Origin of the sequence: Microbacterium sp. MYb66 (genome assembly GCF_002979435.1) — a bacterium.
Lineage (GTDB): Bacteria > Actinomycetota > Actinomycetes > Actinomycetales > Microbacteriaceae > Microbacterium.
Map to the genome: position 1 here is coordinate 110,714 of NZ_PCOV01000005.1, position 114,167 is coordinate 224,880.

General features: G+C 68.0%; 103 protein-coding genes, 1 tRNA gene and 1 pseudogene (2 of these 105 running past the window's edge). 62 read left to right on the forward strand and 43 right to left on the reverse strand.

Annotated elements, in window-relative coordinates:
- The 5 genes from CQ045_RS11980 to CQ045_RS12000 form a co-directional block, all read right to left on the reverse strand.
- Positions 1 to 7, reverse strand: the start of a protein-coding gene (locus CQ045_RS11980; protein WP_181156546.1) for a dicarboxylate/amino acid:cation symporter. Its footprint begins 1,421 nt before the window's first position; the window shows 7 of its 1,428 coding nt (coding positions 1-7); its start codon is at positions 5 to 7; its stop codon lies beyond the left edge, outside the window.
- A gap of 161 nt (positions 8 to 168) precedes the next feature.
- The gene (locus CQ045_RS11985) at positions 169 to 423 is read right to left on the reverse strand and encodes a helix-turn-helix transcriptional regulator (protein WP_105723964.1); all 255 of its coding nucleotides are present in this window, start codon (positions 421 to 423) and stop codon (positions 169 to 171) included.
- Positions 420 to 1,193 (reverse strand): hypothetical protein, encoded by a 774-nt coding sequence (locus CQ045_RS11990; RefSeq protein ID WP_105723966.1) that lies wholly within the window; start codon positions 1,191 to 1,193, stop codon positions 420 to 422. Before CQ045_RS11990 ends, CQ045_RS11985 begins: the two co-directional genes overlap by 4 nt.
- Positions 1,193 to 1,831, reverse strand: coding sequence for a hypothetical protein (locus CQ045_RS11995; RefSeq protein ID WP_105723969.1), 639 nt, complete (start codon positions 1,829 to 1,831; stop codon positions 1,193 to 1,195). Before CQ045_RS11995 ends, CQ045_RS11990 begins: the two co-directional genes overlap by 1 nt.
- On the reverse strand, positions 1,831 to 2,454 hold the full coding sequence (locus CQ045_RS12000) for a hypothetical protein (RefSeq protein ID WP_105723971.1): 624 nt from the start codon (positions 2,452 to 2,454) through the stop codon (positions 1,831 to 1,833). Before CQ045_RS12000 ends, CQ045_RS11995 begins: the two co-directional genes overlap by 1 nt.
- Positions 2,455 to 2,644: 190 nt before the next feature.
- Here CQ045_RS12000 and CQ045_RS12005 point away from each other — a divergent pair, with 190 nt between their 5' ends.
- The 4 genes from CQ045_RS12005 (at position 2,645) to CQ045_RS12020 (ending at position 7,241) form a co-directional block, all read left to right on the forward strand.
- Positions 2,645 to 5,176 carry an ATP-dependent Clp protease ATP-binding subunit gene (locus CQ045_RS12005; protein WP_105723973.1) on the forward strand — a complete coding sequence of 844 codons (2,532 nt, stop codon included), beginning with the start codon at positions 2,645 to 2,647 and terminating at the stop codon, positions 5,174 to 5,176.
- Between the two features lie 97 nt (positions 5,177 to 5,273).
- Complete coding sequence (locus CQ045_RS12010; protein WP_105723976.1) at positions 5,274 to 5,774, forward strand: amino-acid N-acetyltransferase; 501 nt, start codon at positions 5,274 to 5,276, stop codon at positions 5,772 to 5,774.
- A gap of 71 nt (positions 5,775 to 5,845) precedes the next feature.
- Positions 5,846 to 6,490 (forward strand): hypothetical protein, encoded by a 645-nt coding sequence (locus CQ045_RS12015; protein WP_105723978.1) that lies wholly within the window; start codon positions 5,846 to 5,848, stop codon positions 6,488 to 6,490.
- A gap of 340 nt (positions 6,491 to 6,830) precedes the next feature.
- On the forward strand, positions 6,831 to 7,241 hold the full coding sequence (locus tag CQ045_RS12020; protein ID WP_105723980.1) for a dehydrogenase: 411 nt from the start codon (positions 6,831 to 6,833) through the stop codon (positions 7,239 to 7,241).
- A gap of 36 nt (positions 7,242 to 7,277) precedes the next feature.
- Here CQ045_RS12020 and radA read toward each other — a convergent pair whose 3' ends face one another.
- Positions 7,278 to 8,645 carry a DNA repair protein RadA gene (radA, locus tag CQ045_RS12025; protein WP_105723982.1) on the reverse strand — a complete coding sequence of 456 codons (1,368 nt, stop codon included), beginning with the start codon at positions 8,643 to 8,645 and terminating at the stop codon, positions 7,278 to 7,280.
- A gap of 100 nt (positions 8,646 to 8,745) precedes the next feature.
- Between radA and CQ045_RS12030 the strand changes: the two genes are divergently transcribed.
- From CQ045_RS12030 to cydC, 5 genes are read left to right on the forward strand one after another with little or no spacing between them, the layout of a single operon-like run.
- The gene (locus CQ045_RS12030; RefSeq protein WP_105723984.1) at positions 8,746 to 9,465 is read left to right on the forward strand and encodes an ArsR family transcriptional regulator; all 720 of its coding nucleotides are present in this window, start codon (positions 8,746 to 8,748) and stop codon (positions 9,463 to 9,465) included.
- Entirely contained in the window at positions 9,452 to 10,867 is a 1,416-nt protein-coding gene (locus tag CQ045_RS12035) for a cytochrome ubiquinol oxidase subunit I (protein ID WP_105723986.1), read from the forward strand. Before CQ045_RS12030 ends, CQ045_RS12035 begins: the two co-directional genes overlap by 14 nt.
- Positions 10,868 to 10,881: 14 nt before the next feature.
- Complete coding sequence (gene cydB, locus CQ045_RS12040; protein ID WP_105723988.1) at positions 10,882 to 11,910, forward strand: cytochrome d ubiquinol oxidase subunit II; 1,029 nt, start codon at positions 10,882 to 10,884, stop codon at positions 11,908 to 11,910.
- A complete protein-coding gene (gene cydD / locus CQ045_RS12045) occupies positions 11,907 to 13,574 on the forward strand; it encodes a thiol reductant ABC exporter subunit CydD (protein ID WP_105723990.1) in 1,668 nt (555 codons plus the stop codon). The genes cydB and cydD overlap by 4 nt, the downstream gene beginning before the upstream one ends.
- Positions 13,571 to 15,259 (forward strand): thiol reductant ABC exporter subunit CydC, encoded by a 1,689-nt coding sequence (gene cydC / locus CQ045_RS12050; RefSeq protein WP_105723992.1) that lies wholly within the window; start codon positions 13,571 to 13,573, stop codon positions 15,257 to 15,259. Before cydD ends, cydC begins: the two co-directional genes overlap by 4 nt.
- An 18-nt stretch (positions 15,260 to 15,277) precedes the next feature.
- On the opposite strand, the gene manD is transcribed toward cydC, so the two are convergent.
- The 4 genes from manD to CQ045_RS12070 all read right to left on the reverse strand — a co-directional run bounded on the left by manD (position 15,278) and on the right by CQ045_RS12070 (position 20,591).
- The gene (manD, locus tag CQ045_RS12055; RefSeq protein WP_105723994.1) at positions 15,278 to 16,507 is read right to left on the reverse strand and encodes a D-mannonate dehydratase ManD; all 1,230 of its coding nucleotides are present in this window, start codon (positions 16,505 to 16,507) and stop codon (positions 15,278 to 15,280) included.
- A 79-nt stretch (positions 16,508 to 16,586) separates the two neighbouring features.
- Positions 16,587 to 17,987 carry an MFS transporter gene (locus tag CQ045_RS12060; protein ID WP_105723996.1) on the reverse strand — a complete coding sequence of 467 codons (1,401 nt, stop codon included), beginning with the start codon at positions 17,985 to 17,987 and terminating at the stop codon, positions 16,587 to 16,589.
- A gap of 58 nt (positions 17,988 to 18,045) precedes the next feature.
- Positions 18,046 to 19,050, reverse strand: a complete 1,005-nt coding sequence (locus CQ045_RS12065) for an L-idonate 5-dehydrogenase (RefSeq protein WP_105723999.1) — start codon at positions 19,048 to 19,050, stop codon at positions 18,046 to 18,048.
- On the reverse strand, positions 19,047 to 20,591 hold the full coding sequence (locus CQ045_RS12070) for a mannitol dehydrogenase family protein (protein ID WP_105724001.1): 1,545 nt from the start codon (positions 20,589 to 20,591) through the stop codon (positions 19,047 to 19,049). Before CQ045_RS12070 ends, CQ045_RS12065 begins: the two co-directional genes overlap by 4 nt.
- A gap of 112 nt (positions 20,592 to 20,703) precedes the next feature.
- Here CQ045_RS12070 and CQ045_RS12075 point away from each other — a divergent pair, with 112 nt between their 5' ends.
- The gene (locus tag CQ045_RS12075) at positions 20,704 to 21,645 is read left to right on the forward strand and encodes a LacI family DNA-binding transcriptional regulator (protein ID WP_258131049.1); all 942 of its coding nucleotides are present in this window, start codon (positions 20,704 to 20,706) and stop codon (positions 21,643 to 21,645) included.
- Positions 21,646 to 21,677: 32 nt separating this feature from the next.
- Here the strand turns inward: CQ045_RS12075 and CQ045_RS12080 are convergent, their stop codons facing one another.
- Positions 21,678 to 22,454, reverse strand: coding sequence for a hypothetical protein (locus tag CQ045_RS12080; RefSeq protein WP_105724005.1), 777 nt, complete (start codon positions 22,452 to 22,454; stop codon positions 21,678 to 21,680).
- Positions 22,455 to 22,584: 130 nt separating this feature from the next.
- Here CQ045_RS12080 and CQ045_RS12085 point away from each other — a divergent pair, with 130 nt between their 5' ends.
- From CQ045_RS12085 to CQ045_RS12110, 6 genes are all read left to right on the forward strand, one after another.
- Positions 22,585 to 23,631, forward strand: coding sequence for a hypothetical protein (locus CQ045_RS12085; RefSeq protein WP_105724007.1), 1,047 nt, complete (start codon positions 22,585 to 22,587; stop codon positions 23,629 to 23,631).
- A gap of 51 nt (positions 23,632 to 23,682) precedes the next feature.
- Positions 23,683 to 23,773 (forward strand) — tRNA-Ser (locus CQ045_RS12090).
- 831 nt (positions 23,774 to 24,604) lie between these two features.
- Positions 24,605 to 24,841 (forward strand): helix-turn-helix domain-containing protein, encoded by a 237-nt coding sequence (locus CQ045_RS12095; protein ID WP_105724009.1) that lies wholly within the window; start codon positions 24,605 to 24,607, stop codon positions 24,839 to 24,841.
- Between the two features lie 43 nt (positions 24,842 to 24,884).
- Entirely contained in the window at positions 24,885 to 26,180 is a 1,296-nt protein-coding gene (locus CQ045_RS12100) for a HipA domain-containing protein (RefSeq protein ID WP_258131050.1), read from the forward strand.
- A 544-nt stretch (positions 26,181 to 26,724) separates the two neighbouring features.
- Positions 26,725 to 30,636, forward strand: a complete 3,912-nt coding sequence (locus tag CQ045_RS18655) for a hypothetical protein (protein WP_146115236.1) — start codon at positions 26,725 to 26,727, stop codon at positions 30,634 to 30,636.
- Between the two features lie 528 nt (positions 30,637 to 31,164).
- Positions 31,165 to 31,773, forward strand: coding sequence for a VanZ family protein (locus tag CQ045_RS12110; RefSeq protein ID WP_105724015.1), 609 nt, complete (start codon positions 31,165 to 31,167; stop codon positions 31,771 to 31,773).
- 69 nt (positions 31,774 to 31,842) lie between these two features.
- On the opposite strand, the gene CQ045_RS12115 is transcribed toward CQ045_RS12110, so the two are convergent.
- Positions 31,843 to 32,643: a thioesterase family protein gene (locus CQ045_RS12115; protein WP_105724017.1), complete on the reverse strand. Its 801-nt coding sequence runs from the start codon at positions 32,641 to 32,643 to the stop codon at positions 31,843 to 31,845.
- Positions 32,640 to 33,257 (reverse strand): LysE family translocator, encoded by a 618-nt coding sequence (locus CQ045_RS12120; protein ID WP_105724019.1) that lies wholly within the window; start codon positions 33,255 to 33,257, stop codon positions 32,640 to 32,642. Before CQ045_RS12120 ends, CQ045_RS12115 begins: the two co-directional genes overlap by 4 nt.
- A 106-nt stretch (positions 33,258 to 33,363) precedes the next feature.
- On the opposite strand from CQ045_RS12120, the gene CQ045_RS12125 reads away from it, so the two are divergent.
- Entirely contained in the window at positions 33,364 to 33,822 is a 459-nt protein-coding gene (locus tag CQ045_RS12125) for an Lrp/AsnC family transcriptional regulator (protein ID WP_105724021.1), read from the forward strand.
- Between the two features lie 209 nt (positions 33,823 to 34,031).
- On the opposite strand, the gene CQ045_RS12130 is transcribed toward CQ045_RS12125, so the two are convergent.
- The 6 genes from CQ045_RS12130 to CQ045_RS12155 form a co-directional block, all read right to left on the reverse strand.
- A complete protein-coding gene (locus tag CQ045_RS12130; RefSeq protein WP_105724023.1) occupies positions 34,032 to 34,694 on the reverse strand; it encodes a response regulator transcription factor in 663 nt (220 codons plus the stop codon).
- A complete protein-coding gene (locus tag CQ045_RS12135; RefSeq protein WP_181156548.1) occupies positions 34,691 to 35,854 on the reverse strand; it encodes a sensor histidine kinase in 1,164 nt (387 codons plus the stop codon). The genes CQ045_RS12130 and CQ045_RS12135 overlap by 4 nt, the downstream gene beginning before the upstream one ends.
- 71 nt (positions 35,855 to 35,925) lie before the next feature.
- Positions 35,926 to 36,729 carry an ABC transporter permease gene (locus CQ045_RS12140; RefSeq protein ID WP_181156549.1) on the reverse strand — a complete coding sequence of 268 codons (804 nt, stop codon included), beginning with the start codon at positions 36,727 to 36,729 and terminating at the stop codon, positions 35,926 to 35,928.
- A gap of 25 nt (positions 36,730 to 36,754) precedes the next feature.
- On the reverse strand, positions 36,755 to 37,663 hold the full coding sequence (locus CQ045_RS12145) for an ABC transporter ATP-binding protein (protein ID WP_105724029.1): 909 nt from the start codon (positions 37,661 to 37,663) through the stop codon (positions 36,755 to 36,757).
- A gap of 128 nt (positions 37,664 to 37,791) precedes the next feature.
- Positions 37,792 to 39,132: an FtsX-like permease family protein gene (locus CQ045_RS12150; RefSeq protein ID WP_105724031.1), complete on the reverse strand. Its 1,341-nt coding sequence runs from the start codon at positions 39,130 to 39,132 to the stop codon at positions 37,792 to 37,794.
- Positions 39,129 to 39,863: an ABC transporter ATP-binding protein gene (locus tag CQ045_RS12155; protein ID WP_105724033.1), complete on the reverse strand. Its 735-nt coding sequence runs from the start codon at positions 39,861 to 39,863 to the stop codon at positions 39,129 to 39,131. Before CQ045_RS12155 ends, CQ045_RS12150 begins: the two co-directional genes overlap by 4 nt.
- 139 nt (positions 39,864 to 40,002) lie before the next feature.
- On the opposite strand from CQ045_RS12155, the gene CQ045_RS12160 reads away from it, so the two are divergent.
- The gene (locus tag CQ045_RS12160; protein ID WP_105724035.1) at positions 40,003 to 40,563 is read left to right on the forward strand and encodes an ankyrin repeat domain-containing protein; all 561 of its coding nucleotides are present in this window, start codon (positions 40,003 to 40,005) and stop codon (positions 40,561 to 40,563) included.
- Between the two features lie 112 nt (positions 40,564 to 40,675).
- Here CQ045_RS12160 and CQ045_RS12165 read toward each other — a convergent pair whose 3' ends face one another.
- Positions 40,676 to 41,617, reverse strand: coding sequence for a LysR family transcriptional regulator (locus CQ045_RS12165; RefSeq protein WP_105724037.1), 942 nt, complete (start codon positions 41,615 to 41,617; stop codon positions 40,676 to 40,678).
- Positions 41,618 to 41,741: 124 nt separating this feature from the next.
- Between CQ045_RS12165 and CQ045_RS12170 the strand changes: the two genes are divergently transcribed.
- On the forward strand, positions 41,742 to 42,743 hold the full coding sequence (locus CQ045_RS12170) for a DUF1852 domain-containing protein (RefSeq protein ID WP_105724230.1): 1,002 nt from the start codon (positions 41,742 to 41,744) through the stop codon (positions 42,741 to 42,743).
- 20 nt (positions 42,744 to 42,763) lie between these two features.
- On the forward strand, positions 42,764 to 43,801 hold the full coding sequence (locus CQ045_RS12175; protein ID WP_105724232.1) for a methionine synthase: 1,038 nt from the start codon (positions 42,764 to 42,766) through the stop codon (positions 43,799 to 43,801).
- 78 nt (positions 43,802 to 43,879) lie between these two features.
- Here the strand turns inward: CQ045_RS12175 and CQ045_RS12180 are convergent, their stop codons facing one another.
- Entirely contained in the window at positions 43,880 to 44,599 is a 720-nt protein-coding gene (locus tag CQ045_RS12180; RefSeq protein WP_146115237.1) for a hypothetical protein, read from the reverse strand.
- 90 nt (positions 44,600 to 44,689) lie between these two features.
- Between CQ045_RS12180 and CQ045_RS18860 the strand changes: the two genes are divergently transcribed.
- Together CQ045_RS18860 and CQ045_RS12185 are read left to right on the forward strand one after the other, a co-directional pair.
- Positions 44,690 to 44,842, forward strand: a complete 153-nt coding sequence (locus CQ045_RS18860) for a hypothetical protein (protein WP_181156550.1) — start codon at positions 44,690 to 44,692, stop codon at positions 44,840 to 44,842.
- 550 nt (positions 44,843 to 45,392) lie between these two features.
- The gene (locus CQ045_RS12185) at positions 45,393 to 48,176 is read left to right on the forward strand and encodes a carbohydrate-binding protein (RefSeq protein WP_105724041.1); all 2,784 of its coding nucleotides are present in this window, start codon (positions 45,393 to 45,395) and stop codon (positions 48,174 to 48,176) included.
- A 28-nt stretch (positions 48,177 to 48,204) separates the two neighbouring features.
- Here CQ045_RS12185 and CQ045_RS12190 read toward each other — a convergent pair whose 3' ends face one another.
- Positions 48,205 to 49,419 (reverse strand): ROK family transcriptional regulator, encoded by a 1,215-nt coding sequence (locus CQ045_RS12190; protein ID WP_105724043.1) that lies wholly within the window; start codon positions 49,417 to 49,419, stop codon positions 48,205 to 48,207.
- Positions 49,420 to 49,523: 104 nt separating this feature from the next.
- Here CQ045_RS12190 and CQ045_RS12195 point away from each other — a divergent pair, with 104 nt between their 5' ends.
- From CQ045_RS12195 to CQ045_RS12220, 6 genes and pseudogenes are all read left to right on the forward strand, one after another.
- Positions 49,524 to 50,816 carry an ABC transporter substrate-binding protein gene (locus CQ045_RS12195; RefSeq protein ID WP_105724046.1) on the forward strand — a complete coding sequence of 431 codons (1,293 nt, stop codon included), beginning with the start codon at positions 49,524 to 49,526 and terminating at the stop codon, positions 50,814 to 50,816.
- Complete coding sequence (locus CQ045_RS12200) at positions 50,816 to 51,805, forward strand: carbohydrate ABC transporter permease (RefSeq protein ID WP_105724048.1); 990 nt, start codon at positions 50,816 to 50,818, stop codon at positions 51,803 to 51,805. The genes CQ045_RS12195 and CQ045_RS12200 overlap by 1 nt, the downstream gene beginning before the upstream one ends.
- The gene (locus CQ045_RS12205; protein ID WP_105724050.1) at positions 51,805 to 52,695 is read left to right on the forward strand and encodes a carbohydrate ABC transporter permease; all 891 of its coding nucleotides are present in this window, start codon (positions 51,805 to 51,807) and stop codon (positions 52,693 to 52,695) included. Before CQ045_RS12200 ends, CQ045_RS12205 begins: the two co-directional genes overlap by 1 nt.
- Positions 52,696 to 52,708: 13 nt before the next feature.
- Positions 52,709 to 53,719: pseudogene (locus tag CQ045_RS12210) on the forward strand (Gfo/Idh/MocA family protein); the annotation flags it as partial.
- A complete protein-coding gene (locus tag CQ045_RS12215; protein ID WP_105724054.1) occupies positions 53,716 to 54,729 on the forward strand; it encodes a Gfo/Idh/MocA family protein in 1,014 nt (337 codons plus the stop codon). The pseudogene CQ045_RS12210 and the gene CQ045_RS12215, both read left to right, overlap by 4 nt.
- Positions 54,726 to 56,630 carry a DUF5107 domain-containing protein gene (locus tag CQ045_RS12220; RefSeq protein ID WP_105724056.1) on the forward strand — a complete coding sequence of 635 codons (1,905 nt, stop codon included), beginning with the start codon at positions 54,726 to 54,728 and terminating at the stop codon, positions 56,628 to 56,630. Before CQ045_RS12215 ends, CQ045_RS12220 begins: the two co-directional genes overlap by 4 nt.
- A 33-nt stretch (positions 56,631 to 56,663) precedes the next feature.
- On the opposite strand, the gene CQ045_RS12225 is transcribed toward CQ045_RS12220, so the two are convergent.
- Positions 56,664 to 58,064, reverse strand: a complete 1,401-nt coding sequence (locus tag CQ045_RS12225; RefSeq protein ID WP_105724234.1) for a threonine/serine exporter ThrE family protein — start codon at positions 58,062 to 58,064, stop codon at positions 56,664 to 56,666.
- Between the two features lie 201 nt (positions 58,065 to 58,265).
- On the opposite strand from CQ045_RS12225, the gene CQ045_RS12230 reads away from it, so the two are divergent.
- Positions 58,266 to 58,520 (forward strand): hypothetical protein, encoded by a 255-nt coding sequence (locus tag CQ045_RS12230; RefSeq protein ID WP_105724058.1) that lies wholly within the window; start codon positions 58,266 to 58,268, stop codon positions 58,518 to 58,520.
- Positions 58,517 to 59,017: a BLUF domain-containing protein gene (locus CQ045_RS12235; RefSeq protein ID WP_105724060.1), complete on the forward strand. Its 501-nt coding sequence runs from the start codon at positions 58,517 to 58,519 to the stop codon at positions 59,015 to 59,017. Before CQ045_RS12230 ends, CQ045_RS12235 begins: the two co-directional genes overlap by 4 nt.
- A gap of 39 nt (positions 59,018 to 59,056) precedes the next feature.
- Here the strand turns inward: CQ045_RS12235 and CQ045_RS12240 are convergent, their stop codons facing one another.
- From CQ045_RS12240 to CQ045_RS12265, 6 genes are all read right to left on the reverse strand, one after another.
- Positions 59,057 to 59,677 carry a TetR/AcrR family transcriptional regulator gene (locus CQ045_RS12240; RefSeq protein WP_105724063.1) on the reverse strand — a complete coding sequence of 207 codons (621 nt, stop codon included), beginning with the start codon at positions 59,675 to 59,677 and terminating at the stop codon, positions 59,057 to 59,059.
- A gap of 27 nt (positions 59,678 to 59,704) precedes the next feature.
- A complete protein-coding gene (locus tag CQ045_RS12245; protein ID WP_105724065.1) occupies positions 59,705 to 61,885 on the reverse strand; it encodes a YhgE/Pip domain-containing protein in 2,181 nt (726 codons plus the stop codon).
- A complete protein-coding gene (locus tag CQ045_RS12250; protein ID WP_105724066.1) occupies positions 61,882 to 64,761 on the reverse strand; it encodes a YhgE/Pip domain-containing protein in 2,880 nt (959 codons plus the stop codon). Before CQ045_RS12250 ends, CQ045_RS12245 begins: the two co-directional genes overlap by 4 nt.
- A gap of 66 nt (positions 64,762 to 64,827) precedes the next feature.
- Complete coding sequence (locus CQ045_RS12255) at positions 64,828 to 65,382, reverse strand: hypothetical protein (RefSeq protein WP_105724067.1); 555 nt, start codon at positions 65,380 to 65,382, stop codon at positions 64,828 to 64,830.
- Positions 65,383 to 65,455: 73 nt separating this feature from the next.
- Positions 65,456 to 66,115: an NADPH-dependent F420 reductase gene (locus CQ045_RS12260; RefSeq protein ID WP_105724068.1), complete on the reverse strand. Its 660-nt coding sequence runs from the start codon at positions 66,113 to 66,115 to the stop codon at positions 65,456 to 65,458.
- 11 nt (positions 66,116 to 66,126) lie between these two features.
- Positions 66,127 to 67,227, reverse strand: a complete 1,101-nt coding sequence (locus CQ045_RS12265; RefSeq protein ID WP_105724236.1) for an LLM class flavin-dependent oxidoreductase — start codon at positions 67,225 to 67,227, stop codon at positions 66,127 to 66,129.
- 96 nt (positions 67,228 to 67,323) lie between these two features.
- Here CQ045_RS12265 and CQ045_RS12270 point away from each other — a divergent pair, with 96 nt between their 5' ends.
- Positions 67,324 to 67,824 carry a MarR family winged helix-turn-helix transcriptional regulator gene (locus CQ045_RS12270; protein WP_105724069.1) on the forward strand — a complete coding sequence of 167 codons (501 nt, stop codon included), beginning with the start codon at positions 67,324 to 67,326 and terminating at the stop codon, positions 67,822 to 67,824.
- A 37-nt stretch (positions 67,825 to 67,861) separates the two neighbouring features.
- Here the strand turns inward: CQ045_RS12270 and CQ045_RS12275 are convergent, their stop codons facing one another.
- Positions 67,862 to 69,277, reverse strand: coding sequence for an MFS transporter (locus CQ045_RS12275; protein WP_105724070.1), 1,416 nt, complete (start codon positions 69,275 to 69,277; stop codon positions 67,862 to 67,864).
- Positions 69,278 to 69,419: 142 nt separating this feature from the next.
- On the reverse strand, positions 69,420 to 69,725 hold the full coding sequence (locus tag CQ045_RS12280) for an NIPSNAP family protein (protein ID WP_105724072.1): 306 nt from the start codon (positions 69,723 to 69,725) through the stop codon (positions 69,420 to 69,422).
- 77 nt (positions 69,726 to 69,802) lie between these two features.
- Here CQ045_RS12280 and CQ045_RS12285 point away from each other — a divergent pair, with 77 nt between their 5' ends.
- A complete protein-coding gene (locus CQ045_RS12285) occupies positions 69,803 to 70,696 on the forward strand; it encodes a formylglycine-generating enzyme family protein (RefSeq protein ID WP_105724238.1) in 894 nt (297 codons plus the stop codon).
- Positions 70,697 to 70,783: 87 nt separating this feature from the next.
- Positions 70,784 to 72,283, forward strand: a complete 1,500-nt coding sequence (locus CQ045_RS12290; RefSeq protein ID WP_105724074.1) for an arylsulfatase — start codon at positions 70,784 to 70,786, stop codon at positions 72,281 to 72,283.
- Positions 72,284 to 72,334: 51 nt separating this feature from the next.
- Here CQ045_RS12290 and CQ045_RS12295 read toward each other — a convergent pair whose 3' ends face one another.
- The 3 genes from CQ045_RS12295 to CQ045_RS12300 form a co-directional block, all read right to left on the reverse strand.
- Positions 72,335 to 73,021: a Fic family protein gene (locus tag CQ045_RS12295; RefSeq protein ID WP_105724075.1), complete on the reverse strand. Its 687-nt coding sequence runs from the start codon at positions 73,019 to 73,021 to the stop codon at positions 72,335 to 72,337.
- Positions 73,008 to 73,181 carry an antitoxin VbhA family protein gene (locus tag CQ045_RS18865; protein ID WP_181156552.1) on the reverse strand — a complete coding sequence of 58 codons (174 nt, stop codon included), beginning with the start codon at positions 73,179 to 73,181 and terminating at the stop codon, positions 73,008 to 73,010. The genes CQ045_RS12295 and CQ045_RS18865 overlap by 14 nt, the downstream gene beginning before the upstream one ends.
- 61 nt (positions 73,182 to 73,242) lie before the next feature.
- On the reverse strand, positions 73,243 to 74,256 hold the full coding sequence (locus CQ045_RS12300) for a LacI family DNA-binding transcriptional regulator (protein WP_105724077.1): 1,014 nt from the start codon (positions 74,254 to 74,256) through the stop codon (positions 73,243 to 73,245).
- A gap of 127 nt (positions 74,257 to 74,383) precedes the next feature.
- Here CQ045_RS12300 and CQ045_RS12305 point away from each other — a divergent pair, with 127 nt between their 5' ends.
- The 6 genes from CQ045_RS12305 to CQ045_RS12330 all read left to right on the forward strand — a co-directional run bounded on the left by CQ045_RS12305 (position 74,384) and on the right by CQ045_RS12330 (position 83,499).
- Positions 74,384 to 75,619 carry an amino acid ABC transporter substrate-binding protein gene (locus tag CQ045_RS12305; protein ID WP_219844419.1) on the forward strand — a complete coding sequence of 412 codons (1,236 nt, stop codon included), beginning with the start codon at positions 74,384 to 74,386 and terminating at the stop codon, positions 75,617 to 75,619.
- A gap of 10 nt (positions 75,620 to 75,629) precedes the next feature.
- Complete coding sequence (locus CQ045_RS12310; protein ID WP_091028649.1) at positions 75,630 to 76,514, forward strand: branched-chain amino acid ABC transporter permease; 885 nt, start codon at positions 75,630 to 75,632, stop codon at positions 76,512 to 76,514.
- Positions 76,515 to 76,542: 28 nt separating this feature from the next.
- Positions 76,543 to 77,613: a branched-chain amino acid ABC transporter permease gene (locus CQ045_RS12315; RefSeq protein ID WP_258131055.1), complete on the forward strand. Its 1,071-nt coding sequence runs from the start codon at positions 76,543 to 76,545 to the stop codon at positions 77,611 to 77,613.
- Positions 77,610 to 78,374, forward strand: coding sequence for an ABC transporter ATP-binding protein (locus CQ045_RS12320; protein WP_105724082.1), 765 nt, complete (start codon positions 77,610 to 77,612; stop codon positions 78,372 to 78,374). The genes CQ045_RS12315 and CQ045_RS12320 overlap by 4 nt, the downstream gene beginning before the upstream one ends.
- On the forward strand, positions 78,364 to 79,116 hold the full coding sequence (locus CQ045_RS12325; protein WP_105724084.1) for an ABC transporter ATP-binding protein: 753 nt from the start codon (positions 78,364 to 78,366) through the stop codon (positions 79,114 to 79,116). The genes CQ045_RS12320 and CQ045_RS12325 overlap by 11 nt, the downstream gene beginning before the upstream one ends.
- A 264-nt stretch (positions 79,117 to 79,380) precedes the next feature.
- Positions 79,381 to 83,499 carry a PQQ-dependent sugar dehydrogenase gene (locus CQ045_RS12330; RefSeq protein WP_258131056.1) on the forward strand — a complete coding sequence of 1,373 codons (4,119 nt, stop codon included), beginning with the start codon at positions 79,381 to 79,383 and terminating at the stop codon, positions 83,497 to 83,499.
- Positions 83,500 to 83,565: 66 nt separating this feature from the next.
- On the opposite strand, the gene CQ045_RS12335 is transcribed toward CQ045_RS12330, so the two are convergent.
- The gene (locus CQ045_RS12335) at positions 83,566 to 84,597 is read right to left on the reverse strand and encodes a LacI family DNA-binding transcriptional regulator (RefSeq protein WP_105724086.1); all 1,032 of its coding nucleotides are present in this window, start codon (positions 84,595 to 84,597) and stop codon (positions 83,566 to 83,568) included.
- 116 nt (positions 84,598 to 84,713) lie between these two features.
- Here CQ045_RS12335 and CQ045_RS12340 point away from each other — a divergent pair, with 116 nt between their 5' ends.
- The 6 genes from CQ045_RS12340 to CQ045_RS12365 all read left to right on the forward strand — a co-directional run bounded on the left by CQ045_RS12340 (position 84,714) and on the right by CQ045_RS12365 (position 91,189).
- Positions 84,714 to 86,012 carry an ABC transporter substrate-binding protein gene (locus CQ045_RS12340; protein ID WP_105724088.1) on the forward strand — a complete coding sequence of 433 codons (1,299 nt, stop codon included), beginning with the start codon at positions 84,714 to 84,716 and terminating at the stop codon, positions 86,010 to 86,012.
- Between the two features lie 60 nt (positions 86,013 to 86,072).
- Positions 86,073 to 86,966, forward strand: a complete 894-nt coding sequence (locus tag CQ045_RS12345; RefSeq protein ID WP_105724091.1) for a carbohydrate ABC transporter permease — start codon at positions 86,073 to 86,075, stop codon at positions 86,964 to 86,966.
- Entirely contained in the window at positions 86,963 to 87,823 is an 861-nt protein-coding gene (locus CQ045_RS12350; protein WP_105724093.1) for a carbohydrate ABC transporter permease, read from the forward strand. Before CQ045_RS12345 ends, CQ045_RS12350 begins: the two co-directional genes overlap by 4 nt.
- A 26-nt stretch (positions 87,824 to 87,849) precedes the next feature.
- Positions 87,850 to 90,429: an alpha-L-rhamnosidase gene (locus tag CQ045_RS12355; RefSeq protein WP_105724095.1), complete on the forward strand. Its 2,580-nt coding sequence runs from the start codon at positions 87,850 to 87,852 to the stop codon at positions 90,427 to 90,429.
- Between the two features lie 63 nt (positions 90,430 to 90,492).
- Entirely contained in the window at positions 90,493 to 90,864 is a 372-nt protein-coding gene (locus tag CQ045_RS12360; protein WP_105724097.1) for a hypothetical protein, read from the forward strand.
- Between the two features lie 136 nt (positions 90,865 to 91,000).
- Positions 91,001 to 91,189, forward strand: a complete 189-nt coding sequence (locus CQ045_RS12365; protein ID WP_105724099.1) for a hypothetical protein — start codon at positions 91,001 to 91,003, stop codon at positions 91,187 to 91,189.
- Between the two features lie 20 nt (positions 91,190 to 91,209).
- Here CQ045_RS12365 and CQ045_RS12370 read toward each other — a convergent pair whose 3' ends face one another.
- Positions 91,210 to 91,488: a DUF1905 domain-containing protein gene (locus tag CQ045_RS12370; RefSeq protein WP_105724101.1), complete on the reverse strand. Its 279-nt coding sequence runs from the start codon at positions 91,486 to 91,488 to the stop codon at positions 91,210 to 91,212.
- Positions 91,489 to 91,787: 299 nt separating this feature from the next.
- On the opposite strand from CQ045_RS12370, the gene CQ045_RS18660 reads away from it, so the two are divergent.
- Positions 91,788 to 92,009 (forward strand): hypothetical protein, encoded by a 222-nt coding sequence (locus CQ045_RS18660; protein WP_146115239.1) that lies wholly within the window; start codon positions 91,788 to 91,790, stop codon positions 92,007 to 92,009.
- Positions 92,010 to 92,155: 146 nt separating this feature from the next.
- Here CQ045_RS18660 and CQ045_RS12375 read toward each other — a convergent pair whose 3' ends face one another.
- Positions 92,156 to 92,935, reverse strand: a complete 780-nt coding sequence (locus CQ045_RS12375; protein ID WP_105724103.1) for a GDSL-type esterase/lipase family protein — start codon at positions 92,933 to 92,935, stop codon at positions 92,156 to 92,158.
- 83 nt (positions 92,936 to 93,018) lie between these two features.
- Between CQ045_RS12375 and CQ045_RS12380 the strand changes: the two genes are divergently transcribed.
- Complete coding sequence (locus CQ045_RS12380; protein ID WP_105724105.1) at positions 93,019 to 93,780, forward strand: glycosyltransferase family A protein; 762 nt, start codon at positions 93,019 to 93,021, stop codon at positions 93,778 to 93,780.
- A gap of 1 nt (position 93,781) precedes the next feature.
- Here the strand turns inward: CQ045_RS12380 and CQ045_RS12385 are convergent, their stop codons facing one another.
- Positions 93,782 to 94,672 carry an alpha/beta fold hydrolase gene (locus tag CQ045_RS12385; protein WP_105724107.1) on the reverse strand — a complete coding sequence of 297 codons (891 nt, stop codon included), beginning with the start codon at positions 94,670 to 94,672 and terminating at the stop codon, positions 93,782 to 93,784.
- A gap of 147 nt (positions 94,673 to 94,819) precedes the next feature.
- On the opposite strand from CQ045_RS12385, the gene CQ045_RS12390 reads away from it, so the two are divergent.
- Entirely contained in the window at positions 94,820 to 95,608 is a 789-nt protein-coding gene (locus CQ045_RS12390) for a hypothetical protein (protein WP_105724109.1), read from the forward strand.
- Between the two features lie 34 nt (positions 95,609 to 95,642).
- Here the strand turns inward: CQ045_RS12390 and CQ045_RS12395 are convergent, their stop codons facing one another.
- Positions 95,643 to 96,257, reverse strand: coding sequence for a TetR/AcrR family transcriptional regulator (locus CQ045_RS12395; protein WP_105724111.1), 615 nt, complete (start codon positions 96,255 to 96,257; stop codon positions 95,643 to 95,645).
- Positions 96,258 to 96,291: 34 nt separating this feature from the next.
- On the opposite strand from CQ045_RS12395, the gene CQ045_RS12400 reads away from it, so the two are divergent.
- The 5 genes from CQ045_RS12400 to CQ045_RS12420 all read left to right on the forward strand — a co-directional run bounded on the left by CQ045_RS12400 (position 96,292) and on the right by CQ045_RS12420 (position 101,191).
- Complete coding sequence (locus CQ045_RS12400; protein ID WP_258131057.1) at positions 96,292 to 97,275, forward strand: DMT family transporter; 984 nt, start codon at positions 96,292 to 96,294, stop codon at positions 97,273 to 97,275.
- A gap of 68 nt (positions 97,276 to 97,343) precedes the next feature.
- Complete coding sequence (locus tag CQ045_RS12405; RefSeq protein ID WP_105724115.1) at positions 97,344 to 99,056, forward strand: MDR family MFS transporter; 1,713 nt, start codon at positions 97,344 to 97,346, stop codon at positions 99,054 to 99,056.
- Between the two features lie 4 nt (positions 99,057 to 99,060).
- Positions 99,061 to 99,513, forward strand: a complete 453-nt coding sequence (locus tag CQ045_RS12410) for a MarR family winged helix-turn-helix transcriptional regulator (RefSeq protein WP_105724117.1) — start codon at positions 99,061 to 99,063, stop codon at positions 99,511 to 99,513.
- Positions 99,514 to 99,566: 53 nt separating this feature from the next.
- On the forward strand, positions 99,567 to 100,064 hold the full coding sequence (locus CQ045_RS12415; protein WP_105724119.1) for a MarR family winged helix-turn-helix transcriptional regulator: 498 nt from the start codon (positions 99,567 to 99,569) through the stop codon (positions 100,062 to 100,064).
- Positions 100,065 to 100,102: 38 nt separating this feature from the next.
- Positions 100,103 to 101,191, forward strand: coding sequence for an alkene reductase (locus CQ045_RS12420; RefSeq protein ID WP_105724120.1), 1,089 nt, complete (start codon positions 100,103 to 100,105; stop codon positions 101,189 to 101,191).
- Here CQ045_RS12420 and CQ045_RS12425 read toward each other — a convergent pair.
- Together CQ045_RS12425 and CQ045_RS12430 are read right to left on the reverse strand one after the other, a co-directional pair.
- Complete coding sequence (locus tag CQ045_RS12425) at positions 101,155 to 101,487, reverse strand: hypothetical protein (protein ID WP_105724121.1); 333 nt, start codon at positions 101,485 to 101,487, stop codon at positions 101,155 to 101,157. The two genes, CQ045_RS12420 and CQ045_RS12425, sit on opposite strands and share 37 nt — an antisense overlap.
- Complete coding sequence (locus CQ045_RS12430) at positions 101,484 to 102,269, reverse strand: DNA/RNA non-specific endonuclease (RefSeq protein ID WP_105724123.1); 786 nt, start codon at positions 102,267 to 102,269, stop codon at positions 101,484 to 101,486. The genes CQ045_RS12425 and CQ045_RS12430 overlap by 4 nt, the downstream gene beginning before the upstream one ends.
- A gap of 239 nt (positions 102,270 to 102,508) precedes the next feature.
- Here CQ045_RS12430 and CQ045_RS12435 point away from each other — a divergent pair, with 239 nt between their 5' ends.
- From CQ045_RS12435 to CQ045_RS12460, 6 genes are all read left to right on the forward strand, one after another.
- Complete coding sequence (locus CQ045_RS12435; protein WP_105724125.1) at positions 102,509 to 103,597, forward strand: LacI family DNA-binding transcriptional regulator; 1,089 nt, start codon at positions 102,509 to 102,511, stop codon at positions 103,595 to 103,597.
- Positions 103,594 to 105,219, forward strand: a complete 1,626-nt coding sequence (locus CQ045_RS12440; RefSeq protein ID WP_219844420.1) for an FAD-dependent oxidoreductase — start codon at positions 103,594 to 103,596, stop codon at positions 105,217 to 105,219. The genes CQ045_RS12435 and CQ045_RS12440 overlap by 4 nt, the downstream gene beginning before the upstream one ends.
- A 72-nt stretch (positions 105,220 to 105,291) precedes the next feature.
- Positions 105,292 to 106,599 carry a sugar ABC transporter substrate-binding protein gene (locus CQ045_RS12445; RefSeq protein ID WP_105724127.1) on the forward strand — a complete coding sequence of 436 codons (1,308 nt, stop codon included), beginning with the start codon at positions 105,292 to 105,294 and terminating at the stop codon, positions 106,597 to 106,599.
- Positions 106,600 to 106,603: 4 nt separating this feature from the next.
- Positions 106,604 to 107,545 (forward strand): carbohydrate ABC transporter permease, encoded by a 942-nt coding sequence (locus tag CQ045_RS12450; protein WP_105724129.1) that lies wholly within the window; start codon positions 106,604 to 106,606, stop codon positions 107,543 to 107,545.
- A complete protein-coding gene (locus CQ045_RS12455; protein WP_105724131.1) occupies positions 107,535 to 108,470 on the forward strand; it encodes a carbohydrate ABC transporter permease in 936 nt (311 codons plus the stop codon). The genes CQ045_RS12450 and CQ045_RS12455 overlap by 11 nt, the downstream gene beginning before the upstream one ends.
- A gap of 24 nt (positions 108,471 to 108,494) precedes the next feature.
- A complete protein-coding gene (locus CQ045_RS12460) occupies positions 108,495 to 109,463 on the forward strand; it encodes an acetylxylan esterase (protein WP_105724133.1) in 969 nt (322 codons plus the stop codon).
- A 6-nt stretch (positions 109,464 to 109,469) separates the two neighbouring features.
- Here CQ045_RS12460 and CQ045_RS12465 read toward each other — a convergent pair whose 3' ends face one another.
- Positions 109,470 to 110,177: a cache domain-containing protein gene (locus tag CQ045_RS12465; RefSeq protein ID WP_105724134.1), complete on the reverse strand. Its 708-nt coding sequence runs from the start codon at positions 110,175 to 110,177 to the stop codon at positions 109,470 to 109,472.
- Between the two features lie 38 nt (positions 110,178 to 110,215).
- Positions 110,216 to 111,007 (reverse strand): FadR/GntR family transcriptional regulator, encoded by a 792-nt coding sequence (locus CQ045_RS12470; RefSeq protein ID WP_105724136.1) that lies wholly within the window; start codon positions 111,005 to 111,007, stop codon positions 110,216 to 110,218.
- A 117-nt stretch (positions 111,008 to 111,124) separates the two neighbouring features.
- Here CQ045_RS12470 and CQ045_RS12475 point away from each other — a divergent pair, with 117 nt between their 5' ends.
- From CQ045_RS12475 to CQ045_RS12485, 3 genes are all read left to right on the forward strand, one after another.
- Entirely contained in the window at positions 111,125 to 112,192 is a 1,068-nt protein-coding gene (locus CQ045_RS12475; RefSeq protein WP_105724138.1) for an ABC transporter ATP-binding protein, read from the forward strand.
- Positions 112,193 to 112,244: 52 nt separating this feature from the next.
- Positions 112,245 to 113,429, forward strand: a complete 1,185-nt coding sequence (locus CQ045_RS12480) for an extracellular solute-binding protein (RefSeq protein WP_105724140.1) — start codon at positions 112,245 to 112,247, stop codon at positions 113,427 to 113,429.
- Between the two features lie 76 nt (positions 113,430 to 113,505).
- Positions 113,506 to 114,167 carry the 5' portion of an ABC transporter permease gene (locus CQ045_RS12485; protein WP_105724142.1) on the forward strand. The gene runs 166 nt beyond the window's last position, so only the first 662 of its 828 coding nucleotides appear in the window; it begins with the start codon at positions 113,506 to 113,508; its stop codon lies off the right edge, out of view.

The following is a 114,167-nucleotide window of genomic DNA, read 5'->3' on the forward strand; positions in this document are numbered from 1 at the left end:
TGCTCATTGAGGGGGACTCCAGAATCGCGGCGCGCCGAGTGCGCGCCATGAGGCTCAACGCTACGAGCGTCGTTTCATTCCGGGTCCGCGTATGACGAAGGATGACGGATGCCGCGGTGCCGGCGGAGGCGAGATCCCCGAATACACCCAGGTCATGTACGAGAGTCGTCAGGTCGTGATGTCGCGCATGTGGGCGGCGAGCACGAGCAGGTCGCCGACCTCGCAGTCGAGCGCCTCGCAGATCGCCCGCAACGTGGAGTAGCGGATGGCGCGCGCCCGGTCGTTCTTCAGCACCGACAGGTTCACGATGCTCACCCCCACCGCGGCGCTCAGCTCGGTCAGCGTCATCCCGCGGTCGGCGAGCAGCTCGTCCAGCCGGCAGTGGATGCCGGTGAACTCGTCGTCGCTCTCGGCAGGGCTCACACCAGGCCCTCCGTGTCCTTCTGCAGGCGCTCGGTCTCCCGCTGCAGACGCGCCCTGTCCTGTTCCAGGCGCGTCCCCTGACGGAAGACCGCGGCGAGCGCGACGAGGGCGAGCGCCGCTCCGAAGGGGAGAGGAGTGACGGTGAGCTGATACGCCGACGGATACCACTCGCTGTCCTTGGGGAACACCTCTCGCAGCCCGGTCGTGGCGGCGATGCCGCCGAGGAGGTCGGTAGCCACTCCGAGGATGAGCACGGCGACGGCACCGCCGATGAGGGCCCGCGTCACCGCCTGCGAGAACACCCGGCCGCGCAGTGTCTGGAAGCAGATGACCGCGAGGATCACGGCCGGCATCGTGGTCAGGGCGAGCGTGCCGAGCTGAGCCGCGGCCGCGAGCAGCCGGAGTCCGAGGGAGGCGTTCCCGATGGTGAACTCCGTGAGCGGCTCGCTGCCGCAGGTGAGCATGGTCGTCGCGCTGTCGCCGAACTCGGAGCACGGCAGGTTCGCCGGCCAGTCGATGGAGACGTATGTCTGTCCGTCGAGCTCGGCCCAGTCGACCGTGAAGGCCTTGATGATGTAGGTCACGGCGCTGAGGATCCCGAGCAGGATCCACCACCCGGAAAGCGTGAGTGCAGCGTCCAGCGCGACGGTGCGGCTGCCGCGGCGGCGGCTGTTCCACACGACGACCGCGACGATCAGCGTGATCACGACGAGCGCGATCCCGATGTTGAGCAGGGACGGCCAGAGCTCGTCCGATCCGAAGGAGAGCATCAGACGAGTCCCTCCGTCTCCTTCTCGAGCAGCGATTTCTCCTGCTGCAGTCGGATGCCGCGGCGGAAGGCGACCGCGACCAGGCCGACCGTCACCCCGGTGGCGAAGAACGGCGTGATCGTCCAGAAGTCGAGCAGGTGCGTGGGCTCGCCGTCGCCGAGGCCGAGCGCGGCGGTGACGCCGTTGCGTCCCATCGTCTCGAGCATCACGATCAGGATCGGTGCGCCCACGAGCGTCCATCCGATCGCGTTGAACGCCCGGACGTTCGCGCGGACGAAGAAGCGTCCGCGCAGGAAGTTCCAGGCGACCAGGGTCACGCCCGCGATGACCACGAGGGCCGCGAGCGCCCACAGTGCGATGGCGCCGATGATCGCGACGATCGTCACCGTGTCCACACCGCCGGCGATGATCATGGCCTCGTCGGCGAAACCGTCGATCGAGATGGCACCGGAGTCGGTCGTCGCCGAGATCGGCTGCTGGTCGATGGGGATCGTCCAGGCGATCCCCGTCTCACGGAAGGTGCTCGCGACGCGCAGGATCGTGGCGAACGCGACCGTGACCAGCGCCGCGGCGGCGTAGAGGATCACGGTGATGGCATCCGCGGTCTCGGACCGGGTGGGGGTGGCGGTCGTGGTCATCAGACGAGTCCTTCCGTGTCGCGCTGCAGGCGTCGGCCGACTTCGAACAGCGCCGCGACGAGCGCGAGCGCGAACGCCCAGCCCACGGGTGCGAGGTCGAATCGCACGAGGAGCGTCCACAGCACGTCCTCGACCTGCGGGTCCGCGGCCGCGAGGTCCTGCACGATCATGGCCCGGCCGACGCCGCCGGCGAACTGCCCGAGCAGCGAGCCGGCGATCATCAGGATCGCCGCGAGGGCGAACATCCAACCCAGCGAAGCGCGGAAGGGGCGCGAGCGGATGAGGGAGACGCCGAGCCACCAGACGCCGGCGCACAGCGCCACGGTCGCGAGAGCGGGGAGCGCGACTTCGAGGAACAGCATCCAGCGGGCGCCGGAGGGCATCGCCGGAACGGTGACGAGCGCGGAGTCGACCGTCGCCGCGCTCACGCCGGAGACGTCGTCCAGCGCTGTCAGCTCGACATCGTGCACGGGCATCGGCACGGTCGGTGTGGGACCGAACACCTCCGAAGCGGCCGACACGACCGCGACGATCGCACCGATCGCGACGCTGACCGCACCCGTCGCGATGAGTCCGAGGGATATCCCGTCCGCGAGCGAGGGGCGTCCTTCTCTGGTGAGCATCGCTGTCTCCTAGCGTTGATTGTTATCGACAGTCGTTAACATAACGACTGTCGATAACTCGGTCAACCCCCGGTATGCCCACGGCGAACACGGGCATACACGGCATCCGCGGTGGTTACTCTCGATGTACAGGCGCAGAGAACCGTCACAGGCGTCAGCGCTTCGCCCCGTGCGAATAAGGAGTCACAGCATGTTCGAGAGATTCACGGACCGAGCCCGTCGAGTGGTCGTCCTCGCCCAAGAAGAGGCGAAGATGCTCAACCACAACTACATCGGCACCGAGCACATCCTGCTCGGTCTCATTCACGAGGGCGAGGGCGTCGCCGCCAAGGCGCTCGAAAGTCTCGGCATCTCCCTCGACGCGGTGCGCGAGCAGGTGCAGGACATCATCGGCCAGGGTCAGCAGCAGCCGACCGGTCACATCCCGTTCACCCCGCGTGCCAAGAAGGTGCTCGAGCTGAGCCTCCGCGAGGCCCTCCAGCTCGGCCACAACTACATCGGCACCGAGCACATCCTCCTCGGCCTCATCCGCGAGGGCGAGGGCGTCGCAGCCCAGGTGCTCGTCAAGCTCGGCGCCGACCTGAACAAGGTCCGCCAGCAGGTCATCCAGCTGCTCTCCGGCGCTCCCGGCCGCGAGCCGGCATCCGTCGGTGCGCAGACGAACGACTCGCCGGCCGGCACCCAGGGCGGCTCCGCCGTGCTCGACCAGTTCGGTCGCAACCTCACCCAGGCCGCGCGCGACAACAAGCTCGACCCGGTCATCGGGCGCGAGAAGGAGGCGGAGCGGGTCATGCAGATCCTCTCCCGCCGCTCCAAGAACAACCCCGTCCTGATCGGTGAGCCCGGCGTCGGCAAGACCGCCGTCGTCGAGGGCCTCGCGCAGGCGATCGTCAAGGGCGATGTCCCCGAGACGCTGAAGGACAAGCAGCTCTACTCGCTCGACCTCGGCTCTCTCATCGCCGGTTCCCGCTACCGCGGCGACTTCGAGGAGCGCCTGAAGAAGGTCACCAAGGAGATCCGCACCCGCGGCGACATCATCGTCTTCATCGACGAGATCCACACCCTCGTGGGTGCGGGTGCCGCCGAGGGCGCGATCGACGCGGCCAGCATCCTGAAGCCGCTGCTCGCCCGTGGAGAGCTCCAGACCATCGGTGCGACCACGCTCGACGAGTACCGCAAGCACTTCGAGAAGGATGCCGCGCTCGAGCGCCGTTTCCAGCCGGTGCAGGTGAACGAGCCGACGCTGCCGCACGCGATCAACATCCTCAAGGGGCTGCGCGACCGCTACGAGGCGCACCACAAGGTGCAGATCACCGACGGCGCCATCGTGGCCGCGGCGAACCTCGCCGACCGCTACGTCTCCGACCGGTTCCTCCCGGACAAGGCCATCGACCTGATCGACGAGGCCGGCGCACGCCTGCGTCTGTCGATCCTGTCGAGCCCGCCCGAGCTGCGAGAGTTCGACGAGAAGATCGCCGCCGTGCGCGAGCAGAAGGAGATCGCCTCCGAGGAGCAGGACTTCGAGAAGGCCGCCTCCCTCCGCGATGAGGAGAAGAGTCTGCTCGCCGAGCGCCTCCGTCTCGAGAAGCAGTGGCGTGCAGGCGACGTCGCGACCTCCGCGGTCGTCGACGAGGGTCTGATCGCCGAGGTGCTCGCACAGGCCACCGGCATCCCGGTCTTCAAGCTCACCGAAGAGGAGTCCAGCCGACTCGTCTTCATGGAGAAGGCCCTGCACCAGCGCGTCATCGGTCAGGAGGAGGCGATCGCCGCCCTCTCCAAGACGATCCGCCGCCAGCGTGCCGGTCTCAAGGACCCGAAGCGTCCCTCGGGCTCGTTCATCTTCGCCGGCCCCACGGGCGTCGGAAAGACCGAGCTCGCCAAGGCGCTCGCGGAGTTCCTGTTCGACGATGAGGCCGCTCTCATCTCGCTCGACATGAGCGAGTTCGGGGAGAAGCACACCGTCTCGCGTCTGTTCGGCGCCCCTCCCGGATTCGTCGGATTCGAAGAGGGCGGCCAGCTCACCGAGAAGGTGCGCCGCAAGCCGTTCAGCGTGGTGCTCTTCGACGAGATCGAGAAGGCCCACCCGGACATCTTCAACTCGCTGCTGCAGATCCTCGAAGAGGGTCGTCTCACCGACGGTCAGGGTCGGATCGTGGACTTCAAGAACACGGTCATCATCATGACCACCAACCTCGGTGCGCGTGACATCGCGGGTGGACCCGTCGGCTTCCAGGTCGAGGGCAATGACTCGACCAGCTACGACCGGATGAAGGGCAAGGTGAACGAAGAGCTCAAGCGGCACTTCAAGCCCGAGTTCCTGAACCGTGTCGACGACATCATCGTGTTCCCGCAGCTCTCCAAGACCGAGCTGGTGCAGATCGTCGATCTGTTCACCAAGCGCCTCGGCGAGCGTCTGCTCGACCGCGACATGACGATCGAGCTTTCGCAGGCCGCGAAGGAGCGTCTCATCGAGATCGGCTTCGACCCGGCTCTCGGCGCCCGCCCGCTGCGTCGCGCGATGCAGCACGAGATCGAGGACCGCCTGTCGGAGAAGATCCTGCACGGCGAGCTCAACTCGGGCGATCACGTGAAGGTCGACGCGAAGGACGGACAGTTCCTGTTCGAGCACGGCCCGCGTGGCGAGAAGGTCGCAGTCGGTGTCAACACCGGCGGCGGCGCGATCGCCGGCACCCCCGACCTGGCCGTCGCCAGCGGGGAGTGATCTTCGGCTGAACAGGAAAGGGGCGGATGCTGCGGCATCCGCCCCTTTCCTGTGTCCGGCACAGGTGGCGACGGGTCGCGGGTTCTAGGCTTGACCCGTGAGCGAGTACATCGTCCGGCCGGCGCGCAGCGCCGACGTCGTCGGCATCCGGAACCTGCTGCAGCCGCTGGTGGAGCAGCGCATCCTGCTCGGCAAAGACCTGGCGGTGCTCTACGGCGCCGTGCAGGAGTTCGTCGTCGCCGAGGCGGACGGCGAGCTGATCGGCTGCGGCGCATTGCACGTGTTCTGGGAGGACCTCGGCGAGGTCCGCACGCTGCTCGTGCGCGACGACTGGCTGCACCACGGTGTCGGTCGCGCGATCGTCGACCGTCTCGAGGACAATGCGCGGACGCTCGGCCTCTCGCGTCTGTTCTGCCTGACGTTCGAGGTCGAGTTCTTCGGGCGCCGAGGCTTCACGACGATCGGCGAGCAGGTCGTCGACCCCGACGTGTACTCGCAGCTGCTGCGCAGCGGTGATGCCGGTGTCGAGGAGTTCCTCGACCTCGCGCACGTGAAGCCGAACACGCTCGGCAACACCCGCATGATCAAATCGCTCTGAGCACGCGCCGCAGGACGGTCCCGCCGTCCGGCCTCCCAGGATGCAACCGGAGGATCGCTTAGCCTGGAGTCATGCCCCGTCGCTCTGCCGCCGTCTACCGTCGTCGGCGACTGGTCGTCATCGTCCTGCTCGTCCTCTTCGTCGCCGCCATCGGCATCGCGGTCTGGCTCCTCATCGCGCGGCCCTGGGCTGCCGCCGAGACGGCGACCCCTCCTCCCGCGACCTCGTCTGCGACACCGACGACCGCTCCGACGGCCGGCACCGAATCGCCCTCACCCGACCCGTCGGCCGAAGCGACCCCGGCGATCGTGGCGTGCGAGGCGAAGGACATCGAGGTCTCGGCCGTGACCGACGCCGAGACCTACGCCGCCGGCGTCCTCCCGAAGCTCTCCATCTCGTTGACCAACAAGGGCACCGAGGACTGCACGATCGACGTGGGTTCGACCACCCAGGTGTTCACCGTCTCCAGCGGTGCCGACGTCTGGTGGCGCTCGACCGACTGCCAGGAGAATCCGAGCAGCATGATCGCCACACTCACCGCGGGGACGACGGTCACCAGCAAAGACCCGGTGACCTGGGACCGCACGCGGTCGAGCGTCGAGACCTGCGCCCAGGAGAACCGGCAGCGGGCACCGGGCGGAGGCGCGTCGTACCACGTCGAGGTCTCGATCGGCGGCTTCCCGAGCGTCTCGACCGCGCAGATCCTGCTCTACTGATCGCCTCGGAGTTCGAAGCGATCGCGTCGAGTGTCCACGAAAATCGTCGCGCGGCATCGGTCCGACGTACGAAATGACGCGACGTGGGGTGCCTTCGGCACGCGATGCTGACAGGCGCTTCTCTTTGGGATACCATAGAGGTGACTCTCCGCATCATGCGGCACCAAGCCATCCCCAGTGGCGTCGAACTACAGCGTCCCCAGCGCTTCGACACCGCCGCTCGAGAGTCCGAGGGCCCTCTCGAGTACCCCAGTCCCCAATGTGGGACTCGAGAGGGCCCCAATCGTCTCCGCCGCCGGATTCGGCGCGTGATGCCGCGTACCGTGAATAAGCTGGACGCATGGCAGCGAAGAAGGCGAAGTCGGCGAAGAGCAAGCCCGCACCCGAGGACTTCCGGTCGGATGCTCTGGCCAAAGCCCTGGAGAAGCAGGACGTCGCCGCGGTCGCGCTGGCACTCCGCCATGGCACCACCATCGTGCCGCTGATCAAGCCCGGCGCGCGCGACAACCCACTCGACAGCGGCGAGGTGTGGACCTACCGCGACCCGAAGACCGGTGACCTCGCACTGCTGCTGTTCAGCGACGCCGAGAACAAGCCGGCCAACCTCCCTCCCGGGGTGGGCATCTACACCGCGGACTGGCTGCGGAAGTTCCTCGCGGCCCACCCGATCACGACCGTGTTCCTCGACATCGCGGGCCCGCATCCGATGCAGGCCGACCCGACCGAGCTGCTCAAGGCGCTCGACGCCTGACCGCCCGACGTCAGGCCGGAGGGCCCGCGCTTCCTCTCAGAACGGCGGGATGTCGCGGTCGGAGCGCCGTGAGGTGTTGCGTGCGCGCACGTCGCCGAGCGCGGCGCGGAGCGTCTTCGAGCGGTCGTCGACGACCTGCTCGTAGCCGAGGCGCGCCGCCTCCGAGCGCCGCTGCGCAGCCTGGGTGACCGGGCGGATCTCCCCGGCCAGGCTCAGCTCTCCGACTGCGGCGACCGTGCGCGGCACCGAGATCTGCTGGATCGAACCCGCCACCGCGATCGCGATCGCGAGGTCGGCCGCCGGCTCGGTGAAGCGCACCCCTCCGACCGTCGACACGTAGACGTCGAGGCTGCCGGTGGGGATGCCGGCGCGTCGTTCGAGGATCGCCAGCACCATCGCCACGCGCGAGGAATCGAGGCCGTGCACGATGCGGCGCGGGTTCGGCGCGTTGCTGGGCACCGTGAGCGCCTGCACCTCGACGGGAAGGGCTCGGCGGCCCTCGAGTGAGATGGCGACACAGGTGCCCGGTTCGGTCGCGCCCTGCGAGAGGAAGAGGCCCGAGGGGTCGGGCACTTCGGCGATCCCGTCTCCGGTCATCTCGAAGCAGCCGACCTCGTCGGTCGGACCGAAGCGGTTCTTGAGGGCGCGGATGAAGCGCAGCGAGGTCTGCCGGTCGCCCTCGAAGTGGCACACGACGTCGACCAGGTGCTCGAGCACTCGGGGGCCGGCGACCTGACCGTCTTTCGTGACGTGCCCGACGAGGATGATCGGCAGATCGCGGTCCTTCGCGATGCGGATCAGCGTCGCCGCGACCTCGCGCACCTGGCTCGGCTGCCCGGCGGCGCCGTCGATCATGGACGACGACACGGTCTGCACCGAGTCGACGATCACCAGCTGCGGCTTCACCTCGTCGATGTGGCCGAGGATCGTGGCCAGATCGGTCTCGCTCGCGAGATACAGCTCATCGTGCAGGGCACCGGTGCGCTCGGCGCGCAGCCGCACCTGGCCGGGTGACTCCTCCGCGCTCGCGTAGAGCACACGGCGTCCGCCGCGTGCGGCTTGCGCTGCGACCTCGAGCAGCAGCGTCGACTTGCCGACGCCCGGCTCACCGCTGAGCAGGATCGCGGCCCCCGGCACGATGCCGCCGCCGAGCACGCGGTCGAACTCGCCGACGCCGCTCGAACGACGCGGAGCATCCTGCGTCGTGATCTGGGTGATCGGCCGCGCGGCGCGCTCGGCGGTCGGAGCGACCGGGCCGACGCGTCGGAGGATGCCCGTCTGCGCCGCCTGCTCCTGGACCGTTCCCCACTGCTGGCACTCGCCGCAGCGGCCCACCCACTTCGCGGTCGTCCACCCGCATTCCGTGCACACGTACGCAGGAGGAGCGGGTTTCCGGGTGGCCATGCCCCCAGGCTATCGCCGGCATCGGACATCCCTATCGGCCAGGTGTTTATTCACGGCCATACCTCTCTGCAAACTCGCAGACTCGCGGGATACTGGGGTCATGGCCAACGGCGGGCCCGTCTGCGGGCCGATCTCGAGCTACTCCCGGGTGCAGATCCTGCACTTGCTCTTCGAAGCGGGAAGCTCGACGACCCGCGCCGAACTCTCGATCACCGAGCTGTGCGAGGCCACGGGGCTCCACCCCAACACGGTCCGCGAGCACCTGCAGCGCCTGATCGAGGGCGGCTATGTGATCCCGACGATCGAGCACCGCACCACGCGGGGCCGGCCGCGCACGCTGTACAGCGCAGCCACCGGCGCACCCGGTGCCTCCAGCCCGGTGGCCCGGGACAAGGCCAAGGCCGCCGCCCGCCGCGGAGACCTGATGCGGAGCATGCTCCCCGATGCGACGGCATCCGATCTCGGCCGCGAAGCCACCTACCAGCTCGATGCTCTCGTGGAGCACCTGGAAGAGAGCGGCTTCGAGCCCATCCTCGACGACCGGCACCTCACCGTCGACCTCAGCCCGTGCCCGCATGCGGCCGGTCGCTCGGAAGACCGCCCGATGCTGTGCCGCGTGCATCTCGAACTCATGCAAGGCGTCCTGAACGAGGCAGGCGGACCACTCGAAGCCGAGTGCGTGCGCGACGCGGTCCTCGCATCGGATTGCACCGTGCAGCTGCGCGACACCACCGCGCCGCTGATCGAGGGAACGGGGCAGCTGCGTCACAGCACGAAGCAGCGGCTCCACAGAACAGGAGTCGTGCATGGAATGGCTTGATCCGCTCGCTCTGGCCCGATGGCAATTCGGGCTGACGACCGTCTACCACTACCTCTTCGTTCCGCTGACGATCGGCATGGCCCTGGTGGCCGCGATCTTCCAGACCGCGTGGGTGCGTACCGGCAAGGTGCAGTACCTGCACCTGACCCGCTTCTTCGGCAAGATCTTCCTGATCAACTTCGCGATGGGCGTCGTCACCGGCATCGTGCAGGAGTTCCAGTTCGGCATGAACTGGTCGGACTACTCGCGCTTCGTCGGCGACGTGTTCGGCGCCCCGCTCGCGTTCGAAGGGCTGCTCGCCTTCTTCTTCGAGGCCACCTTCATCGGGTTGTGGATCTTCGGCTGGGACAAGCTCCCGCAGAAGCTGCACCTCGCCACGATCTGGTGCGTCTCGATCGGCAGCATCCTCTCGGCGTACTTCATCATCGCGGCCAACGCCTTCATGCAGAACCCGGTCGGCTACACCTTCAACGAGGCGACCAACCGCGCTGAGCTGACGGACTTCTGGGCGCTGCTGACCAACCCGGTCGCGCTCGCCGCGTTCCCGCACACGATCTTCGGCGCGTTCATGTTCGCGGCCGGTGTCGTGATCTCGGTCTCCGCCTGGCACCTCTCGCGCGGCCAGCACTTCGACACCATGCGCATCTCGCTCAAGTTCGGGCTGTGGGCGATGATCGTCTCCACCGCGGGCGTCGTGCTCACGGGCGACCAGCTGGGTCTGGCGATGTACGCCGCGCAGCCGATGAAGATGGCGGCAGCGGAGGCGACCTTCAACACGGTGTGCGGGCCGGATGCCTCGTTCAGCATCTTCACGCTCGGCACACCGGACGGCAGCTCGGAGCTGTTCTCGATCCGCGTCCCGTATCTGCTCTCGCTGTTGTCGACGCACACGCTCGACGCGTGCGTGCACGGCATCAACGACCTCAACGCCGAGTACGCGCAGACGTACGCCGCCACCGGCCTCGAGGACTTCGCCCCGGTCCTGTGGATCACGTACTGGGCGTTCCGCTGGATGATCGGACTGGGCGTCGCCGCCGCGCTCGTCGCCGTCGTCGGCCTCTGGCTGACGCGCAAGGGCGCCAAGAAGCCTCCGGCGCAGTGGATGTGGAAGCTCGCGATCTGGTCCTTCCCGCTCGCGCTCGCCGCCAACATCATGGGTTGGGTCTTCACCGAGATGGGCAGGCAGCCCTGGATCGTGTTCGGGCTGATGACGACGCAGGACGGAGTCTCGCCGGGCGTCAGCGGGCTCGAGGTGCTGATATCGCTCATCGCGTTCACCGCCATCTACGCGGCGCTCGCCGTCGTCGAGATCCGTCTCATCATCCGGGCCGCCCAGAAGGGGCCCGACACCGAAGAGCAACCGCATGACGAGACGGCCCAGCTGCCGTCGGTCGTCTACTGAGAGGGAGGAGCATCATGGATCTCGCAACACTCTGGTTCTTCATCGTCGCCTTCTTCTTCGTGGGCTACTTCGTCCTCGACGGGTTCGACTTCGGCGTCGGCATGTCGCTGCCGTTCCTCGGCAAGAACGACGTCTCGCGCCGTCAGGTCATCAACACCATCGGTCCGGTCTGGGATCTCAACGAGACCTGGGTCATCGTCGCCGGCGCCGTGCTGTTCGCATCGTTCCCCGAGTGGTACGCGACGCTGTTCAGCGGGTTCTACCTGCCGCTGCTGCTGATCCTGCTCGCGCTGATCCTGCGCGGCGTCTCCTTCGAGTACCGGCACCAGCGCGACAGCGCGAAGTGGAAGGCCGGCTTCGACCGGATGATCGTGATCGGCTCGGTCGTTCCGGCTCTGCTGTGGGGCGTCGCGTTCGGCAACATCGTGCAGGGCGTGGCCATCGATGAGAACCACATCTACGTGGGCGGCTTCTTCGCTCTGCTGAACCCGTATTCGCTGCTGGTCGGCGTCACCACGCTGCTGCTGTTCTTCCTGCACGGGGTGCTGTTCGTCGCGCTCAAGACCGACGGTCAGGTGCATGAGGACGCGCGGAGGCTGGCCAAGAAGGCCGCGATCCCGACGATCCTCGTCGCAGCCGCGACGGTGGTCTGGACCGTGCTGATCGCGATGGGCCGTGAGGCTCCGCTGCTCTGGCTCGTCATCGGCACCGGGGCGCTCGCCGCGGTCAGCCTGATCGCGGCGGTCGGGTTCTCGCTCGTCCGTCGTGACGGCTGGGCGTTCTTCGCCGGCATCCTCACGGTGCTGTTCGCCGTGGTCATGCTGTTCTCCGCCCTGTTCCCGTACGTGATGCCGTCGACGATCGACCCGGCGTTCAGCCTCACCATCGAGAACGCCTCGAGCACTCCGTATACGCTGCAGATCATGAGCTGGACCGCCCTGATCGCGATGCCGCTCGTGCTCGCGTACCAGGCCTGGACGTACTGGGTCTTCCGCAAGCGCGTCACCCGGAAGTCCATCGAGGGGGCTCCGGCGCACGCGTGAAACCCGTCGACCCGAGACTGCTGCGATACGCGGGTGCCGCGAGGGTGTTCCTCGCGGCATCCGCGTTGATCGGCGTCATCCAGACCGTCGTCACCATCGCCTTCGCCTGGCTGCTGACCGATGCGATCACCGGCGCGATCGCGGGGCGCGACGTCACCGCGTCGCTGCTCTGGCTGCTGGTCACGGCGCTGCTGCGGGGGCTGCTGATCGCCGCGTCCGATGCCGCGGGGACGCGGGCGGCGGCGAAGACCGGGATGCAGCTGCGTGCGGCGCTGGTCGCTGCGGTCGGGAAGCTCGGGCCGGGCTGGCTGGCGCAGCGGAACCAGACCGAGCTCGCGGTCACAGCGGGCCACGGGCTGGAGGCGCTGGACGCCTACTTCGCGCGGTACATCCCCCAGCTCGTGCTGACGGTGATCGCGACGCCCGTGCTGGTCGCCGTGATGTGGTGGCAGGACTGGCCGAGTGGTCTGACCGCGGTGATCACGCTCCCGCTGATCCCGCTGTTCCTGATCCTGATCGGCATGGCGACCCGCACGGTGCAGACCCGCCAGTGGCAGACGCTGCAGCATCTCGCGGCCCGATTCGCCGACACGGTGCAGGGCCTCTCGACGCTGCGGCTGTTCGGGCGTGACCGGCGGGCCGCCGACCGCATCGAGGTCACCGCCGACAAGTACCGCCGCGAGACCATGAAGGTCCTGCGGTTCTCGTTCCTCTCCGGCTTCGCGATGGAGCTGCTGGCGTCGATCGCCGTGGCCCTGATCGCCGTGTCGGTCGGGTTCCGGCTGCTGTCCGGCGACCTGACGCTCGAGGTGGGCCTGTTCGTGCTGCTGCTCGCGCCCGAGGCGTTCCTGCCCATCCGCCAGGTCGGCGTGCAGTTCCACGCCGCAGCCGAGGGCGTCGCCGCCACCGAGGACGTGTTCGACGTGCTCGATGCGGCGGGGGATCGTGCTGCATCGGTGAACGACTCCTCAGAGCCGTCGGGAGACGGTGTGACCCGAGGCGGGACCGCGGGTGACGGCCATGCTCTCGAGGAGTCCTTCACGGCGACGGGTCGTGACCTGGTGGTGGACCGGCTCCGAGTCCGAGACCTGCCGCCGATCTCGTTCACGGCCGAGCCGGGGACGATCACGGTGATCGAGGGGCCGAGCGGTGCGGGAAAGTCGAGCCTGCTCGCGGCGTTGCGGGGCGCAGCCGACTTCGAGGGGACGGCCGCCTTCGCCGGGGAGGATGTGCGCGTCCTCCCGCCGGCGGCCTGGCTCGCCTGGGCCGGGCAGGCTCCCGGTCTGACGCGGGGGACCGTGGCGGCGAACGTCGCGCTCGGCGATCCCGCTCCGGACGGACACGGCATCCGTGCCGCGCTCGACGACGCCTGCGCCGAGACGATCGACCCTGATCGGGAGCTCGGCGTGCAGGGGGCAGGCCTCTCGGGCGGTCAGGCGCAGCGCGTCGCGGTCGCCAGAGCTCTGTACCGCCACGCCTCCGCCCCTGGCCGAGTGCTCGCGCTCGACGAGCCCTCCAGCGCGCTCGACGGTGAGACCGAGGCACGGCTGTGGCGGTCGCTGCGGGAACGCGCGGATGCCGGGGCGACGATCCTCCTCGTCTCCCACCGCCGCACCGCGCGCGAGATCGCGGATCAGGTCGTGGCGCTGGGGGTGAGCGCATGAGCATTCGGCAGACGCCGGAACGCCGGGAGGGGCGCAGTCGGCGGGTTCGCAGCATCCTTCGGCTCGCGCAGCCGCCGGTCGGCCGCTTCGTCCCCGGCCTCATCTGGGGGATGCTGTCCGCCGCGGCCGCGGTGAGCCTGCTCGCGGTCAGCGGCTGGCTGATCGTGAGCGCCTCGATCGTCGACTCGCTCGTTCCGCTCTCGATCGCGGTCGTCGGCGTGCGCTTCTTCGCGGTGTCGCGTGCGGTGACCCGCTACCTGGAGCGGCTGAGCGGCCACGACGCCGCGCTGCGCCAGCTCTCCTCGACCCGCGCCGACATGGTGCGACGCCTGATCCCGCTCTCTCCGGCCGGGTTGGGGTCCACGGACCGCGGCCAGGTGCTCACCGCACTCGTGGACGACGTCGAGAACCTGCAGAACCTGCCGCTGCGGGTGGTGCAGCCGCTCGGAGTCGCGGCGCTCGTCGCCCTCGGCGCCGTCGGGTTCATCGCCTTCGTCTCCCCGCCGGCCGCCCTCGCCCTCGCCGCGTGCCTCGTGATCGCGGGCGCCGCGGCGATCGGGCTCGGGTGGGTCTTCGGCTCGCGTGCCGAGGCTCTCGTCTCCGCCCGCCGGGCCGAGCTCTCCGCCGCCCTCGTCGACTACTTCGGCAGCCTCGACGTGCTCCTCGCGTACGGCGCCGAGGAGCAGGCGCGCGCACGCATCCAGGCCGCGGATGCCGCGCTTCGGCGCGTGGTCGACCGCGCCTCGCTCGCACAGGCCGTCGCCGCCGGCGTGGTCTCCGCGGTCGCCGGCGCTGCCTCGGTCTGGGCGCTCGCCGCGGCCGCTCCCGGACTCGTCGACGGCTCGATCGACGGACCCTGGCTGGCTGTGGCCGTGCTCGTGCCGATGGTGGTGTTCGAGATCTTCGGCGCGGTACCGGTGGCCGCGGCATCCTGGCGGAGCGTGCGGTCGAGTGCGGAGCGCATCGTCGACGTGCTGCCGGAGCGGATGCCGCCGGAGCTGCGGCCAGACGCCGGTGACGAGATCGAGATCGACGGCACTCCGGCGCTGCGGCTGCGCGGTGTCCGTGCGAACTGGCCGGGCGGTGCGCCTGCGCTGAAGGGAGTGGACCTCGACCTCCGCCCCGGAGAGCGGGTGCTGGTCGCGGGGCCGAGCGGTGCGGGCAAGAGCTCGCTGGCCGCAGCCCTCGTCGGTTTCCTGCGCGTCGACGGCGAGTATCTGGTCGGCGGTCGCGAGGCCTCGGCACTCTCCGGACCGGCACTGCGGCGGATCATCGGACTCTGCGAGCAGAGCCCTCAGCTGTTCGACGAGGACATCCGCCAGAACCTGCTGTTCGCGCGCGACAGCGCGACCGACGCCGAGCTGCACGACGTGCTCGAGCGCGTGGGTCTCGGGGACTGGGTGCGCGAGCGCGGTGGTCTCGACGCCCGAGTCGGCGACCGTGGGGCGCTGGTGTCGGGCGGACAGGCGCAGCGGATCTCGCTCGCCCGCGCACTGCTGCGCGGCTTCCCGGTGCTGGTCCTCGACGAGCCGACGGCGGGGGTCGACCCGGAAGCATCCGATGCGCTGCTGCGCGACCTGCTGCAGGCCGCGGGCGACCAGTCGGTGCTGCTGATCTCGCATGTCGCGCCGCCCGCGGGAACCGTCGAGCGCACCGTGCGGATCGAGGACGGGCGCACCGTCTGAGGGCGCCCGTCCTGGGGCTCACCAGTCGTGCACGGTCCCGTCGAGCAGGCGGTTCACCGGCAGGTAGGCCTTGGTGTACTCGTGGCCGGCCGCGGCATCCTCGTCGAGCTCGACGCCCAGGCCCGGCTGGTCGCCCGGGTGCAGGAAGCCCCGGTCGAACGTGAACGACGTCTGGAACACCTCGAGAGTCTGCTCATTGTGCGGCATGTACTCCTGGATGCCGAAGTTGTGGATCGCAAGGTCGAGGTGCAGGGCGGCGGCCATGCCGACGGGCGAGATGTCGGTCGGACCGTGGATTCCGGAGCGGATGCCGTAGATCGCCGCGAAGTCGAGCAGCTTCTTCATCGCGGTGATGCCACCGGTGTGGGTGACCGCGGAGCGCACGTAGTCGATCAGTCGCTCGGTGATGAGGGTCTGGTAGTCGAACACCGTGTTGAAGACCTCGCCGATCGCGAGGGGAGTGGTGGAGTGCTGGCGTACGAGGCGCAGCGCCGACTGGTCCTCTCCGGGCGTGCAGTCCTCGAGCCAGAACAGGTCGTAGGGCTCGATGTCCTTCGCGAACCGGGCGGCTTCGATCGGCGACATCCGGTGGTGGCCGTCGTGCAGGATGCGCAGGTCTGTGCCGAAGTCCTCGCGGATCTTCGCGAAGACACCGGGCATGTGGTTGAGGTACGTGCGGGTGTCCCAGCGCTCCTCGGTCGGACGACCGTTCTCGGCGCGCTTGGCGGGCTCGTAGTCGTAACGCACGCCGGGGCCGGTCGCCGAGACGCCGTAGATCTGGCCGAGGCCGGGCACACCGGTCTGCACGCGTACGGCGGTGTAGCCGAGTTCTTCGTAGCCGGTGATCGCGTTCTTGAGGGCGGCGTAGTCGGTGCCCGAGGCGTGCGCGTAGACACGGACGCCCTCGCGGCTGGCGCCTCCGAGCAGCTGGTACAGCGGCATCCCGGCCTTCTTGGCCTTGATGTCCCACAGCGCCATGTCGACCGCGGCGATCGCCGCCATCGTGACCGGGCCGCGGCGCCAGTAGGGCCCGCGGTAGAGGTACTGCCAGGTGTCTTCGATGCGGTCTTCGTCGCGCCCGATGAGGGTCGAGGCGACGTGGTCGGAGAGGTAGGAGGCGACGGCGAGCTCGCGACCGTTGAGGGTGGCATCACCCCACCCGACGATCCCGTCGGAGGTCGTGATCTTGAGCGTGACGAAATTGCGTCCCGGGCTGGTGATGATGACGTCGACGAGCTCGATGGTCATGTCATATTCCTCGTTGTGGTGGGGGCGGCCGTGCAGATGACGGCCGCCCCCGGCGTGATGGTTGTCGGTGGGGTCCGGGTCACATGGCGGCGCGCGGATCGGTGAGATCGCGCCCCGTCCACTCCGGTGCCCAGATGGCGGCGGCGAGCGCCGATGCGGTGAAGACGCCCATGAGCACCATCACCGGGATGATGCTGCCGGTCGTCGCCGAGACCCAGGCCGCCACGATGATCGGACCGATGCCGGTGGCGATGATGGCCGCGATCTCACGCACCATGGCGGTGAGCGTGTAGCGGTTGCGCGCGCCGAAGATCTCGGGGATCGAGATGTTCTCCATCGACGCGAGGCCGAGGACCGAGATGTTGTGGATCAGGGCGTAGCCGACGAAGACCCAGACGACCTCGGCCGTGTTGATCATGAGCAGCGTGGGCACGATCAGCAGGAGCGACAGCGACGTCATGATGATGTACATGCGGCGGCGACCGAACCGGTCACCGAGGAGACCCATGAGCGGGATCGTGAGGAATCCGATCAGCGACGAGACGATCACGACCTCGGGGCCGACCTCCTTCGACATCGCGAGGGTGATCGTGATGAACGAGATCAGGTAGGTCTGCACGAGGCCCGAGTTGCCGGCCTGACCGAAGCGCAGGAAGAACGAGACGATGATCGCCTTGATGGGCTTGCGCTCGAGCGACTCGAGCGTGCGGATGTCGTTGGTCTCCGTGGCGAGCTTGACGACCTCGTCCCGGGAGAGGGCCTTGCCGTCGACGACGTCGACGCGCTCCTCGAAGACCGGGCTCTCCTTGAGGTTGAAGCGTACCCACAGGGCGAACAGCATGATCACGGCGCTGCCGATGAACGGGATGCGCCAGCCCCACTCGATGACGTCGCTCTCGAGCATGACGGCGAGGAGGATCGCCCAGATCGCCGAGGCGAACAGGGTGCCGCAGTTGGTGCCGAGGGCGACCAGCGAGGCGATGACGCCGCGACGGTTGGTGGGGGCGTACTCGGAGAGCATGACACCCGCACCCGAGATCTCGGCGCCGGCGCCGAAGCCCTGGGCGAGCCGCAGGATGACGAGGAGGATCGGAGCGAGGATGCCGACCTGCTGGTAGGTGGGGAGGAAACCGATCAGTGTGGTCGCCGCGCCCATCAGCAGGATCGTGTAGAACAGCACCTTGCGGCGTCCGACGCGGTCGCCGATGCGGGCGAAGACGAACGCGCCGACCGGGCGAGCGATGTAGCCGACGCCGTAGGTGGCCATGGCCAGGACGACCGCCATCCCGGGGTCCTCTCCGGCGAAGAACAGCTGGCTGAAGACCAGGGCTGCGGCCAGGGAGTACAACTGGAAGTCCATGAACTCCAGGGCGGTGCCGAGCCAGCCGGAGACGGCGGCGCGGACGAGGTCGCCCATCGAGCGCGTGGCGGTGGGCGGGGGAGCCGGGGCATCCACGCCGGGGACGGATGTGCTGCTCATCGGATTACTCCTTCGTAGTGATGTGCGCAGGGGGAGCGCGGGGCAGTGCGTGTTCGTGTCAGAGGGACAGGAGGACCTTCGCCGAGGCGGACGAGTCGCGGGCGACCTCGAACGCGTGGACGGCGTCGGACGCCGGGATGACATGCGAGATGACCGGGTCGAGAGCATCCGATTCGGCGAGCATCCGCACCGCGTCGTCGATCTCGGTGGAGAAGCGGAAGGCGCCGCGGATGGTGAGCTCCTTCGCCAGCATCGGCGCGAGGTTCACAGCGGTGTCGGCGTTCGGGAGCATCCCGACCTGCACGATCGTGCCGGTGCGGCGGGCGGCCCGGACGGCCTGCGTCAGAGCCGCGCCGACGCCGGAGCACTCGAAGACCACGTCGTACGACTCGTCCTCGATGGTGTCGCGGCCGACGAGCGAGACCTCGGTCGCGCCGAGGGACTGCGCGCGGTCGAGCGGCTCGGGGCGCACGTCGCTCGCGCCGACGACCGCGGCGCCCGCGTGCACGGCGGCCGCGACGACGAGGAGGCCGATCGGACCGGCGCCGATCACGAGCACGCGGAGGCCCGTGATGTCGCCGGCGAGGCCCACGGCATGGAGCGCGACGGCGAGAGGCTCGGCGAGGGCGGCGCGCTCGAGGGGCAGGCCCTCGGGGAGCACGCGGATCATGTGCTCCTCGACGATCAGCAGCTCGGATGCTCCGCCCTGACGGTGCGGGTTCGCCGCGGCACTGCCGAGGTAGTCGCCGCCGGGGCGCAGATGCGGGCGCTCCTCCAGGCCGGGGGCAGAGGCACCGTATCGGGCGGGGTGCACCGTGACCGGAGTGCCGGGGGCGAGACGGCCGGACGGGTCGAGGTCGACGACGCCGGAGAGCTCGTGGCCGGGGACCAGGGGCTCGCGGATCGTGTACTCGCCGTTCGCGCCGTGGAAGTAGTAGTGCAGGTCGGAGCCGCAGATGCCGACGAAGCCGACGCGCAGCCGCACCTCGCCCGGGCGGGGTTCCGGAGCATCCCGGTCGTCCCAGCGGATGTCTTCCTTGCCGTGGATGACGAGCGACTTCATCGTCGTCCCTCCTTCGTGTTCATGGGGTTCGTCTCGAGCATGCTCTCCTCCGCCGACGAGACGGCATCGGAGAGGGCGGCATCGACGCCGCGGCGGCGGATCGTGTCGACGAGCTCGCCGACCCGGGCGATGAACGCGTCCTGGTGGGCGAGCTCGGCGCCGAACAGCTGCAGGTCGGTGATCACCCGTCGGGCGAGCTCGGCCCCGTCGCGCACCGAGGCGGAGAAGCCGGCGAGGCGTTCGCGGGCCGGGTCGGTCATCGACGCGGCGTGCGTGCCCGGGTCGAAACCGGGGAGCGGGGCGAGGCAGGACAGGTATCCGGCGACGGTGAGGGCGATCAGGTGCGGCATCCGTCCCTGTCCGAGGGCGAGCAGGGCGGGCTCCGGGATGCGCTGGCGCAGCTTCACCGACCCGTCGGAGCCGACCTGGGCGGTGCGGTGGCCGAGAGCGCTGTTGCCCCAGCGCTCGAACAGCTCGGCCTCGTAGGCGCGGATGTCGACGTCGGCGGGCACCTCGACCGAGGGCTCGTACTCGCCGCGCATGACCGCGCGCGCGGCATCCGCGATCCGGTCGATGCCGATGGCCTCGGGGATGGTGCCGACGCCGCGGAGCGCACCCAGGTAGGCGATGAGGGAATGTGTGCCGTTGAGCAGCCGAACCTTCATCTGCTCGTAGCGGCCCACCTCGTCGGTGAAGACGGCGCCGCCGGCCTCCCACGAGGGGCGTCCGCCGGCGAAGCGGTCTTCGATGGCCCACATCGTGAAGGGCTCGCCCGGAACGGGGATCCCGTCGTGGGCGCCAAGGAGTGCCGCGACCTCGTCGCGCAGCTGGGGGGTGGTCGAGGGGACGATGCGGTCGACCATGCTCGAGGGGAACGTCACGCCGCGGTCGAGGAACGCGAGGGCCTCGGATGCCTCCCCGGCGGGGAGTGCGTGCAGGAACTCACGCACGAGCTTCTCGGTGTGCTCGCCGTTGGAGGCGAGATTGTCGCAGCTGAGGATGGAGAGGGGGGACCCGCCGGCGGCGGCGCGGGCCTGAATGCCACGGGCGAGCTGGCCGATCGTGGATCGTGGAGCCCCGCCCTGCAGGTCGGCACGCACGATCGGATCGTCGAGGTCGAGGTGCTGCGTGGCGGGGGAGTAGCTGTAGCCGTTCTCGGTGACGGTGAGCGTCACGATGCGGATGCCGCTGTCGGCGATCTGCGAGACGACGCGCTCGGGGTGCTCGGCGCCGACGAATGCGTCGGTGTGCACGCCGGGGATGGCGAGCGAGGTTCCGGAGGGAGAGATCGTGGCGACCGAGTAGAGGAAGTCCTGTGCCCGCAGGGCGTCAACGACGGTGCGCGAGCGGGAGGCGACGCCGACGATGCCCCAGTCTCCGCCGTCCTGCTGGATCGCGGCCGCGGTGTACATCGCCTGGTGTGCTCGGTGGAAGCTGCCGAGGCCCAGGTGCAGGATGCCTGCGCCAGTGGGGGAGACCAGCGGAGCGGTGGCTGCGGGGGTGGCGCGGCTCAGGATCCGGAGATCGGCGTTGATCGTCATGTAAAGCAGTGTGTATGAGTTGTACAAACTTGTCAACCCTCTTTCAGTGGGGGCATCGTGCCCTAGGATTGCGGCGAGGCGGGAGGCGAACGTGGCAGCGACACTGACAGACGTGGCTAAGCGCGCCGGCGTGTCCATCGCCACGGCATCCCGGGCCTTCGGGGAGCCCGATCGCCTCGCACCCACCACCCGCGAACGCGTGCTCGAAGCGGCCGCCGATCTCGGCTACGCCACTCCTCAGGCCGGCACCGCCACCCGTACCCTCGGCGTCATGGTGCCCGATGTCGCCAACCCGGTCTACGGCATGCTCCTCAAGGCGATCCAGGGGCAGGCCTGGCACGGACGCCACCGCATCGTCCTGTTCGACGCGGATGAGGATCTGCGCCGGGAGCGCGAGCAGATCGAGCAGGCGCGCAAGCTCGACGGCATGCTCCTGTGCTCTCCCCGGCTGCCCGACGACGAGGTGATCGCCTTGATCGGCGGCACCCCCACGGTGGTCATCAACCGCCAGATCGACGGCGTCCCGTGCGTGGTCATGGATGCCGAGCACGGGCCCGCGCAGGCGATCGAGCACCTCGTCGCTCTCGGGCATCGGCACCTCGCCTACGCCTCAGGTCCCCTCGGCTCGTGGGCCGATGCGCGCCGCTTCGACACCATCGCCGCGGCCTGCGAACGCCACGGCATCCGCCTCACCCGCCTCAGCCACCACGCCGCCTCCATCCAAGGCGGGCGCGCCGCCGCAGCGCTCGCCGCCGCCAGCGGGGCCACGGCCGTCGTCGCCTACAACGATCTCGTCGCGCTGGGTCTCGAGGCCGGGATGCTCGAGCTCGGGCGCACCTGTCCCGACGACATCAGTCTCGTGGGCATCGACGACATCGATCTCGCGGGTGCGGTCACTCCGGGGCTCACGACCGTGCAGATGCCGATCGAGCGCAGCGGGGCCCTCGGCGTCGACCTCCTGCTGCAGGCGATCTCGGGCACCGTGATCAGCGACGTCGCCACCCTGGCCTCGCAGTTGATCGTGCGGTCCTCGACGGCGGCGCCGCGCGCCTAGCCTCTTCGTGCCCCCGCGAGTGTGCGGCGCGGTCAGCTGTGCAGCGCGACGGGCGGTTCCATCACGATGCCCTGCGCCTCGAAAGCGCGGCGGCGTTCCTCGATGCGGCGATGCAGCTCGACCTGCGCGTCGTCGACGAACTGCGGGTCGAGGTCGACGGTCGGCGGATGCGGGTCGCCGTGGTTCGCGGCGATGTAGGCGTCGAGCTCCGGCCCGCTGGTCCACGAGGTGATGAGCGCGTAGCGCGGCGCCGCACCGCGGTGCCACACGGCGTGCCAGAAGCGTTGCGTGTCGACGACGATGCGCGATCCCGCGCGCAGCGGCAGGCGGATCTCGGTCGCAGGGTCGAAGCGGTCGGCGCGCAGGATCAGCATCGACTCGGTGTCGTCGGAGAGGTTGAAGAACCCGCGGACGACCCAGCCGGTGCCCTCTTCGTTGAGGCGGTTGTTGTCGTCCTGATGCAGGTTGTAGATCGCGTCGGCGTATTCGTTCGGCTGCAGCTCGATCACGCGGCAGCGTCCGATGCCGGCACCCGGCTCCTGTGCCCGGCGCTGGAGCGTGGGGGCGATCGCCACCTGCGAATCGACCCAGACGCCGTCCTTGTCGGCGCGCGGAGGGGTGTGGTTCCAGAAGCCGTTGCAGTCGACGTCGCCGGCGTAGCTGGTGAGAGGGGCGAAGCGCGTGATGCCCGACGAGCGCCAGCCGACGTACTCGAGGTCGAGCCACTCGGCCGGATCGGTGGTCGAGGCGTGATCGTCAAGGACGACGTAGCCGGTGTCGGCCAGTGCCTCGGAGGTGATGAAGCCCATGCTGAGCGTCCTTCCCGTCATCGCTGCCCCCACAGGCGGCGGGTTCTTAGGCAATCCTAACCCGGTTCGCGGTCGCTCGCTGGGGGCCCTGCCGTGGATAAGCGGCGAGGGCGCTCGATATTCTGTGGGGATGACTCAACCGCAGGGTGCCCTTCTCGTGGGCAGTGTGAACTACGACGACGCCGAGACCACGATGCGCACCGCTGCCGGGATGCTCGGCGACCGTCTGCGGCGCATCCCGGACGGCGAGGTCGGCAAGCGGTTCCACTGGATCATGTTCCAGCCCGACGTGATCGGTCAGGCCGAGGGCATCGAGCGCGTCGGCGACCAGCCCATCCCGTTCCCCGCCGGCATCGACGCCCGTGGCCTGCGCATCGCCGAGGGAGTGGATGCTGCGAGCATCGATCTGCCGCCGCTCGGCTACGCCGCTGCCGCGATCGAGTCATACGGGGTGTTCACGCGTCTGCGGGCGGAGGGCGCGATTCCGGCCGGCATCCGATTCCAGGTGTCGCTGCCCACCCCGCTCGCCGTCATCTCCTCGTTCTTCCACGGCGATGACCGCGCCGCGATCGAGCCCGTGTACACCGCCGCGATCCTCCGCGACCTCGACGAGATCCTCGCTGCGATCCCGCACGACGACCTCGCCGTGCAGTGGGATGTGGCGAGCGAGATGGGCATCATCGAGCGCGCTGCCGGCTACGGAGCCGTCATGGAGGCGTGGTGGCCCGGCGACCCGTTCGACGGTCTCGTCTCGCGCCTGGCCGCGCTCGTCGACGCCGTCCCCGCCGACGTGGAGGTGGGCGTGCACCTCTGTTACGGCGACGCGGGGGAGAAGCACTTCTTCGAGCCGACGGATGCCGCGAACCTCGTGCGCTACGCGAACGCCGTGGTGACGGCATCCGCCCGTCCGCTCACGTGGCTGCACCTTCCGGTGCCGATCGCCCACGACGACGAGGCGTACTTCGCGCCGCTCGCCGACCTCACCCCCGTGAACGAGCTGTACCTCGGCCTCGTGCATCGGGAGGACGGCGCCGAGGGAGCCGAGCGCCGCATCGCCGCCGCCACCCCGTACGCCGCCGAGTTCGGTGTCGCGACCGAGTGCGGCATCGGTCGCGCGCCCGCCGGTTCGACCGAAGGCATCCTGCGCACCCACGCAGACGTCGCCACCGCCTGGTGACGCGCATCGCTCGATTCGCGCGCTCGCCCCGCGTCGCGTAAGCTATTCCGCGGTGACGTGTCCGAGCGGCCGAAGGTGCAACTCTCGAAAAGTTGTGTAGGGTAACCCCCTACCGTGGGTTCAAATCCCACCGTCACCGCCACCACGAAGGCCCCGACTCCCTTGGAAACACTGGGAAGCGGGGCCTTCGTCATGTGTGGGTTGCCGCCAGCGGTAACGCAGCGGTAACGCGTCCACACGCGCCGTGGCTAGGGCGCGAGAATTCGGCTTCGAGCAAGGACCGAGCGCGGCTCATCGAGGGCGTGCGCACCCGCTGCTCGACCGCGCTCGTAGATGACTGGGTGCTTGACCGAGAAGCGATTCGGGGCGATAGCGTTCGATGCGTCGCTAGATGAATAGATCCAAAATCGCCCACGCACCTTCACCAGTTCCTGGCGTGTGGCACGCCGATCGTTCTGACCGGAAACGGTACTGCTACTGGGACGGCGGCACTGAACCAACTGGACCCCAACAGCACGATGGCGACGGCGACGAAGATGACGACGGCGACGAAGATGATGACGGCGACGAGGATGATGGGTAAGCCTCCTCGACGTCGCGTGGGAGAGCGGTGTGCCGCGCCGGTCACCAGTCGTCGTCTCAACGACGCGCACTCGACGTCGCGTGACCGCGGGTGCAGTGAAACCGGCGCCGCTCAGCGCCGCTTGGGCGCAGCGGCAACGCGGCGGCGACGTTTGCCCTAAAGTGCGGCCTCCGTCGGGGCCTAGGCGCCGAACTCCTCGTCGACGGCGACGACGGCGGTGCCCTCGACGGCGACGACGGCGGTCCCCTCGGCGGCTGCGGCGGCCTCAAGAGCGACGGCTACTCCGAGAAAGTAGTCAGTAGTATTGACTCTGTTTTCGTAGTCATCTTGTTTGACTCCGAAAAAGTAGTCAAATAGAATGACTACGAAACTACCGTCAAGGGAGGGTGCATGTTTACAGCGATCGTTCGCAGCCCCGCCGACTTCGGCATGGCATTGCAGCAGGCACGCCTGGCCGCAGGGATGACGCAGCGCGATCTCGCCGAGATAATGGGCGTCTCGCAGAAGTACGTCTGGGAGATGGAGTCGGGAAAAGGGGTCGCGGCCGTAGAGCGACTACTAGGTGCGTTCAAGGCGACCGGCGTAAAGCTGATCGCTGAGGTGCCTGAGGGGGACCTCGTTGGCTAGGCGCGCACGACCGAGAACGACCGAGACCGAACTCACAGTTCAGTTGCAGGGTCAAATCCTCGGCCATCTTCGCGGAGCGGGCGATGACTTCGACTTCGAGCCAACGCGCGACGCGATTCAGACTTGGGGGCTCGGGAGCCGGATGCTCTCGGCGGCGATCCCGCTTGTTCCGCGGACGACGCGCGGCCGCGAAGTGCGGAGCAACTTCTTCGCGGAACTGCTGCCCGAAGGCGATGCCCGGAAGCGGCTTGCGGATGAGGCCGGACTGCGTCGCAACGACGTGATGGGCATGCTCGCTGCGTACGGTCGCGACGTCGCGGGCGCCATCCAGATCTGGGATGCCTCCATTCCGGGTGAGCCGCGGACCCCGGAGGTCGAGCCCTTAAATGACAAAGGTGTTCGGGCAATGCTCGAGAACGTGGGGTCCGCGCCGCTTGGAAACAAGCCGCAGCGAGGCAAGACGTCACTCAACGGCGTGCAGCCGAAGATCGTGCTCGTGCGCACGGAAAATGGCTGGGCGCGGGCGATCGACGGTTATCCGTCGACGCATATTCTGAAGCCGCGGGTCCCGGGATATCAGTCGATGATCTTCGACGAGGAGTACGGCTCCCGGTTCGCGCGCGCGCTCAATCTGGCTTCCTTCTCGACCGAGCTGCTGACCTTCGACGGGACACCGGCCCTTGTTATCGAGCGGTACGACCGTGACCCAAAAGCTCTCGACGGTCGCATCCACCAGGAAGACTTCAACCAGGCGCTAGGGCTTTCCGGCGATCAGAAGTACGAGATGTTTGGCGGCAAGGGTGTCCGCGACATCGCTGAGGTGATCGAGGCGGATGACGCCGAGCAAGTCCTGAAGATGATCACGCTGTCGGTCGCGATCGGGAACCTTGACCTCCACATGAAGAACTTCTCGCTCTTGCACCTGCCCGGCGACTCCGTGCGCGTCGCACCTATGTACGACGTCGTGCCGCAGCACTTCTACGATAACGACGGCGAAATGGCGCTACGGATCGGTGGCGAGTTCGAGCATCGCCTGCTCGCCCGCGAGCATCTTGAAATGGCAGGTGTCGAGATCGGCATCCGGAACCCCGAACAGATCGTGACGACCACGCTCGAAATCGTCCGCGAGGTCGCCACGTCGGAGCGGCCACACCCGGCCGCGCACCCCGGACTTCAGTTCGCGGTCGGGGAGATGGCCACCAGGCTCCTGGCAGGCAAGACGGTCTCGGGAGAGGCCCCAGGTGCAGCGGCGAGCTCGGCGGGCGGCTCAAGCGGAGGTGGTGGGTGGCGATGGGACAATCCGCGGCATCACACGGACGCATCGCAGAGGGCCGAGTGAGTAGCCTCACGATAGATAGCGTCCTGCGGGCATCGACATAGCCAGCAGTGATGTTGGAGCATACGGACGCGATCCGATCGTTCGCGACGGCGTTGCTCAGGAACGTCGGACGGGCCTCACCGCGGCGGTGATTACGCGCGGCAAGTGCGCTTAGCTCGCTACCATTCGAGACAATGTCAGTCTGACAGCGGTCTGCAGCGAATCCGCGGCGGCGTGGGGGTTCCCTTGGACGACACGGGCCGAGGGATGACGGAAAAGGCGCTATGGGGGCAGCAAACTCGGAACTGACCCTGTTTGCTTTGGAAAACCCGGGAGCGATGGAATGCACTGGCAGGACGATGCCGCTCTTGTCGCGGACAGATTTTGGCTCCCGCATGGTGACTCAGCGCCGCTCACCGCGGAAGGCTGGCTCCGAGATCCAGCAAGCTCCTCGTGGGTTCGGCCGGCTACCACGACCCTGACCACCGCTGCGCTGAGCTCAATTCGTTGCGTGGTCCTCCTAGGCAGCCCCGGAATTGGCAAGTCCACCGCGCTAGGAAACAGCGTGGTGACGGTGTCCGACCAGGACAATGTCGTCGCAATCAGATTCGATCTAGGTGGTTACACGACCGATGCCTTCCTCTATCAGCAAGTCTTCCAGGACCCCCGAGTGCTCGAATGGCAGCACGGAGCGACAACGCTCGTACTCTCTCTGGACGGCTTCGACGAGGGGGCCCTGCGGATTCCGACGCTTGGACGGTTGCTCGCCGAGTGGCTTGGCTCGGTCGACCGCGAACGGTTGTACTTGCGGATTGCGTGTCGAACCGCTGATTGGCCGACCTCCTTGGGATCTCGTCTCGCACAATTGTTTTCTGAGCCCACGACTGTGGAGCTCTTGCCGTTCAGACAGAGCGATGTCGCCCGCATACTTGAAGCCGAATCGCTAGACGCTGTCTCTTTCCTGCGTGACGTGAAGCGGCATGGACTATCCGCCCTGGCTGCGAGACCGTTGACCCTGCGACTGCTGATTGCTTCATTCCGATCAGAGGGTGCCATTTCAGGAGGGGGCGCGCAGGTGTACGCGCGCGGGTGTGCGGCCCTTGCACGCGAGTCCAACCAGGCGCGTCGTGATTCGGATCCGCAAATGGCATCGGAGACGCTGTTGCTAGAGTCCGCGGAGCAACTGGCCGCGTGCACCGTATTCGCCGGCAGCACAGCATTCTGGATCGGAGACCCTGCATCGACGCCCGCAGGTGACCTCACTCTCGACGACTGCTTCCGAACGAACGATGACCGAGGCAGACGAGCAGGAGCACTCGTGCTGCACTCAGCCCTCTTTTCCGGCGCAGGCGAGAGTCGACTGAGGTGGTCCCATGCGACGTTTGTCGATTACCTCGCAGCCCGCTGGGTTGTCCGGATGAATCTGACGGACCACGACGTCCAAGCCTTGTGTCTGACAACTGGCTCGAGGATCTTCGGGCCGGTCAGGCAGCTCGCGGCGTGGCTAGTGAGTATCGATCCGACCAGATTCGAATGGTTAATCGACGGGGATCCGGCGTCGTTCCTGACGAACGTCGATATTCCGAGTGAAGCACTCCGAGCCAGACTCGTCGAGCACATGCTGAGAGATCTTGGGGCTGGGCGAACCTACGAGGATTGGACCTGGGCACTCAGTGGCCTCGCGCATTCTCAACTCGCTGAGCAGTTGCTCCCGATTGCGCAGTCCAGCCAGTGGGATCTCGTCGACTTTGCCATTCGCCTTGCGCGAGCGTGCGGGGTTGTTGAGCTGGGCGACGCGCTCGTAGCTCTGGTCGCGAACCCAGGCGCGCCGCGCTCGATCCGAACATCGGCGGCGATGGCAATGCGGGACATCGGTATCCCGGCGAGTGCACTGACATTAGTACCGATACTCAGCGACGGAACGCTAGACACGCTTGAGGACGGTGCCGAGCTTTGGGCAGCCGTAGCTCGCATGCTCTGGCCGACTGTACTCAGCACTTCGGAGGTACTGTGCCTTCGAGCTCCTCGACCTCGAGAAAACCTGCTTGGCGTCTATTCGATCTTCATGCATGAGCTCGCAGCAGCGTTGACATCGAGTGACATTACTGCAGCACTCGACTGGGCCATGGTGCATGCCTCGATCGACATCAACACGCACGAGCGCGTTCTAGACACCGCCATAGTCACGCTCTGTATTAGTCATCTCGAACACCCGCAGGTTCGTAGCGAGCTAAGTCGGCGTGCAGGAGAAAGATCTCGTATGTTTGAGTCGATCTTCGGCGACGATGTCGCGATCGAGGAACTCGCCGTTGACGTTAGGCGAGAGCTGGTGCACGTTGTTGCCGCGGACGCCGATGAGGACCTCGCGTATGCCTTGATCACGCAGCGCCAAGGCGGAAAAGGGGCGCTGTTAGGGCGGGACGATTTCGGCTGGATCCTGCGACAACTGGACGGCGGGCCGGAGGCCAGCCTTGCCGCCCTCGGCGCTGCTGCCAGGTATCTGTTTGACGAATCTAACTTCGAACAGGTCGATCAGGTCCTGCAGCTCAACCCCGGCGGGTACGGATACTCGTTGTTCGCGGATCGTCTTGGCGCCTGGGAGCTCCAGTCTGCACGCGCCGTCTCCGCCCGGGAGGCTTGGAAAGAGGCAAAAGCCAGGCGGACCGCGCATGAGAAGAAGTTCAACCAGGCCCGCGGTGCGTGGGTGGACGGGCAGATCCACGAGGCGCTCGATGCATACGGCGCTGGTGATCTCTCCGCATACTGGCAGGCATCTCGCCTACTCACTGTGCGTCCCGGCACCGACCACTATTTTGACGAACTTCAACCGGACTTGACCATGCACCCTCGTTGGCAGGCGTTGTCCGAGCCGTCGAAGGAGAAGTTCTTCCAACAATCGCTGGACTTCCTGGTCCGGGGGCATTGTGACCGCGACAGCTGGTTCGGCAAACTGCATCGTCATTATCCATCAGAGGCCGCGTACCGAGCGCTAACGCTGCTGCTCCGCCTAGCGCCGGATGAAATCCAAACCTTGCCCGATCGCGTGTGGAGCGAATGGGCACCCATCATCATCAATTGGCCTGTCGCGACGAATGCGGCAGACACCGCGGACAAGGCTGCGCTGATCTCCTCAGCCGCGGTATCGGCGCGTACGGAATTGGAGAACTGTTTTCTCACGCTCGTCGACGCGTCAATCGCACGCGGAGACCACCATCACTTCCTTCGCACAGAATTGATGGCGCTCGAGAGCCGCCGTATGTCCAAAGAACTATTCTCAAGGATCGACCAGTTCGAGGCCATGTCTGTAGCGCACGACGTCCTCGACTACCTCCTTGGGGCGGCGCCCGAACTCGCTCAACTCGCCCTAGAGCGGTGGGTCCAGGAGGCGGCGGTTTTGGAGCGGCCAGCACGTGCCGCTGATGCGGCGCTTCGGCTACTTCAGGAGTTCGGTCCGGCCGCATGGCCGCAACTCGCTGAACTGATGAAGACCGACACCGAACTTATGCGCGCCGCGTTCTCTGCCCCACGACTCGCCTATGACCTTCGCGTTCCTGCGCTGACCGAGGCGCAGCTTGCCGAGCTCTGGCTATGGCTCGAGAACGAGTTTCCGTCGTCTGCGGACCCTCAGTTCGACGATGCCCATTTCGTAGGGCCGCGCGAGACGGTCGGCCGATTCCGGGATAACGTTCTTGAGCGACTCCGCACCACCCCCACAGATGCCGCCGGCGATGCCATCCGCTCGCTGATGACACGCCACCCCGAACGACTTATCCTCCGTCGCGCTCTCATCGACGTCGAGCGCGCAGCCGCAGACGCCGTCTGGCGTCCGATTGAATGCGAAGCAGTACTTGCACTCGCGCTCGACGATCGGCGCACGTTCGTGCGGAACGAACGCGACTTGTGGCTACAGACTCAGGCTGCGCTGGCCGGCATCGCGAGCCGCCTGCAGGCGGACACGCCTATCGCTCACCTTCTGTGGGACACACACTCGCGTCGACCGAAGACGGAAGATGAGATCTCCGATTTTCTTCTCCACGAACTCCGTGAGCGATTGGCCGCTGCGGGAGTCACGGTAAATCGCGAGGTTCCGACCCGTAGAAGTTCTCCCAGTGGTCTCGCCATGCGTCCCGACCTTCGAATCGAAGCGCTGGCCGTTTCCGCACCCGAAGGAACGATGCCGATGGTGCTGCCAGTGGAGGTTAAGGGGTCTTGGCACGCAGACGTGCTAACCGCGGCGAATAACCAACTAGCTAGCGGATATATGGCGGATCTGGGTGCAAAGTACGGTGTGTTCATCGCCGTCTGGTTCGACGTTGACTCGTGGGATCCAGATGATAGCCGTCGGCGTAACGGTCAACGTTTTTCGACGCCGACTGCGCTGCACGAGGCTGTCGAGAAAGCGATGGAAGTGAACAGAGGAGCTGACGGAGTCGCTGTCAGGGTGCTCGACGCATCGATTCGGTGGCCAACTCGGTGACGCTGGCTTCGCTGCTCACATGTACTCACGCGGTGAGGGAGAAGGGAAGAAAAGGGATGGATGCGATGGGTGCTGCCCGCTTCCCCCCCCCGACCACGATTAGTGCGCCAAGAGCATAACGTCGAGGATGGCCTCGACGCCGTCGCACAGGCGCCACGTCGGAGTGGGCTACCTCACTCAGCGGTAACGCTGCAGTAACGGAATACCTGCACCCAGGTGTTCGCTGGTGCGTGCAGATGTGAACAGATTCCGGTCAAGTACGCGGATCGGACCGCACGCTTACATCCGTGCGGATGCCAGAGATGGGTTCAAATCCCACCGTCACCGCCATGGAAGCCCCCTCCTCGTGAGGGGGTTTTTCCGTTTGTGGGGTGGGATGGTCGACTCGTCTTCCGCAGTCATAGGCTCGTAGACGGTTCCCCAGTGATCGCCGTCGGGGCCACCTCGCACCGGCAACTGGCGGTTGCTGGTCTCGGTACGATCGGTGCGGTGCTTCTGCACCGAACCATGAATCACCGGAAGCAGTGAATGAAGTTCATCGAAGTCCCCATGCTCCCGATCGTGATCCCGTTCGGAGTCGTGATCTTCCTCGTGCTCATCTGGGTCCTCCGCTCCCGCGGGCGCGTCACGCTTGCCCGAGCGAGCGTCGCCGCGGTCCTCGCGGTCTACGCGGGCGGTGTGCTCGCCAACACGGTCTTCCCGATCTTCCTCCGCGTCGGGACAGGGTTCTATGACGGGCCGCGGCCGTTTCCGCTCTACCTCGTGCCGTTCGTCGACTACGGGTTGGAAGACGCTCTCATCAACGTCGCGGTGTTCGTCCCGCTCGGCATGCTCGTCCCCCTGCTCACCGCGCGTCCGAGCTGGTGGAAGGTACTGGCGATCGTCGCCGGTGCGAGCCTCGCCATCGAGCTGACGCAGATGGCCGCCTCGCGGCTCGCCTTCAGCGGACACCTCGCGGACATCAACGACTGGCTGACGAACATCCTGGGCGGGATCATCGGGTACGGCCTGTTCGTCCTCATGACGCGCTCCAAGACGATCGCCGGATTCGTCCAACGGTTCCGGTGGCCGGTGCGCGAGCGGCCCCTCAGCCTGACGCCCGAGATCGCGGCGGACTCGACCTCGGTCTCCGCCTGATCGGAGCCGGCGTCCCCGGCTCCGGCGCCACCGCAGCGAGGCCCGCCGTGCCCCGGCACCGGATGGTCGTCAGCGCCGAAGCGTGAGCGACTGCTGCACGGTCCCGATGGGGCCGTGCTCATCGTGCAGCGCCGTGTGCGTGAGGCCGTGGCCGCGCGGTCCGAAGCTGACGGTGGTGTCGAATCCGATCCAGTCGGTCTGCGGCGCTCGGAACAGATGAGCGGTGAGGTCGACGTTCGGGAAGGCCATCACGGTCGGAGCGATCAGTGGGGTGATGCCGTTCGCGATGTCGACCAGGCCCAGCATCCTCGCCGTGCCGCTGACCTCGGCGTCGGCGATCAATGGCACCGTCGGTCGCATCCAGAACCGCGCCCGGCCCGGCTGCTCCTCGTCGCGGAGCACGTCGATGGTCGTGACGTACTCTCCCGGCCAGATGTCGGAGGCCTTCCACGGCGCCATGTCGGCGGGGGAGGGCATCGGGGTCAGGGCGGATTCCGCGACATCCGCGGTGTCGGACTCCGCCAGGAACCAACCGCGGGCGATGACGGCGGCGCGGCCGTCCTGGCTGAGCACGGCCTCGGCGAGCTCGATCGTCCGACCGTGGCGGACGACGCGCGAGCCGGTCTCCATCGAGTCGATGGCGAGCGTGCCCAGGATGTCGAAGGACACGCGTGCGAGCACGAAAGGGTATTCCTGTCGCGAGCGGTGATCGGTCTCGAGGATGTGCGTCAGGAGTCCGAGGGCTGGAGCGATGTGCTGTTCCTCGGTGTTCCACGCGCCCTGTGCGGCGGACGTGGCGACGAATATCGTCGAGTCTCTCGTGGTGAAGTATGCACGGGTCGGAGCCTGAGGTGAGGCGGGGGAGGTCATGGGTGCAGCAGCCTCTCGATGACGAGGAACAGACCGATGGCGATCATGGCGATGCCGGAGACCCGACTCACGATACGGGCAGCGGTCGGCCGCGCGTGGAGGAGACGGTGGGCCCCGTACCCGACAACGAGGTACATTGCGGCGCAGCTCGTCACATGGACGAGCCCGAGCACGATGATCTGGACCGCGGGCGGCCAGGGGGCATCGGCGTCGGTGAACAAGGGGAGCACGGCCAGGAAGAGGAGGAACACCTTGGGGTTCAGCCCGCTCACTCCGAAGCCCTTGAGCCACCATCGCCACGCGGACCCGGTCGCCGCGTCGTCACTCGCCTTCACGACCGAGGGGTGCCGCAGCGTGCCGATGCCGAGCCAGACGAGGTAGAGCGAGCCGGCGATCGTGAGCACGGTCAGTGCGCCGGGGATACTGATGACGAGAGTGCCGACACCCGCGGCGACGATCAGGGTGGCGAGGACGTGGCCGGTCAGCAGGCCGAAGACGGCCGGGAGCACGCGGCGGTTCAGGCCGGCGGTGATCGCGTAGGCCCAGTCGGCGCCGGGGGTGATGACGAAGAGCGCTGACACTCCCCAGAAGGCCAGCACTGCGGCGATGCTCATCCGGCGTGTCCGTGGCGTGCTTCCATCACGCAAGGCTATTCGCAGATTACGCAAAGGTGCTTCCAAGATTGTCGCGCTCGGGGGTCCGCGGTGGAAGAATCTTGGGATGGATGACATCGATAGAAAGATTCTTTCCGAACTGCAGCGTGACGGTCGCCAGACTCTCACCGAGCTCGCCGACCGAGTGCAGCTGACGCTGTCGCCATGCCACCGCCGTCTCCGTGAGCTGGAACGCGATCAGGTGATCACCGGGTACCGCGCCATGGTCGATCCGTCTGCCGTCGGTTTCGGATTCCACTCGCTCCTTTTCGTCACCATGCGGGAGTCGACTCGCGACGTGATCGCGGCGTTCGAGGAGGCTGTCGCGTCCGTTCCCTTCGTCTACGACGCGGACAGGCTCTTCGGCGAACCCGACTACCTGCTGAAGGTCGTCGCACGCGACCTCGACCACTTCCAACAGATCTACGACGAGCAGCTGAGCGCCCTGCCGGGGGTTCAGAAGCTGATCACGACGCTCGTGATGCGCTCCGTCGTCGAGGATCGGGCATTGCCGCTCGACACCTGAGTGCAGCTGACAGGTGCCCCTCGCACCGTCACCGCCATGGACGCCCCGTCGTCATGAGGGGGTTCTCCGCGTCCGGTGGGCTTGGTGCATCGGTGTGCACTCCCTTCTGGCCGTGAGCGCAGGTGAAATGCCTTCGCGAGCTCGAGGCGAGTGCCGCCGTGGGCCCTGATCAGGCGTCCTGACGGCTCGACGTGGGTCGCAGTTCGGCCTCACAGCACCTCGAGCGTGTAAGCGAGGATGACCGCGTGAACGCGATCTCGGAGGTAGAGCTTGGCGAAGACGCGGTTGACGTGGGTCTTCACCGTCGCCGGAGTGAGGTGCAGGCGCTCACTGATCTCCGGATTGGAGAGACCGGTGGCGATCGCGAGGAAGATGTCGTATTCGCGAGGAGTGAGACGGTCGAGCGGTGAGGGCGGGCTGCCGGTGACCGGAGCCGGGTCGCGCTTCACGTAGTGGTCGATGAGTTGTGTCGTGATGCGCGGTTCGACGACGCTGTCGCCGGCGGCGACAGTTCGGACGGCCGCAGTGAGTGTTTCCGGCGTGGCGCTCTTGAGGAGGAACGCACTCGCGCCTGCATGAAGCCCACCGAAGGCGTACTCGTCTATGTCGAAAGTGGTGAAGACGATGACCTTGGTCCGGGGGTCTTCGGTCGTGATCCGTCGGGTGGCTTCGATGCCGCCGATGCCGGGCATGCGCACGTCCATGAGGACGACGTCGGGGAGCAGCTCCAGCGCTGTGGCGACCGCCTCCTCGCCGCTGCCGACTTCTGCGATGACGTCGATGTCGTCGGCACTGTCGAGCACGAGGGCGTTGCCCATGCGCACGAGGGGCTGGTCGTCGACGACCAGGACGCGGATCGGTGGCGGAGTCATGAGGGATCGGCTCGGCTTTCGTCGTCGATGGACAGGGTCGCGGTCGTGCGCCACCCGCCGGTGGGGAGTCGTCCGCTGGTGCTGCTGCCCGAATACGCCGCAGCACGTTCCGCGACGCCGCGGAGCCCCCTGCCGCTGCCCTGGCTCGGTGCCCCGGCTGCCGGCGCGTGTCCGTCGTCGGTGATGGTGAGCCTGACCTGGGCCCCATCGGATTCGAGTCGCACCTCGACGCGGGTGGCGCCTTCGGCATAGCGCAGCGCGTTCGTCAGGCCCTCTTGGACTATTCGGTAGACGGTGGTCGCCAGGGTGGGGTCGTGCGGTATCGCGCTTCCGACGCGGACCAGGTGCACGGGGAGCCCCGCAGCGCGGAACACGTCGATGAGCTCATCCAGGTCGGGGACGTTGTGGCCCGACTGATGCAGGGCCTCCGCGAGGTCGGCGTCGTCGTCGCGGAGCAGGTGAAGGATGCGGCGCATGTCGCTGAGTGCGGTTCTCCCGACGCCGCTCAAGTTCCGCAGGGCGGTCGCGGAACGGTCGGGATGCTTCTGCCACCCGGTCGATGCGCCGTCCGCGAGGGCGATCATGACCGAGATCGAATGCGCGACGACGTCGTGCATCTCGGCGGTGATCCGGTTCCGTTCGCTGACCCGCGCGTTCTCCAGTCGCTGTTCGACGAGCGCCGCGAGTGATTCCTGGCGTTGCCTGCTGTTCTTCACAGCCAGCCCCAGGGACAGTGCGATGAGTGCGAGCGGGTCGAGGAACAGCGGTGAGAACGTCTGCCCGTTGATCAGGAAGAGCGCGAAGGCGCTCAGCGCAGGGAGGCAGACGCCGATCGCGTATCCGACTGCTGCGCGCGGAAAGGGGCGAGTGGCCGCGACGGTGTAGAGCGCGAACGCGAACGGGAAGCTCAGCGCCCCGACGCCGGGGAGGATCCACACGGCGACGGCGCCGACGGACACCGTCGCGGACAGCGCGAGGAGGGGGGCTCGGCGACGCCAGAACAGCGGTGCGGATGAGGCGACGGCGATCAGGACACCGGGCCAGAGAGGACTCTGCCCGGCCAGGACGAACGAGAGAACCTGCATGCCGACGGCGGCGATCACCAGCAGCAGGTCGAGGATGAACGGGTGTGACGTGAACCAGCGCATCTTCTCGAGCATCCGTCCTGCGAGCTGTTCCTTCTGCGGGATCGGGGCGACAGCCCGGAGTCCGGACTGTCGCCCGCATGGTGTCATGCGTCTCGGCGTCTGAGCACGATCGCGGCTGCGGTGAACAGGACGACCGTCCAGGCCAAGAGTACGAGATAGCCGCCCCAGGGCCCCATCGGGTCGGTTCCGAGGGGCGCCAGCAGGAGCGACCCCGCTTGGATCGGGAAGAAGCGGGTGATGTCGGTGCCGTACTCGGAGAACATCTGCGGGATCACGGGCACGATGATCAAGAACACGATGGTCGTCAAGACGGCCGCGACCACGTTCCTGATGAGCGAGCCGACGGCGATCCCGATGATGCTCAGTGTGGCCAGGTAGAGCCCCGACCCGAGGATGAGACGGACCGCATCAGCGGTCTCCAGCGGATAGCTGTAGCCGCCGCCGGCGAGGATGGTCGGCGCGATCGCGAATCCGATGCTCGAGCTGACCACGCCGATCACGAAAGACACGGCGGCGATGATCGTGGCCTTGGACACCAGCGCCGGAACCCGCTGGGGGACCGACAGCAGCGTCGTCTTGATCTGACCCGAGCGGTACTCATTGGTCACCATCAGCGCGGCGAGGACAGCGAGGACGACGCCGACGTATCCGGTCTTGTCGACGATCATCTCCGCGTAGGCCTCGTAGTCGGCCTTGGGCGAACCGCGGTCACGGAACACATAGGCCAACGGCATCGCGATCCCGTTCGCGATGAGCAGCAGCAGGGTGAACCCGGCCAGGGCGAAGTTCGAGGTGAGGCCCCGGAACTTGATCCATTCCGAACGGATCGCGCCGAGGAGGTCGGTATTTCTTCCGGTCGCCTTCACCGGCTCGGTGAGAGTGGTCATCATGGTCCTTTCTGCGGTGCTGATCTCAGAGCCCGGTCGAGGCATACTCGACGGCGTCTCGGGTCAGGGCGTTGTAGGCGTCTTCGAGGGTCTGGCGTACAGGAGTCAGCTCCGTCAGGAGGATGCCGGCTTCGTGCGCGGCCCGAGCGATCTCCTCCGCGGTGAGCCCGTCGATCTCCAAGAGCTCCATCTCCGAAGAGGTGACCGTGACGCCGGCGTTCGCGATCCGGTTGCTCAACGCGGCGGTGTCCGTGGTGCGCACCCGCACTCTGGTCTGCCCGCCCGCCGTGAGGGCATCGATCGGTGAGTCCGCGATGATCTCGCCGCGTCCGATGATGATGACGTGGTCCGCGATCAGTGCGAGCTCGCTGAGCAGGTGCGACGAGAGGAACACGGTGCGCCCCTCAGCGGCGAGATCACCGAGCAGGGTGCGCACCCAGGTGACGCCTTCGGGGTCGAGACCGTTCACGGGTTCGTCGAGGATCAACGTCGACGGGTCGCCCAGCAGCGCGGCGGCGATGCCGAGCCGCTGGCCCATGCCCAGCGAGAACCCGCCCACCTTCTTCTTCGCCACCGAGGTCAGTCCGGTCGCGTCGAGCACCTCATCGACCCTGGCCGTCGGGATGTGGTGGGTGGCCGCGATGGAGGCCAGGTAGTTCACGGCCGTGCGGGACTTGTGGGCCGATCTCGCGTCGAGCAGCGCGCCGACCTGCTGCAATGGTGCTCGGTAGGAGGCGTACTGCTTCCCGTCGATCAGTGCCTGCCCCGAAGACGGGCGGTCGAGTCCGACGATCGAGCGCATCGTGGTCGACTTGCCCGCCCCGTTCGGCCCGAGGAAGCCCGTGACCGCACCCGGCTGAACCGTGAACGACACGTCTCGCACGGCATAGCGATCGCCGTACCGTTTGCTGAGATTCTGAACCTCGATCGTCATTGCGTCTCCTTCGATCTCGCGCCTGTCGCTGACCTTCTTCCACGCTAGAAATCCGCGCTCTCCCTGCCCGCCAACCAGGGGTTGATCTTCGAGATCCGCCGACCGGTGGGCGGCGTCCGGAGGGAGGCCTACAGGGCCCGGTCGGGTTCGGCGAGGACGCGCCGCAGCAGGGGAGCTGTCGCGACGACCCCGAGCTGCACGAGGAGGACTCCGAGCGCGATGCACGCGATGACGGTGGCGATGAACAGGGGCGCGGTGAAGACCGACAGTGCGACCACCGGTGCGAACAGGACGAATGCGGCCGCGGCCGGAAAGACCGCTGCCACGAGCAGGGGAGAGGCCACGGCGAGACGTCGGGATCGATTCATCACCCGTGGCGGCATGCCCAACCGGTCGAGGCTGACGTAGAGGGCGCGACGTTCCAGCACGGACGCCGCCTGGGTGATGCCGACGGTGCATGCCACGAGCAGATACGACACGGCCACGGCGGCGATGACGACCGTGCGGATGTCTGCGAAGAACACCAGCTGGTCCGCCGCAAGGACGGTGTCGCCGTTCTGCACCATGTCGAGGAACCCCAGAACCGACCCTGCCGGAACAGCGATGAAGCTCGCCAGGCCCACCCCGGACACCCACCGCCACGACGCCGCCGGAGACTCCAACACCCCGCGGGCCGCGATCAGGTCTTCGGCCGTCCGGGCCCGAGCGAGTTTCCGCCGTGCGCTCCAGCCGATCAGGAACGGCCCCACGAGATTGAGAACAGCCATGACCGCCACGAGCACGACCACGATCGCTGCGGTGATCCCCAGAGCGCCCCAGCTCACCGACGTGAGCTGAATCAGAGTGACGCCACCGGCGAGGACGACGGCGCCCGTCAGCAGCCGGACCCAGTGAAGACGCGGAGCATCCGTCCGCATCCGAACTCCCAGCGGCGAGATGATCACGCGGCGCAGCCCCACCGCGGCACTGATCGCCGCCACGGCTGTGAGGGCGCAGGCCAGAACGCAGAGCATCCACGCCGGCACCCACACGTCGGAGAGAGCCGGTCGTTCACCGGCTATCGGCACCAGGGCGAGCGCGGGGGCGAGAACGGCATAGCCGAGCAGACCGGCGATCGCTCCTGCCGCCGCGAGGAGGGACGCCTCGATCACGGCGAACCCACGGACCCACGTCGATGACGCGCCCAGCAGACGCAGGACCGCCAGACGATCCTCCCGTCGACGGGCCGAAAGCTGAGCTGCCGACGTCCCCAGAGTGCCGGCGGGCACCACCAGCACGGCGACCATGGCGACCGCCAGGATGCCGTACTGGCCGAAACCGTCATCCGACGCCATCCAGAACAACCTCGCCAGGGCTGCAGCGAGATACGTCACCGCGCCGATGATCGCGAAGGACACCACCGGCAGCGTCACTGCGGACGCGTCGCCGCGGGAGGGACGCACGAGCACGGCCAGCGCCTGAAGCCTCATCGGGAAGCCTCGTCGCCACCGTGGATTCGACCGTCACGGAGGCGCACCACCCGATCGCACCGCGCGGCGACATCCTCGTCGTGCGTCACCACGACCAGGGATCGCCCCTGCCCCGACGTCGCAGCCAGAAGCACTCCGAGAACGTCCGACGCCGTGCGCGAATCGAGCGCCCCGGTCGGCTCGTCGGCGAAGATGACGCGGGCGTTCGTCGCGCGTGCGCGGGCGATGGCGACCCGCTGCGCCTGTCCGCCGGAGAGCTGGCCGATCCGGCGGCCTCCCAACCCGCCCAGGCCCAGCTCCGCGAGCAGACTCTCGGCAGTCCGCTCGGCCTCTGCCCGACCCGTGCCGTTCAACAGCAGAGGCAGAGAGACGTTCTCCGCGGCGGTCAACTCCGGAATGAGCATTCCGTCCTGGAAGACGAAACCGAACTCCGTCAGCCGCAGGGCGGAGCGCTCGCGATCCGCCATCGCCGCCACATCCACCGCGCCCTGTTCGGTGTGCAGCATCACCGTGCCGGAGTCGGGGCGGATGACCCCGGCCAGCACGAGGAGCAGCGTGCTCTTCCCCGATCCGGACGCCCCCATGATCGCCACGGCTTCGCCGTCCAGGATCGTCAGCGACACCCGGTCCAGCGCGACCGTCGAACCATAGCGATGGCTCAGGTTCGTCGCGCGGAGGCGTGCTTTCCGTTCGCGGCTGCCGACGGTGTTCGCGTGATCTGATGCGTGCATGGAGCACACGCTAAGACGCGCGGGCTCACGCGAACACCAACCACGGGATGAGGTCTTCGGCTCTCTCGAGGTCGGCTAGCGTGGGGCGCATGACTCTCCGTTCGCATGTCTCCTACAGCCGTGCCGAGGGCGGTGCCGCATGAGCACCGACGTGTGGATCCTCGCGGCGAACGCGCCCTTCGACGAGTTCGTCGCCGCGTTCCAGCCGGGCGACGCCGGGCGTGACTTCGGTGAGCAGACCCTGCTGCACCGCGCTCTGACCCACGGCGACCTGTCGGCACGCGTGGCGATCAGTTCGTTCCTGCTCGATGAGGGGGCCGATGCCACCGCCCTCTCCGGCGTCGGTGGCGAGCGGAACACGGTGCTGCACGCCTTGCTCGGCCGGGGAGACCACGACGTTCCGGCGGAGGCGCCGTTGCTGCGCCGGCTCATCGAGGCGGGTGCCGACATCAATCACTTCTCCGGTCGTTTCCGCACTCCGCTGCTCACGATCGCCCGTCAGGCGAAGTTCTCGGATGCCACGCTGTCACCGTTCTACGACGTGTTCTTCGAACAGCCGCACCTCGATCTGCTCGCCACCGCGAAGGATGGGCGATCGGTGCACGAGAGCATCCAGCTCATGCGCGAACCACATCGTTCCGACCTGAAGCGCCGTGCGGCCGACTACCTCGCGGAGCGCGGCCAGGGGGGAGCACGATGAGGCCCGGGTACATGGCCGGTTCGGTGGCGCGCTGGTCTCCGGAGAAGGACGCCGCGGCGAGCCGCTGTGGGAGCCGGCCGCATCAGTCGCTGAGGGTTCGTGACCAGAGGGCTCACCCGAGCAGTTCCACACCGAAACCCGACACGACGGTGCGCAGCTCGGCGAGGTAGCGCTGCGCCTGCTCGGTGAGGGGGATCGCGGCGTGGCCGATCCATCCGATCTCGATGCGCTCGTCGACGTCGAGCGGGATGGCGACGATCTCGGGGTCGAGGTCGTCGCTGATGATGCCCGTCGAGATGGTGTAGCCATCGAGTCCGATCATGAGGTTGAAGATCGTCGCGCGGTCGGACACCCGGATGTCCTGCGGGCTCGAGAGCGTCGAGAGGATCTCCTCGGCGAAGTAGAAGGAGTTGTTCGCGCCCTGATCGAAGGTCAGACGCGGTACCCCGGCGAGGTCGTCGAGGGTCACGCGATCCCGCGAGGCGAGGGGGTTCTTGCGGGAGATGAAGATGTGCGGTTCGGCGATGAAGAGCGGGTGGAACGCGAGGCCGGAGTCGCGGAGCAGCTTGTCGATCACGTTGCGGTTGAAGTCGTTGCGGTAGAGGATCCCCAACTCGCTGCGGAGGGTGCGGACGTCTTCGATGATGTCCCAGGTCCGCGTCTCCCGCAGCGAGAACTCGTACTCGGCCGCCGAGGTCGCCTTCACCATCCGCACCAACGCGTCGACCGCGAACGAGTAGTGCTGCGTCGACACTCCGAGCAGACGTCGTGACGGCGGCCGGTCGAGGTAGCGCTGTTCGAGGAGCGCGACCTGCTCGACGACCTGCCTGGCGTACCCGAGGAACTCCACGCCATCCGTGGTGAGCGTCACGCCGCGCGCGGAGCGGAGGAGGAGCACGCGCCCCACTCGGCTCTCGAGGTCTTTCATCGCCGCCGACATCGTCGGCTGCGCGACGTAGAGCAGGTCGGCGGCGGCACTGATCGACCCTTCCGCGGCGACCTCGATGTAGTAGGTGAGTTGCTGCAGCGTGATGCCACTCGAACGCTTCGCCATAGGCTCAGACTATGCCATCGCATAGCCAGAGCACATTTCTCGATAGGACCCCTGAGGCCGCACCATGGAGGCATCCCCTTTCGCGAGGCCGAGCCCGGCCGATCAGCTCACCGATTGGCACCTCATGGCCCACGACTTCACGTTCCGCATCACGACGACCCGCTTCGACGAGGACTACTCGCCGTCGGACAGCTCTCGGATCACCACGAACTTCGCCAACCTCGCGCGGGGGGAGCATCGTCAGCAGAATCTCCGCAACGCTCTGACGATGATCGACCGTCGATTCAACGACCTGGCGCACTGGGACAACCTGAACGCGGACCGCTACACCCTCGAACTCGAGATCATCTCGGTCGCGGTCCAGTTCGCCGCAGAGGGGGAGGACCAGGAGTTCCCGCTGCTCGAGGTCCTGGACATCCAGATCGTCGACCGTCTCACCGGAAAGCGCAGCCACGGCATCGTGGGGAACAACTTCTCGTCCTACGTGCGCGACTTCGACTTCAGTGTGCGACTGCCGGCGGCCAGCGAGGCTGCAGGGGGGTTCAGCGTTCCGGCTGATTTCGGCGACCTGCACGGCAAGCTCTTCCAGCATTTCCTCGACTCGGAGGCCTACCGGGAGCGCTTCACCGTGTCGCCCGTGATCTGCATCAGCGTCTCGACGAGCAAGACCTACCGTCGCACCGAGAATCACCACCCGATCCTCGGAGTCGAGTACGAGCAGAAGGATCCGTCGCTGACCGACGAGTATTTCGGCAAGATGGGGCTCTCGGTCCGGTACTTCATGCCCCGCGGCAGCGTCGCGCCGCTGGCGTTCTACTTCCGCGGCGATCTGCTCGGCGACTACACGAACCTCCAGCTCATCGGCACGATCAGCACGATGGAGACGTTCCAGAAGATCTACCGACCGGAGATCTACAACGCGAACTCGGCAGCCGCGAGCATCTACCGGCCGACCCTGGAACAGCAGGACTATTCGGTGACGAAGATCGCCTACGACCGCGACGAGCGCAGCCGGCTCGCGACCGAGCAGGGGAAGTATGCAGACGAGCACCTCATGAAGCCGCACGGTGAGCTGCTCGAGCAGTGGGCCGCCGGCTCCGCCGCCTCGCTGGTCTCCGTCGGATGACCCACGGAGAATCGCCGATCATGCACACGCTTCTTCCCACCTCGATCGTCGGCAGTCTTCCGAAGCCGTCCTGGCTGGCCGAGCCGGAGACGCTCTGGTCTCCGTGGAAACTGCAGGGTGACGCCCTGGTCGAGGGCACGCAGGATGCGCTCCGCATCGCCGTCCAGGAGCAGCACCGGGCCGGCATCGACATCATCAGCGACGGCGAGCAATCACGCCAGCACTTCGTCACGACGTTCATCGAGCACCTCTCCGGCGTGGACTTCGACCAGCGGGAGACGGTCCGGATCCGTGACCGGTACGACGCCAGCGTGCCGACGGTCGTCGGCGCCGTGAGCCGCGAGAAGCCCGTGTTCGTCGAGGATGCGAAGTTCCTCCGCCAGCAGACCGATCAGCCCATCAAATGGGCCCTGCCCGGTCCGATGACGATGATCGACACGCTCTACGATCGCCACTACAAGAGCCGCGAGAAGCTGGCCTGGGAGTTCGCGACGATCCTCAATCAGGAGGCGAAGGAGCTCGAGGCCGCCGGGGTGGACATCATCCAGTTCGACGAGCCGGCGTTCAACGTCTTTTTCGACGACGTGCAGGACTGGGGCGTGGCGGCGCTCGAGAGGGCGGCCGAAGGGCTGCGCGCGGAGACCGTGGTGCACATCTGTTACGGGTACGGGATCAAAGCGAACAACGACTGGAAGGCGACCCTCGGAGCCGAGTGGCGGCAGTACGAGAAGTCGTTCCCGCTCCTGCAGCGATCGACCATAGACATCGTCTCGCTGGAGAGCCACCATTCGCACGTCCCCCTGGACCTCATCGAGCTCATCCGGGGCAAGAAGGTCATGCTCGGAGCCATCGACGTTGCCAGCCAGACGATCGAGACCCCGGAGGAGGTCGCCGACACCCTCCGCAACGCGCTCCGCTTCGTCGACGCGGACAAGCTCATCCCGAGCACGAACTGCGGCTTGGCACCGTTGTCACGTGACGTGGCACACGGCAAGCTGCAAGCACTCAGCGCCGGCGCCGCCCTCCTTCGCGACGAGCTCGCCGCCGCGAAGCGCTGACCGGCTCCGAGGCTCAGCGGCGAGCCGAAGACACCGGCGTTCCTCCTGAGGCAGACGCGCGGCGGCCGCTCGACCGAATCACGCGGCCGGGATCGGCCAGCGCACGCCTTCGGTCTTGTAGATGCCCTCGCCGCCCCACTGCACGCTGACGGCATCGAGGCCCTCCGGGACGAGGAAGATCTTGCACCCCTGGTAGACATCCCCGACTTCTTGGGGGAAGTCCGATGCCGCCGGTTCCCGCGCGCAGAACGTGTCGGTCTTCGACGGGCCGAGGCCGCCGACGATGATCGGGATGTCGGCGAGGGAGCCGTCGGACAGGACCAGCTGGACCGCAGTCACGGCCGGATACATGCGCTCACCTTCGAGGAGCGCGTACTGATAGTCGACGTAGAGGGGCGTGACGTCGCCCAGCTTCGCCCGCTCGTCGTCGGGGACGTAGGCGAAGTCCGCCTCGAGGTCGCCCGGCGTCGCAGACACGGGCACGACACCGACCGTCATCGTGGTCTGGTCCGAGGGCCACTCACGACCGACCACCGCCCATTCCCCGTCGCCGAGCATGGTGCCGGCGGGCGTCGTCGGCGTGGCAGCCGGAAGGGGGGACAGCGGTTCGACGAGAGCCTCGAGACGCTGCTCGGCCAGTTGCGCCTGATACCGCTCCTCGACACTCGCCGTCGGAGTCGCCTCGGTGGGAGGCGCCGAAGGCGAGCATCCCGCCAGGAGCGCCGCCACCGCGATCGTCACAGCTCCTGTTCGCGCTCGTCCTGCAAGGATCCCGGTGTTCTTTCTCGGCTCGCTCATCCTTCAACGCTATCCAAGTCCCGACGGTCAACCCCCTCACGTACGCGCGGCAGTCCGCGTACGGTCATCGAAACCGACAGAGGAGAGATCATGAGCGATCCGAAGAACACGCACGGCACCCCCGGCGCCGACGAAGAAGCAGACACCGCATCCGGCGGCGCCCCGGAGAGCACGGAAGAGATGCTCGAGGAGGAGACCACCGACGAGAACGGGAAGCCCCTCGAGAACCCGTCGGGCGGCTGAACCATGCCCAAATGGGTGGCCTGGATGCTGGTGGGGAGCGTGGCGACGATCGCGTTCTTCGCGGGTGTCCGGGTGGGGCTTCCGCCTCAGCGCGAGAGATGAACGGCGGGTGCGATCAGGCTGGACCGCCGCCGCGCAGCGAAGCCCCCGCCCGCGAGGCGACGGCCCTCAACCCGCACCACCCTTCCGGTGGCGGGCTGGCCTTGCCCCTCCGACCATGACGTTATGTGATCACCTCCGGGCGCGCCCGGGGGTTGCATCCCCGCGCGAGCTGAGATAGGTCGGAGTCGTTTACTCCATCCGTCGACAGCGGGCAACCCCCGCGACGGCCGGACCGACCCTTCGTACGATCTGAGGACGGAGCGAGACGTCCCCAGCGACTCGTCTTCCGTTCTCGCCGGCGGCCACGCGCACAAGTCCCCACTTGCGTGGCCGCCGGATCTCTTCCATCGCAGCCTTCGAAGGAACTTCTCGACAGCACTGCGCTGCACTGATATAAATCACACACAAAGTTTTTTAACTTCTCCGGAAGGAATGTGTCGTGATCACAATGTCCAAACGCAGTGTCGCGGGTGGCGCCGTCCTCGCGGTCTCGGCCGTGCTGGTCGTAGGCACCCTGCAACCCGCTCATGCTGATCCCCCGTCAGCCGAACTCGTCGTCAAGACGTTCACCGACACTCACGAGGTCATCCACGGCAACCCCCTGACGGGCACCGCCTTCGACATCAACACGAAGGCGCTGTTTACGGCCGATCCCGCGATCGACGACTTCCTCGACGGCACCGTCGACATCCCGGACGACGCCGACATCGTGCGGGTGCACATCAGCTGGTCCGACTTCGAGCAGACCGCCGACTCCTACACCTGGGACCGCATCGACGACTTCCTCGATCGCGTCGCCGACCAGGGGAAGCAGGCCGAGGTGCAACTGCTCATGTCCGAGAGCCCCTCGCCGAGCGAGACCGGGACGTTCCCGTATGTCTACCCGCCGGCCTGGCTCTTCGACGTCAAGAACGTGCCGTACCGCGACGCTCCTTACGGGGACGGCACCTACACGACGAAGCAGCCCTTGTACTACGACCCCGGCTACCTCACCGAGCTCGACGACGCGGTGAGCGCGTTCGCCGACCGATACGACGGACACGCCGGCATCGCCTGGGTCGACCTGCGTGCCTTCGCGCTGTTCGGGGAATGGTCTGGGTGGAACGACGCCTCGCATTTCCCGTGGCCTGACGCGGCGACGCGGACCTCGACCCTCCACGCCATCATCGACATCTACCGCGATGCCTTCACAGAGACCATGGTCACGATGCAGAATGCCGGGGCCTCGGTCGACCCCACCGACCCGGATGCCGACACCCAGGCCAAGCGCTTCTCGGCCTTCGCGTTCGACTACGGCGCCGAAGAGCAGAACTGGGGCTTCCGCAGCGACACGGTGAACGCCTCCGGCTACTGGATGGAGTACAGCACCTGGGGTCAGTCCTCGTGGAACAACCGGAAGCTCCGGCGCTCCCACATCCAGGCCTCCGAGGGGGCCGGATGGGCGAACCCGCTGTACATGCTCAACGATCCCCGCCGCGTGGTGATGAACGCACTGGAGGACTACCGCACGAACTTGCAGGGGATCAACAACACGTCGTTCGCGCAGTGGGAAGACATGAAGGATGCCTACGGCGAGTGGTTCACGACGCTCGGCCGGTACTCCGGCTACCGTCTGCTGCTGGAAGAGGCCTCCTGGAGCAGCCACGTTGCTCCAGGCGGCGAGTTCCGGCTCGCGCAGACGTGGACCAACACCGGGTACGGCTTCAGCCCGCGCGACTATCCTCTGGAGGTCTCGTTCGTGGACTCGACCGGTGCCGAGGTGTGGTCGGGGACGGACGACGACTTCACGCTGCGCCGCCTGTTCAAGGGCGACTACGAGGATCGAGTGTCCGCCTTCACGCTGCCCGCCGGGCTCGCCGCCGGCGAGTACGAGATCAGGGTCGCGCTCGTCGAGGACGGTGAGCCGCGCATCCTCCTGCCGATGCCCGGCGGCGAGGACCGGACGTATCCGGTGGGCACGGTGACGGTCGCCGCCGGCGTCGCGCCGGCAGCCGTCGACTCCACGCGTGCGCAATTCATCGTCCAGGCGGAGGACTACACGGACGTCAACGGCGCCTACGGTGTGTACGACGCTCTCGAAGGAGGACACGACGAGGTCTACTACGAGCACGCGGGGCAGTGGACCGAGTACGACAACGTCTACGTCCCGGAGACCGGCGACTATCGCGTGGAGTTCCGGGTCTCGACCGAGGCCGGGAATCGCTTCAGCCTGGAAGTCGACGGGCAGACAGTGGTCGCGGATGCCGTCACACCGGCGTCTGGCGGCTATCGCCAGTACACGACCGTCGAGCGGACGGTCCACCTCGAGAAGGGCGAGCACACGCTGCGATTCGTGCGTGGGAGCATCGATCGGTGGTTCTTCGCCAACTGGTTCCGCTTCACCCTCGACCAGCCGCAATCGCAACGCATCCAGGCTGAGAGCGCGGATGCGGCGTGGGACGTGTGGCTCGCGGCGACCGAGACCATCGACGACGACGGGACGCCCTCGGTCTCTTGGATCGAGACCGGCGACTATCTCGAGTACCACGACGTCACGATCCCCCGTACGGGCGACTACCTCCTCGAGATGCGGTATTCCGCCCACTCCGGGGTGCCGGATCGCGGTTTCCGCGTGCTGGCCGACGGAGTGGACGTGAGCGGCGAGCTGCTGCTGCCGAGCACGGGCGCGATCGAGACCGTGAAGACCGCGGACTTCGTGATCCCGCTGGAGGCCGGTGTGCAGGATCTCCGGATCGAGTGGACGAGAGCGAACGTCGATGTGCTCTTCAACTGGTTCGCGCTCACGGAGCAGCGCGAGCACGTCGAGCGCATCGAGGGCGAGCACTACTCCTTCCAGTGGAACCTCGACAAGCTGCAGACGTGGGAGGGGCACGACACCGCGGTGGAGGTCGTCACCGCGCAGGGGCCGGACTCCGTCGACGCGGCGCGTTTCCGTCACGAACGCGACTTCCTGCGGTTCGACAGCGTCTTCATACCGCAACGCGGCTGGTACGACGTGCGTGTGCGCGTCGCGACACCGGGCGTCGCTCAGACGCTGCTCGTCGAGGTCGACGGGCAGTCGATCCCGGTGACCGTACCGGCGACGCCCTCGACCGGCGCGTACGTCACGGTCGAGACGCGTGTGAAGCTGCGGGGCGGCATCGCCGATCTCCGGCTCGTGGCGGGATCCGCGACCCCGACAGGGGGCACCGGTATCGCAGTCGACTGGGTCGAGATCGAGGCGGCGCCCTAGCAGCCGGGGCGGGAGGGGGTCGTCTCGCTCAGCGGGAGACGACCTCCTCCCACTCCCACGGCGGCGTAGCCGTGCTCGGCATGCTGCCGCCGCTGGACGCGATCGAATGCAGCCGTTCGAGCACCGACGCCGTCGCGAGACCGACTGCCCCGGTGAGCGGCGCCCGGTCGGCGAGCAGAGATGCCACGAGTGGGGGAGCGGGGCGCACCGTGCACAGCGCCTCGACCTGTGCCCGCAGCGGCGCGAGGAACGTCTCCCCGGCACGGACATTGCCGCCGCCGACGACGACGAGTTCGGGGTCGACGGTGAGGATCAGGGCGGCGATGCCGGGGGCGAGCGCGGTGGCGAACGCTTCGACGGCGTCCTTCGCCCGGGAGTCGCCGGCTCGAGCAGCGTCGAAGACCTGCTCGCGTTGCAGGCGCGCCCCGCCGTCCGAGAGGACGTCGGTGAGGTGCTCCTGCGCGGTCTCCCAACCGAGGATGTGCAGCGCGCCGATCTCTCCTGCCGCCCCGCTCGAACCCCGGAACAGCGAGCCGTCCAGTACGAGGCCCGATCCGGTGCGGTTGCCCGAGTGGATGTAGACGAGCGAGCGCACCTCGGTGGCGCTGCCCTTCCACGCCTCGGCGAACGCGGCGAGCGTCGAGTCGTTCTCGGTTGCGAACGCGCACCGGAAGTGCTCCTCGAAACCGGCGCGGAGGTCGAAACCCGTCCATTTCTCCGGGCCCTTCGTGATCGTCTGGTGATAGACGACCGCAGGCAGTGAGGCCCCTCCGGCCCAGACCGAACCCCGGTCGAGCCCGCGCTCGGAGAGGAGCCCGTCGACCAGGGCGACCACCGTGCCGAGCAGGGTCTCCGGTGAGTCCTCCCTCGAGGTGGGCACCTCGCCCGAGGCGAGGACTTCGCCGGAGAGGTCGGCGATCTCGGCGCGGGAGGTGTGGCGCCCGATGTCGATGCCGACGACCACGGCGGCGGCCGCGTTGAAGCGGTAGCGGTGGGCGGGGCGACCGGCTCCGCCCGCGGTGAGGGGTTCGACCGCGGTCACCCAGCCTGACTCGCCGAGCGCGGTCACGACCGAATCCGCGGCGGTCTTGGACAGTCCGGTGCGCGTCGCGATCTGAGGGATGGTCAGCGCTTCGTCCCGCACGGACTCCAGGACGGCGAGGGAGTTCAGGCGTCGCAGACGTCCTTGGTCTCCCGCCTGGCGGAGCAGTTTCTCCCCGCCGCCGAACAGCAGATTCATCATTGCCTCTCGAATTAACTCACAAACTGTGTTTATTATCTTCTCAGCACCAATCTACTCCGCGTCGCCACCGAGGCGCACGTGTCCGACACCCGATAGGAACAACCATGAGCAAGCGCAACAAAGTCGTAGCGATCGCCTCGGTCGCGGCCCTCGCGGTCGCACTGAGCGGATGCGGCACGAACATCACCGGCGACGACGAGGGCGGCGACGCTCTCGTCTATTGGGGCAAGTGGGCCGAAGGGACTCCGCAGGCCGTGCTGTTCGAGGAGATCATCGCCGACTATTCCGAAGAGACCGGCGCGGAGATCGACGTGCAGTGGCTCGGCAACGGGCAGGAGGACCAGGTGAAGAACGCCATCGCGACAGGCGACGGCCCGGACTTCTTCGACACCGCGATCGACCACACCCCGGGATTCCGCGCGGCCGGAGCGATCGGCGACATCGACGCGGTGCTCGACACCGAGATTCCCGGGGAAGGCGTGGCGATCCGTGAGGTGCTCCCCGAGAACGTGCTCACCGTGATCAGCGACGACGACGGGCCCGGTTTCGTGCCCCATTCCCTGTTCTCCATCGGCCTCTGGTACGACGCGGGCACGTTCCCGGAGTTCGCCGACACCCCTCCGGCGACGTTCGACGAGTTCCTCACCGTCGTCGCCGACCGCAAGGCGGAGACCGGGGAAGCGCCGATCGCCCTCGACGGCACGATCAACGCGTACAACGCCTACTGGCTGTACCAGCTTCTGCTCTCGACGGCCGGCCCCGGCATCCTGATCGATCTTTCATCGGACCCCGCGGCGTGGGATCGGCCCGAGGTGCAGGAGGCCGTCGCAGAACTCGAGCAGCTCGTGCAGATGGCGCCGTTCCAGAAGGACTACATGGCGACGAAGTTCCCCGACGCGCAGAACGCCTGGGCCGCGGGTGACCACGACTTCAACCTCAACGGCACGTGGCTGGGCAGCGAGACCGCTCCGGTCCGCGGTGACGGCCTCGACCCGCGGGTGACGGCCTTCCCGCCGGTGGACGCAGGGCAGGCCGCCCCGGCGACGGTCGGCGCTCTCGGCTGGGCAGTCAACCCGGCGTCGAAGAACCAGGACGAGGTGGCGTCGTTCCTGGCGTTCGCCATGCAGAAGAAGTACATCGATCGCATCGCCACGGATGCCGACAACATCCCGGCCCGCATCGACTCGCCGGCCCCCGCCGCGCTCGAGGCCGCGCAGGCGGCGATCATCGACGCGGATGCCGTGTCGCTCGACTTCGACGGCATCGCCATGGTCGCCCCGGAGTGGTGGAACGACGTGTTCCTCCCGCTCGACGACAAGCTCATCGGCGGATCGATCACCGGTGCCGAGTTCCTCGCCGAGGGTCGGGCTCAGACGGAAGCCCTGCTGAACCGCTGATGGTCTTCACGACAGCCGGTCAGTCCGTCCCCGAGGTCGTCGACGTCGTCACAGCGACGCCGGCGCCCTCGGGGCGCGATGACCGCTCGCTCAGCGCCTTCGCCGCGTCGCGGCGACGACTGTACCTGCCGCTCCTGCTGCCGGCGCTGGTGCTCTACCTCGGACTCTTCGTGCTGCCCTCGCTGTTCGGGGTTGCACTGAGTCTGGCGGAGTGGTCGGGGCTCGGCACCGAGTTCTCCTGGGTCGGAATCACCAACTATGCGCATCTCCTCGCGAGCCCGGTGTTCCTCGCCTCGTTCGGCAACACGCTGCTGCTGACACTCGTCGTCGGGGTCGTGGTCTTCGCGATCGCAATGGCCGCGATGGTCGTCCTCCGCGAAGCCCGAGGGCGCGCCTTCCTCCGCGCGGCGGTCTTCATCCCGTTCATGATCTCTCCGATCGCGATCGGTCTCGCCGTGGCGTTCCTGTTCAACCCGAAGGGCCTGGTGAACGTCGCGCTGGGTCTCGTCGGCCTCGAATCGCTGCAGATGCCGTGGCTGGGTGCTGACCTGGTCTTCCGCGTGATCATGCTCGGACTCATCTGGAACGTGGCCGGCTTCTACGTCGTGCTGCTCATGTCGGCCGTCGACGGCATCCCGCCTTCGCTCTACGAGGCGGCCAAGCTCGAGGGCGCCTCTCTGTTCCAGCAGTTCCGATTCATCACGCTGCCGCTGACACGCGACATGATCTCGGTGGCCGCCGTGCTGTGGGTGATCGCGGGGATCAAGACGTTCGAGATCATCATCGCCTTCACCGGAGCGGCGGGCACACCCCCTCTGGAAGCGCGGACCCTCGCGGTCGAGCAGTATCTGCGAGTGACCGGCGGAAGGGTGGGCGGGCTCGCCCAGCTCGGTGACGCGGCCGCGATCGGAGTCATCATGACGCTCATCACTATCGTCCTCATCGTGATCTCCCGCAGGATCTCCCGGCGAGAGGTGCTGGAGTACTGATGGCCGTGCAGACCGTTCGACGCACGCCCCTGTCGGCGATGGGCGTGGCCGTCAGCTACTTCATCAAGGCGAGCCTGTGGCTCTGGGTCGCCGTGAACATCGGGATGGTCATCTGGATCATCCTGAACTCCCTGAAGTCGTCGCGGGAGATCTTCCAGAACCCGGTCGGGCTTCCGATCGAGTGGCGGTGGGAGAACTTCGTCACCGCCTGGGTCACCTCGGGACTCGGGGAGGCGGCGGTCAACACCGTCGTGCTCGTCGTCATCTCCGTCGCCCTGATCATGGGGCTCAGCATCCCCGCCGCCTATGCCATCGCCCGACTCGGCGGGCGCTCCAGCGGTCCTGTCGGGACGATGTTCGCCTTCGGCATGAGCATCCCCTTCCAGGCGCTCGCGGTGCCGATGGTGCTCATGGGTGTCGGGATCTCCCGGTTCATGATCGAGTGGATCACCGGCGCCTGGGACCCGCGCATCACGGTCGCCCTGTTCTATGTGGTGCTCAGCCTGCCGTTCAGCGTCTTCGTGCTGATCGGTTACTTCCGATCGCTGCCGAGCGAGCTCGAGGAGGCGGGGGCGCTCGACGGAGCGAGCCCGATGCGCACCTTCTGGCAGATCATGGTGCCCCTCGCGCGCCCGGGGATCACGACGGTCGCGGTCCTCAACGTCCTGAGCCTGTGGAACGAGACGGTCATCGTGCTGCTCCTGGTCCCGAACCAGAGGATGCAGACCCTCAACGTCGCCCTTCTCAACTTCTACGACAACATGCAGTACACCTCCAACTGGGGCGGACTCTTCGCCGGCGTGACCATCGTCGTCCTGCCGATGATCCTCCTCTACCTCTTCCTCGGGCGCCGCATCGTCAGCGGTATGACCCAGGGAATCGGCAAGTGACTTCGAAAGGCAGGAAATGAACTCCCATCGTCATCAGACACGAACCGTCGCGCTCCTGGGCGCCGGGGGAATCGCGAACGCGCACCTCCCCGTGTGGCTCGAACTGGGCTTCGACGTCGTCGTCTTCTCTCCGGCGGACGATGCCCCCGCGCTCGTGGCGAGGCACGGCGGTGGCGCCGTCGCCGCCAGCCTCGACGAGGCGCTCGATGCCGCCGATCTCGTGGACATCTGCACGCCCACGCCGACGCATCATGAGCTCGCGGCGGCGGCCCTGAGCCATCGGCTCCCGACGATCTGCGAGAAGCCGCTGACTCGGCATGCGGACGATGCCGAAGATCTGGTCCGAGGATTCTCGGAAGCGGGCATCGTGCTCTTCCCCGCACACGTCGTGCGCTACTTCCCGCAGTACGAGGCGCTGCAGGCCGCGGTCGTCCGCGGCGATGTCGGCCGACCGGGCGTGATCCGGCTCACCCGGCAAGGGGGGAGTCCGCGAAGCGGGTGGTACCTCGACGATGCGCTCTCCGGCGGCGTGGTGCTCGACCTCATGATCCACGACATCGACATCGCGCGCTGGATCGGCGGAGAGGTCAGCACGGTCTTCGCCCGCACGAACCGGGTCGGCGCGAGTCAGAGCACCCAGGCAGTGCTGACCCATGAGGACGGGGCCATCTCGCTGCTGACCTCGACCTGGACGACGGCTCCGATCGAGTTCCGCACCCAGTTCGAGGTCGCGGGCTCGGACGGCCTCATCCGGGCCGACTCCGACGAGCGCAGACCGTTCCGCTATGTCGGACTGCGCGAGCCCGAGTACGACATCCTGCCCCCGTACGATCCGATCACCAGCCCCTATCGCGCCGAGATCGTCGACTTCCTCGCCGCCGTGGACGACGGCTCGGTGCCTCGGGTCACCGCGCGCGACGGACTCCACGCCCTGCGCATCGCCGAGGCCATCGCGGCCTCCGTCGCGGACGGCCGACCGCACGACCTCACCTCGATCCGGACCATGGAAGGCGCCACGCTGTGAAGATCGCGATCCTGTCTTTCGACCACCTGCACTCGACGGAGTACGCCGCCGCCCTCAGCGCGGTGCCCGGCCTGGACGTGCTCGTCGCCGATCCCGACCACGAGCTCCGCCCAGCCGGCGAGCCCGGCGGGCCAGCGCTGGCCTCGGACCTCGGCGTCGCCTACGTCGACGACTACGACGCCGTATGGGACTGGCGACCGGACGCCGTCGTGATCTGCAGCGAGAACCGCGGCCACCGCGAGCTCGTGCTGCGCGCGGCGGCCGAGGGCGTGCACATCCTGTGCGAGAAGCCCCTGGGCATCTCTCCGGACGAGGCCGTCGAGATGGTGGAGGCCGCAGAGAGCGCGGGAGTCGTGTTGATGACCGCATTCCCGGTCCGGTTCTCGCCCGCGTACGCGGAACTGAGATCCGCCGTCCGCTCGGGTCTCCTCGGCACGGTCGTCTCGATCGCGGCCACGAACTGCGGCGGGCTGCCCGTCGGGCTGCGTTCGTGGTTCGTGGACCCGACCCGATCGGGTGGTGGGGCGATCACCGATCACGTGGTGCATGTCGCCGATCTGCTGGGCGACCTTCTCGAGGCCGACCCGGACGAGGTGTACGCCGTGGCGAACTCCATCCCGCAAGGCGGCACCGTCGACGTCGAGACGGGAGCGCTGCTCTCCCTCCGCTACCCCGGAGGTGTGATCGTGTCGATCGACTGCTCCTGGTCCAAGCCGAAGGGCATCCCGGATTCGGGTGACCTGGTGTCGCTGACCGTCATCGGCACGGACGGCGTGGCCGAGGTCGCACCGTTCGCCGGAGTGACGTCGGGGTGGAACACGCACGACGGCGCAGTCGCGCTGTCGCACGTCGCGCCGATGGATGCGATGCTCATCTCGACGTTCCTCGACGCCGTCCGCACCGGCGTATCGGCAGAGCCCAGCGGTCGCGCCGGTCTGCGCGCCGTCGAGATCGTCGATGCCGCCTACCGCTCGCTGCGGTCCGGAGCATCGGAGCTCGTCCACTCATGACCCGGATCCACGCCGGCTCCCGCACGATCCGGATGCCGGAGCGGCCGCGAGAGAGCCTCTGGCCCACGCTCGGGCCGCCGCTCGAGCCTCCGTACGAGCTCTCCGACGACCTTCCGGAACGGATCCTGCGCGGCGCTCGGGGCACCCGCCTGCGCAACCTCCATCCGTACCGGATCCAGAATCGCTACGACCGTGCAGTCGCGCCCCGAGAGATCAGGACGATCGTCATCGAGAATGATCGGCTGCGCGCCGAGTTCCTTCCGGAGCTCGGCGGACGGCTCTGGTCCTTGCGCGACCTCGAGCGGGGAGTGGACCTGCTGCACTCCCCGGACGAGATCGTCTTCGCGAACCTCGCTCTGCGCAACGCCTGGTTCGCCGGCGGGATCGAGTTCAACATCGGCACCCGCGGCCATGCCGCGCACACGTGCGAAGATCTGCACGTCGGTCTGGTCGCCGCCGAGGATGGCACGGAGTCCCTGCGGCTCTGGGGCTACGAGCGCGTCCACGGGCTCGTCTTCCAGGTCGATGTCTCGCTCCCCCCGGAGGCTGCTGCCCTCGTGGTGAAGGTACGCGTGCGCAACCCGAATCCCGGGGCGCGTCCGCTGTACTGGTGGTCGAACGCCGCCGTTCCGCAGGAGCCGCGGAGTCGTGTGCTCAGCTTCGATCGCCGCGCCTTCGCCACCGCCTACGACGGCGGGATCACGAGCACCGAGATCGACTCGCACCACGGCGTGGACTGCTCGTGGCCGGCCAGGTGCCCGCACGCCTCGGACTTCTTCATCGATGGGGCGGGAGGCGGTGAGCCCTGGATCATCGCGGTCGACGAACGGGGCGACGGTCTGCTGATGGCTTCGGACAGCGCGCTTCCCGGCCGCAAGCTCTTCTGCTGGGGGAGTACCGGCGGGTCACGCTGGTGGCAGGATCGACTCACGCCGAGCGGTGCGCGGTACGCCGAGATTCAAGCGGGCGTGACCACGACGCAGTTCGAGGCGAGGGAGCTGCCGGCGCACGCGGTCTACGAATGGACCGAGGTGTATGGCAACCCCCGGCTCGGGCCGCAGGACCCTGAAGCCGAGTGGGTTCGGGCGTCGACGGCGGCCGGTGCTGCCGTGCGCACCTCGGTTCGCGAGGCGCGTGCGGCCGACGTGTCCGGAGACGCGGTCCGTGAGCTGCCGGTCGCGTCGGTCCTCCACACGGGCACCGGCTGGGGTGCGCTCGCCGCGATGCTCGACCCCGCAGTATCCGACGACCGTACTCCGTTCCCCTCGAGCGACCTGGGACGGCAGCAGGATGCCTGGGCTTGCATCGCGACGGGGTCGCCGCCGCCGGAGCACGTCCGCGCCGGTGCCGGCGACGTGAGCGGTCGGACGTGGGAGGCCGCGCTCGACTCGGTGCTCGCGAACGGCGAGGACGCGTGGCTGCTCGCTCGAGCGGGCGGTATCCGGCACGCGCGAGGAGACCTCGACGCGGCCGAGTCGGCCTACCGCCGGGCCCTCGAACTCGCGACCGAACCCGCGGCGCAGCGTGGACTCGGGCTTCTCCTCGAGGAGCGGGGAGAGGACGGCACGGAGTACCTGCGCGCGGCGGCGGAGGCTGAACCATCGGACCCCGAAGTGGTGGGCGAGCTCGCGTCCGCGTTGATCGTCAAGGGCAGGCACGGTGACGCCCGGACGGCGATCGAATCGTTCCCGTCGACCGCGACGGACCCGCGGATCCGCGTCCTTCTCGTCCGCGCTCTCCTCGCCGGCGGGCAACCGGCCGACCTCATCGCGGCGCGCCGTGAGCTCGAGCGCGGCATCGACGTCGTCGATCTCCGCGAGGGGGAGGTCCTTTTCCCCGCCTTGTGGTCCCAGGTGTCGGACGAGCCGCTCCCGTCGCAGTACGACACGCAGCTCGCCTGACGCAGTACTCCCGAGGTGGCCCCGCCTGCCCGCTCAGCGCCGCACGCGGGCGCGGGTCTTCGCCACACTCGCGAGAGTCGCGCGCACCGGGGTGCCGAGGTAGAGGCCGAGGGAAGCGCCGGACGCGAGACCGATGCCGATCACCGCGGCGTCGATGAGCGATCCGCCGGCGAGCAGCATCCCGGTCGACGTGCCGGCGGCGTGCACCATCTCGAGCAGGCCCTGGAACACGGCCACACCGGGCACGAGGGGGACGATCGCCGCGGTGGTCACCGCGACCGACGGCACATGCAGGTTCCGTGCGATGAGCATCCCGACGAAGCTCGCCAGCAGCGCACCGAGCGCGGCGGCGGCTGCGGGGTGCAGGTTCAGGACGACGGCGGTCGAATAGCCGGCGATCGTGAGGGCGCTGAGCAGCGCGCTCACGAGGATGATCCGGATGCCGGCGCCGTTGAACACGGCCACGGCGACCGCGATGATGATCGCCCCGGCGAACTGATTCAGCAGCGGACCGAACGGCGCGGGGTCGTCGGGGAGATCCATCGTGAAGCCCAGGACGCCGCCGATCTCGAGCCCGACGAGGATGCCGATCACGACCCCGAGGGTCTGCATCGTCAGATCGAGGATGCGTCCGCCGGCCGTCAGCGCGAAGCCGTCGATCGCATCCTGCGCCGCGCCGACCACCGTGAGTCCGGCGAGCATCAGCACGATGCCCGAGGCCACGATGATGGACGGGCGGATGTCGACGAACGGCTCGATGCCTGCGGCTCCCAGTGCCGACACCGCGACTGCCACGACGGTCGTCACGAGACCCCCGGCGATCTGGCTGAAGAACAGCGGAACACGGAGCCTCGCGAGGCCGGCCTGCGTGAGGGCGGCGCACAGCGCGGCGACGAAGGTGAGGCCGACGATGATCGGCGAGGCTCCGAGCATGATGCTGACGCCGACGGCCAGCAGGGCGCGCGCGACGATGACGACCGGCTGCTGATAGCGGAACGGCATCCGTCGGATCGCACGGAAGGTCGTGCGCGCCGATTCGAGGTCGAGTCCGTCGTCGATGTCTGCGACGAGGGCCTGCACCCGCTGCAGCTTCGCGTGATCGGGCGCCGTCACCCGCACCACGCGGACCAGGGTCTCGGGCCAGACCTCGCCGCTCAGGTGGAACGAGACCGTGATCGAGTTGTAGGTGACGTCGACCTGCACGCCCTTCATCCCGTAGGCGTCGCACACGCGGGTGATGGCGAGGGTCACCTCGTGCGCGGAGGCGCCCACCGCGAACATCGACTCGCCGATGCGCGTCGCGAGGTCGAGCACACGCGGAACGGTGCGCTCGTCGATGACGGGCATGGCCTCGGTGTGCGCGACGGCCGAGGGATCGGTGTGCAGCAGCCGGCGTACGGAGGAGAGCAGCGGCCGACGGGATCTCGCGGACATGTCGTCCATTCTCCCGGCCGCGCTGTCGATAGAGGGGAAGGCTGTCCGGTCCTCCGCCACCCGAACGCGGAGATCGGCGGAATCGAGGGAGAAGCTGCACATGAGCACCGACCCCCGGGGTGCGCGGCTCGCGCTTAGCGCACCCGTGCGGCGGCTGTAAAGGGGAGCGCGCTGTCGACGGCGCGCCCCTATCGTTCTGGTGTGCCGAACTCCGCTCAACCCGATCATGATGTCCTCTGGGCCTGCGTCGAGGAGGGCTTCCATGTCGGAAGCCGCCGCGGCGACTTCCTCGGATACGTCGACAGGCAACCGGACGGAGGGTATCGCGCGTTCGATGCCCGCTCACGACCCCAGGGGGACTTCCCGACGCTGCCGGCAGCCACGGCCGCGGTGGAGCAGCTGATGGTCGAGGCGCTGCCCGAGTTCCACGACGGCGAGCAGGGGGTGGCGTTGTGAGCACGGAAGCCGACACCGGTCTGGTCTCCTTGGTCTACACCAGTACGGCCTCCCAGCCGTTCCGGGAAACCGCGCTCGAGCAGCTCCTCGCCGTGTGTCGGCGTCTCAACGACGCGCGTGGCATCACCGGCATGCTCCTTCATCGAGACGGGCGCTTCATCCAGGTGCTGGAGGGGCATCCGGACACCGTCGCCGACCTCGTCGACGTCATCCGCGACGACTCCCGACACCACGACCTGCGCGTGCTCATGGAGGAGTCGATCGCCGAGCGCCGCTTCCCGGACTGGACCATGGGGTACCGGGTGTTCCATCGCGGCGAGAGGCGCCCCGCGGGGTATCGGGACTCGTTCGCCGACCTGGATTCCGGTGCAGACGGGGACACCATCGTCAGAGCGCTGACCGAGCTCACCCTCTGGTTCCGAGTGCGCGCGGGGCATCGGTCGGTCGCGGCCGGAACGGCGGCGAGCCCGGGGCGGTTCGGCGAAGCGACGGCCTGATCGACGACGAGCGGCGCGGGGGGACCGCTCGCCGCGGTTTCAGTCCTGCGCGAAGATCTCGGGGTGCGCGCCGAGGAGCTCGGCCTGCTCTGTCCACGAGAGCCCCACGATGCTCAGCACGACGCGGACGACCGTCGAGTCGGCATCCGTCGTGGTGAGGCGCAGCTCGCGCAGCGTGGCGCGCGCGGTCTCCTCGATGAGGAAGGCGAGCAACTCGGCGGGCATGTCGCCGCGAAACGCGCCGGACTCCACGCCTGCTCCGGTCAGGTCGCGGATGCGGCGACGCAGGGGCGCGAGGGCGAGCACGGTGTCGGCCAGATGCGCGTCATCGAGGGCGATGTTGGCCGAGGCGCGCACGGCGGACGCCTCCCGCCACAGGCGCGTCGCCATCCGTGCCAGCGTCACTCGGGGGTCGGGGTCGTCGGTGGTCTCGGCGATCGTGTTGAACCGCTGAGCGCCCACCGCGATCACTTCGCGCAGGAGACTGTCGCGGTCGGCGAAGTGGCCGTAGACAGCCCGACGGGTGAGGCCCGCAGCCTGCGCGATCACGTCGAGCGACGCGGTGGGGTTCGTCGCGAGCACCGACTGCGCCGCGCGGAGCAGGGCGTCGCGGTTGGCCAGGGCGTCGCGTCGGCGCCCGCGCGGGGTCGGCGTGGTCATATCGGGGTCCTCTCGCGGACGAAGGAGTCAGGACATCAGCTTGGTCGACTCGAGCGCTGCGACCAACTTGCGGTTGTACGACATCAGCGGACGCCGCAGTACGAGGCCGAGGAGCAGTGCGGGGACGAGGAACAGCGCGAGTGCGCCCAGAGACCACCAGAAGTCGCCCTGGTAGACGCCGGCGATCGCCGATCTGACCATGTTCACGGCGTAGGTCGCGGGCAGGAAGGGGCTGATGCTCTGGAACCAGTCGGGCAGCAGCTGCAGCGGGTAGGCGCCGCCCGAACCCGAGATCTGGATCACCAGGAGCAGCACCGAGAGCGCCTTGCCCGCGTTGCCGAACGCGACCACCGCGGTGTAGACGATGAGGGTGAACACGGTGGAGATCACCCACCCGGCCAGGATCAGCAGGAGCGGATGTGCGGGTTCGACCTGGACGAAGAGGATCAGTCCGAGGGTCAGCAGCGTGCTCTGCGCGAGCCCGACCAGACCGAAGACGCCGTATCGGCCGAGGTACTTCTGCGTCGGCGTGAGCTCGGGGCGATCGGGGAGCGTCTCGGCGTTCACGTCGACCCGGATCGTCACGGTCATCAGAAGCGCACCCACCCACAGGGCCAGGATCATGTACAGCGGTGCCATGGCCGCGCCGAACCCCGCGACGGGGAAGACGGCGGTGCGGTCGAGGCGCACCGGCTCGGCGAGGGAGGTGGCGAGCACGCCGGGGTCGGCGCCGATCAGCTCGCTGAGATCGCCGGTGTCCGCGGCCTTCGCGATCGATTGCTGGACAGCGTCGAACCTGTCGGCCATCGCGTTCAGCGATGCTGACAACTGCGTCGTGGCCTTCTGCGCGCGCGACAGGGAAGCCTGCACGGAGTCGGATGCTCCGGACAGGACCGACGTGATGCCGGACAGGTCGGAGCGGATAGCCGACACGTCGGAGCCGATCTGCGTGAGCGTCGCCGAGAGGGAGTTCAGCTGCGCCTTCAGCCCGTTGTCGTAGGTGCTCCGCGCATCCGCGATGGCCTTCTTGGCCTCGGCGATCGCGGCCGTGATCTCCTGATGCGAGCTCTGCGCCGCGTCGTTGCCGGCCGCGATCTCGGCCGCCGCCTTCTGGAGTCGCTCCTGCAACGCCTGCTGCCGGGCGATCGCCTCGTCGAGCCTGCTGATCACGGCGGCGAAGTCGGGCTGCGCGGATTCGGGAAGGTTCGGTCCGACCTGTGTCTCCAGGGTGTTCTTGACCGCCGTGTACTGATCGACCTGCTGCTGCACGCGCTCTGCGAGCGTGGTGATCGCCTGCACCTGACTGCCGCTGAGCGAGTCGGCACCGGCGTACAGTTCGTCGATGCGCTGACCGACCGCGTCGTAGCTGCTCGACGTCGCCGCGAGCGCGTCCGCCAGGGACTGCGACGCCGTCTGCAGGGTCGACTTCAGCGTGCCTGCCGCATCCACCCCGCTGCCGAGCGCGCCCGAGGTGTCGGTGAAGGCGTCACCGGCCGAGCCGACCAGGCCCGACGCGCTGTCGAGCAGCGGTCGACTCGCCTCCAGCAGAGCCGTGAAGGTGTCTGCCGTGTGCGCCCCGGAGCGAAGCTGATCTCCCACGCTCCCGAGGCGCGCCTCGATGCGGGTGAGTGCGGCCTGCGTGTCCTCGTCGGTGAGGTAGTCCGACATCGACGAGACGAGGCCCAGAGCCACGTCGCCGAGCGTCTGGGCGAACGTGTCGCTGATCGCCGACGACACCCCCTCCGCACCCTGCCCGGTGATCTTCGGCGCCAGCGCGTTCTTCTTCTCGTTCGTGTAGAGCGCGATGTGCGTGCGGTCGCCGCCGTCGGCGTAGAACGTCAGCATGTCGGCGCTGAACGTCTCGGGCAGCACGATCGCGGCGTAGTACTCGCCCGACTCCGTTCCGTCGATCGCGTCGTGCTCGTCGGTGATGACCCAGTCGAGCTGGTCGTTCCCGCGGAGCTGGGAGAGGACCTGTTCGCCGACGTTCACGCGGATCGGCACGAGGTCGCTCTCGTACCCGGCATCGGTGCTCGCGACGGCGATCTTCAGGTCCTTCGTGTTCGCGAACGGATCCCAGCTGGCGATGACGTTGAACCAGGTGAACAGCGACGGGATGACGACGAGGCCGAACAGGACGATGCACGCCATCACGTTCTGGGTCGCGTGACGCACGTCGCGGAGCGTCAGGTGCAGGATGTCCTTCACGCGCGATCCTCCCCTGCTGCTGTGTCTTCGTCGTCTCGTGCGGGTTCGTCTTCTCGAGTCGGTTCTTCCTGTGTCGGTTCTTCCTCCGGTGTCGGTTCTTCTTCCGGTGTCGGTTCTTCTTCTGTGGGTTCGTCGTCGGCTCGTGTGGGTTCGTCCCCCGGATCCCGAGCCTGATCGGGAGCGACGGTCTCCGGCTCCGGCTCGAACCACTCGGTGAGCAGGGCGTCGGCGTCGGCACCGGCGGCCGGCGCATCCGGCACGTCCGCCTCGGTCATCGCGACGGGCGCGGAGGGTGCCTGGCCGAGCGGCCCGTCCGTCGTGGTCGGTAGGACCGCTTGACGGCCGGCGGGCCCGGCGAGAGCGAGCTCACGCAGCTCGGCGTCGTCGAGAGCTGCGACCTCCTCGCCGTTCTCGAAGCTGTGCTTGATGTACTCGATGGCGACGAGGAATCCGATGACGAGGAGGATCCAGAGCGTCCACAGGCCCAACAGCAGCGCCTTCGATCCGGGGAGCGCCCAGGTGAGGACCCCGAGCACGACGAGCCCCGCGATCCCCGTGAGCACCGTCGCCTTCAGCAGCGTCGGGTAGCGGCGGGTGAACGGCTCGGCGCGTCGCGCCAGGTCTTCGCGGTACTCGCTGCGGTTCGAGAGTGCACGGATCACGTCGGGGAGCCGGTATCCGTTGCCGACGACCTGCACCTTCTCGCCGATCAGGAGGTCGGTCGCGAGCACCTGTCGGTTGAAGAGCAGGGTGAAGTTCGCGAGCCGACGCCGCAGCACGAGCCCGATGAGGAACGCGAGGGCGACGAACACGGCGAGGGCGCCCAGGAACCGCCAGTAGTGGCCGTCGTAGAACCCGCCGATCGTCTCGCGCATCGCGTCGATGCCGTACGAGAACGGGAGGAGCGGATAGATCGCGCGGAAGAATCCGGGCATCAACTCGATCGGGTACAGCCCGGATGCCCCGGGGATCTGCATGATCACGAGCAGGATGCACAGGCCGCGGCCGACATGGCCGAACGCGACGCAGAGGGCGTAGATGATGCTCACGTAGGCGAGAGCGATGAGCACACCGGTGCCGACGAAGGCCGCGGCGCTGACGGTCTGCACGCCGATGATGAGGTTTCCGGTGCACACGATGAGCGCCTGGCCGATGGCGAGCGTCGCGAACAGGAAGAAGCGGCCGAAGTAGGCCTCGCGCACGGTGACCCCCTCGATGTCCTCGGTGTCGACTTCGACACGGAAGATCACCATGAGCACGAAGGCGCCGATCCACAGCGACAGGTTCGTGAAGAGCGCGGCCATCGCCGACCCGTAGGTGTCGACGGGGAACACCAGGTGCTCGTCGACCTCGACGGGGGAGGAGATGAACTGGGCGATCTGCTCGGGCTCGAGGTCGGTCAGCGTGCCCAGCAGACCCCATTCGGATGCCGCGTCGAGAGCGACGACGTCGGTGCGCGAGGTCTGCAGGCCCTGCTCGATGCTGGCGAGGTCGCCGTCGAAGCTCGCCAGCGCCGACGAGGTGGCCACGAGCTGAGAGTCCAACCCGCCCAGCAGCTGATCGGCCTCGGCGAGCACGCCCTTCTGCGCATCCAGTGCGGCCGAGAGCGATCCGACACTCGCCGACAGCTGCGACATGGCGCTGTTCAGCGAGGGGACGGTGCGGGTGAGGATGTCGCGCATCGTCGATGACGCATCCCTGGTGTCCTGCATGGCCTTGTCGACCGCGTCAGCCGTCGCCTGGACGGAGCGCACGGTGTCGGACGCGCCGGCCTTGAGGTCTTTCAGGTCGGCGAGCAGCTGCTGGTCGGTGGCGTTGCGCTGCTGCAGCGAGGCGATGACCTCGGTGATCTGCTGCTTCGTCTCGTCGCTGAGGTCGGTATCGGCCACGAGCGTCTGCAGGCGCGCGGCGGCCGCTTCGTTCGCCTCGAGCACGTTCGAGACGTCGTCGATCCCGGCGTCGATGCGCACGCCCGCCTGTTCGAGGCTCTGGGTGAGGCGGGTGATCGAAACGTTCGCCTTCGAGGAGGCATCGGCGAGCAGCGTCGTGCCCTGGAGGAACGCGGTGGTGGCGCTGTCGGTGAAGGCGATCACCTCCTTCTGCGTCTCGGCGATGATCGACTGCGTCTGGACGAGCGACTTCTGGACATCGCCGAGGGTCTTGTCGACATCGCCGAGCGTGCTCCGAGCGGAGGCGAGCGTGCCGCGAGACGAGGTGAGTCCTTCCTGCGTCTCGGCGAGGTTCTCGCGCGCCGACGAGATGGTCTGCGCGGCCTGGTCGAACGCGTCGAGGGTGTTGTCCCGGGCGTTCAGCAGCCGCAGCTCGGTGGAGTCGCCGACGTCTTTGAGGGCGTTCGTCGCGGCGAGGGCCACCTGCTCCTTGAAAGCGGTGGTGACCTGTTTGTCGAGTTCGGATGCGCCGACGTCGGTGATCTTGGGCGCGATCGCTCCGGCCTTCTCATTGACGTAGTACTCCAGCGCGGGCTGGGTGAAGTCGCCGCTCGTGATGCTGAGGAGATCTTCGCTGAACCGTGCGGGGATGACGATGGCGGCGTAGACGTCGCCCGTCTTCACGGCCTCCTGAGCCTCGTCTTCGCCGAGGAAGGTCCAGCCGAGCTGGTGGTCGTCCTGCAGCTGCTCGGTCACCTGCTCGCCGATGTCGACGCGGCCGGTGAGGTCGGAGGTGGCGCCCTCGTCGAGGTCGACGACGGCCACGCGGATGTTCGCGGTGTTCGCGTAGGGGTCCCAGAACGCGTTGATGTTGAACCACGCGTACAGAGCCGGGGTGATGAGCACCCCGATGATGATGATCCAGGCTTTGGGTACGCGGGAGAGTCTCTTGACGTCGCGCTTGTAGACCCGCCAGCTCTGTTTCACAGGACGAGTTTACACAGTACGTGCACACCAACGTGCAAGTTAGCTGAGGAGAAAGGGCGAGGCGCGTCAGTTCACGGTCGTGACCGTCAGCTCGTTGGTGGCGGTGTCGCACATGGTGAGCTGCCACGTGGGCGAGCCGTCCTTCATGACCCGGGCCATCTCGACGATGAGCGGACTCGGGTACTCCTCGCCCGAGAGCTGGGCCACGCTGTAGGCGCTACTGCCGTTCATCTGCTGCTCCGCCTCGGTGAGCTCGGTCTCACCCGTCGCGATGACCTCCAGCGTGCCGACGTCGACCAGCGACTCCCGGCCGAAGCTCGGGTCGTCGACCCGTTCGCCGAACATGTCCTCACGGGTGTCCGCGCTGCGCAGCCGCCACACGAAGTCGGAGTCGACCCATTCGAGGCGCAGCCCCACGATGGAGCCGCCGATCGCCTCGGACTCTCCGGGCAGGGCTTCGAGGAAGTCGGAGGGCCAGGAGACCTCCGACGGCAGGCAGGTGCCGGGGAAGCCGTCGCCGACAGCCTTCGGCGGACCCGGGATCGACCCCGAGCATCCGACGCACGCCAGGGCTCCGGCGAGCACGAGTGCGCTCGCGCGCAGTCTGAGGGGGGTGGGCATCGGTGCCTCCGTGGTCTGAGCCGGCCTCTGGGATCCTAGCCCGCGTCGCGACTCTCGTCGTGACGCCCGTCGGTCATCGCGGCACGATCGGCGAGGGGATGCCGATCAGCCCGCGCAGCTCGTCGGCGGTGACGTCGGCTCCGAACGCCGGGTTCCCGGGCTGGAGCAGCGCACCCGCTGCCAGGGTGTCGATGACGACAGGGTCGAAGCCCAGCCTGTCGATCAGCCCCGCGACCGTCGAGAGGTCGGCCGGCTCGTCTCCCGCGATGGCGATCGCCTTTCGTCCGGACGCTCCCGCGGCCGCTGCCTCGTCTTCGAGGTCGTGGTAGCCCATGTGGTTCAGGGCCTTCACGACGCGAGACTCCGGCAGGAACTCCTGCACCAGCTCGCTGGTCGAGGTGCGCGGATCGCTCAGATCGTCACGCACCCCGTCGGTCTCCCACCAGTAGTTCATGGCGTCGAGGACCAGGGCTCCGCGCAGCTGCTCGATCGGAAGCGTGCGGTACTTGCCCAGCGGAAGAGCGAGGATGACGGCGTCCGCCTCGGAGGCCGCATCCTCGGCTCGCACCGCTTGCGCACCTGGTGCGAAGACGTCGATGGTGAGCGCGATCCGCTCCGGTGCACCGGAACCGGCGATGAGCACGCGGTATCCCGCCGCGAGGGCGAGGCGGGCGATGGTCGTGCCCACCTTGCCCGCGCCGAGGATGCCGATGGTCTTGACGGTGTCGTTCATGACGGTCTCCTTCACGCGTGGACGGCCTTGCCGTCCTTGGTGATCCGGGCCACGCCGGGGTCTGCGAACGCGCCTTCTCCCGGCTCGTCGGCGAGCAGCTCGCGCACGCGCGGGGCGACCCTCTCGCCGAAGAGGCGGATGCTGCGCTCGCGCACGTCCTTCGGCAGGTGCATGATGTCGTACTTGAGGTCGAACCGGGACAGGTGGTTGCTGCGCACGGCGGCGGCGAGCTTGTGCGCGACGGTCTCGGGGGATCCGACGTAGAGGGCGCCCGTGTCGACCTCCTCCTCGTAGCGCTCCAGGGTGGGCGCATAGAAGCCGCGTTCCTTGCTCATCTGGGTCACGACCGGCTCCCAGTGCTTCCAGTGCACGTTCTTCGCCTCATCATCCGTGTCGGCGATCAGGCCGAGCGAGTGCTGCCCGATCGGGAGCTCCGGTCGCCCGAACTGCTCCAGTGCGCGCAGGTAGAGGCGCGCGTGCCCGGCGAAGCGCTCCGGGCGTCCGCCGATGATCGCCATCATCAGGGGCAGTCCGTGCTCGGCGGCGCGGATGACGGAGTCGGGGCTGCCGCCGATGCCGATCCATGCCGGGATGCCGCCCTCGGGCATCCGCGGTCGCAGTCGCACGTTCTCGAGGGGGCTGCGGTAGGTGCCGTTCCAGGTGACGCTGTCCTCGCGCATCAGACGCAGGAACAGGTCGAGCTTCTCCTCGAAGATCTGCTCGTACTCGGCGATGTCGTACCCGAAGAGGGGGAACGACTCGATCGCCGAGGCCCGCCCGAGGATGAGCTGGGCGCGGCCGTTCGAGAGCCCGTCGACGGTCGCGAACTCCTGGTACAGCCGCACCGGATCCTGCGTCGACAGCACGGTCACCGACGAACCGAGGCCGATCGTCGACGTGGCCTGCGCCGCGGCCGCCAGCAGGACGGGCGTCGCGGAGTCCATGTGCCCCTCGCGATAGTGCTCGCCGATGCTGAACACGTCGAGCCCGACCGACTCGGCCAGCTGCGCCTCCTCGACGAGCAGCCGCAGCGTCTCGCCGTCCGACAGGATGCGGCCGCCATCTGTCGCCACCTCACCGAAGGAGTTCAGCCCGAACTCGAGTTCCGTCATCTTCACCACGACCTCTCTCCACGTTCCGGCGCCTCCGGATTGACGTGTCAATTCGATGCAACCGTATGATTGACGTATCAATTCCCGGAAGGCGCCATGACCGAAGAGCGACGTCGCAGCACGCCGACACCCGAGCAGCTGCGCATCTGGCGAGGCTTCATCGAGACCGGCGAAACGCTGCGTGCCCGCCTCGCCGCGCAGCTGCAGAGCGAGTCATCGCTGTCGACCGGCGACTACCAGGTGCTCCTTGCGCTGAGTGAGGCCGAGGGGCACACGGCGCGGTCGTCCGAACTGGCCGCTCTCATCGGGTGGGAGCGCAGCCGGCTGTCACACCACCTCGGACGCATGGAGAAGCGGGGTCTGGTCCGTCGCGTCCCCTGTGCCGACGGCGTGCACGGCGTCGACGTCGTCCTCGCGGATGCCGGAGCCGAGGCGTTCCGCGCCGCGAACATCCCCCACCTCCGGGCCATCCGCGAGTTGTTCGTCGACGCGCTCTCCCCGGAGCAGCTCGCGAACGTGGACGACATCACCGCTGCGCTGAGGACGCATCTCGGGCTCGAGGGCGACGACCACCCCGCCGATCTCTCGAGGGGGTAGCGGGGCGCGCCCTGGTCGTACGGGCTGCGGCTGCGCGTCACGCGGCCGAGGAGAGAGCCGACACCCGGGGCTTGACCATCCAGATCGAGGTGACGATCGCCCCCGTGACTGCGAGGATCGCCGCCCCCACGAAGGCGGCGGAATAGCCCTGTGTCAGCTCGGTTCCCGACGGCTCGATGCCTGAGATGCCGTAGACGATCGCAGTGAGGACGGCGAGCCCGAGTGCGGAGCCGATCTGATAACTCGTGCTCACGAGACCCGATGCGACCCCGGTCTCCGCCGCGGGTGCCGCGTTGATGGCGGTCCCGAGCGAGGGGACGAACGCGAGTGACATCCCGAGGGCCGCCAGCAGCGAGGCGGGAAGGACGTCCACCGCGTATACGCCGTCCGGACGGACGAACGACAACCAGAAGAGGCCGCCGGCGAGCAGGAGCAGACCGCTGACGATCATCGACTTCGCGCCGAACCGCTCCTGAAGGCGTGGAGCGAGAGCGATCATCACGATGACGACGAGTCCTGTCATGGGAAGCAGGGCGGCGCCGGCCGCGAAGGCGCTCGCTCCGAGCACCTGCTGCAGGTACAGGTTGAGGAAGAACCACATCGACACCCATGCCGCGCCGAGGAGCAGCTGAGCGCTGTTCGCCGCGGCGAGGAGCGGGGCGCGCAACAGGCCGAGCCGCAGGAGCGGGTTCCTGCTGTGCGCCTGGATGACGAAGAAGATCCCCAGCAGGACGATCCCGCCGGCGAGCAGCGCCAGTGTCGACCAGGTGATCCAGCCGACCTCCGGAGCATTGACGACCGCGTACACCACGGCGGCGAGTCCCGCCGTGACCGTGAGAGCGCCCCAGACGTCGATGGAACCGGCTGCCTTCCTCGTGGTGCGGGGAAGAGCGGAGGCGGTGAAAGCGAGGACGATCACGGCGATCGGGACGGCGATGTAGAACACCCACGGCCAGCTCGCGTACTCGGTCAGCACTCCGCCGAGGAAGACGCCTGCGGTTCCGCCGATCGGGGCGGCGGCCCCGTAGACGGCGAAGGCCTTGGGGAGGTCCGACGTGCCGCCGAACAGCATCATGAGCAAGGTGAGTGCCGCGGGGGCGATCATCGCGGATCCGGCGCCTTGAATCGCGCGGCCGGTGATCTCCATGCCGATGTTCGTCGCCGCGCCGGCGAGCACGGACCCGACGATCAGGACCAGCCAGCCCAGCACGAAGATCTTGCGCGCGCCGAAGATGTCGGAGAGTCGGCCGCCGAGGAGGAGCAGGCCGCCGAAGGCGACCACGTAGGCATTGAAGACCCAGGACAGCGATTCGGGGGTGAAACCGAGCTCGCGCTGGATGTCGGGGAGGGCGACGCCGATGATCGACGTGTCCATGATGACGACGAACTGCGCGGCGGCGATCAGCGCCAAGCCGAGCCAGCGCTTCGCTCCGGATGCGGGGAGGGGGGACATGGAGAGCTCCTGAGGGTCAGCCGGCGTATCCGGACGGGCTCTACCCTATACCTATAGGGGGTAGGGGTATGCCGAAACGAACGAAATCTGGCTTTCCGGACCTGTCTGCTCTCTGGCTCGACCGAGAGGCCGGCCCGGCTCGCTACTCGAAGACCGGGCTGAGGAAGCGGCGCTCGTAGCGCCGGATGCACTGCGTCCGGCGCGCGAAGTCGAACGCCTCGACGCACTCCGGATCGGTCTTCGACGCGGTCCGATAGATCTCGTACTCCGCCAGGGAGGGGAACGTGAACAGCGCGAAGGCCTCGTCGCTGTCGCCCTCACTCGGCATGAAGTAGCCGTGGTGGGTTCCGCCGTGCTTCGCCACGAGTCGGATCCAGGTTCGTCCGTATTCGGTGAAGTCGTCCAGTTTGTCCGGATCGATCTCGTAGCGCAGGTGAACGGTGATCATGCGGATGATCTTTCCAGATCGGCCCGGATGCCGGGGAACCCCGACACTACGCTGAGCACGTGACGAACTCGCGCGACATGGTCCTCATCCCGGGCGGCACATTCCTGATGGGATCCGACGACTTCTATCCGGATGAGCGGCCGGCCCACCAGCGCGACGTCGATTCGTTCTTCATCGACCGCTACCAGGTGACCAACGCGCAGTACGCCGAGTTCGTCGACGCGACCGGATACGTGACGGTCGCCGAGCGCGAGCTCGATCCTGCCGCTTTCCCCGGCGCCGATCCCGCCGACCTCGTGCCGGGAGCGATGGTGTTCACCCCCACCGCCGGCCCGACCGATCTGGGCGACTGGCGCAACTGGTGGCGGTGGCAACCCGGGGCATACTGGCGTCGGCCGTTCGGACCCGACTCCTCGATCGACGACCGTCTGCAGCATCCGGTCGTGCACATCGCCTTCGAAGACGCCGTCGCCTACGCCGACTGGGTGGGGATGCGGCTCCCGACCGAAGCCGAGCACGAGTACGCGGCGCGCGGGGGACTCGAGGGCGCAGCCTTCGCGTGGGGCGACGAGCCCTACCCCGGCGGTGTCGCTCAGGCGAACTCCTGGCTCGGACGCTTTCCCTACGACAACCAGGGCGTGGGCGGCACCGCGCCCGTCGGCTCCTACCCGCCGAACGGGTACGGCCTCTACGACATGATCGCGAACGTGTGGGAATGGACGACCGACTTCTACACCCCGCGCCACATCCGACTCTCCGACAGCCCGGTCGACGCCGGCAAGCGCACGAACCTGCTGGCCGCAGCGAGTGCGCAGGAGGGATTCCCCGACATCCCCCGCCGGGTGCTCAAGGGCGGGTCGCATCTCTGCTCGCCGGACTACTGCCTGCGCTTCCGTCCGGCCGCGCGCTCGCCGCAGGCCGAGGACACCGGCATGTCGCACATCGGATTCCGCCTCACCCGTTCCGAGTGAGGTTCCCCTGGGCGCACCCGTGAGGGAGTGCTTGGCTTCGACCGAGGGCGATCGCCCCCGTCTCACGCGTCGAAGCAAGGAGTCGGCATGTCCGAGAAACCCAACATCCTCATCATCTGGGGCGACGACATCGGCATCGCGAACCTGAGCACGTACTCCGACGGTCTCATGGGCTACCGGACGCCGCACATCGATCGGATCGCCGATGAGGGCGTGAAGTTCACCGACTATTACGGTGAGCAGAGCTGCACCGCGGGGCGGGCCGCCTTCATCACCGGGCAGAATCCGTATCGCACCGGACTCACGAAGGTGGGCATGCCGGGCGCGAAGCTGGGCCTGCAGCCCGAGGACCCCACGATCGCGGACGCGCTGAAGCACCACGGCTACGCGACCGGGCAGTTCGGCAAGAACCACCTCGGCGATCGCGATGAGCACCTGCCGACCGCCCACGGCTTCGACGAGTTCTTCGGGAACCTCTACCACCTGAACGCGGAGGAGGAGCCGGAGCACCCCGACTATCCGACCGACGAGGAGTTCCCCGGGTTCAGTGAGAGGTTCCGTCCCCGCGGGGTCATCCACTCGTGGGCGAACGAGGACGGCAGCCAGCGCATCGAGGACACCGGGCCACTGACGAAGAAGCGGATGGAGACGGTCGACGAGGAGTTCCGCGATGCGGCGACGGACTTCATCCGTACGCAGGCGGCCGACGACACCCCGTTCTTCGTCTGGTTCAACTCCACCCACATGCACTTCCGCACCCACGCCAAAGAGGAGAGCACGGGGCGTGCCGGCCGCTGGCAGTCGGAGTACCACGACACGATGCTCGACCATGATGACGTCGTGGGGAGCCTGCTCGACCTGCTCGACGAGCTGGGACTGGCCGAGAACACGATCGTGATGTACTCCACCGACAACGGGCCGCACATGAACAGCTGGCCGGATGCCGGCATGACCCCGTTCCGGAACGAGAAGAACTCCAACTGGGAGGGCGCCTACCGGGTGCCGGCGATGGTCCGCTGGCCGGGACGCATCCCGGCCGGGACCACGCTGAACGGAATCGTGAGTCACAACGACTGGTTCGTGACATTGCTCGCCGCGGTCGGAGACGACGACATCGCTGATCGCCTGAAGGCGGGGACCGTGCTGCACGGCACCGAGTTCAAGGTCCACCTCGACGGACACAATCAGCTCGACTACGTGACCGGCGAGGTCGGGCACAGCCCGCGTCGGCACTTCTTCTACGTCTCGGACGACGGCGACCTCACGGCGCTGCGCTTCGACCAATGGAAGTTCGTGTTCCTCGAACAGCGCGCCGTGGGAACGCTGCTCGTCTGGCAGGAGCCGTACATCGAGCTGCGGTTCCCGAAGCTGTTCAACCTGCGCACGGATCCCTTCGAGCGGGCGGACATCACGTCGAACACGTACTGGGACTGGGTGCTCGACCACGTCTTCCTGATGATTCCCGCCCAGGCATATGTCGCGCGCATGCTGCAGACCCTCGCCGAGTTCCCCGCGCGGCAGGAGTCGGCGTCGTTCACGATCAACCAGGTGATGGCGAAGCTGGAGTCGACGGTCGGCAGCTCCTGACAGCCCACGAGAGTCCGTCCGATGGCCGGATGGCCGGCGTCGTCGGAGAGATCAGGCTTGCGCGCCGCGATCATCCGGTCGGTTGATCGAGAGGCGTCGTATCTCGCCGGCAGACCAATCAGCGGCCTCTGACGTGTCCGGCTCCGTGACGATCTTGTCGAACATCGAGATCAAGGGGCCGAGGTCCTGCTCATCGGATCCGATTCGCGCGGCCAGGTGGTTCTCCTCGCCGTGGACCGGGCGCCAATCGAGTTGCCAGCCGGCTTCGAGCGCCACGCGATTCCAGAAGATGCGCTGGGTTCGTCCGTTCCCCTCGCGGAAGGGGTGGATGTAGTTGATCTTCTCGTAGTGGTAGGCGAGCCGCTCGACGAAGGAGTCGCGAGGCAGGTCGGCCAGGAACCCATCGGCGGCGAGTTCAGCGAAGCAGATGCCGGACGCACGTTCGATGAATCCGTAGGGGAGAAAGTAGTCGGCGCCAGGGACATTCTTGCGGACATCGACCGTGCGGAGATCTCCCGCCCAGTCGTAGAGATCCTGGAAGAGGTGCCGGTGGATCGCCTGAAGCTCGCGTAGGTCGTTCGTCGGGGTGACGGGCGAATCGAGAAGCTGCAGCGCACGGGCGAACGAGAGGTCGGCCTCGGCGGCAGCGAGGGCCTCGGCTGTTGCGGCTCCGACGAGGTTCCGGAGCACATTGCTCTGCGGAATCAGATAAGGGTCGGTGAACTCAGGAGAGTCCATACCGGGCTCGCACCCGATCCACGAGTTCATCCGAGTCGATGGTGCCTGCAACATAGGAGTCGGCATCAGCGCGGGTCTCGGGCGTGACCTCCAGGCCCTCGATCTCTGCGCTGTGGATCGTGTCTTCGACCCGACGTGATCGAGCTTGAGTGATCGTCATGTCTGCCTCCCTCCGCCACTCTCAGTCTAAGCGTCGGGTGAGACATCCGCGCGGTGCTCGTTCAGCCGCGGGGCGGCCCGGACGACTCGCGGATGATGAGCTCGTGCGCGGTCTCGATGGTCCGTGCCTCGTCGCTCGCCGGGCGGAGGATCAGCGAGACGGCATGCTGCCCCATCTCGAACATCGGGATGCGCGCGGTGGTCAGGGCGGGCGCGACATCCGGGGCGACGGCGATGTCGTCGAATCCGACGACCGACATCTCCTCCGGAACGCGGATGCCGTGCTGTCGCAGCTCGCTGAGGATGCCGATCGCCATCGCGTCGTTGAGGCCGACGATGGCGGTGAGGCCCCGGTCGAGCAGCTCGCGGGCGCCGGCGATGCCGCCTTCCCGGGTGAAGGCCTTCGAGACCACGGTGAGCTCCACGCCGGGGTCGCTCGTGCCCTCCCGCAGTCCCGCGATGCGATCGGCCACCGTGTTGAGGTCGAGCGGTCCGGCGACGACCCCGATCCTGCGGTGGCCCAGCTCGGCGAGGTGTCGTCCGACCGACACGCCGGCGCGTTGATTGTCGGGGAGAACGGCATCGACGGGAAGGTGATGGCGGCCGATGACCGCGACCCGCCCGCCCGCCACCGTGAAGTCCAGGAGCGCCGCGGACATGCCCTGCTCCCGGCTCGCGTCGGCGTAACCGGACCCCGCGATGATGATCGAACCGACGCGTTGGCGCAGCAGTGACTTCACCTGCGCGAGCTCACTGTCGGGCGTCCTGTCGGCCTGCGCGATCTGCACCGATCGATTCTCGAGCGTCGCGCTGCGGATGACGCCGCTGGCGATGTCGGAGAAGTACGGGTCTCCGATCTCGTGCACCACGAGCCCGATCGTCGGCACGAGTCCGCCGGCGAGACCTCGGGCATGCATGTTGGGTTCGTAGCCGAGCTGCTTCGCGATCACGCGGACGTGCGCGGCCACCTCGGGAGAGATGCCGGAACCGCCGGTCATCGCTCGCGACGCGCTCGCGAGGGAGACCCCTGCGGTTTCGGCCACATCGATGAGTCGTGGCGCGCCTTCACGCTTCACGAAACCTCCCCCTGTGGAGCAAGATCAACGCTGATTGCGAGGTAGGTTGCTCTTCGTTCTTCGGTCCCACTATAGTGGCGGAAGCGCTTACGAAAGCGCTTTCGCTACGATGACGTAGGAGACTCGGATGACTGCACCCAGACACGGTCGACGGATCGCTGCCGCGATCGGAACGCTGTCGATCGCCGCGCTCACGGTTTCGGCCTGCTCGGCCACCGGCGATCAGGCGGAAGGGGGTGGCTCCGACGATCCGATCGTCATCGGCATCTCGCTGCCGCTCACCGGCGACTTCTCCGAACCGGGCAAGGGTGTCGAGCGGGGCTACGAGGCCTGGCGCGACATCGTCAACGAGAACGGCGGTCTCCTCGGCCGCCAGGTCGAGCTGAAGATCCTCGACGACCAGTCGAACGCCGATCGGGTCGTGTCGGACTACGAGTCGCTGATCGCACAGGACGGCGTCGACCTCGTGTTCGGTCCGTTCTCGACGCGGCTCGTCGTTCCCTCGGCACGTGTCGCCCAGGAGTACGGGATGCTCTTCGTCGAGCCGGCCGGCGCGGCGGAAGAGGTCTTCGAGCAGGGCTTCGACAACCTCTTCTACGCGGCCCCCGCGATCGCGAACGACCACTACAACAACCTGGCGGAGTATCTGCTCGCCCTTCCCGAAGGGGAGCGCCCCGAGACGGCGGCGGTCGCCGCGATGGACGACCCCTTCGCTCAGGGCACCGCCTACGGCCTCAGGGACAAGCTCGAGGAGGCCGGCGTCGAGATCGTCGTGGACGAGGTCTACCCGCCGAACACGACCGACTTCTCGACCATCGCGGCCAAGATCGCGCAGTCGGATGCCGACATGGTGATCGGCGGAACGCAGTATCAGGACGCCGTCAACCTCATCATCGCGCTCCAGCAGCTGAACTATCAGCCGGAGCTGGCGGCGTTCTCGACCGCTCCGACCAACCCCGAGTTCGCCGCCGCGATCGGCGGTGCGACCGAAGGCATCCTCGCTCCCACCGGCTATTCGCCGAAGTCGCAGTTCCCCAGCAACGTCGAGTTCGTCGAGAAGTACACCGAGATGCACGGCAACCCGCCCTCGGAGGACGAGGCCAACGCGTACACGACCGGTCAGGTCGTCGCCGCAGCGGTCGAGGCCGTCGGCTGCGCCGAGCAGGGCGAGTGCCAGCAGGAGCTCATCGACTGGCTGCGCGACAACTCCGTCGACACCGTCGTCGGAGAGCTCAGCTGGGACGAGACGGGCAAGCCCACCGGCGCGCACCTCATCCAGCAGTGGATCGACGGCGAGATCCTGATCGTCCTCCCCGAGGACGTCAAGGAAGCCGACTTCCTCTTCCCGAAGCCGACGTGGTGATCCGCACATCGTGAGTGGAGCACTGCTGCTGCAAAGCCTGATCCTCGGCATCCTGCTGGGAGGGCTTTACGCCCTCCTGGCGGCCGGGCTCACGCTGTACTTCGGGATCATGCGCGTCGTCATGATCGCGCACTCCGCCTTCCTCATCCTGGCCGCGTACCTCGCGTGGTGGTTCAACCGGGAGACCGGAATCGACCCGCTCGTGTCGCTCGTCGTCACCGTGCCCCTGTTCTTCCTGACCGGCGTCGTCATGCAGCGACTGCTCGTCTCGAGGCTCAAGCCGCTGACCCTGACCATGATGTCGGTGCTGCTCACGTTCGCCGTGGCACTGATCATCGAGGGGGCGCTCGGGTTCTTCTTCACCGGAACCCAGCGCCGCATCCCCCTCCCGTATGCCAGTGCGAGTCTCGACTTCTTCGGCGCGCAGGTGCCGGTGGTCAAGCTCATCGCCTTCGGTCTCGCGGCCGTCGCCCTCGCGCTCCTGTTCGTGCTGCTGAAGTACACGAAGTTCGGGCAGGCGCTGCGGGCGACGATCCAGCATCCGGAGGCCGCGCGACTGGTCGGCATCAACACCGACCGCGTCGCCGGCTACGGGTTCGGACTCGGACTCGCCACGGCGGCGATCGGCGGCACCGCGCTCTCGCTCGATGCCACGATCTACCCGTCGCTGCACTGGCACTGGATCGGACCGCTCATGGCGATCATCGTCGTCGGCGGACTCGGCAGCATCCCGGGCGCCGCCATCGCGGCTCTCGTCCTCGGGATCGCGCAGAGCCTGCTCCAGCTCCCGCTGGGGCCGACGTGGGCGCAGACGGTGTTCTACGTCGCCCTCTTCGCGACGCTCATGTTCCGTCCGCAAGGATTCTTCGGAGGTCGTCTTGCCCAGCGTTTCTAGTAGAGAGCCGATCGCCACCGAGACGGTCGTGATCGCTCCATCCGCCCCCGCGCGGCGCACCTCGGCGAAGTGGGTGAGCATCGTCCTCCTCATCGTGGGCGCAGCTCTGATCCTCTCGTTCCCGACCATCGCCCCGAACCCGTACATCCTGTCGGCGGGCGTCGTGATCCTCAACTACGCCGTGCTGTCGACGGGGTGGAACTTCATGGGCGGGTTCACGGGATACATCTCCCTCGGGCACGCCGCCTACTTCGGACTCGGCGCCTACGGCACCGGGCTCCTGATCAAGTACCTCGACCTTCCGGGCTTCGCCGCCTGGATCCTCGCGGCCGTGCTCGTCTCGATCATCGCGATCCCGATCGGCATCGCCGCCCTCCGGGTGCGCGGCGCCTCGTTCGTGATCGTGTCGATCGCCTTCGTCCTGATCATGCTGCTGGTCTTCCAGAGCTGGCGCGAGGTCACCGGCGGCTCCGAGGGATTGAACGTCCCGCGGCCGTTCGACGTGCTGCGTCCCGAGCACCACCGCATCTTCTACTACCTGTTCGCAGGCCTCCTGGCCGCAGCTCTCCTGGTGTGGTGGATCATCGACCGGTCCAAGTTCGGGACGGCGCTCAAGTCGATCCGCGAGGACGAGGACAAGGCGCAGTCGCTCGGGGTCCCCACCACGCGGTACAAGCTGATCGCCTACGTGCTGTCGGCGCTGTTCGTCTCCCTGGGCGGCGGACTCTACGCCCTGTGGTTCGGCGACCTAGATCCCATCTTCCAGTTCTCGATCCTGATCGGCTCGTACATGGTGCTGATGGCGCTGCTCGGCGGGGTGCGCAACCTCTTCGGCCCGCTGCTCGGAGCCGTCGTGGTCGGCATCGCGCTCGAGTATTTCAAGCTCGAGTTCGGCGACACGCAGTTCCACCTCATCGCCACCGGCATCCTGCTCGGCATCGTCGTCCTGTTCATGCCCGACGGCATCATTCCCGCCGTGAAGGGACTGTTCACGCGCTCGTCGAACGCGGCATCGATCCGCGAGGTCACCGCCGGCGAGCTGCTCGAGCAGAACAAGACCCGAACAGCGGATGCCTCGACGAAGGAGACGTCGTCATGAACGCCCCCACGGCACAGTCCACCCGCACGCTGGAGAGCCTGAGCACGGTCGAGATGACCAAGTCCTTCGGCGGCGTCACCGCCGTCGACGGCGCGACGGTCACGTTCCAGGAGGGCAAGGTCAACGGCCTGATCGGGCCGAACGGCTCGGGCAAGACCACCTTCTTCAACTGCGTCACCGGCATGATCAAGCCTGACTCGGGCGAGGTGCGGTACCGGGGGCAGGCGATCACCCGCAAGTCGCCCGACCGCATCGCCCGCGCCGGCATCGGTCGCAGCTTCCAGCTCTGCCGGGTGTTCCCGCGCATGACGGTGATGGAGAACCTGCTCGTGGCGGTGCGCAGCACGAGCATCCGCCAGCAGTTGCGTTCCGCGCACGATCCGGACGAGCTGGAGCGGGCGCGCGGTTGGCTGCGGCGCGTCGGCATCGACCACCTCGAGCACGCCGAGGCCCGCAACCTCAGCTACGGCCAGCAGAAGCTGCTGGAGCTGGCGGGCGTGCTCATGGGCGAACCCGACACGATCATGCTCGACGAGCCGGCCGGTGGCGTGAACCCCGCCCTCATCGGACGCATCGCCACCCTGGTGCGCGAGCTCAACGAAGAGGGCAAGACGTTCATCATCGTCGAGCACAACATGGAGATGGTCATGAGCCTGTGCGACCACGTCGTGGTGTTCGACCGCGGGCGCCAGATCGCCGAGGGAACGCCTGCGATCATCCAGCAAGACCCGCGAGTCCTGGAGGCCTATCTTGGAGTCTGAAGCGAAGAACCTGCTCGAGCTGCGCGACATCGAGGCCGGCTACGGTCGGGCGGCGCTCGTGCTCCGCGGCCTCACGGTCGAGGTGCCGCCCGGATCGGTGGTCTGCCTCGTCGGCCCCAACGGCGCCGGCAAGTCGACCGTGCTCAAGGTGGCCAGCGGCATGCTCAAGCCCCGGTCGGGGAAGATCGAGGTCGACGGCCGCGACATCACCGGCGAGGGGCCGCAGTCGATGCTGCGCCACGGGCTCGCGCACGTGCTGCAGGGGCACAGCGTGTTCCGCGAGATGACGGTCGGTGAGAACGTGATGCTCGGCGCCTTCACCCTCAAGGACCAGAAGGTCATCCAGGAGCGCGTCGAGTTCGTGCAGAACCTTTTCCCCATCGTGGGGGAGCGGTGGAAGCAGCTCGCCGGCCTGCTCTCGGGCGGTCAGCAGAAGCAGGTCGAGTTCGCGCGATCGCTGATGGTGAGCCCGAAGGTCGTGCTGCTCGACGAGCCCTCGATGGGCCTGGACCCCAAGACGACCGAGAAGGTCTTCGAGCAGATCGTGCGCATGCGCGACGCCGGAACCGCGGTGCTGCTCGTGGAGCAGAACGCGCGGCGGGCGCTCGAGACCGCAGACATCGGGTGCGTCCTCGACCTCGGTCGGGTGCACATCTCGGGCCCGGCATCCGAACTGCTTGCGGACCCGACACTCGCGGCCCTGTACCTGGGCGGCAAGCCGGCCGTCCCCGACGCCGGCTGAACCCCCGGGCGGGAGGAGGCAGTCGATGCCTCCTCCCGCTTTTTCGTCCATCCTGCGAAAGCGCTTCCGAAAGCGTTTCCGCCCTGACTCGCTCCACCGCTCCACCCACCCTCCTCGCTGCAGTGCCGCCCCGGGGAGGGAGGACGACCCATCGGCACGACACCGCACGACGACGACGTTGAGAGGTTTCTGATGCACGAACGAATCATGCGACCCGCGAGCTCGAGCACCCGATCGGCGGCACCTCCTCCTCGATCCTTCGGCGTGCGACGAACGGGTGCGCTGGTCGCCGCGGCGGCCGTCGTCGGAGCATTGCTGACCGCGACCCCGGCCGCCGCTGCGGAGCCGTTCACCGAGCTGGTCGACTTCGAGGCGTACGAGCGCGTCGCACTGAACGGGCAGGACGGGTGGGCGGCGTCGGCCGCCCCGCGTGTGATCGCCGACCCGCTGAACGGCAACAACCAGGTCGTGGAATCCGTCGGAGGAGGGCAGCAGTCGTACCGTGCCATCCCCGCCATCGCGGAGGGCGACACCGGCACGCTCTTCTTCCGGTTCCTGCGCACGGGCAACGTCGACACCTCCTTCGGGCTCACCGATGTCGATGCGCCGAACGACTACGCGAACAGCCGCGCCTACGTGAACAACCAGAATGACGACGTGCTGCGTGTCCGTGACGGCGGCGCGTTCAAGCCGGCGGGCGTGTGGTCGCGCGACGCCTGGCAGTGCGTGTGGATCGTCGCCGACAACGCGGCCGACAAGGTCACCGTGTACAGCCAGGGCGGTGCGTACGAGACGCAGACCCGTCTCCCGGAGGGGACCGAGCAGCAGTTCGGCTTCCGCCAGGCGGTGAACGGCGCACTCGACCGGTTCTTCTGGAAGAACGGCGCCTCCAGTGCGGGACGTCTGCTGCTCGATGACGTCGCGGTCGACAACACGGGCGAGAACCTCGCGATCGCCACCGGGAACCCCGGCGACTGCGCTCCGGGCGGCACGGCGAGCGAGCCGCTGCTGAACCCGCTCCCCGACCCCGCACTCGCCGACCTCGGCATCGAGGTGACCGAGCTCGCGCAGCTGCCGAAGTCGCAGACGACACCGGCCACGCAGGACCAGCGTCTCGTACGCCACAACCGGATCACGCACCTCGACGAGGTGCCGGACGACTCAGGTCGGCTCATGGTGCCCGACAACAACGACATCCTCTATCTGGTCGACAAGGAGTCGGGCGAGTACGTCCCGTACCTCAATGTCCGGAACGAGTTCGTCGACAACTTCCACAACAGCGCGGGACTCGGAACGGGTCTCGGCTCCGCGGAGTTCCACCCCGACTTCGCCGAGAACGGGCTGTTCTACACCGTGCACACCGAGGGCGGCACGGCGCTGACCGAAGACACCCCGGACTTCCCGGCCTTCGGCACCACCGCGTTCCACAGCGTGATCACGGAGTGGAAGGCCGACGATCCTTCGGCGGCGACCTTCGCGGGCACGCACCGCGAGGTCATGCGCATCCCGTTCGCCGGGCGGGTGCACACCGTGCAGCAGATCGCGTTCAATCCGACGGTGTCGGAGGGCGACGCCGACTACGGCAACCTGTACGTCCTCGTCGGCGACGGCGGCAACGGCGTCGGCAACGGCAACCCGCAGGATCTGGCCACGCCGCAGGGCAAGATCCTGCGCGTCGATCCGACGGGCGACGACAGCGAGAACGGCGAGTACGGTGTGCCGGCGGACAACCCGTTCGTCGACGAAGCGGATGCGCTGCCGGAGATCTACGCCGTCGGCATGCGCGACCCGCACCGCATCAGCTGGGACACCGAGGGCGACCACACCATGTACCTCGCGCACATCGGCGAGTGGCAGGTCGAGTCGGTCTACGCCGTCGAGCCGGGGGACAACTTCGGCTGGTCGGTGCGTGAGGGGTCGTTCCTCGCCGAGAATCGACAGATCTTCCCGCTGCCGGCCGACGACGCCGAGAACGGCTTCACCTACCCGGTGGCCGCCTACGACCACAACCGCGACCCCGGCCAGACCGGCGACGCGGGAGTGGCCGTGAACGGCGGATTCGTCTACCGCGGCGAGATCCCCGAGCTGCAGGGACGCTACCTGTTCACCGATCTGGTGCGCGGGTGGGTGCTGTCCACGGATGCCGAGGAGATGGTGCGCAACGACGGCGACATCGACGACCTCGCCACGATCGAGGAGTTGCGGGTCTTCGCCGACGGTGTGGAGACCACGTTCCAGGAGCTGGTCGGCGACAAGCGCGTCGACCTGCGGTTCGGCTCCGACGCCGACGGCGAGCTCTACCTCGTCTCCAAGGCGAACGGCAAGATCTGGAAGGTGACGGGGGCGCGCTCGGTCGAGGAACCGACCAACCCGTTCGTCCTCCCCGCACTCGCGCCGAACCTGGTCACGCACCACGACTTCGACCACCCGGATGCGGCGAAGCCGACGATCGAGCTCGACCAGGGACGCTCCGGCACCGACATCTCCCTGATCAACGGCGGGGTCGAGATGCGGGTCGCCGATCGTGCCTACCCCGGTGCGGGGGAAGCGCTCCAGACGCAGCAGATGAGTCCGCGGACCGCGTCGAACGACGACTGGAAGGCGGGCATCTACGATGCGGACGGCGTCGAGTCGCTGGACAGGTTCGCCGGTACGGACAAGGCCTCCGTCATGGGCTGGTTCAAGCCGACCGGTGATCACCCCGCCCTGAACTCGGGGACCGCGAACCCGGACGACGTGTACAACGCGATCGGTCTCGCGGGCGTGCTCACCGGCACGTCCGACGGCCATGCGGTGCGGGCACTGCTCGAGGTCATCACGGTCGACGGCGAGCTCAAGCTCGTGGCGCTCGGGCGTCGCGTCGACGGGGCAGGCTCCTGGACCTTCGCGGCCGACCTGCCGTGGAACGAGATCCTCAAGAAGGGGCAGTGGGTGCACCTCGCCGCGACCTTCGACTTCGCGGCGGGCGAGATGAAGCTGTTCATGAACGGCGAGGAGCTCGCGGGGAAGTACACCGCAGCCAACCCGTGGGGTGACGGATCCACGTCCGACACCGCACCGGCAGGGATCAAGATCGGCGGCAGCTTCCCGCAGAACACGAAGGAGGCCAATCCGTTCAACGGGCGGATGGACGACATCATGCTGCTCGACACGGTGCCGACCGCCGAGCAGGTGGCCGCGCAGTACGCGCTGTACGCCGTGCCCCCGGTCGAGCCGCCGACGCCGCCGACGTGCACTCCGGACGGCGAGGTCATCACGGACGTGATGGGGGAGGGCGACTGGGCGCCGCGGACACCGGCCAAGTGGGACTTCCCCGGCGACGACGTCGTGCTCACCGAGGCGGGGACGAACCCGAACGACGGCATCCGCCGACCGTTCGAGTACGCCGTGCTCACCGAGGGGCCGGAGCTCGGATCATTCGACCTCACCGGCCAGGTGCGGCTCGACGAGAAGGCTTCCGTGAACAACCGCGACGTGATCATCGTCTTCGGATGGAAGTCGGACACGGAGTACTACTACGCCCACCTCTCGCAGGACAATTCGATCTACCCGCACAACGGCATCTTCAAGGTGAACAAGGCCGACCGCGAGCGGATCGACGACCAGTGGGACGGCGCGGTGGGTGCTCCGCCGGCGGTCACCGACGAGGAGTGGCACGACGTGCGCGTGGTCCGCTGCGTCGACAGCGGCGACATCGCCGTCTACGTCGACGGGCTCGACACCCCGCTGATGACCGCGAACGACAAGACGTTCCCCGAGGGTCGGGTGGGCTTCGGCTCCTTCGACAACTTCGGGCGTCTCCGCGACCTCTCGGTCACGGCGGCGGCGACGGACACCACGGCTCCCGTGGCGACCGTCAAGAGCGGCGCGGAGTTCACGGTCGGCCGTGACGGCATCTACAGCAAGGTGTCGTTCGCACTCCAGGACGAGGGGACCATCGATCGTCTGACCCTCAACGGCGTCGAGAAGGACCTGACGAACGCTGCGTGGTCTGACTTGAACGGGGTGGTGCCCGGTGCCTTCGGCGCGGTGGAAGGAGCGAACACGCTGGTCGTGTACGACGTGGCCGGCAACGCCACCACGGTCACCTTCACCCTCGACGTCACGGCCCCCACCGTGACGGTCAAGGAGGGCGACCAGTTCACGGTGGGTGCGAACGGCGCCTACAGTCTGGTGTCATACAAGCTCAACGACGCCGGCAAGGTCGATCGGCTGACGGTCAACGGAGTTGCGAAGGACCTGACGGACAACGTCTGGTCCGACCTCAACTTCCTGAAGCCGGGAGCCTTCGGCGCTGTCTCCGGGGCGAACACGCTGGTCGTGTACGACGTGGCGGGCAACGCCACGACCGTGCCGTTCACCGTGACCGGCGCCGGCGGATAGTCGCACACGAAGACAGGGCGGCCCCCGGGACGAGTTTCGTCCCGGGGGCCGCCCTGTGCGTCTGCGTCAGACGACGGCCGAGCTCGCGCGCGCGAAGAGCGTGGGCGTCATCGTGATCGTGCGGTGCGTGTGGCCCACGGGATCCGCGATCTCCTCATAGAGCACCTGGGCGGCGGTGCGCCCCATCTCGTGTCCCGGCTGGCCCACGCTGGTGATCGGGATCGAGCTGTCCTGCGCGAAGTGGTTGTTGTCGTAGCCGACCACGGCGATGTCCGAGGGGACGTGCATGCCGGCGAGCTGCATGGTCTGGATCGCGCCCGCGGCCAGGGCGTCGGCGGCGGCGAAGAGCCCGTCGGGGCGCTCGCCGACGGGTCGGGAGCTGAGCATCTCGCCGAGCGCGTAGCCACCGCGCACGGTGATGCTGTGGGTCTCGATCGTCTCCAGCTGGGCATCGGCGACCTCGGCGACGGCCCGCTGCGCTCCGATGCGACGCTGTGCGATCGCGGAGAGCGAGAACGGACCACCGGCGAATGCCAGGCGGCGCAGCCCCTGATCGAGCAGATGCCTGGTGGCGAGGTAGCCGCCGAGCTCCTCGTCGACGACCACGCCGCAGGCGTCGTCGTCTCCCGGCCAGTTCACGTGCACGACCGGCATGCCGCGGTGGCGGGCGGCGCGAGCGGCATCGAGAGGGGCGTCGAGCGGGGCGAGGAGGATGCCCGCCACCTTCGCCTCCTCGAACACGCTGATGTAGGAGTCCTGCTTCGCGAGGTTCACGTCGCTGTTGGCGAGGAGGAGGCGGATGTTGTGCGCATCGAGCTCCTCCTCGACGCCGCGAGCCATGTCGACGAAGAACGAGTTGCCGACGTCGACGACCACGAATCCCACGGTGTCGGCTCGCCCGGTGACGAGGGAGCGGGCGGCGTTGTTGCGCACGAACCCGAGTTCGTCGATGGCGTTCAGCACCCGCTCGCGCGTCTCCTGCGCGACGATCTGCGGATTGTTCAGCACGTTCGACACCGTGCCGAGGGCGACGCCCGCGTGCCGGGCGACGTCAGCCATCACCGGGCGGGGCCGACTCGCGTCGGGGGAGGTGGTCATGTGGTGGTCGTCCGTTCGTCGCGAAATGACATTTGCTTCTTGGAGCGCTTCAAGCGTACTATCTGAAGCGCTTCAAGTGTGTGATCAATGCGGCTCGCCCGTTTCAAGGAGGAATCATGAAGCTGACCACAGCACGGCTCTGGAGACGCGGTGCGATCACCGCCATCGCCGGAGCATCGGCCCTCGCGCTCACCGCCTGCGGTGGCGGCGGGGGATCGACGGCGGGCACGGACTCGCTGTCGCTGTTCGTGAACGTCGAGAACACCGAGGTCCCCGCCATCCTCGACACGCTCGCCGGTAAGGCGTGCTCCGCCGAGGCCGACACCCTGCCGCTCGATGTCGAGACGGTCCCGCAGTCCAACCTCGACCAGCAGCTGCAGCTCAAGGCCGGTCAGGGCGATCTGCCGGTGCTCTTCAGTGCCGGAAACGCCCCCGCACTGACCAAGACCCTCGCGGATTCGGGCAACGTCGCCGACTTCGAGGAGATCCTCACCGACCTCGACGTGATCGACAACATCGAGCCGGCGGCGATCTCGACCATCGAGAACCTCTACGGCGGGTTCCGCGTGCTGCCCTTCGAGTACAACGTCGAGGGCATCTGGTACAACAAGGCGATCTTCGCCGAGCAGCGCATCGACGAGCCGCAGACCTTCGACGAGCTGGTCGCCGCCGCCGCGAAGCTCGAGGCTGCCGGCATCCAGCCGTTCTCCGCGAGCGGCGAGCAGGGCTGGCCGATCACCCGTCTGATCTCCGGCTACCTCTTCCGCGACCTCGGCCCGGACGCGCTGCAGAAGGTCGCCGACGGCGAGGCGAAGCTCACCGATCCCGAGTATGTGGCCGCCGCACAGGCGATCGCCGACCTCGGTGCCGAGGGCTACTTCGGCAAGGGCGTCGGCTCCATCGACATGGCCACCAGCGAGAACCAGTTCCTGAACGGCTCGGCCGCGATGTTCTACATGGGCTCCTGGTTCCTGAGCCAGGCGAACGACCCCGAGGTCAACCGGATCGGCGCCGAGAACGTGGGCTTCATGCCGTTCCCCGGCGTCGAGGGAGGTGCGGGCGACCGTTCGCAGCTCGCCGCCAACGTGGGCCTGCCCATCACGATGAACGCCAAGGCCGTGAACGACGACACCGAGGCCTGGCTGTCCTGCATCACCGAGAACTACGGCTCCGTGGCGCTCGAGCAGGAGAACCGCGTGTCCGGCTTCGCGCTGAACACCGAGGTCACCGATGTGCCGCCGCTCACGCAGCTGATCCAGGAGCAGGTCGCCGACACCGAGACCACGGTCCTCTGGTTCGAGGCGCTGTTCTCTGCGGAGGCCACGACCACGAGCCAGCGCAACGCTGCGCCGCTGATCACCGGCAGTGTCTCCGCGGAGGAGTTCATGTCGATGATCCAGGCGGACCTCGACTAGCGAGAAAACGAGAGGGGGCGGCGTCCCCGCGCGCCGCCCCCTCATCCTTCAGGAGAACGAATGCAGAACGTGTTGGGCGATCGCAAGGCGATCGCCATCCTTCTCGGCCCCGCCCTGCTCATCTACTCGGTGGTGATGCTGATCCCCGTCGTCTGGTCGCTGGGCTACACGCTGTTCGAGGGCAACGCCATCGTCGGCTTCGAGTTCGTCGGCCTCGACAACGTCGTCCGGTTGATCGGCGACTCCGAGGTGCACGCCGCGCTGCTGTTCACCCTGAAGTACGCCGCTGTCGTGACCATCGGGCAGGTCCTGCTCGGGTACCTGCTCTCGCTCCTCTACGTCTTCGCGCTCAAGCGCGCGTCCGGGCTCGTCCGGACCCTGGTGTTCTTCCCCGTCGTGATGCCGACGGTCGCCGTCGCGCTGCTCTTCCAGCAGCTGTTCTCGATCGCGCCGACCGAGGGCGTCGTCAACTCGATGCTGTCGGGTCTCGGCGGGGTTCCCGTGGACTGGTTCGGTGATGGCGCGAGCGCGTTCATCGTCATCGCGATCATGGACATCTGGCGCTCCATGGGCTTCTACGGTGTGCTGCTCTACGCCGGGCTGATCGACATCCCCGAGGATGTGCTGGAGTCGGCCCGCCTCGACGGCGCCAGCGGATGGAAGCTCGTCCGCCACGTCGTGCTCCCGCTTTCGGCCCCGGTGCTGATCTCGTCGCTGATCTTCTCGATCAACGGAACCCTGAAGGTCTTCGACAGTGTGCTCGCTCTGACCAACGGCGGCCCGGGCACCTCGACCAGCCCGCTCACGATCTCGATGTTCGACAACGCGTTCACCTACGGCAACTACGGCTACGGCTCGACCATCGCGATGCTGCTCACCATCATCTGCCTCGTCGTGACCGTGTTCATCTTCCGTGCCAATGCCCGCACGGCGAAGAAGGGAGGCGTGGCATGAGCACGTCGACGCCCGTATCCCGCCGCGCCACCCGGATGCTCCGCCGCGCACCCATCTGGCTGCTCGTCGCCGTGCTCCTGGTCATCGTCGGCTACCCGCTGATCTGGCTGCTGCTGGGCTCGTTCAAGAGCCAGCGGGAGTTCCTGGAGGCGCCCACCTGGGCGCTTCCGGAGCAATGGAACTTCGACAACTACATCGTCGCCTGGGACACGGCCGGTCTCGGCCAGTCCCTCTTCAACAGCGCGATCACGGTGCTGCCCTCGCTCTTCCTGATGCTGCTCCTCGGCACCGCAGCGGCATTCGCGCTCGAGGTGCTCGTGTGGAAGGGGCGCAACGGCGTGCTGATCATCTTCCTCGCCGGCATCATGGTGCCGACGCAGATGATCCTGCTCCCGCTGTTCAGCACCTACTTCCAGCTCGGACTCACCGGCTCGCTCTGGCCGCTGATCATCACCTACACGGCCACGGGTCTGCCGCTGACCGTCTTCCTGATGGCGACGTACTTCCGTGCGATCCCGCGGGAGGTGTTCGAGGCGGCGACGCTCGACGGCGCCAGCATCTACCGGCAGTTCTTCTCCATCGCGCTGCCGATGATGAAGAACGGACTGTTCACGGTCGGACTCGTGCAGTTCTTCTTCTTCTGGAACGACCTGCTCATCGCGCTGACCTTCGCCAACTCCGGCAACCTGCGCACCCTGCAGGTCGGGCTGCTCAACTTCAACGGCCAGTTCGGAACGACCCAGTACGGTCCGCTGTTCGCCGCCATCAGCATCAACGTGTTCGCCCTCCTGATCATCTACCTGGTGCTCAACCAGCGCATCCAGAAGGGCCTCACGGCCGGAGCGGTCAAGGGATGAGCGCGCCCACCTCTGAAAGGACGTTCGTGAAGGTCTCCGCTCCCCGGTTCGAGCACATCGACGACACCCTCGGGATGGGGACTCGCACGCCGCGGCTCTCCTGGAAGACCGAGGCCCCGGAGGGCTGGACCCAGCACGGGTGGCAGCTCGAGTGCGAGCGCGCGGACGGCGCCGTCATCGCCTCCGGCACGAACGCCGACCAGGTGCTCGTCGACTGGCCGTTCGAACCGCTCTCCTCCCGCGAGCAGGTGCGCGTGCGCGTGCGCGTGCGCGGTGAGGATCAGCGCTGGTCGTCCTGGAGCGCGCAGACGACCGCCGAGGCGGGGCTGCTGGATGCCGCGGACTGGGTCGCCGCACCCGTCGGCGCGTCGTGGCCCGAGACGCCAGACACCGATCGTCGACCGGCGCTCGTGCGGCGGACCTTCCGTCTCGACCGCCCGGTCTCGAGCGCCCGCCTGTACGTCACGGCACACGGGCTCTACGAGGTGGAGATCAACGGCGCGCGCATCGGCGACCACGAGTTCTCGCCGGGATGGACGAAGTACGACGAGCGCCTCGTGTACTGGACCTTCGATGTCACCGACCAGCTCGGCGAGGGCGAGAACACCGTCGGCGCGTGGCTGGGCGACGGCTGGTATCGCGGACGGCTCGGCTTCAACGGCGGCTACCGCGACCTCTACGGCACCGACCAGGCCCTCATCGCCCAGCTCGAGGTCACGCACGACGACGGGACCAAGACGGTCATCGCGACGGATGAGAGCTGGTCGACCGCTCCGAGCCCGATCCTGGTGTCCGGACTCTACGACGGCGAGAAGCATGATGCTCGTGAGGAGCAGCCCGGGTGGTCGCGCCCCGGAGCCGGTGAGGACGGGTGGAGCCCCGTGCGCGTCGGTCATCGCGACCCGGCGACGCTGGTCGCCCCGACGCTCCCGCCGGTGCGCTGCACCGAGGAGATCGCCCCCGTCACCGTCACCCGGGTCGACGAGACGACCCACCTCCTCGACTTCGGCCAGAACCTCGTCGGGCGACTGCGCGTGCGGGTGCAGGGGCCGGCGGGGCACGTGATCGCCCTGCGCCATGCCGAGGTGCTGGAACACGGCGAGCTCGGCATCCGACCGCTGCGCCTGGCCGACGCCCACGATCTGATCACGCTCGACGGCGGCGAGCCGCGGTTCTGGGAGCCCAAGTTCACCTTCCACGGCTTCCGCTACGCGACGGTCACCGGCCTCGGCGAGATCGGGGAGGGAGACGTGGTCGCGCGCGTCATCCACAGCGACATGCGCCGCACCGGATGGCTGGAGACGTCGAACCCCGACCTGAACCGCCTGCACGAGAACGTCCGCTGGGGCATGCGCGGCAACTTCCTCAGCATCCCCACCGACTGCCCGCAGCGTGACGAGCGTCTCGGGTGGACCGGCGACGTGCAGGTCTTCGCGCCCACGGCATCCTTCCTCTACGACTCGGCCGGTTTCCTCGAGAACTGGCTCACCGACGTGGCTCTCGAACAGCTCCCCGACGGCACCATCCCGTGGTTCGTCCCGGTCATCCCCGGCGGCCCCACCTGGAATCCGATCCGGACCGGAGCCGTGTGGGGAGACGTCTCGGTGCTGACGCCCTGGACGCTCCACGAGCGGTTCGGGGACCGGGAGGTGCTGCGCCGCCAGTACGACAGCGGCCGCAGGTGGGTCGAGCGCATGATCACGCAGTCCGGATCCGCGCGTCTCTGGCGTGACGGTCATCAGCTGGGTGACTGGCTCGACCCGGCGGCACCGCCGCACGACCCGGCCGATGCGCGCACCGACCGGTATCTGGTCGCCTCCGCGTACTTCGCGTTCTCGACGCGACGGCTGGCAGACACCGCGAGGCTCCTCGGCCTCGCAGCCGACGCCGACCGGTACGCGCGGATCGCCGAGGAGGCGCGCGATGCCTTCCGTGCGGAATACGTGCGAGCGGACGGCACGCTCACCTCCGACGCGCAGACCGCATATGCGCTCGCCATTCGGTTCGGACTCCTGAGCGCAACCGAGGAGGCGACCGCGGGCCGGCGTCTCGCCGCGCTCGTCCGCGAGGCGGGGAACCGCATCGCCACGGGCTTCGCGGGGACCCCGGTCATCAGCGACGCGCTCTCGCAGACCGGACACGTCGACACGGCGTACGACCTGATCCTCGAGACCGAGTGCCCCTCGTGGCTCTACACGGTGCGCATGGGCGGGACGACGATCTGGGAGCGCTGGGACTCCATGCTCCCCGACGGATCGATCAACCCCGGCGAGATGACCAGCTTCAACCACTTCGCTCTGGGGAGCGTGGCCGACTGGATGCACCGGGTCATCGGCGGACTCTCGCCGGCGGCGCCCGGGTACCAGAGGATCGAGTGGGCGCCCGAGCCCGGCGGCGGACTGGACCACGCACGCGTCGCGTTCGAGTCGCCGTACGGTCTGATCGAAGGATCCTGGCGGCGGTCGGCCGAGGGGGTCCACTACGACCTCTCCGTGCCGACCGGCGTCGAGGGCACGATCCGCATCGCCGGTCTCGACGAGCAGCGCATCGAGTCCGGAGGGCGGTTCGAGGTGTTCGTCTCGTCGTCGGAGGCCGTCGCCGCATGATCCGCTGATCACGGCCGGTGCGATCACCAGGCCCGCTTCAGCATGCCCGGATACCCTCGGAGCATGCGCCGAATCCTCGTCCTCCCGCTCGTGCTCGCCGTCGGCCTCGTCCTGGCGGGCTGCTCGCAGGTGACGCAGATGGCGGGCGATGCTCTCGGCGTCGACGTGCAGGCCGCCTGCACCACGATCGACGACGCCTACGGGCAGTACCAGACGCTGCTCGACCAGGGTGAGCTCTCGGCCGAGCAGGCGGATGCCGCGCGTGACGACCTGGTCGCCTCGCTCAACGGGCTGGCGGAGAACACCGAAGGTCAGCTCGGCGACCTCATCCGCTCGGGTGCGGAGAAGATCGGCGGGATGACCGACCTGCAGGCGCCCGAGACCGTCGAGGCGATCGAGCAGCTCAAGGACTCCGCCTCCGCGTTCTGCGGCTGATCCGCGAGGCCGCTCGCCATTCACGGCGGTGTCAAGGGGCGTGCCGCTGCGCCTGCACCGCCGTACCCTCGGAGCGACACGGACGCCCTCCCGCACGCGCGGAGCCTGCGGTGTCCGCCGACGGAGAGGAACGCACATGAGCGGCGGCAACGACGACATCCGCACCGACCGGAACGACATCAGCACCGAACCCGGGCCCGGGACCGAGGGGAACGACAACCTCGGTGCCGAAGACGGCAAGGGGAATCCGCCCACAGTGGTGCCGAGCGACGGAGGCGACACCGACGAGGGAGACATCCTCGCGGAAGACCCGGAAGACGGCTAGCCGCGTTCCTGGCCGACGCCTCAGCTGAGGCGCTCGGTCAGGTGGACGGTGACCTCGTCGCCGTCCGTCCGTCCGATCCTCTTGCGGATCGCAGCGGCGACGGGCAGCTTGTGCGTGCCATCGCCGAGGGCCATGAACGCCCCGCGGAACGGCTCGCCGTCGACGGTCCCGGCGACTTTGACGAGTCCGCGAGTCCCGAAGATCGTCGCGGAGTCGGGGAGTTGCACGCAGGTCCAGGTGTCGCCGTCGCGGACCTTTCCGAGGACGGCGGTGAAGGTGATGTCGAGTGGGGTGCTCATGGCTTTCTCCTGTCTTGCGGGTCAGACGAAGAGACCGACGATGGCCCCGATGGCGGTGAGTTTGATCACCCAGAGGATCAGTGGCAGGACCGACAGTACGAGCCAATCCCAAGCATCTTTGCTCCACCAATATTCTACGTGGGCCGTAGCTGGTCGCTAACATGATAGTGACCTACCCCCCTGGGCGGCAGCGGCGGCTTGGGCGGCCTACCTCGGCAGCGTGAGTCAGGAGAAGCGCGACAAGTACGGTGATTTCGCGTGTTGACGGGGATGGATTCCGAGGTTGTGAGGAGTTCAACGTGACCGAAGCGCGTACCAAGCGTCCATCAGGCGCAGTCATCACTGGTTGGGTGGCAGTTCTCTTCTGCGGAGCTCTCGCGTTTCTCAACGCGACGATCGCAGCCGAAGTTGGCTTTCGGGTCTTCTTCCTCGCTCTTGGGACGATCCTCGTTGTCAGCGGAATCTGTCTCATCGCACGCTGGTATCGCGTGAATTCCAAGATCAGCAAGGCCCCGAACTGATTCAAGACGGACGAGCACGCAGAAGGAGGGGGCGCCCGGATTGTCGTCTCCGCGTTCTTGCCCGCGGGCGGCAAATTCCTCAAGGACCGCTACAGGGAGACGGCGGGCAAGCCGAAGTCCCGCCTCGCGGCGACGTCCACGGTTCCTCAAGCTCTCACAGGGCTCCCGGGGCCGGATCCCCCGTGTGGGTGAGTGTGGGAGGGGGTCTGCTCCGCCGGTCGGCTCGGCCGCTGCAGCTCCTCGGCTACTGCTTCGGCGACGATCGCGCTGGCGCGGGCGTCGAGATGGATGCCGTCGGGGTGGCTCCTCGTGCACGACCGGGTGATCTCGAAGACGTCGATGAGTCCGACCCCGAGGGTCTCGGCGACGCGCCGCACGATCGGTGCGACCTCTTCTTCGATGATCCACCAGTGCACGCCGAGGCGGTTCTCGTATGCGATCGGCGGGGTGAGCAGGTGGACGGTCGCGCCCCGTGCACGGAAGCGATCCACGAACGCCTCGAGTTCGGACTCGAAGCGTGAGGCGTCCCAGTTGCCGTCGCGGGCGTCGTTCGAGCCGAGCATGATGAGGACGATGTCGGCCTCCGCCGCGATCGATGCCGCCGCGAAAGGTGTCGCGTCGTACGGCAGGTCGCCTTCGCGTTGCAGGGTGCGCCGGTTCACGCCGTAGTTGAGCACCTGATACTGCCCGCCGAGGAGCTGCTCGAGCCTGGCGGGGTATGACCGGCGGGTGCGGCCGCGGAAGAGCATCCCCGCGCCGTAGGTGTTGCTGTCGCCGACGGCAGCGATCCTGATCCGCTCGTCGTCCGGTCGGGGAAGCGGTGGGTACATGACGCGCCGATAGATGCCGCCGATGACGGCTGCGAAGGCGGCGAGCGACGCGGCGATGGCGAAGAGGGGCGTCTGGCTCCTGCGGCTTCGGATCATCCGTCCATCCTCTCTCAATCGCCGTCTGGATCGACCGCGGGGTGGAGACTGTCACCGACGCCCTCGCACAGGACAGGAGAACGATGTCGCCCGTCTTCCCCCGTTCCGTCTCCGTGGTCATCCCGGTGCGGAACGACGCCGTCCTTCTGGAGCAGTGCCTGGGCGCCCTCGATCGGCAGACGCGCAGGCCCGACGAGGTCGTCGTCGTCGACAACGGCAGCACGGATGACACGGTGGCGGTCGCCGAGCGGTTCGGCGCACGCGTCGTGACGGAACCCGTGCAGGGGATTCCCCGAGCGTCAGCGGCGGGGTACGACGCGGCGACCGGCGACATCATCGCGCGGTTGGACGCCGACTCGCGCCCGCGACTCGACTGGATCGAGCGGATCGAGCGGACGTTCCGCAGCCACGACGGCCTCGACTTCCTCACCGGCGATCCGAGCTTCTACGGCTCGACTCCGCTCGTGCACTGGATGGGGGAGCACCTCTACATCGGCGGCATGTACACGGTGCTCACCCCGCTGCTCGGGCATGCTCCGCTGTTCGGCTCGAACATGGCGATGCGCGCCGAGACGTGGCGGATGCTGAGCGGCGAGGTGCACCGCGAGGAGCAGAACATCCACGACGACTTCGACCTGTCGTTCCACGTGCGCCCCGACATGACCGTGCTGCGGGACCGGAGTCTCGTCGTCGAGGTGTCGGCGCGCCCGTTCCGGGACTGGGCGTCTCTCCGGCGTCGGCTGAGTTACGTGCTTCCCACGGTCAGGCTGCATCTGCCGCACGAGCCGCTGCACGTGCGGCGACGGGCGCGACGCGAGGCCGAAACCGAGGCCCTCCGCGGCTGAGTCACCCGACGGCGTGCGCGTAGAGCTCGAGCAGGTCCGCGGTGAGCTGATGCGGAGTGGTCTCGCTCGGGCTGTGGCCGGTGGGGTAGGCGCGGAAATCGGCTTCGATGTCGCGGGCGTACCGTTCGTGGGCGGCCAGCGGCCACAGGTCGTGCGAGCCGGCGACGACCAGCTTGGGGATCGACAGCGCTCGCACGCGGCCGCGCACATCCGGGGCGGTCATCATGAGTCCGACGATCTCATCGACGCTGCGCCTGCTCGTGAGCGCGAAACGCGAACGGACGAACTCGAGCCGTCGGGGCGGGACTCGGTTCTTGTTGGTCACGATCCCCCAGATCATGAGTCCGGCACCGCGACGAGGGCTCGCGATCGGAGCGATCGGGCCCAGCCACTTCATGGTCGCGAAGACGTTGCCGACGCCGGGGGGAGTGGTCAGAAGCGCCAGGGAGAGCACGAGGTCGGGGCGACGGACGGCGACCAGCTGCGCGATCGTGCCGGCGAAGGAGTAGCCCAGCAGGTGCGGGGGAGCCCCGGCTTCGAGGAAGGCGACCAGGTCGCCGATGAACAGCTCGTATGTGTAGGTCGTGTGCGCGCCCGCGGCATGCGACTCGTACTGCCCGGCGAGGTCGAACGACTGCACGAAGAATCCGGCGTCCGCCAGGAGCGGCAGCATGAGGGCGAAGTCCTCCTTCGAACCCGTCGCGCCGGGAACCAGGACCACGCGCGGATGAGCGGGGTCGCCCAGTGACACCACGGCCAGCTCCCCGCTCGGCGCGGAGAATCGCGAAGCCCTCGATCCGGGCGGCGGCACCGTCCAGTCGACGTCGCCGATCGCCGCGTCGAGCTCCGCCGGGGCGATGTGCGCCCGCTCACTCCGCGAATCCGTCGACACGCTGACACGGTACCGCTCCGGCTGCGCTCGCAGAAGGAAGGCGGCCCGTTGCTGTCGGATCTCGCGGCGCTGCCGACAGTGAGCAGAGAGTCCCTCGGGGCCGCCGGGCGACTCGACGTCCGGTCATGCGCACAAGGAAGGCGGCCCATGAAGCCGAAGAAGTTTGTCCCTGTCCTCACGATCACCGCGGTCGCGGCGGTCGCTCTCGCCGGATGCTCCGGGGAATCGGCGGGCCCGCAGCAGGGCGTGTTCGAGTTCGAGTCGGCATACGGCGATTCGACCACCGGTGAGCTGGTGATCCGCGTCCCGGAGGCTCTCATCGAGGCCGCGGGCAGCGATGCCGACGGACTGCTCGTGCGCGAGGTGCGGGCCACGCCCCGCGAGCTCGACGGCGCGCAGTACTGTGCCGTCGACCTCGCCATGTCCTACGCGGGCGATGCGCCCGACGTGCTCACGGAGCCGTCGATGACCCGATCCGAGTGGGAGGCGCAGACGGAAGACGAGTTCGAGCGTCGGCTGACCGGCGACTTCGGCGTGAGCACCGAGGAGGAGGCGCTCGCGAACGGCGCGGATCCCGCGCACATCGAAGAGCTGAAGGAGGTCGCCGGCATCGGCGCGCCCTTCACGCCCACGCCGGCCTGGGCTCCGCTGATGGCTGCCGTGCCGGTCGCCGATCTCGATGACGCCGATGCCGCACCCGGGCTCTACCACTCCGACGACTACGCGACCCTGACGCTGGTGCAGGACTGCGCGGCATCTGCGTCGGATTACGACAACAGCACCGAGTTCTGGCTCCCCGCGATCGGCGATGACGGGAGCATCACCCGGTTCGCCGGCATGAATCTCGCCGTGATGACGTCGGGCACGATGATCGTGAACGAGGCGGAGATCGCAGGCTACGTCCGCGACTCGGAGGGCAACTGGATCGCGAGCTGACGGCATCCCGGACAGAGCGCGTCGGGGGTCCCTCTCATCGTCCTGGTGAGCGGAGCCCCCGATCCTGTTCCAGCATCGTGCGGGCCAGCCTGCGTGCCACGGCGAACGGCGCGGCGAACGTCTCCATGCCGACGGTGACGATGGCGCCCTCGTAGAGCAGCATCAGGGCCTTCGACATGAGGTCGGGGTCCGGGACATCCGCTTCGCGGCACAGCTCGGCGAAGAGGTCGAGCAGCCAGGCCTTCTGCCGCGCCACCTCGGGGAAGACCGGGTGGCCGTCGTGGCCGTCGCCGATCTCCGCGCGGGCGTTGATCGCGCTGCACCCCTTGGGGCTGTTCTCGTCCGACCAGGCGATGGCCGCGTCGAACACGGCGAGCACGCGCGCGATGCCCGGCTCCGGCACGCGGGAGAGGTGTTCTGCCACGTGTTCCCGCCAACGTGCATCGCGGTGCTGCAGGTACGAGACGACCAGTGCCTCCTTCGACCCGAAGCGGTCGTACAGGGTCTTCTTGGTGACGCCCGCGGCTTCCGCGATCGTGTCGACACCCACCGCATGGATGCCGCGCTCGTAGAAGAGCAGCGACGCGGCATCGAGCACGCGGGCGGCGCCCGGGGTGAGTGAGGGGAGATCGGGGACGGTGACGGCCATGACAGCGAGTATACCAACCTGTATAGTCGGAGGAATGGGTATACAGATCGGTATAGTTCGTGTCGGCGTGACGATCGCGGCATCCGTGGCCTTCGTCCTCACCTGGAGCTCCGGGTTCCTCGTGCCGGCGTTGGTGCCGATCGACGTCTCGCCCCTCGCTCTGCTGGTGTGGCGGTTCGTGCCGCTCGCGGTGATCCTGCTCGCCGTCGTCGGATCCACCGGTGCGGGGCGGGGTGTCACCCGCGCCGACGTGGGGCGCCAGGCGGTCATCGGTCTCTTCGCCCAGTTCGGATACTGCACCGCGGTGTACGCAGCCATCTCCTCGGGTGTCGCCACCGGTACCACGGCACTGATCGATGCCGTGCAGCCGCTCATCGTCGCCGTCCTCGTCGGCCCGTTGCTCGGACTGCGCGTGCGCGGGGCGCAGTGGGCCGGGCTCCTGATCGGCGCGGCGGGAGTGCTCCTGGTGGTGCGCTCGCAGCTCGACGACTCGACCGCGCACCCCGCCGCCTATGTCTGGCCGGCCCTGGCGATGGCCAGCCTGATCGTCGGCACGTTCCTCCAGCGCCGTGCGGAACCGCGGACGGGCACGCTCGTCACGCTCACCATCCACGTGACCGTGACCGCCCTGGCGCTCGTGCCGGTCGCCGCGGTCTTCGGAGCGCTCGTGCCGCCGGCATCCGTCTCGTTCTGGGTCGCTGTCGGGTTCGCCGCCGCGTTCCCCACACTCGCGGCCTACGGGCTGTACTGGTGGCTGCTGCGCCGGGTGGGGATCACTGCCCTGAACGCCCTGCTCTTCCTGATCGCTCCGACGACCGCACTGGCCGGAGCGCTCCTGCTGGGCGAGCCGCTCACGGCGCTCACTGTCCTCGGTTTCGCGCTGTGTGCCGGCGGTGTGGCGGCGGTGCTGGTGAGCGAGACGCGCGCCTCGCGGTCAGCCCTGGGGTCGGCTCGAGCCGGATCCGTATCCTCGAGTCACGCCTCGGAGCCTCTGGCTGCCTGCTCGACGCCGCGATAGTTGCGCTTTCGCAACTATCGGAGTATGGTTGACCTCGATCAACTTTCTACGCAGGAGCGTCAAACCAAGTGACAAACACCCCATCCTCAGCACCCGAAGCCACGCGCTCGGCCCGCGAGGTCTTCACCGCGATCTCCGGACTCGTCGTCGGCATGTTCGTCGCCGTGCTCTCGGGCACCGTCGTGTCGACCTCGATGCCGGTCATCATCGCCGACCTCGGCGGCACCCAATCCCAGTACACCTGGGTCATCACCGCGAGCCTTCTGGCCACCGCCGTCTCGACCCCCATCTGGGGCAAGCTCGCCGACCTGGTCGACCGCAAGGTCCTGGTCCAGGTCTCCCTCATCCTCTTCACGGTCGGCACCGTGATCGCCGGCTTCTCGACCGACACGAACATGCTCATCGCGGTCCGCGTCATCCAGGGCATCGGCGTCGGCGGCCTGATGTCGCTCGTCATGATCGCGGTGGCCCTCATCATCTCGCCGCGTGAACGCGGCAAGTACATGGGCGTCGTCGGCGGCATCATGGCCCTCGGCACGATCGGCGGCCCGTTGCTCGGCGGACTCCTCACCGATGTATGGGGCTGGCGCTCCAACTTCTTCGTCGGCGTGCCGTTCGCGATCCTCGCCCTCGTGCTGCTGCAGTTCACGCTGCACCTGCCGAAGCCCCAGCGAGACACCAAGGTGTCGATCGACTACTTCGGCATCGTGCTGCTCGCGGTCGGCGTCTCGACCCTCCTCATCTGGGTCTCGATGGGCGGCAACCAGTTCGACTGGGACTCCTCGACGAGCATCATGCTCGCCGTGACCGCCGGCGTCGCGATCGCCGCGTTCATCACCGTCGAGTTCTTCGTCAAGGAACCGATCGTGCCGATGTCGCTGTTCCGCAACCGCACCTTCACCCTGTCGGTCATCGCCTCGATCGCCATCGGCGTCTCGATGTTCGCGACCTCGGTGTTCCTCGCGCAGTACTTCCAGCTGGCTCGTGGCGCGACGCCCACCGAATCCGGCCTGATGACCATCCCGATGATCATCGGTCAGATGGGCGCATCGATCATCATCGGCCAGCTCGTGAGCCGCTTCGGCAAGTGGAAGGGCTGGATGCTGACGGGCTCGGTCCTCGCGACCGTCGGCGTCAGCCTCATGGCCACCCTGCGCTACGACACCCCGTTCCCGCTCGTCGCGGTCTACATGTTCGTCCTCGGTGCCGGTCTCGGCATGGTCATGCAGAACCTCACGCTCATCGTGCAGAACGACACCGCTCCGCAGCAGCTGGGCGCCGCGTCGTCGAACGTGAACTTCTTCCGCACGATCGCGGGCACCATCGGCGTCACGGTCATGGGTGCGATGCTGTCGACCAGTGTCGCGTCGTACATCACCGACTCGCTCGACGGCTTCACGCCGACGACGCCCGCCGAGGTCGAGGCGCTCAAGCACCTCGCCTCGGGTGACGTGCCGAAGGTCGGACAGCTGCCCGACACGATCCGCACGATCGTCGAGGGCGCCTACGGGCATGGCATCGCCGACTCGTTCATCATCGCCATCCCGCTGGCTGTGATCGCCATCATCGCCATCGCGTTCATCAAGAACAAGCCGCTGTCGACGAAGAATGCCGCAGAGCAGCTGCGCGAACAGGCCGAGGAGTCGATGATCGAGGTCTCCGAGGCCGAGGTCGGCGCGTCGCTCTCCACCGGTGCCATCCGCATCGGGGGTGCGGAGTCCGCTCCGACGACGGGTTCGGTGCGCGTGCTCGAGCGCGAGGATCGGGACCAGGAGCGCTGAGGACATGACCTCCGGAGTGGTCGCGGCGACGGACGTCGACACCGCACTCGGCGACCTCCAGGCGCATCTGAATCTCATCTTCGCGAGGACCAGATCGCTCTGGAAGGAGTCGGCAGCCCGGGTCCACCCCGAGCTGCAGGTCGGCGGATACAAGCTGCTGACCTTCATCGACCGGGCAGGAACCGCGAACGCGCACGAGCTGGCCGAACGGTTCGAGATGGACAAGTCCGTCATCAGTCGTCAGGTGCGGATGCTCGAGGAGCTGGAGCTTCTCGAGTCCCGCCCGGACGAGCGCGACGGCCGGCTCCGGGTGCTGAGTGCGACGCCCTCGGCCTGCGCCGCGCTCGCCGAGGTCCGCCGCGAGTACGGCACCCGCCTGCAGGCCGTGGTCGACGAGCTGACCCCCGCCGAGATCCAGGCCGCATCCAAGGTCTTCCGTCTTCTCGCCGAGGTCTGAGTGAAGCCCCGCTGTCGCGAACGACAGCGGGGCTTCGCCGTACACTGGCGAGCATGAGCGCCTCTCCCGACGCCCCCGCCGATCCTCCTGCATCCGCCTCTGAAGAGGATCTTCTGGGCGGAGCGGACCTCGATCAGGCCGTCACCAGGGTCGAGCAGGAACTCGGTCGACTCTTCGCCCGCATCCGTATCAGCTGGCGCGAGGCCGCGGCGACCGTGCATCCCGATCTGCAGCCGCTCGGCTACCAGGTGCTCACCTCGATCGCCGCGGGCAAGGCGACCTCTGCCGGCGCGATCATCGAACGGCTGCAGACCGACAAGTCGGCGGTGAGCCGGCAGGTGCGTCAGCTCGAGCAGCTCGGACTGGTCGAGAGCGTGCAGGATCCGGAGGACCGCCGCGCGCGTGTCCTCGTCGCGACCGACCTGGCGCAGGAGCGCATCGCCGTCGCCCGCTCCCGCTACGAGGGGCGCATCGGCGAGCGGCTGCGCAAGTGGACGGCAGCCGACCTCGACCACTTCGCTGAACTTCTCTCCGCGCTCGGCGGCAACTGAGGGGAATACGCGACCCGCCCCGGGCCTTACCTCCCACTGTGACTCTCTACGATCCGGCCGTCTTCGGCGCCCTGCAGCTGTCCAATCGCGTCGTCATGGCGCCGCTCACCCGCACCCGCGCGGACGACGACGGCGTGCCCACCGAGGTGATGGTGGAGTACTACCGGCAGCGCGCGGGTCAGGGCCTCATCATCTCCGAGGGCACGTGGCCGGCTGCCGAAGGCAAGTCCTATTCTGGGCAGCCGGGCATCGTCACGTCGGCGCAGATCGAGGGGTGGCGGCCCGTCACCGCAGCGGTGCACGACGCCGGCGGGACCATCGTCATGCAGCTGATGCACGGCGGACGAGTCGGACACCCGGCAATCTCCGGGCAGCCGCGCGTCGTCGCCCCCAGCGCGCTCGCCGCTCCCGGGCAGACGCGCACGCCGCAGGGCAAGGCCGATCTGCCGGTCGCGCACGCGCTGACCCTCGACGAGATCCCCGAGGTCGTCGAGCAGTTCGCCCAGGCCGCACGCAACGCGATCGCCGCGGGCTTCGACGGCGTCGAGGTGCACGGCGCCAACGGCTACCTGGTGCACGAGTTCCTCTCGCCGATCTCGAACGTCCGCGACGACCGGTACGGCGGGTCGCCCGAGAACCGCGCCCGCTTCGCGATCGAGGTCACCGCCGCCGTCGCCGCCGCCGTGGGGGCCGATCGCACCGGCATCCGGCTCTCTCCGCAGCACAACATCCAGGGTGTTCTGGAAGAGGATGACGCGGACGTCCGCGCGACCTACACCGCCGTCGCCGAAGGACTCGCACCGCTCGGACTCGCCTTCGTCGACGTGCTCAGCGCCGCACCGACGAGCGAGCTCGTCCAGCACATCCGACGCACGGTGGGAGCGCCCCTGATCATCAACACGGGCTTCGGCGTCGTCACGGCGCGGGAGGACGCCGAGGCGCTGGTCGCCGACGGATGGGCGGATGCTGTCGCCGCCGGACGCCCCGTGATCGCCAATCCCGACCTGGTCGAGCGCTGGCGTGAGGGCGCCGAGCTCAACGACCCGCGCCCCGAGCTCTTCTACGGGCGCACGACCGAGGGGTACACCGACTACCCGTCGCTGGAGGGCGTGCGCGCCGGGGTCTGAGAGCCCGCCGGCAGGCGCGTGACAGCGAGGTCGACCGCGGGCAGAGCGTCCCGCGGAACCACGGCCGTGCACACGACGTGCTCGTCGACGCGGAACCCGATGCTGTAGACGAACGGGTCGGTGTCGATCTGCAACCCGGGGTGATCGCGTCCGTCGACCTCGACCGAGGCGTCCGACACGGCGGTGGTCGTGGCGGCCCACGCGTCGTCGTCGGCGCGCGGATCCCACGAGAGCCCGAGCTCCTCGCGGAACCGGTTGCGCAGAATGTGGTTGGTGTGGTCGACGAGCTGCGTCACAACAGGATGTCGGCTGCAGTGTCCAGACTCCGCCATCCCGTCTCGCGGACTCCCCGTTGCTCCCGCACATCCGCGTCGGTCAACGGGCCGAGGTCGATGCCGGTCAGTGCGGCGATGTCGGCGATGGGCACCTGGAACGTGCGGAAGGCTCCGAGCGGAGGCACGGCGAGCGTCTGGTCCCGGGGGTCGACGAGCTCGGACTGGTCGAGCACGAACCCGGCCGCGGCGAGTCCGTCCGGCCCCTGCCAGGCAGCGACCTTCCAGAACCGGAGCGGGACCCGGATGCCGCGGTACGGCGGGTCGTCGTCGGCCAGGACCGGAGCGGTGAAGACCGAGACGCGCTGGTCGGTCGTCTCGGCGTAGGCCAGCACGTGGTCTTCGAGGCCGAGCCAGAGGTCTTTGGACTGGTTGAAGCCGGCGGCCTGCGGCGCGGCGTTCGGGTAGAAGAAGGTCGCCTCGGTGGCGGCGCGAGCCGCGTCGACCGGGCCCCACCCCGGGTCGCGCCGGCGCACGAGGTGCCCGCGGTCGAGATCGTTGCGGGCATACACCGCCGGTCCGGTCTGCTCGGCGGCCGGCACGCGCTCGTCGAGTCGCCAGTCGCCCGTGCGCGGCAGGTCCTGCAGTGCGGCCCCGTCGATGTTCACGGCGGTGACCGCGGCGAGTCGCCGCCGCGGATCGAGCAGCACCGTGAAGCGCGGATAGGGGAGCGGGTGCACGGCCTGTGCAGGGCGAGGGAGCGGCAGGGGCGTCCCAAGGAAGTGCGGGTCGTAGCCGTCGGTCATGCTCCCATCGTGCCCGGGGTCTCCGACGCGCGCACCCGCCGCTTCATAATGCGTATGATCCGACCGCGCATCCGCTGATCGCCGCGGGATGCCGTCGCCCGCCACGAGCGGGGATCGCGGACGGAGCATCCGGACGCATCACAAATAATGCGCATTATCATCTTGACCCGCCGCGACCGCAGCGCCGAGACTCAGGTGTCGTTCGGGTGAAGGACCCGACAGCTGATCGAGGAGGATCGATGCCGCGTCGTCGCTTCACCCAGGCCGATGTCGCCGCCATGGCGGGCGTCAGTCAATCGACGGTGAGCTTCGTGCTCAACGGAAGCGCCCCCGCCGGCGTGCGCATCTCGGAGGAGACGCGGAGCCGGGTGATCGAGGCGATGCGCATCACCGGCTACTCGGCCAACCCGATGGCTCAGCGCCTGGCCGGAGGGCGCAACCAGATCCTCGGGGTGTTCACCTACGAGAAGACGTTCCCGCGCGGTGGTCAGGACTTCTACGGCGGATTCCTCAACGGCATCGAGCAGGCGGCCGAGCAGCTGGGCGTCGACATGCTGCTGTTCACCTCGGCCCGAGTGGTCGACGGGCGGCGACGGCTCACGCGCGACGGGTGGCAGCGGCTGGGCATCGCCGACGGCTGCCTGCTGCTCGGACAGCAGGAGGATCAGAGCGAGCTGCAGCACCTCCTCGACACCAACTATCCGTTCGTGTTCATCGGGAAGCGGACCAGCGAGGGACGGATGCTGCCGTTCGTCGGGGCCGACTACGTCGAAGCCACCGCCCGCCAGGTGTCGCGCCTGACCGCACTCGGCCACACCCGTATCGGCTATGCCGGACCGCGGGGCACCGATCAGCCCACACTCGACCGCATCGAGGGGTACACCCGCGCGATGCGCGAGGCGGGACTGCCGCTTCGACTCGTCGACGTCGACGACGTCACCGACGCCGCCGACGAGATCGTCGAGCGGGGGCTCACCGCGATCCTCGTCGCCCCGGAGCACCACCCCGAAGAGCTCGCCGACGAACTCGCCGCGCGTGGGCGGCCCGTCCCGCAGCACGTCTCGATGCTGCTGCTCGGCCAGCCGCTGCACCCCCGCAAGGGCGGACGCTCCTGGTCGGGCTTCGTCGTGCCCCGCGAGGAGATGGGCGCCCGCGCCGTCGTGCTGCTCTCCCGGATCGTCGAGCAGGAGTCTCGTGCCGAGGGCGCCTCCCGTCGAGAGCCCGTGCTCGACGACGCCGACTACCACCAGCTTCTTCCCTGCCCCGACGTCGACGGCGCAACGATCGCCGACGTCGTCTCCTCATCCTCCGAAAGGAACCCCGCGTGACCCAGCACGACATCCACACCGACATCCTCATCGTCGGAGCAGGGCTCGGCGGCGTCGCCGCCGCCCTCGCTGCCGCGGATCGAGGTGCCCGCGTCGTGCTGACGGAGGAGTTCCCATGGATCGGCGGGCAGCTCACGTCGCAGGCGGTTCCGCCGGATGAGCACCCGTGGGTCGAGGAGTTCGGGATCACGGCACGCTACCGTGCGCTGCGCGACGGCATCCGCGATGTGTACCGGCGCCGATACCCGCTGACCGACGCTGCGCGAGACCGCGATGAGCTGAACCCCGGCGCCGGCTGGGTGTCGAAGCTCTGCCACGAGCCCCGCATCGCGGTCGGCGTGCTCGAGGAGATGCTCGCTCCCCATCGCTCGACCGGACGGATCCGACTTCTCGAGCGGGTGCGCCCGATCGCGGCGACCACCGACGGCGACGCGGTCCGCGCGGTGACCCTCTCCTCGGTGGTCGACGGCGGCGAGACGGTCGTGCACGCCCGGTTCGTGCTGGACGCGACCGAGACCGGCGAGCTGCTGCCGCTGGCCGGTGTGGAGCACGTCACCGGCTTCGAGTCCCGCGCCGAGACCGGAGAGCCGAGCGCTCCCGAGCGGGCGCAGCCCGACAACGTGCAGGCGTTCAGCGTCTGCTTCGCGATCGATCACGTCGAAGGTGACCACACCGTTCCGCGCCCGGCCGAGTACGACTTCTGGCGCGAGTACGCGCCGGCCGCCTGGCAGGGGGAGCGGATGCTCTCCTGGCAGGCGCCGAACCCGCGCACGCTCGAGATCGGCACCCGTGGGTTCGCCCCCAACCCCGGAGACGATGTGCTCGACGTCGACGCCGATCAGTCCCGCAACGCCGGCGACGCCAACCTCTGGACCTTCCGGCGCATCGCGGCGCGCGATCTCTTCGCCGACGGGTTCTACGAGAGCGACATCTGCCTGGTCAACTGGCCGAGCATCGACTACTTCCTCGCCCCCGTGCTGACGGCGGACCGCGAGGAGGAGACCGCGCACTACGAACGCGCCCGTCAGCTCAGCCTCTCGATGGTGCACTGGATGCAGACCGAGGCTCCTCGCCCCGACGGCGGTTTCGGTTTCCCCGGGCTGCGCCTCCGCCCCGACGTGATGGGCTCGGAGGACGGCCTCGCGCAGGCCCCGTATCACCGGGAATCCCGCCGCATCCGCGCGCTCACCACGATCACCGAGAACGATGTCTCCTACGCCGTCCGCGGCGACGACGGGGCGACGCGCTACCGCGATTCCGTCGGCGTCGGGATGTACCGGATCGACCTCCACCCCTCGACCGGGGGCGATACGTACATCGACGTCGCCTCCACCCCGTTCGAGATCCCGCTCGGCGCGCTGATCCCGCAGCGGATGACGAACCTGCTCGCGGCGAACAAGAACATCGGCACCACGCACATCACCAACGGCTGCTACCGACTGCACCCCGTGGAGTGGAACATCGGAGAGGCCGCAGGACACCTCGCCGCGTACTGCCTCGCCGAGGACACCGCCCCGCACGCTGTGCATGCCGACGACGCCCTTCTCGCCGACTACCAGCGCGAGCTCGACGAGACCGGCGTCGAGCGGCACTGGCCGGAGGGACGAGCCCATGCCTACTGACCCGACGCCGATCCCCTCCCGCAGCACCTGCCCGATCACCGAGAACCCGATCATCACCACGAAGGAGTGAGCATGACCCCCCACATGAAGCGCCGCGCGCGCACCGCGATGGCCCTGGGCGGCGGCATCGCCGCCACCGCCCTCGTCCTCGCCGGATGCAGCGGCAGCCCTGACGCCGCAGAGACCCCCGACGAGCCCGTGGCTCTGCGGATGACCGTCTGGACGGCCGACGAGACCCAGCTGGCGATGTTCCAGGAGATCGCCGACGCCTACGTCGCCGACAACCCGGAGCTCGTCTCGGAGGTCTCCTTCGAGCCGATCCCGTTCGAGGACTACACCACCACCCTCACCACCCAGCTCGCCGGCGGCAACGCCCCCGATCTCGGCTGGATCCTGGAGAGCTACGCGCCGGAGTTCGTCTCGTCGGGCGCGCTGGCCGACATCACCGACACGCTGAAGGACACCGAGGGCTACGACTACGACGACCTGGTGGAGTCGTCCCTCGCACTGTGGCAGCAGGACGATCGGCTCTATGCCTACCCGTTCTCGAACAGCCCCTTCGCGATGTTCGTGAACACCGACCAGGTGGCAGCCGCCGGCCAGCCGAACCCGGCCGATCTGGTCGCATCCGGCGACTGGACCTACGACGCCGCGCGGGACATCTCGGCTGCGGCCGCGCAGTCGTCCGGCAAGCAGGGCCTCGTGGTGCGCGACTTCGACTACCGCGTCTGGGAGAACCTGGCCAGCATCTGGGGCGGCTGGGGTGCAGCACCCTGGAGCGCGGACGGCAGCGAATGCACGCTGACCGACCCTGAGATGGTCGACGCGCTCACCTGGATCCACGACGCCGCGTTCGTCGACAAGGCCATGCCCGGCCCGGGTGTGACGGCCGACTTCTTCGCCGGGGACGCCGCGATGACGATCACGCAGATCAGCCGCGCCTCGGCGCTCGACGACTCGTTCGCGTGGGACATCGTGCCTCTTCCGGCCGGTCCTGAGAGCCAGCAGAACGTGATCGGCCAGGCCGGCATCGGGGTGTTCGCCAACGCGAAGCATCCGGAGGTCGCCGCCGACTTCCTCGCCTACTTCACCAACCCGGAGAACGCGGAGAAGCTCGCGACGTACTTCCCGCCGCCCCGGGAGTCGCTGCTGAACGCCGAGACCCTCGCAGCGGCGAACCCGCGACTGAGCGAGGAGCAGCTGCAGGCCGTCGTGGTCGAGGGGATCCAGGACGCGATCACCAAGCCGGCGCACGTCAACTTCGCGAAGCTGCAGGATGCGGTGCGTGCCGAGCTCGACGCCCTCTGGGTCGCCGACGCCGATGTCGAAGCGGTGCTCACCTCGACCTGCGAAGCGATCGCACCGCTGCTGGAGGGCTGATCGGATGACCGCATCCGCCCTCCAGGCGGTCGACACCGCGGAGCGGAGGGGACTCCGTCCTCGCCGCTCCGCGGTGGCCCGCCGTGACTGGATCGTCGGCTACACGATGGTCGCGCCGGTGGTGCTCGGTTCACTCGCCTTCGTGATCGCGCCGCTCGTCGCCGTCGTCTGGTTCTCGCTGCACGACTGGAACGTGCTGGCCAACACCTTCGTGTTCGCCGGCGCCGACAACTACGAGCGGATGCTGACCGACCCCGGCCTGCACAACTCCCTGCTGGTGAGCCTGTGGTTCTCGATCGGGCTCGTCGTGCTGAACATCACCCTCGCGCTGTTCCTCGCCGTGCTGCTCAACCAGAAGCTCCCCGGCACCACGACGTTCCGCACCTTCTTCTTCTCGCCCGTGGTCGTCTCGCTCGTCGCCTGGACCATCGTGTGGAGCTTCCTCCTGCAGGCGGACGGCGGGATCAACGGCTTCCTCTCCCTGCTCGGCATCGAGGGACCGAACTGGCTCCGTGGAGACGTCACCGCCATGATCGCGGTGATCGTCGTGCAGGTGTTCAAGAACGTCGGTCTCAACATGATCCTCTTCCTCGCCGCGCTCCAGGCGGTGCCGGAGGAGATCAGCGAGGCCGCCCGCATCGACGGTGCCGGCGCGTGGCGGCGGTTCCGCTCGATCACGATGCCGATGATCAGCCCCACGATCCTGCTCGTGATGATCCTCACCATCGTCGGCTCGCTCGAGGTCTTCGCCCAGATCGCCGTCCTCACCGGCGGCGGCCCCGGCAATTCGACGACCGTGCTCGTGTACTACCTGTATCAGCAGGCCTTCCGTTTCAACGACTTCGGCTACGCGAGTGCGATCGCGGTGCTGCTGTTCTTCATCGTCCTGGTGCTGACCCTCATCCAGTGGCAGACCAGGAGGAGGTGGGTGTTCCATGAGAACTGACATCGACGACCGCGTGCCGACCGCCGACGTCACCACGCGTGCCGTCGTCACCGGTGGCGACGCACGCCGGATCCGCCCGAGCGGGGCGAAGACCAAGCGCCGCTGGATCGGTGCCGGGCTGATCGCCCTCATGGCGGTGCTGAGCATCCCGTTCGTGTTCCCCACCCTGTGGATGGTCACCAGCAGCTTCAAGCCGATGAGCGAGATCCTGCAGAAGGTGCCGACGCTGTGGCCGCAGGATCCGACCGTCTCCGCCTACGGCGAGGTCTTCCGTCTGCAGCCGTTCGCCCAGCAGTACTGGAACAGCCTCTACATCGCGGCTCTCGTCACGGTGGGCACGATGCTGGTGGCGGCGATGGCCGGATACGCGTTCGCGAGGATCCGCTTCCCCGGCGCCAACGCGCTGTTCCTCGTCGTGCTGGTCGGACTGCTGGTCCCCAGCGAGGTGACGATCGTGCCGCTGTTCCGCTTCGTGAACGGGCTCGGACTCATCGACACGCACTGGCCGCTCATCGTCGTGCCGATCTTCGGAGCGCCCGCGGTGCTCGCGGTGTTCATCATGCGGCAGTTCTTCCTCGGGCTCCCCGGCGAGCTCGAGGAGGCCGGCCGGATGGACGGGCTCGGACGCTGGGGCATCTTCTGGCGCATCGCGTTCCCGCTCTCGCGCTCCGCGCTGGCCGCCGTCGCGATCTTCACCTTCCTGAAGTCGTGGAACCTGTACCTGGAGCCGATCGTCTACCTCTCGAGCAAGGACATGTTCACGCTGCCGCAGGCGCTGACCCAGTACGTCGACGCCTACGGCGGGCCGATGTGGAACGTGCAGCTCGCTGCGACGACGCTCACGGTCGTGCCGGTGCTGCTGGTGTTCCTCGTCGCCCAGAAGCAGTTCGTGCAGGGGCTGGCGAACACCGGGCTCAAGGGCTGAGGTCCGGCCTGGAAGGATGCTGTCATGCCTCGCTTCGATCTGAGCCCTGAAGAGCTGCGCGTATACCGGCCCGAGGTCGTCGAACCCGATGACTTCGACGACTTCTGGTCCGCCACGCTGCGGGAGTCGCGCGAGCGGGCCCAGCCGGTACGGCTGCGGCGGGTGGAGTCGCCGCTGCGCGCGGTGGAGGTGCACGACGTGACCTTCTCCGGCTTCGACGGCGACCCCGTCCGCGCCTGGCTGACGCGGCCGGCGGGTGCCCGTGGGCCTCTTCCCGCGGTCGTCGAATACAACGGCTACGGCGGCGGGAGGGGACTCCCGCACGAGCGGCTCGCCTGGGCGGCATCCGGATTCGCGCATCTGTTCATGGACACCCGCGGGCAGGGCGCGGGGTGGGGCACGGGTGGTGACACTCCCGATCCCCACGGCGCAGGACCGTCATCGCCCGGGTTCATGACCCGCGGCATCCTGAACCCCGCCGAGTACTACTACCGCCGCGTCTTCACCGACGGCGCGCTCGCCGTCGATGCCGTGCGCACCCTCGAGGGGATCGATCCGGACCGGGTGGCGGTGACCGGCGCGAGTCAGGGCGGCGGCATCGCCATCGCGGTCGCCGGATTGGTCGGCGGCCTGACGGCCGCGATGCCGGATGTGCCGTTCCTGTGCCACTTCGGGCGCGCGGTCGGGATGACCGAGCGTGATCCGTATCAGGAGATCGTGCGCTACCTCTCGGTGCGGCGCGGCGATGCAGCGGCCGTCTTCGACACGCTCTCGTACTTCGACGGCGTGAACTTCGCGAAGCGCGCGACGGCGCCCGCTCTGTTCTCGGTGGCTCTCCTCGATCAGGTCTGCCCTCCGTCCACCGTGTACGCGGCCCGGAACACCTGGGCGGGCACGGCCGACATCGAGGAGTACGCCTTCAACGGACACGAGGGCGGACTCGGCGTGCAGTGGGAGCGGCAGGCGTCGTTCCTGTCCGGGATCCTCGGGTAGCGATCCTCAGGACGGGTCGACGATGACGTCGAGCGCGACGCCCTCGCAGGCGACGCGGGGGAGGTCGGCGAGACCGCTGCCGCGCACCGAATCGCCGGTCGCCCAGCGGGGGTCGGTCGACACGACGACCCGGCCGACGCCGTTGGTCAAGGTGACCTCGCGCCCCAGGGCGGCGAACCGAGGAGTCAGATCCCGCTCGACGGCGGCGACGAGCAGGTCGAGTCCGGCGACGCCGATCCGCAGCCCGTCCACCTCGGCGGGCACGGCGATCGTGATCGTGTACTCGTCGCTGCAGAGGTAGTCGACGTAGGGACCGGCGACGTGCGGCTCACCGGTGGCCATCGGCACCCGGTACCACTCGAGCGCGCTGTAGTCGATGTTCTCCTTGTTGACCGACTGCGAGGCCAGGACGAGCTGCCGGCGGTCCTCCCCCTGCCACCAGGAGAGGTGCCCGTGGGCGTCGGAGAGCAGGTCGATCGCGGCGATGAACCCGGCGCCGTAGACGGGAACGCCGCGGAGACCGAGCGTGGCCAGGGCGTGGGGCTTCACGAGCGCATCGACCTTCGAGCGCGTGAGCGGGCCGGAGGACTTCGCCTCGGACGCCTGGGCGGCGAACGGCTCCACCCAGTCGACGAGTGCGCGTACGGGCGCGGAGAAGTAGTCCTCCACGATCGAGGCTGCTGCCTGGATGGCGGTGTCGGTTGCTGTGTTCATCGCGTCCTCCTGTGCACGTCGATGCGGGTTCTGTGGGTCTAGCCGGTGGTCGCCTGAAGGCGGATCAGAGCGTCGATGGTCTCGGCGGCCATGAGTTCGGTCCTCGCCCCCGCGGCATCCGGATCGCCGGCCTCGACGGCGTCGATGACGGCGGTGAGGTGCGCGGCCTGGCGTCGCAGATTCTCGGTCTCGTGCGCGACCAGACGCAGGTACGGCGAGAGCTCGGCCTGGAGCTTCATCTGCTCCCTCGTCAGTCGCGCCGACTGGCTCAGCGCCACGATCTCGATCTGCACGTCATCGAGCAGACGCCGCTGCTGCTCGCCGTCGAGCTCCTCGATCCGCTCCAGCCGACGGCGCACCTGCTGCGTCTCGCTGGGGTCGGCGCGACGCGCCGCGAGCCGCACGCAGGCGCCGGTGATGGCGGCGTAGTGCGCACCGAGATCGCGCAGTGCGAGGCGGGACGTGCCGCGCACGGCCTCCCGGGCGAACGTCAGCGGGTCGGCGTGCTCGGCGACGAAACTGCCGCCGTTGCGGCCGCGCCGCGTGACGACGAGGCCGCGACCGCGCAGCGCGAGAAGGGCTTCGCGCACGGTCACCGGGGCGACGCCGAGGCTCTTTCCGAGGTCGGCTTCGGAGGGGAGGCGCTCGCCGGCGCTGAGGTGCCCGCGGGTGATCGCGTCGACCAGTCGGCGCTCGACGAGCTCCGCGCGCCCCTCGTCGCCGATCGGCTGGAACAGAGATCCCTGCAGGCGGTGCGGATGCTGGTGCTCATCGGGCTCGGAGGAGCTCTTCGCCGTGGTGTGCGTGTGCGTCGTCGCGCTCGATCCCATGGTGCGATTCTCCCCTCCTCGCTCACCATACCCAAGAAATCCGCTGTTGACATATTACCTCTGGGTTTATATGTTTTGGAGATCTTCCGAGTTCGACGATGTTCCGAGGAGCGCGAGATGATCGCCACGGCACCCGCAGCACCCGCAGCCCCCGAGGCGACCCGCCCCGACGGGACGGTGACCCTGAGCGGGGTCACCAAGTCGTTCGGCGAGTTCACCGCCGTCCGCGACCTCGACCTCGAGGTCGCCTCGGGGGAGTTCCTGTCGATGCTCGGACCGTCGGGTTCGGGCAAGACGACGGTGCTCCGCATGATCGCGGGCTTCGAAGACGCCACCGGCGGCACCATCCGACTCTCCGGGGTCGACGTGACCCGCACGCCGCCGCACGCCCGACCGGTGAACACCGTCTTCCAGGATTACGCGCTCTTCCCGCACCTGACCATCGCCGACAACGTCGGCTACGGACTCCGCGTCCGCGGCGAGGGCAAGAGCGCCCGCGCCGCGCGGGTGCAGGCCTCGCTGGAGCAGGTGCGGCTCGATCACGTCGCCGACCGCCTGCCGCACCAGTTGTCGGGTGGCCAGCGCCAGCGCATCGCCCTGGCCCGCGCGCTCATCCTGCGCCCCCAGGTGCTCCTGCTCGACGAGCCGCTCGGAGCGCTCGACAAGCAGCTCCGCGAGCAGATGCAGATCGAGCTCAAGCAGATTCAGCGCGAGGTCGGCATCACCTTCATCTTCGTCACCCATGACCAGGAGGAGGCACTCACGCTGAGCGACCGCGTCGCCGTGTTCAACGGCGGCCGGATCGAGCAGGTCGGCACCGCGCGCGACGTGTACGAGCGTCCGCAGACGGAGTTCGTCGCACGCTTCCTCGGCCTGTCGAACCTGATCGGCGGCGAGCTCGCCGAGAGCCTGACCGGCGATCGGCGGACGATGAGCGTGCGTCCGGAGCGGATGCGCCTGGCGGGCCCGGATGCTGCGCTCGCCGACGGCGAGGTCGGCCTCTCCGGAACGATCACCGAAGTCGTCTACACCGGACCGGCGACCCGCTACCTGATCTCGACCGAGGCGGGCATCGACCTCATCGCCGAGCGCCCGAACGCCCGCCACTTCGCCGACGGCGATCTCGGCCGAGGACACCACGTCCGTGCCGTCTGGTCACCCGACCACGCGGCTCGGCTTCCCTGAAACACCGCAACACCCATGCACACCTGCAGCACCGATCACGAAGGAGCGATCCATGCGTAAGAAGATCCTGGCGACCTCGGCGATGGCGGCCGTCGCCGCCCTCGCCCTGTCCGGCTGTTCCGCCGGAGGAGAGACGACGTCGGAAGGTTCCGGCGGCCTCCAGATCGACGTCCCCGACATCGCGATGCAGGAGACGCTCGGCGACTACGAGGGCGAGGTCAACATCGTCGCCTGGAGCGGGTTCGTCGAGGCCGACTGGAGCGATGCCTTCACCGAAGAGACCGGCTGCGTCGTGAACCGCCGCGTCGCCGGCACCAGCGACGAGATGGTCCAGCTCATGCGGACCGGCGACTACGACCTGGTCTCGGCCTCGGGCGACGCGAGCCTGCGCCTGATCGCAGGTGGCGACGTGCAGCCGCTCAACCTCGAGCTCATCCCGAACTTCGGCGACGACATCGTCGAGGGCATGAAGGGGCAGATCTACGACACGATCAACGGCAAGTCCTACGGCATCCCGATCGGTCGCGGCGCGAACATCCTCCAGTACAACAGCGAGGTCGTCACCGAGGAGCCCACCAGCTGGGACATCGCCTGGGAGAAGGACAGCCCGTACGCCGGCAAGGTCATCGCCTACGACGCCCCGATCTACATCGCCGACGCCGCGGTGTACCTGATGGCGCACGAGCCCGACCTCGGCATCACCAACCCGTACGCGCTCGACCAGGAGCAGCTGGATGCCGCGATCGACCTGCTCAAGCAGCAGAACGACATCGTCTCCGAGTACTGGTCCGACCCCGCCGCGCAGATCACCTCGTTCGCGGGCGGCACCACGGTGCTCGGAACCTCGTGGGAGGTGCTGCGCAAGCTCACCGAGGACGACAAGTTCAAGAGCGTGCTGCCCGAGGAGGGCTCGACCGGCTGGTCGGACGCCTGGATGCTGGCGACGGAGTCGAAGAACCCGAACTGCGCGTACGCGTGGATGGACTACTCGTCCTCGCCCGAGGTGAACGGCGCGATCGCGATGAACTTCGGCATGGCACCGGCGAACGCCGCGTTCTGCGAGACCGGCGACGAGGCGAAGGCGCACTGCGACTACTTCAACGCCACGGACGAGGAGTACTTCAAGAACGTGTGGTTCTGGACGACTCCGATCGAGCAGTGCATCGACGGCCGCACGGACGTCACCTGCACCAACTTCCAGCAGTGGACGGACGCCTGGCTCTCCGTCAAGGGCTGACCCGTGACGAGGGGGCGGGTCTCGCGGCCCGCCCCCTCGCCCCCGCAGATCTTCCGCAACCACGAACGGGATCGACATGAAGCGCCGCCTCCGGATCGCCGGGCTCCTGGCCCTTCCGATGACCTGGCTCATCGGGATCTACATCTTCTCGCTGGTCATGCTCCTCGTGACCGCCTTCTGGATCACCGATCCCTTCACCTCGAAGGTGAAGCCCGGGTTCACGCTGCGCAACTTCGAGCAGCTCTTCGTCAACCCCGCGTACCTGTCGACGTCGTTGCGCACCCTCGGGATCGCGCTCGCCGTGACGGTGCTCGCCATCCTCATCTCCGTCCCCCTCGGCATCTTCATGGCGAAGGTCGCCTCGCCGTGGCTGCGGGCGCTGCTCGCGGTCTCGATCACCCTGCCGCTGTGGGCCGGATACCTGGTGAAGGTGCTCGCGATGCGGATCACGTTCACCGAGCAGGGCTTCGCGAACTGGCTGCTCGCACCCCTCGGGCTCTCCGGCCCCGGCTTCAGCATCCTGACCGTCGTGCTCACCCTCACGTACCTCTGGCTGCCGTACATGGCGGTGCCCGTCTACACCGCGATCCGCCAGGTGCCGCCGAACCTCTTCGACGCCTCCGCCGATCTCGGCGCCGGATCCTGGCGCACGATCGTGGCGGTCGTGCTCCCGCTCATCAAACCGGCTCTGATCGCCGGTTCCGTGTTCACGTTCTCGCTGAGTCTCGGCGACTACCT

Coding starts and splice junctions, on each gene's coding strand:
- CQ045_RS11990 (WP_105723966.1), bottom strand. CDS start 1,193: ATGCTCTCCTTCGGATCGGACGAGCTCTGGCCGTCCCTGCTCAACATC.
- CQ045_RS11995 (WP_105723969.1), bottom strand. CDS start 1,831: ATGACCACGACCGCCACCCCCACCCGGTCCGAGACCGCGGATGCCATC.
- CQ045_RS12000 (WP_105723971.1), bottom strand. CDS start 2,454: ATGCTCACCAGAGAAGGACGCCCCTCGCTCGCGGACGGGATATCCCTC.
- CQ045_RS12005 (WP_105723973.1), top strand. CDS start 2,645: ATGTTCGAGAGATTCACGGACCGAGCCCGTCGAGTGGTCGTCCTCGCC.
- CQ045_RS12015 (WP_105723978.1), top strand. CDS start 5,846: ATGCCCCGTCGCTCTGCCGCCGTCTACCGTCGTCGGCGACTGGTCGTC.
- CQ045_RS12020 (WP_105723980.1), top strand. CDS start 6,831: ATGGCAGCGAAGAAGGCGAAGTCGGCGAAGAGCAAGCCCGCACCCGAG.
- radA (WP_105723982.1), bottom strand. CDS start 8,645: ATGGCCACCCGGAAACCCGCTCCTCCTGCGTACGTGTGCACGGAATGC.
- CQ045_RS12030 (WP_105723984.1), top strand. CDS start 8,746: ATGGCCAACGGCGGGCCCGTCTGCGGGCCGATCTCGAGCTACTCCCGG.
- CQ045_RS12035 (WP_105723986.1), top strand. CDS start 9,452: ATGGAATGGCTTGATCCGCTCGCTCTGGCCCGATGGCAATTCGGGCTG.
- cydB (WP_105723988.1), top strand. CDS start 10,882: ATGGATCTCGCAACACTCTGGTTCTTCATCGTCGCCTTCTTCTTCGTG.
- cydC (WP_105723992.1), top strand. CDS start 13,571: ATGAGCATTCGGCAGACGCCGGAACGCCGGGAGGGGCGCAGTCGGCGG.
- manD (WP_105723994.1), bottom strand. CDS start 16,507: ATGACCATCGAGCTCGTCGACGTCATCATCACCAGCCCGGGACGCAAT.
- CQ045_RS12060 (WP_105723996.1), bottom strand. CDS start 17,987: ATGAGCAGCACATCCGTCCCCGGCGTGGATGCCCCGGCTCCCCCGCCC.
- CQ045_RS12065 (WP_105723999.1), bottom strand. CDS start 19,050: ATGAAGTCGCTCGTCATCCACGGCAAGGAAGACATCCGCTGGGACGAC.
- CQ045_RS12070 (WP_105724001.1), bottom strand. CDS start 20,591: ATGACGATCAACGCCGATCTCCGGATCCTGAGCCGCGCCACCCCCGCA.
- CQ045_RS12080 (WP_105724005.1), bottom strand. CDS start 22,454: ATGGGCTTCATCACCTCCGAGGCACTGGCCGACACCGGCTACGTCGTC.
- CQ045_RS12085 (WP_105724007.1), top strand. CDS start 22,585: ATGACTCAACCGCAGGGTGCCCTTCTCGTGGGCAGTGTGAACTACGAC.
- CQ045_RS12095 (WP_105724009.1), top strand. CDS start 24,605: ATGTTTACAGCGATCGTTCGCAGCCCCGCCGACTTCGGCATGGCATTG.
- CQ045_RS12110 (WP_105724015.1), top strand. CDS start 31,165: ATGAAGTTCATCGAAGTCCCCATGCTCCCGATCGTGATCCCGTTCGGA.
- CQ045_RS12115 (WP_105724017.1), bottom strand. CDS start 32,643: ATGACCTCCCCCGCCTCACCTCAGGCTCCGACCCGTGCATACTTCACC.
- CQ045_RS12120 (WP_105724019.1), bottom strand. CDS start 33,257: ATGAGCATCGCCGCAGTGCTGGCCTTCTGGGGAGTGTCAGCGCTCTTC.
- CQ045_RS12125 (WP_105724021.1), top strand. CDS start 33,364: ATGGATGACATCGATAGAAAGATTCTTTCCGAACTGCAGCGTGACGGT.
- CQ045_RS12130 (WP_105724023.1), bottom strand. CDS start 34,694: ATGACTCCGCCACCGATCCGCGTCCTGGTCGTCGACGACCAGCCCCTC.
- CQ045_RS12135 (WP_181156548.1), bottom strand. CDS start 35,854: ATGCTCGAGAAGATGCGCTGGTTCACGTCACACCCGTTCATCCTCGAC.
- CQ045_RS12140 (WP_181156549.1), bottom strand. CDS start 36,729: ATGACCACTCTCACCGAGCCGGTGAAGGCGACCGGAAGAAATACCGAC.
- CQ045_RS12145 (WP_105724029.1), bottom strand. CDS start 37,663: ATGACGATCGAGGTTCAGAATCTCAGCAAACGGTACGGCGATCGCTAT.
- CQ045_RS12150 (WP_105724031.1), bottom strand. CDS start 39,132: ATGAGGCTTCAGGCGCTGGCCGTGCTCGTGCGTCCCTCCCGCGGCGAC.
- CQ045_RS12155 (WP_105724033.1), bottom strand. CDS start 39,863: ATGCACGCATCAGATCACGCGAACACCGTCGGCAGCCGCGAACGGAAA.
- CQ045_RS12160 (WP_105724035.1), top strand. CDS start 40,003: ATGAGCACCGACGTGTGGATCCTCGCGGCGAACGCGCCCTTCGACGAG.
- CQ045_RS12165 (WP_105724037.1), bottom strand. CDS start 41,617: ATGGCGAAGCGTTCGAGTGGCATCACGCTGCAGCAACTCACCTACTAC.
- CQ045_RS12170 (WP_105724230.1), top strand. CDS start 41,742: ATGGCCCACGACTTCACGTTCCGCATCACGACGACCCGCTTCGACGAG.
- CQ045_RS12175 (WP_105724232.1), top strand. CDS start 42,764: ATGCACACGCTTCTTCCCACCTCGATCGTCGGCAGTCTTCCGAAGCCG.
- CQ045_RS12180 (WP_146115237.1), bottom strand. CDS start 44,599: ATGAGCGAGCCGAGAAAGAACACCGGGATCCTTGCAGGACGAGCGCGA.
- CQ045_RS18860 (WP_181156550.1), top strand. CDS start 44,690: ATGAGCGATCCGAAGAACACGCACGGCACCCCCGGCGCCGACGAAGAA.
- CQ045_RS12185 (WP_105724041.1), top strand. CDS start 45,393: ATGTCCAAACGCAGTGTCGCGGGTGGCGCCGTCCTCGCGGTCTCGGCC.
- CQ045_RS12190 (WP_105724043.1), bottom strand. CDS start 49,419: ATGATGAATCTGCTGTTCGGCGGCGGGGAGAAACTGCTCCGCCAGGCG.
- CQ045_RS12195 (WP_105724046.1), top strand. CDS start 49,524: ATGAGCAAGCGCAACAAAGTCGTAGCGATCGCCTCGGTCGCGGCCCTC.
- CQ045_RS12200 (WP_105724048.1), top strand. CDS start 50,816: ATGGTCTTCACGACAGCCGGTCAGTCCGTCCCCGAGGTCGTCGACGTC.
- CQ045_RS12205 (WP_105724050.1), top strand. CDS start 51,805: ATGGCCGTGCAGACCGTTCGACGCACGCCCCTGTCGGCGATGGGCGTG.
- CQ045_RS12220 (WP_105724056.1), top strand. CDS start 54,726: ATGACCCGGATCCACGCCGGCTCCCGCACGATCCGGATGCCGGAGCGG.
- CQ045_RS12225 (WP_105724234.1), bottom strand. CDS start 58,064: ATGTCCGCGAGATCCCGTCGGCCGCTGCTCTCCTCCGTACGCCGGCTG.
- CQ045_RS12240 (WP_105724063.1), bottom strand. CDS start 59,677: ATGACCACGCCGACCCCGCGCGGGCGCCGACGCGACGCCCTGGCCAAC.
- CQ045_RS12255 (WP_105724067.1), bottom strand. CDS start 65,382: ATGCCCACCCCCCTCAGACTGCGCGCGAGCGCACTCGTGCTCGCCGGA.
- CQ045_RS12260 (WP_105724068.1), bottom strand. CDS start 66,115: ATGAACGACACCGTCAAGACCATCGGCATCCTCGGCGCGGGCAAGGTG.
- CQ045_RS12265 (WP_105724236.1), bottom strand. CDS start 67,227: ATGACGGAACTCGAGTTCGGGCTGAACTCCTTCGGTGAGGTGGCGACA.
- CQ045_RS12270 (WP_105724069.1), top strand. CDS start 67,324: ATGACCGAAGAGCGACGTCGCAGCACGCCGACACCCGAGCAGCTGCGC.
- CQ045_RS12275 (WP_105724070.1), bottom strand. CDS start 69,277: ATGTCCCCCCTCCCCGCATCCGGAGCGAAGCGCTGGCTCGGCTTGGCG.
- CQ045_RS12280 (WP_105724072.1), bottom strand. CDS start 69,725: ATGATCACCGTTCACCTGCGCTACGAGATCGATCCGGACAAACTGGAC.
- CQ045_RS12285 (WP_105724238.1), top strand. CDS start 69,803: ATGGTCCTCATCCCGGGCGGCACATTCCTGATGGGATCCGACGACTTC.
- CQ045_RS12290 (WP_105724074.1), top strand. CDS start 70,784: ATGTCCGAGAAACCCAACATCCTCATCATCTGGGGCGACGACATCGGC.
- CQ045_RS12295 (WP_105724075.1), bottom strand. CDS start 73,021: ATGGACTCTCCTGAGTTCACCGACCCTTATCTGATTCCGCAGAGCAAT.
- CQ045_RS18865 (WP_181156552.1), bottom strand. CDS start 73,181: ATGACGATCACTCAAGCTCGATCACGTCGGGTCGAAGACACGATCCAC.
- CQ045_RS12305 (WP_219844419.1), top strand. CDS start 74,384: ATGACTGCACCCAGACACGGTCGACGGATCGCTGCCGCGATCGGAACG.
- CQ045_RS12320 (WP_105724082.1), top strand. CDS start 77,610: ATGAACGCCCCCACGGCACAGTCCACCCGCACGCTGGAGAGCCTGAGC.
- CQ045_RS12335 (WP_105724086.1), bottom strand. CDS start 84,597: ATGACCACCTCCCCCGACGCGAGTCGGCCCCGCCCGGTGATGGCTGAC.
- CQ045_RS12340 (WP_105724088.1), top strand. CDS start 84,714: ATGAAGCTGACCACAGCACGGCTCTGGAGACGCGGTGCGATCACCGCC.
- CQ045_RS12345 (WP_105724091.1), top strand. CDS start 86,073: ATGCAGAACGTGTTGGGCGATCGCAAGGCGATCGCCATCCTTCTCGGC.
- CQ045_RS12350 (WP_105724093.1), top strand. CDS start 86,963: ATGAGCACGTCGACGCCCGTATCCCGCCGCGCCACCCGGATGCTCCGC.
- CQ045_RS12360 (WP_105724097.1), top strand. CDS start 90,493: ATGCGCCGAATCCTCGTCCTCCCGCTCGTGCTCGCCGTCGGCCTCGTC.
- CQ045_RS12365 (WP_105724099.1), top strand. CDS start 91,001: ATGAGCGGCGGCAACGACGACATCCGCACCGACCGGAACGACATCAGC.
- CQ045_RS12370 (WP_105724101.1), bottom strand. CDS start 91,488: ATGAGCACCCCACTCGACATCACCTTCACCGCCGTCCTCGGAAAGGTC.
- CQ045_RS12375 (WP_105724103.1), bottom strand. CDS start 92,935: ATGATCCGAAGCCGCAGGAGCCAGACGCCCCTCTTCGCCATCGCCGCG.
- CQ045_RS12380 (WP_105724105.1), top strand. CDS start 93,019: ATGTCGCCCGTCTTCCCCCGTTCCGTCTCCGTGGTCATCCCGGTGCGG.
- CQ045_RS12390 (WP_105724109.1), top strand. CDS start 94,820: ATGAAGCCGAAGAAGTTTGTCCCTGTCCTCACGATCACCGCGGTCGCG.
- CQ045_RS12395 (WP_105724111.1), bottom strand. CDS start 96,257: ATGGCCGTCACCGTCCCCGATCTCCCCTCACTCACCCCGGGCGCCGCC.
- CQ045_RS12400 (WP_258131057.1), top strand. CDS start 96,292: ATGGGTATACAGATCGGTATAGTTCGTGTCGGCGTGACGATCGCGGCA.
- CQ045_RS12410 (WP_105724117.1), top strand. CDS start 99,061: ATGACCTCCGGAGTGGTCGCGGCGACGGACGTCGACACCGCACTCGGC.
- CQ045_RS12415 (WP_105724119.1), top strand. CDS start 99,567: ATGAGCGCCTCTCCCGACGCCCCCGCCGATCCTCCTGCATCCGCCTCT.
- CQ045_RS12430 (WP_105724123.1), bottom strand. CDS start 102,269: ATGACCGACGGCTACGACCCGCACTTCCTTGGGACGCCCCTGCCGCTC.
- CQ045_RS12435 (WP_105724125.1), top strand. CDS start 102,509: ATGCCGCGTCGTCGCTTCACCCAGGCCGATGTCGCCGCCATGGCGGGC.
- CQ045_RS12445 (WP_105724127.1), top strand. CDS start 105,292: ATGACCCCCCACATGAAGCGCCGCGCGCGCACCGCGATGGCCCTGGGC.
- CQ045_RS12450 (WP_105724129.1), top strand. CDS start 106,604: ATGACCGCATCCGCCCTCCAGGCGGTCGACACCGCGGAGCGGAGGGGA.
- CQ045_RS12455 (WP_105724131.1), top strand. CDS start 107,535: ATGAGAACTGACATCGACGACCGCGTGCCGACCGCCGACGTCACCACG.
- CQ045_RS12460 (WP_105724133.1), top strand. CDS start 108,495: ATGCCTCGCTTCGATCTGAGCCCTGAAGAGCTGCGCGTATACCGGCCC.
- CQ045_RS12465 (WP_105724134.1), bottom strand. CDS start 110,177: ATGAACACAGCAACCGACACCGCCATCCAGGCAGCAGCCTCGATCGTG.
- CQ045_RS12470 (WP_105724136.1), bottom strand. CDS start 111,007: ATGGGATCGAGCGCGACGACGCACACGCACACCACGGCGAAGAGCTCC.
- CQ045_RS12475 (WP_105724138.1), top strand. CDS start 111,125: ATGATCGCCACGGCACCCGCAGCACCCGCAGCCCCCGAGGCGACCCGC.
- CQ045_RS12480 (WP_105724140.1), top strand. CDS start 112,245: ATGCGTAAGAAGATCCTGGCGACCTCGGCGATGGCGGCCGTCGCCGCC.